The sequence below is a fragment of the Mycobacterium sp. IS-1264 genome, assembly GCF_001954195.1.
In the GTDB taxonomy this organism is placed as follows: Bacteria; Actinomycetota; Actinomycetes; order Mycobacteriales; family Mycobacteriaceae; genus Mycobacterium.
Genome location: NZ_MBES01000021.1, coordinates 1 through 115,343, shown reverse-complemented (window position 1 = coordinate 115,343; position 115,343 = coordinate 1). Strand labels below are relative to the sequence as shown.

The following is a 115,343-nucleotide window of genomic DNA, read 5'->3' as shown; positions in this document are numbered from 1 at the left end:
CCCCCCGAACGGGCTGTCCGCACCGAAGTAGTTGCCCCCGTTGACGGAAAACGATCCGGCGCGGATGCGGCGTGCCACCGCGAGTGCCCGGTCTTGGTCGCGACTGAAGACGGCGCCGGCCAGACCGTAGATCGAGTTGTTCGCGATGCGCACCGCGTCGTCGTCGTCATCGAATGCGATGACGACGAGCACCGGCCCGAAGACCTCGTCCTGAGCGATCTCGCTGTCGGGGTCGACGTTGGTGAGCAACGTGGGCGCGTAGAAATAGCCGGGATCCAGCCGCTTGCCGCCGGTGACCAGGGTCGCCCCTGCGGCGACGGCGCGCTGGACCATGCCGTCGACCTTGTCGCGCTGGCGCTCGTTGATCAGCGGTCCCATCAACGTCTTCGGATGGGCCGGGTCACCGTGGCGCACCTTGGCGAAGTTGGCCGCGATCAGGTCGACGATCTCGTCATGGTGCGACTTGGGGACTAGCAGCCGGGACGTGAGCGCGCAGCCCTGCCCGGCGTGAGTGACCATGCTGAACGCCGCGAACATGCTGGCGCTGGCGAAGTCGGCGTCGTCGAGCATGATCACCGCCGACTTGCCACCCAACTCCAAAAAGACGCGTTTGACGGTCTCGCTCGCGGCGGCCATGATCTTGCGGCCAACTGCGGTCGACCCGGTGAAGGTCACTACGTCGACGTCCGGGCTGGTGGTCAGCGCGGGTCCGACAGCGGGATCCGACGAGCTGAGCACGTTCACCACACCGGCCGGGATGTCGGTGTGATTGACGATCAATTCACCCAGCGCCAGGGTCACCAGCGGGGTGTCCGGCGCGCCCTTGAGTACCACCGTGCATCCGGCGGCAAGCGCCGGCGCCAGCTTGGCCAGCGCGAGCTGGTTCGGATAGTTGTAGGCGATGATGGCGGCGACGACTCCCGCGGCTTCCTTCTCCACCCAGCGGTGATGCAGCATGCCCCGCGATTCCTTCTCGCCGAGGTCTTCGGAGAACTGATAGTTGCGCAGCAAGTCCGCATAGAAGCGCACGATGCCGATCGGCTCGTCGAGCTGAGCGCCGTGAGTCAGTGCGCGGGTGGCGCCGACCTCGGCAATGGTCAGCTCGCGCAACTCGTCGGCGTGGTCGGTCAGTGCCTGATGCAGCTGGTCGAGGCAGCGGATGCGCAGCTCGACGTCGGTCGACCAGCTCGTGGTGTCGAACGCCCTGCGGGCCGCCGCGATCGCCGCTTCGGCCTCCCCTATGCCGGCGTCCGGCGCATTCCCGAGGACCTCACCGGTCGCGGGATTGATCGACGGGAATGTCTTGTCCGCAGCGACGAGCCGGCCGTCGATCAACAGCCGCCGGTCGGCCTGTGACTCGGGCGCGACGTCCGCACTGGTCGACACCGTGTCCTGCGCTGGCATTCGGCTCCCTGTGGTTACGGTCGCGAAAATTTCATTCTCTTCCCGGGCGAATCTTACATTCGAGTCTCGAGAATTCAAGAAAGTCTCAGGATTCAGGTGCACCTGCTGACCAGCGGCGCAATTCGACAGGCGTCGAGCTTCGGCGCAGGCCGACGGGGGTTTCCGCGACGTCTTGCACCCCGCTCTCGCGCGAGAGTAAGGTTCTCATAATCGTAAGGGAGATTCTTTGTGGATGAGACGGCGCAGGCCGCAGTGACGGCGTCGGCATGAAGACCGCGGTGGTCACCGGTGGTGGATCCGGCATTGGCCTGGCCGTCGCGCATCGGCTCCGCGCCGACGGTCTCGACGTCGCGACCATCGACCTCAGGCCGTCCGACACCGATCTCTCCTTCACCGCCGACGTGACGGACCGCGGCCAGGTGGACGCCGCGCTGTCGGCGATCCGCGCCCGGCTTGGGCCGGTGACGGTTCTGGTCAACGCCGCGGGCCTAGATGGGTTCAAGCGGTTCAACAACATCACGTTCGAAGACTGGCGCCGCGTGATCGACGTCAACCTCAACGGGGTTTTCCACACCATTCAGGCGGTGCTGCCGGACATGGTGGAGGCCGGGTGGGGGCGGATCGTCAACATCTCGTCGTCGAGTACGCATTCGGGCGCGCCCTACATGAGTCACTACGTGGCGGCCAAATCCGCGGTCAACGGGCTCACCAAGTCGCTAGCACTCGAGTACGGGCCCAGCGGCATCACGGTCAACGCCGTGCCGCCCGGTTTCATCGACACCCCGATGCTGCGCAGCGCCGAAAAGCACGGGTACCTGGGCAACATCGAGGAGACCATCGCCCGCACCCCCGTGCGCCGGATGGGCAAGCCGGAAGACATCGCGGCGGCGTGCGCCTTCCTGGTATCCGAGGAAGCCGGCTACATCACCGGCCAGATATTGGGCGTCAACGGCGGCCGAAACACCTGACCGCACCACCCGATCCGTGGAGGAGACACCGTGAAGGTCTGGGTTGATTCCGAACGATGCCAGGGCCACACCCTGTGCTCGATGATTGCCCCGGATTCGTTCGAGCTCAGCGACATCGACGGAAGTTCGTCGGCGATCGACGAAATCGTGCCGGCCGAACATCAGGGCCGGGTCCGCGAAGCCGCGCAATCCTGTCCCGAGCAGGCCATCATCGTCACGGATGAATAAGGGAGACAGCGCTTGAGTGTCGACGACGTCGTCAGCGACAGCGATCGCAAGAAAAAGAGCTATCACTTCGATCGGCATTCCGCGGAGTACCGCTCACGGTTCAAGACGATCACCGAGGAGATGCACGCCAAGTGCCCGATGGCGTGGAGCGACACCTACGGCGGGCATTGGGTCGCCGCGGGCAGCCACGAGGTTTTCGAGCTCGCCCGCTGCCCCGCGGTGTCGAACGACCACGACGTCAACGGCGAACGCCGTGGCTACAAAGGCATTTCGATCCCGACGGCCAGCCGCATCAACGGGGTGCGCGGCGGCATCCTGGAGATGGACGACCCAGAGCATCGCACCTACCGCACCGTCCTCAACCCCTACCTGTCGCCGGCCGCGGTCAAGCGCTGGGCGCCCTTCGTCGACGACGTGACGCGGGCCTGCCTCGACGAGAAGATCGAACAAGGCCGCATCGACTTCGTCGACGACCTGGCCAACATCGTGCCCGCCGTGCTGACGCTGGCGATGCTGGGCATTCCGCTGAAGCGATGGAAGATGTACAGCGAGCCCGTTCACGCCGCGGTGTACACACCCGAACACTCCCCGGATATCCAGCGTGTCACCGAGATGCACCGGCAGATGGGGCTTGACCTGGTCAACAGCATGATCGAGATCCGCGACAACCCGCGGCCCGGCCTCGTCAATGCCCTCGTCGAGATGCGGATCGACGGCGAGCCCGCTCCCGATCTGGAAATCCTGGGCAACCTCGGACTGGTCATCGGCGGCGGCTTCGACACCACGACGGCCCTCACCGCGCACTCGCTTGAATGGCTGTCCGAAAACCCGGACGAGCGGGAACGGCTGCGGCACAACCGCGATACCCTGCTCGACCCCGCGACCGAGGAGTTCTTGCGCTACTTCACCCCGGCACCCGGTGACGGCCGGACCTTCTCCGACGACGTCGAGCTCGACGGCAATCGCTTCAAAGAAGGTGAGCGGCTGTGGATTTCGTGGGCGATGGCCAACCGCGACCCGTCGGTATTCGCCGAACCGGACAAGATCATCCTCGACCGCAAAGGCAACCGGCACTTCAGCTTCGGCATCGGCGTGCACCGCTGCATCGGATCCAACGTGGCGCGGACCGTCTTCAAATCCATGTTGACCGCCGTCCTGGACCGCATGCCCGACTACCGCTGCGACCCCGACGGCGCCGTCCACTACGAGACCATCGGGGTAATCCAGGGCATGCGCAAGCTGCCGGCCAGCTTCACACCCGGCCCCAGGGTCGGCGCCGGGCTCGACGAGACCCTCGACAAGCTGCAACGCATCTGTGACGAGCAAGAGCTCGCTAGGCCGGTAACCGAACGGAAGGAAGCCGCGGTAATCGACTGAGCCTTCCAGGGCAGCGTGTCCTGGCGTTATATTCAGTGCCCAGCGTGTGCGCAGAGATGGGAGACGCATCCGTGAAGAGGTTTGCAGTAGCCATTGCGCTTGCCACGGCCGGGCTCACTCTTGCGCCCACCGCCCACGCAGACATGCTGGTCGGCAACTACCGGGTGCTCACCAACCGCGATCCTGGCCACGTCTGGATTTGGGCGATTCGACCGTGCAGAGATCGCTCACCGGGATGCGTGTCGATGCAAGCCGTACCCCAGCCCAACGGGCAAGCGGCGCCGTGGAAGGCAGACGCTCACCTGTCCAACGGCCAATACACCATGACCGTCGACGTGCCCGATGGCGTGCGCTGCGTGGTCCAGTTCTTCCCGTCCCACGATGTCTATACGTGGGATGCGGCCTCGCTGGCCGGTCAGGTGGTCTCCACCTATGACACGGGATGCGGCGGCGGACCCGGGGGCACAGACACGTATCCCTTCTCGCTCGTGCGGTGGTAGCCGCATCTGACCGCCGTGGTTAGCCGCGCGGCAGACCGAGCACGCGTTGGGCAATGATGTTCCGCTGGATCTCGGAAGTGCCACCCGCGATCGTGCCGGAAAAGCTTCGGGCATAACGCTCGAACCAGCTGGCGAAATAGTGGTCGAGATTCATCGGCGCGTACGGGCCGGTCTGGCCGGGGTGGATGAGCCCGTCGGATCCGGCGCTGTGCAGGGCAAGCTCCATCCCGCGCAACTCGGCCTCGGACCCAAGCAGCTTGAGCACCGAGATCGCGGCAACGTCGTCTTCGCCCCGCGAAGCGCGGGCCAAGGCCACGGAACCCAACAGGCGTAGCGCCTGCTTGTCCATGATCGTGGTCGCGTACTGGTCGCGTTCGACCTCGGTGCTGGGATGGAAATCGGCGATCGCATTGTCCATACGGTCTGCGAAACCCAACCACATCATGGTGCGTTCGTGCCCCAGCGATCCGTTGGCAACCCGCCAACCCTGATCCAGCTCGCCGACCAGGTTTTCGGCCGGCACCCGCACGTCGGTGAAGAACACCTCGTTGAAATCCAGGTCGTCGGCCGCGCAGATCGACGGGAATGGCCGCCGCACCAGGCCCGGGGTGTCGGTCGGGATCAGTAGTGCGCTGATGCCCTTGTGTTTTGGCGCGTCCGGATTGGTTCGCACAAAAGTCAACAGCACGTCGGCGTCGTGGGCACCGGAGGTCCACACCTTCTGGCCGTTGACTACGAAGTGATCGCCGTCAAGTACCGCGCGGGTTCGTAGCGACGCCAGATCGGAGCCGGCGCTGGGCTCGCTCATGCCGAGCGAGGCGGTGATCTCGGCGCGCAGGATCGGCACCGCCCATCGCCGCTTTTGTTCGTCGCTGCCGAACGTCAACAGCGATGCCGCAATGATATTCACGCCCTGCGGGTTGAAGCTGTGGTAGATCCGCCGCCTGCACAGTTCCTCGAGGTGGACGAATTGCTGAATGACCGTCGCGTTGCGCCCGCCGAATTCGGGGGGCTGACCGGGCAGCAGCCAGCCGTTGTCGAACAGCAGCCGCTGCCAGCGACGCGCCCACTGCGGCATATGCGAAACCGAACGGGGACGCTCCATGGTTTCGCTTGTGGGAGGGAGGTTCTCGTCGAGGAAAGCCGCGAACTCCGCCCGAAACGCTTCGACGTCGGGATCAAAAGTCAGCTGCACGATATTCCTCTGCGATCCGCGCCCGATGTTCCGCCGCGCCGCCGAGCATGAGCTCGCCCGCTTTGGCCCGCTTGAGCGCAAACTGCAAGTCGTTCTCCCAGGTGAATCCCATTGCGCCGTGCAGTTGTAGGCCGTGCCGAAATACCAGCGACTGGCACTCCCCCGCCGACGCTTTGGCCATGGCGGCGGCCAGCCGGCGCCGGGGATCGTCGGCCGAGATCGTCAGTGCGGCAAAGTAAGCGAGCGCGCGGGCGCGTTCCACGGCGACATGCATGTCGGCGCACTTGTGCTGGACGGCCTGGAACGAACCGATCGGCACGCCGAATTGCTGCCGGCTGCGGACGTGCTCGAGGACCAGATCCAGGATGCGCTGACAGGCGCCGACGATGTGAATTGCCATGCCCGCCAACGCAACATGGTGGGCACGCTCGGAGTCAACGGTCAACCGGTCGTCTTCGGACACCCGGATCCCGGCGAAGGACAAGTCGGCCACGTGCAGCACCGGGTCGAAAACCGAAGAGCGCCGGACGGATACCTGATTACCCGCCACCAGGAACACCCCGGCGTCGGTGACCACCGCCAGCCGATCGACGCGATCGCCATCGAGGACGTGTCGTGCCGTGCCGTCCAACACCCAGCCGTCGGAGTTCCGATGCGCCGACACCCCGTTGTGCACGGCGGTCCCCGACTCGTGCGGGTCGAACCGGTCCGCGGCCAGCGGCGCGAACTGGCTCATCGTCGCCAGGAACGGGGTGGGATCGGTCGCACGGCCCAACTCTTCGAGCACGATCGCCAGCTCCACCGTGCCGGCCGGATCATTCAGCTCCGTCCAGCCCTGGTCGACATACGACTTCCACAGCGGGCTCGGATCCACGCCGTCCTCGGCGACGCTGCGCACCAGCGACGGCGGGCACTGCTTGGCGACGACATCGCGCACCGTGCTTTGCCACAGCCGCTGATCGGCATCGAGTTCCAAGAGCATCCGGGCCGCCTCCTGTCGTCAACCGCAATCGCGAGAATACCATTCTCTCTTGCGAAAGTAGTAATCTCGAAAATGGCGTATGACGTGCTGCGCCGAACGTGCACGTAGTGCGAAATCCGCCCCAAAATTTCGCCGTGAGCGCACGTTGGGTACCGGTGCCATGGCGACCCTAGGTCACCGCGGCGACCAAGCCTCCTGCCGACTCACCCCAGCGATCCAGGTTCACGAACTCGGCGAGCGGGCGGCGGCGAAGCGGCCCGTGCTTGCCCTTCGGCCAGCCCACCACGATGTGGCCGGCAACCATCCAGTCATCGGGTATGCCGACGGCTTCCCGCAGCAGTTGCTCGCCGCCGTACGAGGCCCAGCTGGTGAGGCATGCCCCCAATCCTTGCGCGCGGGCCGCGAGCAGAAAGTTCTGCATGGCGGGAAAGATCGAACCGCCGAGCAGGAGTTCGGACGCCGTCGGATAGTGCTGTTGGGCGAACAAGACAGAGGCGAATTCGCCCGCTCGGTCGTGCAATTCGTAGGTCGCGCGGTAGGTGCGAGCCCGGCGACTGTTGTCGTCGGCGGCTGGCCGGGTCATCCCGTATACCGGCTCGATGACTTCCAACGCGTGAGCCGCGGCCTTGGCCACGACGGCCCGCTGCTCGGGTGATCTCAGCACGACGAAGCGCCAGCCTTGAGCGTTGGCCCCCGAGGGAGCCCACCGTGCCGCTTCGAGGCACCGGGCCAGCGTGGCGTCGTCGACCGGCTCGTCGGTGAAGCGTCGAATCGTCCTGGCGGTCGACATCACTTCCCAGATGTCGCTGCTTGCTGCCGTCATGGCTGACAACCTATGCGATGTCGTCGTCGCCCATCCAATGGACGAATCGCTGCAGCGGATACATGGCATCGTGCGGACTACCCAGAACGTGAGCGTTCGCAGTTCCCAAGCGGCACAGGCGTTGAGCCCCGGCGCTGGCCAACCGATCTCGTAGCTGTGCCTTCCGCTCGTACGGGTAAACGCCGATGGTTTGAGTGGCGACGTTGACATAGCGCACCGCTTCGTCGAGCGAATCGACCGTCACGACATTCGACGTCTTGTTGGTGGGCTGGAACTCGACCGGGCTGTCCGACAGGATCACCAGGCCGCGGCCATCGAAGCCGCCCCAGACCTTCAGATCACCCATCGCCTCCATCACCTGGAGTTCTTCGCGGCGTTCGGTCGATAGCGGCAGGCCGCCGGCGGACGCGAACTCACGGTCGACGCCGAGGCGCTCCGCAAGCCTGGCGCAGAACGATTCCACCTGGGGCCCTCGGGCTTCCACAAAGGCGTAGCGGCTGGCCAGGCAGGCCTCCTGGTTGAACACCGTGGTGTCGGCGGCCAGTCGCTCGGCCACCTCGGCGATCCGGTCCGCGGAGTCGAACGCCTCGCGACCGATCATCGAGATCGAGGATTTCGGATCAAACGAGATCAACCGGATGCCGGGTCCCAGGTACCCGATCACGTTGTTGATCGCCTCGCCGCCGCCCCAGGCGACGATGTTGTCGAAGTACTGCGGCCGGTACAGGGTGCGCTCGATCGCGGTGTCCCCGCCCTGCCAGTAAACCGCCGACATCGACCGCACCACGGGATGTTTCGGATCTATTTCGGCCATCGTGCGGAGCACCGCGACCGTGGTGAACGGGTCACTCGAGGGCATCTTGAAGAGGTTGACCGCCTTGACCAACGCACCCTGGGCGATCGACGACACACACCCCGATGGGGCGTTACCCGCCAGCATGTGCACCATCCGCGGTGGGAAGGCCCGGACCGCGCCCTTATTGCCGTATATGTCGACGCGCTCGACCCAGCCGTCGAGCGCCTCCCGGTTGGCAAAGTTCGAATCGACGATGCTTTCCAGCAGTTGCCTGTTCAGGAAATAGGGGGCCTGGCGGTAGAGGTTCTCCACGACGCGCCGCGGCAGGGGATTGGTGGCCGCGATCATTTCGAGGCACTCCTGAAGATGCGGGTTGCGATCCAGGTGCAGGCGTTCCCCGGTCTCTACCAGGAAGTCGATGATTTCGGCCAGCTTCACGTCCAGCAGTGGCGGAAGCTTCGATCGTGGCAATACGAGGGCATCGAGATCGATTGCGGGGGTGACGAAGTCGGCGCGGAGGTCGCGCGATCGGTGGCGGACGGCGTCACCCTCGACCAAGACGCCCTGCACGAAATGGGGCGCCGACAACGTGGTCATGCGATTCCTCGCACGTACGCGTCGATACTGCCTGCGCAGGTGATTTTGTCGCCGCCCGGCAGGTCGGCGTAGCGGGTGATGTCGCGGCCCACGGTCGGGCCCTGGTGACCGCACGGGCATCTCGCGAGGCTGACGCTGACCCGGTCCCCGCTGATCACTCCACCCCAGCGGCCGTCGATCGACGCATCGAAAAAGGCTGCCCGGGCCTCGATCTCACCGTTACCTGGATCCAGCAATTTCTCTCCGGTGGTGTCCAACGGCAGCAGCATCACCCAGGGCGAGATGTGGTATCGCTCGGCATGGCAGAGTGGGAACGTCGCGTTGATCTCTCGCATGCTGTACGCGTGGTACAGCCGCTCCTCGGCGACGTTGAATGTCCCCAGCACGTATTCGCGGTAATTCTCGGGTAGCGCAGCGCCTTTGAGACCCCCGGCGACCATCATCGCGTTGTTGGGATGGAAATCGTCGCCGCCGTGGCCGTTGGCGCGGATGCCCTCCGCGATCTGATACAGGGTGGCGAACATACCCGTCGCCAACAGGGGCAGGTCGCGGGCCTCGATCACCGCATCGATGGCCTTTTTCGCTGAGGTATCCATATCGCTCGCCCGCTGCGCGGCGATGCGTTCGAACTCGGCGATCTCGTTGGGGCGGGCGGTGCCATCGGCCAGCTTGCGCCGCAACGTGATCATGTCCACCATCGACCCGACGGTGATCGGCTCGCCGTCCCCGAACTGGTAGGGCGGGTATCGCGACGAGAAGCAGTCGACCATGGCCTGCCGGATCGCGTCCTCGCGGGGGGCGGCGAATTGCGGCCCCAAGCCGAGGAATTTGCGATCCTCGCCGCGGGTGAGGCCGGTTGCCCACAACAGCGCCTCGGTGTTGATCCGCGCCGAGAGTTCGATGTCGCCCTCGGTGCAGGACAGCATGGCCGGCTTCCCGGTGGTGCCGCTGGAACACGATAGATAGTGGCCGACGGTCTCCAGCCGCTTGATCCAGTCGTCGAGCGTCTGCGCCCCGTCGGTGTCGAGGCCCTCCACGCCACGCGCCGACACCGTGGCCAGCCACTTGCCCATCCGGTCCCAGCGCCGCTCGTTGAGCCATCCTTCCGCGTAGGTCTTGTAGGTGGTGTGGGCGAAGAGCAGGGGCACCAGGTCGGCGGGCTCTTTGATTTCTTTCACCCCGCCCGATTCCGCGCGGTTGGCCAAGAGCGGAATGCTCGCGGCCTGACTCTGCAGCCGCTCGTCGGCCGCTGCCAGCTGCAGAGGCAACAAATCGGCGGGAGGGATGTCGAAGCAATCGTTGGACCCGACCAACTCCACCAGCCGTTCAGTTGCAGACGCCATCCGTGACTCCTCGTCGAACCGGGATTAAGTACACACGATTGTATATTATTGTCCGACGTTCGGGTCAGGGATGTGGGGCCGCAGCGCTGCGCTCTGCTTGCTGCCGGGCAATGCGCTGGTCGTGGATTCTGACCAGCTCACGGAACCCGAGCCGTGGGTATTGCGGTACGGGTTGGATTCCCCATGTGTCCTTCGCCGTGGTGATGCCTGCGCCCTCCGGCGCGCCATGGAGCGGTGGGCCGGGGAACGGGTAGGGGTACTGGCATTCCAGCGACTCGTTGTTGTACCGCACCTTCATCAGCTCACTGCAGATGTCGCGGAAGCTCAGGGTCGGATAGCCGTACCAGACGGCCAAAAATGGCAGGGTGAAGGCGCCCTCGATGACGAGCCCGACCAGACAAACCATGATGCCGCGCCTCAGCCACTTGTGCAGGCGCGCATACTCTTTGGTGGTGCCCATGGGCAAGTCCTCGGTCGCGGCGACATCCGGCGACTCGCTCTCCGGTGTGATCATTGGATTCTCCTTAGTCCGAAAAGATTTCGCGATTGACGGTGTGCAGATACGGAATCGCGAGGAACGGGGTGATGTACATGATGTCGTAGATCCACCAGCCCAAGACCGGGAAAACCACTCCGGCATAACGAACATCGGCATACACGGTCATGTTCATCACGTAGCCGATCCAGATCACCACCCCGAACCAACACGTCACCAGCAGCCACTGGTGGCCCCATCGCTTCATCTGCAGGAAAGCGATGGCCGCCGCGATGCGCATTGGAAACACGGTCAGGATGAGGGCGACTTCCCAACCCTTCTCCCCCGGCGCGCTGGCCCCACCGATCCAAAGCTGGTTGTAGTGCCAGAAGTACCCGGCGTCAAAAGCGTTGCCCCATCCCGTATATAGGACCCGGTAGACGAGCGTGTGGTTGGCGACCATATCGAGGATCCAGCCCTGCAGGTTGAGGCCCGCATCCAGGATGACCAGGTAGCCGATCAACGTGACCATGATCGGGCGCACCGACAGGCCCGATTTCAGCGCCCGCCGAAGCAACGCCAACCCGTACAGGAACAAGGGCAGGCCGAAGATGCCCGGCACGTTGGCTCCCATCAGCAACGTCCCGGCTATCAGCCACTTGTCGGCGCGGCGTTGCGCCGAGCGACTCTGCTCCAGGTGGTCATCCAGTGACATCGATGGGACGGCTGCAGTGACCGTGTCTTGGCTTCTGCCGGAAAGGCGGTTGGCCAGTGGTGAATTCACGTTTCCTCCTACCAGTTCCGGGTCGCCCACATCGACAGTTGGATGCCGAACATGAGCAACAGATAGCCGTAGATGAAGATCTGAAAGACGATCAGTGCCCGCTTTCGCTGCCGTTCCCTCTCGTTCACAGGTGGTCACCCTTTCCCTAGAAAGTGCCGATGCCGCGCATCACGTAGTACCAAAAACCAACCAGCGCAGCGGCTGCGCCCCATCCGAAGGCGAGGCATACCAATTCCTGCCACACGGTCGAACCTCCAATCGTTGGATTGACGCCCGGTCGGGTTACCTGGCCTCGAGACCGCGTCGCGTGCTGGCGACGAACTCGTCGAGAACACGACCACGGGCGGGCTTGGAGTCGTGGTTGGTAACGAGTAGCGCGTAGCACCCCAGCAAGAAGAAGAGCGCGCTGTTTTCGGGGTCGGCGTCCGGATGGGCCGCACCGTGCTGCTGCGCCCGCCTGATCTCTTGAGCGACGAGTGCGACCAGTGGATGGTCCGTCGGTTTGCCGAATCCGGGCGGGCGAGTCTGGGAAAAATGCAGAGCCAGAACATCTCTGAATAGGCGTGTGCCCAGTCGGGATTCCGCCGCCACCACCAGGCGTACCACCTCCGACAGGGTCGACCACAGGTCGGGCTCGGCCGCGACGAAGCGGCCCAGGTCGCCGGCGAGCCGCGTGACGAGGTTGCGCTCGACCTCCTCGAGCACGTGCTCTTTGGTCGGGAAATGGAAGTAGAACGTCCCGCGGGCGATGCCCGCCGCGGAGATGATCGCGCCGATATCGGCGTCCGCTACGCCCGCCCGTTTGAACTCGGCCAGCGCGGCGTCGTAGACGCGCTGGCGCGTCTCGAGTCGCTGCGCTTGCCGTCCGCGTGGCTTCGCATCGGTAGTCATTGCTTGCAATCGTGAACTCATCACTGACAAATGTCAATGACAAATTTCAGCGAAAGCCCTGTCCTAGTTGTCGGCGTGCGCTCGGCAGCGTCGCGCCAAGATGGTGGCCAAGCGCGCGGGGTCGGAGAACATCACGTCGTGGCAGCTGTCGAGGCAAATCATGGTGTCGACGCCGCCGAGCGATTTGATCGCGTACAGCTGCTGACGTACCGACAGCGCTCGATCATCCAGCGTCATGATCCACGTCCGCGGAACGTCGGCGGGCAGGTCGCTGCGATCGGCTGGCTCGAAAATCACGTTCGGCGATTCCATGCACAGTCGCGACAGCGTTAGCCTCCGCTGCTCACGCGTCATGCCATTGCAGAATGCGTAACGCGCCAGAGCGGGAGGCATTGGGAACGACCTTCTTTCGATCCAGCGGGCCGAGCGCGCCACCGGAGCAAGCGGCCCGCGCAGAGTGTCCACGATCGACTTGCCCTGCGGTGGGACGAACGCCGCCAACAGGACCATCTCGCGCACCCGCGCTGCCCCGAGCTTGGCGACGATGCCCGGGACGGTGAGCCCCGCCATCGAATGCCCAACGACCACAACCTCGCCCAACCCGGCGTCCTCGATGTCGGCTACGGCGGAGTTCACCCAGTCGCTGACGGTGACGATCGCCAAATTCGCCGGCTTGCCGGCGCGGCCGGGCAGATCAACCGCGAGGACCCGCAATTCGGGTGCCTGCCTGGCCAATTCGGCAACGGTCAGATCCCAGCAGTCGGCGGCGTGCGCGCCACCGTGCACCAGCACAAGACCGGGCCACGCCATTGCGGGAGACCTCAGTCGCGGGGCTGGACGCCGCGCAGGAACAAATCGACCGCGTGCTGCAAGTGCCGCTCCTCCTCGTCGGCGCTGCGGTAGATACCGCAGTCCGCCAGTCGCGCGGGTAGATGCTCGATCATCGCAATGAAGTGGCCCGCGGTTAGCTCCAGGTCGTCAACCGTGATGCTTCCGTTCTCCTGGTGGCGTCGCAGCAGATCCATGACCTGCCGGTGGCGTGGCGACCAGGTCATCGAGTGCGCACTGACCGCGAACTCGGGAAACCGCGCCGACTCGCTCATGGCAATGCGTGTCAGACGCACGATGTCCGGGTCGATGGCGCGGGCGAGTCCGGCCCGGCCGAGTGCGATCAGGGAGGCGCGCAGGTCGCGTTCGTCGATGTCGTTGTCCGCTTCGCGCTCGGTCCTGCGCGTCAGCGCCCAGGGAATGACGTCGACGAAGACTGCGCGTTTGTCGGGATAGCGAGCATAGAGAGTGCGCCGCGTGATGCCGGCCGCTCTGGCGATCGCTTCCATGGTGGCCCCGTCGTAGCCATACTTGACGAACGTCGCCACGGCGGCCTTGCGCAACTTCTGGTGTAGCTTCTTGGCCTCGGCCTGAGTCGGCCGTCCGCGCCGAGTCGTTGTCACCACGACGCAAAGTATATATACAGTGTCGTATAAATAATCGTTGGCGCGACGCACGACAGTCAGGGGTCACCGTGACCATCACACAGTCGTTCATCGATGGCGAATCGGTGGCCTCGGCGGACCTGTACGACAACATCGACCCGGCTACCGGCCGATCGCTGGGACCGGTGGCGCGCGGCGGCACAGACGAAGTCGATCGCGCGGTGACAGCGGCGCGTCCGGCCCTGCAGTCTTGGCGGGGCGTTTCACCGGCGGAACGCGCGACCCTGCTGACGCGGGTCGCCGATCTCATCGACCATGATCACGAGCGGTTGGCCCGGATCGAAAGCGAGGACACCGGAAAGCCGTTGAGCCAGGCGCGCGCGGACGCGACGGTCGCCGCTCGGTACTTCCGTTTCTACGGGCACGCGATCGACAGCTACTACGGCCAAACCATCCCGCTGTCAATGGATCTGCACGCGTATACCCGACGCGAACCTTTCGGAGTCACCGGTCACATCGTCGCCTGGAACTACCCGATGCAACTGCTGGCCCGCGCCGTGGCTCCGGCGATTGCGGTGGGCAATTGCGCGGTGGTCAAACCGGCGGATGAAACACCGCGCACCGCAGTGGAATTGGCCCGGCTCGCGGTTCAGGCCGGCCTACCGCATGGCGTCTTCAACGTGGTGACGGGAATCGGCGCCGAAGCCGGCGCCGCCCTGACCGCACACCCCGAGGTCGACCATCTGGGCTTTGTCGGATCGACCCAGATCGGCTCGGTGGTCGCCCATGCGGCCGCCGACCGGGTGGTGCCGACGACCCTGGAACTGGGCGGGAAATCGCCGCAAATAGTTTTCCCCGACGCGCATCTGGACCGCGCCGCCGAGTCGATCGTCAAGGCGATCCTGCAGAACGCCGGTCAAACCTGCTCGGCCGGCTCGCGGCTACTGGCCCATGATTCGATTCACGACAACTTGGTGGACACGGTCTGCCGGCTCATGGAGTCGGCGACGATTGGCCCCGGCATCGACGACCGCGATCTCGGACCGCTGATCTCGCACAAGCAGCAGCAACGGGTGCAATCGATGGTCGGCGGCGACATCAAGGGCGAAATCCGTTGCGGCGGAGGCCCGCCGGAGGACGCACGGCTTGCCGATGGTGCATATTTCGCTCCGACCGTGATCGCCGACGTCGATCCCGCCTCGCCGATCGCGCAGGAGGAGATCTTTGGTCCGGTGCTCACCGTCAACAGATTCTTCGACGAGGACGAGGCAATCAGCCTGGCCAACGGCACGCAATATGGGTTGATCGCCGCGGTGTGGACCACCGACCTGTCCCGCGCCCACCGGCTCGCCGCCGAGATCCAGGCGGGACAGGTCTACGTCAACACCTACGGCGCCGGCGGCGGCGTGGAGCTGCCGTTCGGGGGCTTCAAGAAGTCAGGGTACGGCCGCGAGAAGGGTTACCAAGCGCTCGACACCTTTACGACCACCAAGACGGTCGTCGTGCGGCTGGAATGAGGTAAAGGAGAACACCATTGGATCCCGACACCTACCGGCGCGGGCTGCAGATTCGCTCCGCAGTACTGGGCGAGGAGTATGTCAATCAGGCATTGGCCAACGCCGATGACTTCACCAAACCCCTGCAGGATCTCCTCACCGAATACTGCTGGGGTGCGGTGTGGGGCCGTGAACAGCTGCCCCGCAAGACCCGCAGCATGCTCAACTTGGCGATGATCTCGGTGCTCAACCGGCCTAACGAATTGCGAACCCACGTCAAGGCGGCGCTCACCAACGGCGTCAGTCGGGAAGAGATCCGCGAGATCTTTCTGCAGGTCGCGATCTATGCCGGCATGCCGGCCGCCGTCGACAGCTTTCGTATCGCCCGCGAAGCATTCGCCGAAATCGACAAGACCTCGGACCGATGACGCAGCTCGGGTTCATCGGGCTGGGCAACATGGGTTTTCCCATGGCTCGTCGGCTGCTCCAGGAGCATCACGACGTCGTCGCCTTCGACACTCGCGGCGACGCGCTCGAGCGCGTTGTCGCGCTCGGGGCCCACGCCGCGTCGTCGGTCAAAGAGGTCGCCGACCGGACCGAGACCGTGATGGCCAGCCTTCCCACGCCCGCCGCGTCACTCGAAGTCGCGACGGGCGCGCAAGGAGTGATTGAGGGCGCGCGGGTCAGGCGCTATGTCGACGTGTCAACCGTCGGGAGCCAGACGGCCGTGCGAATCCATGATCGTCTGGCCGCACGGAACATCGTTGCGATCGACAGCCCCGTCAGCGGCGGGGTCGGCGGAGCCGCAAAGGGAGCGCTCGCCGTCATGGTGTCCGGCCCACGCAACGAATTCGACGTCATACGAACGGCACTCGAGGCCATCGGCCGGCCGTTCTACATCGGCGACAAACCGGGCTCGGCGCAGACGATGAAGCTCGTCAACAACATCCTGGCCGCCAACGTCTTGGCCGCGACGTCCGAAGTCGTGGTGATGGGCGTCAAGGCCGGTCTCGACCCCAGCGTGATGATCGAGGTGCTCAACGCGGGTTCGGGTGCGACCAGCGCAAGTCGCGACAAGTTCCCCCGCGCCATCCTGCCGCGAACATTCGATTACGGCTTCGCCACCGGGCTGATGCTCAAGGATGTGCGCCTGTATCTCGACGAAGCCAAGGCGCTTGGGGTGCCCGCCGACGTTGCCGAAACGATCGGCCGGCTCTGGGAAACGACCGCGCGAGATCAGGGTCCCGATTCCGATTTCACGACGGTGATCAAACCGCTGGAGAAGGCCGCGGGCGTCACCGTCGGCCGGGCCGACGCGGCGCCGGACTAAGCCGTCCCGGCAACTTCGGCGGCGCGCGCGGCGCTCGACGACGGCTGGGAGAATGGTATTATCCTGGCTGAAGAACGATACTTGCCCACCTGGTGGAAAAACAGCCCACTACCAGCGGCGATGTTTAACCGAAACGCTTACCGGAAAGGCATTGATCGACGGCCGATCAGAATGTTAGGTTATCTATCATATGACTGATCTTCACTCGCTTTGGCTACCGGAGGGCGGCTTCCGTGATCGAGCACGCTGACGGAACCCGCATGCCGGTGATCGACGCCAGCGTGCACATCTTCTTTGCGTCGAACAAGGACCTGCGCTCGTTCCTGCGTGAGCCGTTCAAGAGCCGTGGTTTTCCCGACTACGAGATGGACTGGTACGGGTCACCGGGCGGCGAGTACGCACCGAACACCGGGGGGCCGGATCGGCAGTACCCCGGGTCGGACCCGGAATTCGTTGCCCACGAACTGTTTTCGAAGCGCGGGGTCGACGTGGCCGTCCTCCATCCGATGGGTCGCGGCATCATGCCGGACCGGCATTTGGGCAGTGCACTGCATGCCGCCCACAACGAGATGATGGTCTCGCGCTGGCTCGAGCACAGCGAGTTCGGTGACCGTTTCCGCGGCACCATCCGCGTCAACCCCGACGACATCGCCGGCGCGGTGCGTGAGATCGAGAAATGGCGCGAGCACCCGCGCGTGGTCCAGATCGGCGTCCCGCTGCAGTCCCGCGAGCTCTACGGCAAGCCACAGTTCTGGCCCCTGTGGGAGGCGGCCGCCGACGCGAACCTTCCGGTCGCGGTGCATATCGAATCGGGGGAGGGCATCGGGTTTCCGCCGACGCCGTCCGGACACACGCTGACCTATGAGCAGTACGTCAGTTTCATGGCGCTCAACTACGTGTATCACCTGATGAACATGATCGCCGAGGGCGTGTTCGAGCGCTTTACAAGCCTCAAGTTCGTCTGGGCCGACGGCGCCGCGGACTTCCTGACACCCTTCATCTGGCGCATGGACACCTTCGGCCGGCCACACCTGGAACAGACGCCGTGGGCGCCGCGGATTCCCAGCGACTACCTCCCGGGCCACGTGTACTTCGTCCAGGGCGCCCTCGACGGTCCCGGCGACGCCGAGTTCGCCGGTGAATGGTTCGGCTTCACCGGCAAGGAAGACATGGTGATGTTCGGATCCAGTTATCCGCACTGGCAGTGCGGTGACGTCAAGAAGCTGCCCAAAGCACTGTCCGCCGAACAGCGCGAGAAGCTGTGCTGGCGCAACGCGGCCAACCTGTACGGGATCGACGTTTCCGTCGACTTGGCAGCGGGCTAGTCGCAGAATAGAGAAAGACCGAGGAGTTCGAAATGACGTTGACCCATACGCAGGAACGTGTTCCCGCCGCCGAGCGCATAGCCGTCCGGTGCGTCGATTCGGACGTCCACCCGGTGCCCAAACGGGGCGAGATCACCCAGTACATACCCGAGCCCTGGCGCAGCAAGTTTTTCCTGGACCATCGGGTGGGCGAGCTGATCTACTACGACGCTCCCGACTACGCGCACAGCTTCGCGATGCGCACCGACACCTTCCCGCCCGATGGCGAGTTCCCCGGCAGCGATCCGGACATGGCCTTCCGCCAGCTGATCATGGAAGCGGGTTCGGACATCGCGATCCTCGAGCCCGGCGGCCGCACGCCGCGGCTTGCCGAGGCGCATCAGGCGTATTCGACCGCACTCAATCACTGGCAAGCGAATCACTGGCTGGACAGCCACAACAACTGGCACGAGCGCTGGCGCGGTTCGATCTGCGCGGCGATCGAGGATCCCGAGGGCGCGGCACGCGAGATCGAGACGTGGGCCGGGCACCCGTACATGGCGCAGATCCTGATCAAGGCCGAGCCGCGGCCGTCATGGGGTCACCCGAAGTACAACCCGATCTGGGAGGCCGCCACCAAGCACGACATCACCGTGAGTTGTCACCTGTCGCGCAGCAACTACGAGATGCTGCCGACCCCGCCGGTGGGTTTCCCCAGCTACAACCACGACTTCATGGTGACCTACTCGCTCTTGGCCGCGAACCAGGTGATGAGCCTGGTCTTCGATGGTGTCTTCGATCGGTTCCCGACGCTGCGGATCGTGTTCGTCGAGCACGCGTTCACCTGGATCCTGCCGCTGATGTGGCGCATGGACGCCATCTACGAAGCCCGCAAGTCGCGCGTCGACATCAAGCGCAAGCCGTCCGAGTACGTCAAAGAGCACATCAAATTCACCACCCAGCCGCTGGACTACCCGGAAGACAAGACCGAGTTGACCCGCGCGATGGAGTGGATGGAGTGCGACAAGATCCTCCTGTACTCCTCGGACTACCCGCACTGGACGTTCGACGACCCGCGCTGGCTGGTCAAGCACCTTCCCAAGGCAGCGCGGGATGCGGTGATGTATAAGAACGGCATCGCGACCTATCACCTGCCGGAGACGGTGCCGGTCCTCGAGGGCCAAGTTCGGGTGCTCTGAGTTGGCGGAAGAAACCAAGCGGCCCGAGCCCCGCCTCGCCCAGGGCCGCGAGCATGTTGTCGCGACAGTAGACGAGATCCCGCCGGGTACCCACAAGCTGGTGCCGATTGGGCGCCACGGCGTGGGCGTCTACAACGTCAACGGAACGTTCTATGCGATCGCGAACTACTGTCCACACCAAGGCGGACCGCTGTGCTCGGGGCGCCCGCGTGGTCGCACCATCGTCGACGAGACCGCCCCCGGTGACGCGGTCATGGTGCGAGACCTGGAATACATCTATTGCCCTTGGCACCAATGGGGTTTCGAGCTGGCGACCGGCACGACGGCGGTCAAGCCGGAGTGGAGCATCCGCACCTACCCGGTGCGCGTCGTCGGCAACGACGTTCTGGTGATGGCGTAACTACAGGAGAGTCGCGTGTCTTCTATCGAGGTGAACGGTGGGAACGTCGTCTACGAAATCCTAGGTGACTCAGGCGATCTCATCGCCCTGACGCCGGGCGGGCGGTTCAGCAAGGAAATCCCCGGTCTGCGTCCGCTGGCCGAAGCGCTGGTCGCGGGTGGCTACCGCGTATTGCTGTGGGACCGGCCCAATTGCGGAGCCTCCGACGTGCAGTTCTACGGGCAAAGCGAGTCGCACATGCGCGCCGAAACCCTGCGCGGCCTGCTGGGTCAGCTCGGTGTCGAACGATGCATCATCGCCGGCGGCTCCGGTGGGGCAAGGGATTCCATGCTTACGACGATGCTATACCCGGAGATGGTGGAGAAGCTGGTGGTGTGGAACATCGTCGGCGGTATCTACGGCACATTCGTGCTGGGGTCCTTCTACATCATCCCCAGCATTCTGGCCGCGCGGGGAACCGGAATGGACGGTGTGATCAAGGTTTCCGAGTGGCGGGACCGCATCGAAGAGAACCCGGCAAACAAGCAGCGATTCCTCGATTTCGACAAGGACGAGTTCCTCAAGGTGATGCTGCGCTGGCTCAACGCGTTCGTGTCCAAGCCGGGCCAGACCATCCCGGGCGTCGAGGACGAGATGTTCGAACGAATCCAGGTGCCCACCTTGATTATTCGCGGCGGCGAGAACGACTGGGATCATCCCAAACGGACGTCGCTCGAAGTCAGCTGCCTGATCAAGGGCTCCAAACTGATCGATCCGCCCTGGCCGGAGGATGCCTGGGAGCGTGCGTCCGAAGAACGCGCGGCCGGGAAGGTTCAGCACTTCAACATGTTCGACACCTGGGTGCAGGCCGCGCCCGCAATCCTCGAATTCCTGGGCAGCTGATGCGTTTACTCGGTGCGAATGTGGACCTCACAGTTGAGCGACGCCTCGAGCGCCGTGTGGATCCGGCTCTCCGGGATGCGCTCGAGGTCGTCCTCGCGCAGCGTCACATAGACGATGTCGAAGCCGTCATCGCCTGGGACGCGCGCGATTTCGCCGGTGAGTCCGAACCCAGCCAGCACACCGCGGGCATCGTCGTCGGTTCCTCTGCTGACGAAGGTCACCACGCCGAGCGCCGGAGCGGTGCTGAACGCCTTGGCGCACAGGCCCATTGCGGCCTGCTGTGCCGCGTCGACGTCGTCGGCCGCAATGAGCAGCTCGACCTCACGGCGGTTGGCCGGCATAGCCGCGAGATTGTTTTCGACCACCCCGGCGCCGATCTCGTCACCGAGCCCGAGGAGTTCGTTCATGCCGTCTTCTAATTGCGCGGGCGTGAGCACACTTCCCGGGTCGACGTTCACGCGCACCACCGCAGTCCGCATGTGTGCAAGCCTAACTAAGACGACGGCGGGCCTGCAGTGAACACCGCCCAATCCACCAACATCACCACCGCCAGCGCACCTGGATGCCAACCCCGGTTACTGCGCGAACAACCCCGTCGCGAAGACCTCGCGTCGTATCAACGCCTCGGCGGTTACCACCCGCTCGCCGACGCGGAGCAATTGCTGGCCGAGGTCGAGTCCAGTGGGCTGGTGGGCCGCGGCGGCGCGGCTTTCCCGCTGGCGGTGAAGTTGCGCACCGTGCGCGACAACGGGCGCCTGGCCGGCGGCACGGTCGTGGTCGCCAATGGCGAAGAGGGAGAACCGGCTTCGGTCAAGGACCGATGGCTGCTGCGCAACCGCCCGCACCTGGCTCTGGACGGATTGCGACTGGCCGCGGCGATCGTCGCCGCGGACCGCACATATATGTACGTATCCGACCCGGAGTCGGCGCACAGTGTCCAAGCCGCGCTGGGCGAGGTCGAGCCGAACGCGTTCGGCGGCGTCACCGTCGACTTGATCACGGTGCAGCCCGGCTACGTGGCCGGCGAGGAGACCGCGGCGGTTCGGATGATCAACGGCGGCCCGGCCAAGCCGACGGACAAGCCTCCGCGACCATTCGAAGCGGGTGTGGGCGGGCGGCCCACGCTGGTGAGCAATGTCGAGACCCTGGCCAATCTGCCTTACCTGCAGCGCCACGGCTCGGCGGCGTTCCGTTCGCAGGGCACGCCGCTGTCCTCGGGTACCTTCCTGGCCACCATCACCGGCGCCGGCCGACCCCCTGCCCTCTACGAACTGCCCCACGGCATGCCGTTCACCGAACTGCTTGCGCTGCACGGTGTTTCGCCCGACCAGGTGCGGGGGGCGCTGTTGGGCGGCTATTTTGCGGGTTTCCTCAACCGCGACGTGCTGGAGACGACGCTGGATCACGAGACGATGCGACGCTTTGGCAGCGGCTTGGGCTGCGGCGCGATCACGGTGATCACCGACGACTGTCCGGTTGCTGTTGCGGCGTCCGTGCTGGCTTACTTCGACCGCGAAAACGCCGACCAATGCGGGTCGTGCTTCAACGGGACGGCCGCGATGGCCGCCGCGGCCGGGGCGTTGCGCGACGGCGCCGCGACGGCTGAAGACGTCGATCGATTGCGCCGCTGGTCGGTGGTGCTGCGCGGACGCGGCGCCTGCGCCACGTTGGACGCCGCCACCAACGTTGCCGCCACGCTGCTCAAGCAGTTCCCGGACGACGTTGCACGCCATCTCGAAGGGGGCTGCACGGACTGCAGCGACCACCCGTTCCGCTTCGACCGGCCGTATGAGGCGGAAGCTGCGAGGCAGGCATGAAAATTCGTTTGGACCGCACCGTCTGCGACGGCTTCGGCATCTGCGCCAAGCACGCGCCGGGCTACTTCTCGTTGGACGACTGGGGCTACGCGTCGCTCATCGGCGATGGCACCGTGGCCGAGTCGGACCACGACGCCGTCAAGCGCGCACTGCTGGACTGCCCGGTGCACGCCATCACCGAGATCGGAGACCGCACGCCCACCGTCCCCCATCCGTTCCACAGCGAGTCGGATGAGGATCCCGCCCCGCACGTCAAAACCGAATCGAACGAAGCCCAATGGGGATTCACGCGGTGATCTTGCCGGCGTGTAGTCGGGGCTGAACAACTTTCGCCACACAGATAACGGGCCGTCGGGGAACCATAGGTTTGCCCGCCTCTCAGCGACAACCCCGCGGCTGCGCCTATCCCTTCCGCGAAGGGGAAGTGACGGGCGCCCAGCCGAGGCATAGGCTGAAGCGAGCCAAGGTCGGGGATGTTGCCCTGGGAGGCCCACCATGAAGTGGTTCGGTCGTCTGGCCGCCGTTGTCGCGGTCGTGTTCGTATCAATGGCGGGGGCGGTCGCGCGGCCGGGGGTCAGCTCGGCGGAATGCGGCCCCAACATGTCGTGGAATCCCACGACAAACGAATGCAAGGCGCCACCGCCCGTGCCCGACTGGTACAGACCTCCGCCGCCCTACGCGCCAGCGTATGCGCCGCCGGACGTACCGCCGCCTCCGCCAACGCCGTCATGGGCGAAAACGGACCCGGTTTGGAGTAACGGCTTCCACCGTTGGGGCATTGTCGTAGGCGGAGTCTGGGTGCCGCTCTAGGCCGCTTTGCCACAGTTAGCTAGCCAGCGGCGCGCGGCGTCTTTACTCGATCTTGACCATGCATTGAATCGCCCCACCGACCATGGGCAATGTGAGTACGCTTCCATGGGTGGAACTGGGGGTTTTGGGACCTCTCCAGGTCCGGCACGACGGAGCGCCCGTCGTTATCCCGGGCGCCAAACCTCGTGCCATCCTCACGATGCTCGGGTTGCACAGCGCTTCCGTTGTCTCGGCCGACACCCTCGTCGAGCTGCTCTGGGGCGAGGATCCGCCTCGCACCGCGGCCAAGGCCCTACAGACGCACATCTCCTCGCTCCGTCGCACCCTGGGCGACGGCTTCATCTTGACCCAGGGCGCGGGGTGGATCCTCGCCGAGAGCGAGGTTGACGTCTCGCGCTACAAAGCGGCCGCCCGACTAGGGCGCGATGCCGCTGCCGCCGGCGACATCAGCCAAGCGGCGGCCCACTTCGAGGAGGCGCTCGCTCTCTGGCGCGGCATCCCCGAACTGCCCGATGGCAGGCGCGGAACGTCCGAGAAGACGCGGTGGATCGAGGGCCACGCGGCGCTCGTGGAGGATCGAGCCGACGCGCTGCTCGCGACGGGGCGCGCCGCGGAGATCGTCGGCGAACTCGAGGCCGCGGTTGCCGATGCGCCCCTGCGCGAGAGGCGTTGGGGCCAACTGATGCTCGCCCTGTACCGGGCAGGTAGGCAAGGCGAAGCCCTGGGGGCCTATCAGCGGGCTCGGGCCCTGCTCGCCGACGAACTGGGGGTCGATCCGGGGCCGGACTTGCGCCGACTCGAAGCCGCGATCGTCGCGCAGGACACTTCGCTGGAAATCCCTGCGGCACAACAACCTTCGGTGATAACGCGCGCCGTGACGTTCCTGCTGACCGACATCGAGGGGTCGACGGCGGCCTGGGAGGCGGAGGCCGACGCGATGGCCGTCGCGCTGGCAAGGCACGACGAACTCGTCGAACAGGTGGTCACGTCGCGCGGAGGCCGGCTGATCAAGACGCGCGGCGAGGGCGATGCGACCTTCTCCGTCTTCGAGCGGCCGTCAGCCGCAGCCTCGGCCGCAATCGAGCTGCAAGAAGCGATCGTGCAGGAGCCGTGGGTTTTGCGGGAGCCGATGCGAATCCGCGTGGCGTTGCACACCGGGGAGGCCGAGCTTCGCGACGGCGACTACTTCGGTAGGGCAGTCAACCGCGCGGCGCGGCTGCGTTCGCTGGCCGTGGGTGGCCAGATCCTGTGCTCGGGTGCGACCGCCGAACTCGTCATCGACTCACTGGCCGATGACGTTGTGCTCGCCGATCTCGGGATGCGCGAGCTACGCAACCTCGCTCGTCCGGAGCACGTCTTCGAGCTTCGGCTGGAAACCGCTGAGAATCAACGTTCGTCGGTCCCCACCGATGTGCCCGTCAAGCGGCCAAGCCTGCCCGCAGTGCTCGCCGGCCCGGGGCCGTTCGTCGGACGCGGACGCGAATTGGAGCGACTTTTTACCGCCTGGCAGGCCGCGCTTGCCGGTGGCACGAACGCGGTACTGATCGCCGGCGAACCCGGCGTCGGTAAGACGCGTCTGGCCGGCGAATGGTCGCGCCAGGCCTATGACCAAGGCGCCCTGGTGATTTACGGCCGGTGCGACGAGGACCTGGGTGCGCCGTACCAGCCGTTCGCCGAGGCGCTGCGTTCCCTGGTGCCATGCCTCGGCAGCGGTGGACTTCGGGGGCTGCGCGGGGTGGAGGCATTGCTCGCACTGGTTCCCGGTCTGTCCGATGTCCTGCCCGACCTGGCCATGCCCACCCGCGCGGATCCGGACACCGAGCGCTACGCACTTTTCGACGCCGTGGTGGGCCTGCTGGGAATTGCGTCGGCCGGCGCGCCGATCATCCTGATCCTCGATGACCTTCATTGGGCAGCCAAGCCCACCTTGCTCCTGCTACGCCATCTCCTGCGTTTCGGCGAGCACGCCCGCGTGCAGATCGTCGGCACGTATCGCAGCACCGACCTCGACCGTTCCCATCCCCTGGCGGCGATGCTCGCCGACCTGCACCGCGACGGTACCGCGGACCGGCTTCAGCTCGGCGGCCTCGACGAGGACGACGTGAGCGCGTACGTCGCCGAGGCCGGCTACGACGACGAAGAGCTGGCCCGGGCATTGGCTTCGGTCACGGGCGGCAACCCCTTCTTCCTCATCGAGGCATTGCGTCACGTCGACGAGAGTGGTGGCCGGTGGGACCAGAGCACCCTGCCGCAAGGGGTGCGCGAGGCCGTGAGTCGCCGGCTGTCGCGGCTTGCACCGGAGACGAACAAGGCCCTTGCCGCAGCCGCGGTCGTCGGCAGTCGGTTCGCGTTGGACTTGGTCGAAAGCGTGGTCGGCGACGACCTCGTCGACGCGTTGGACGAGGCGTGCAAGGCCGGCATCGTCATCGAAGAGCACGGCGGCCGCTACCGGTTCAACCACGCCATCGTTCGACAATCGCTGCTCGCCGAATTGCCGTCGGTGCGACGCATGCGGCTGCACCAACGCATCGCTACGACGCTCGAGAGTCAGCCCGGCGCCGACGAGGAGCGGCTGGCCGAACTGGCTCACCACTACTTCGAATGTGCCTGGGCGGGCAACGCGGCCAAGGCCGTCGAGTACTGCCGGCGTGCAGCGGATCAGGCGATGACTCGGCTCGCCTACGAAGGAGCGGCCGAACTTTACGATCGGGCCCTGCACGCGCTGGAGGAGATCGACGACGAGCTGCCCGACCGCGACGACCAGACCGCCGAGCTACTGATCGCGCGCTGCGAGGCCCTGCTGGCGGCCGGCGATGTGGCTTCGGCGGCCGGTGCGGTCTCTCAATTGCAAGGAGCGACAGTCGATTCGGCCCGGCTGGCGGCATGGGCGACATGCTTTGACGGCCAGCTGTCGATGCTGACCCATCCCGAACGACTGGACGAGGTCGAAGCCGCGTTGGGCGACGCCGCCACCAAGCTAGCCGAATTGGACGATGCCGCAGGGGAAGCCACGGCACACACGGTTCGGGCGGGGTGTCTCGCCCGCCTCGGGCGAATCGGCGACTGCGAAGTAGCGCTGGACGACGCTCTGACCGCGGCGCGACGAGCGCAGGAGCATCGCCGGGTGAACAACGTGTTGGCGAACGCGCCGCTCGCGGCGCTGTGGGGCCCCAACCCGGTCCCGCGCGCGGGCGGCCGGTGCCTTGACGTGGTACGACTACTGCGGATCACGACGGACTCGCCGGCGGTCGAGGCGACGTCGACGCGGTGTCAGGCTGTGTTGGAAGCCTTCCGCGGCCGCGCCGCGGCAGCCCGGCGGATGATCGACTCGGCGAGGCGCACCGTCACCGAGCTCGGCCTGCGCCATGCCCTGCTCGAGGTCGAACACTTCGCCGGCCTCGTCGAGCTGGTCGTGGACGATCCTGGCGCTGCCGAGTCGCATCTGCGTCAGGCCTACAACGGCTTTCGACGCATGGGCATCGACGTCTGCATAGCCGAGACCGCGGCGTTGTTGGGTCGCGCTTGTCTCGCGCTCGACCGAGACGATGAGGCCGACGAATTGTGCACGGAGAGTGAGCGTCTCGCAGGCAGCGCGCTCAAGGCGTCGATCGCCTGGGGCACGCTTCGGGCGCTTCTGCTTTCGCGCTCTGGTGATCACGATGCGGCGCGGCGGGTTGCCGAGGCTGCCGTCAGCCTGGCCGAGCGCACCGACGCCTTGGTCGATCACGGCGACGCGTGCCTGACGCTGGCAACGGTTTTGGCCGCCGCCGGCGACTCCGCCGGGGCGCGAGGGGCGGCCGAGCGGTCGGTCGACCTGTACGAACGGAAAGGCGCTGCGGCACTCGCCGAGACGGCGCGCCAGGTTCTCGGCGAGCGGGTCCCGCACCCTGCAGCGACACCGCCTGAAACGCCGGCGGTCGAGCTCGACACCGCGGCCGTCCGAGTGGGCGAACATGTGATGGCCGCGATTCATCGCGAAGCATGGGACGAGGTCGAGCGGCTATTCGCACCAGACCTCGTCGTCGAGAGTCGTCGGAAGATCGTCGGTCTAACTCTGCTATCAGACGCGGTGCGAGGGGGGTTGAGACGGGAACTTGAGGCGGGCACCGTACGGATCAACCATGTCATGGTCGCCGCGCGAGGCGAGCGGCTGGCTCTCTCTCGATTAATTACGAGCAGTCCCGACGCGAGTCCCGGAGCGCCGCAGGACGAACTTCTCCAGCTCTACGCCATCAACGAAGACGGTCAAGTCGCGTTGCAGGTGTGGTTCGACGTCGAAGACATCGACGCGGCGATGGCCGAACTCGACGCCTTGCACGCCCGACTCGAAGAGCTACATCCTCGAGCGCCGCTCGAGAATGCCGCGACGCGGGCGTATGAGCGCCTGCATGCGTATTTCGCGGCCCGCGACTGGGACGCGATAACCGAGCTCCTCACCGACGACTACTACGGCGACGATCGCCGTTCGGTCGTAGGCTCCGGGATCCGACGCGGCCCCGATGCGGCGATCGAAGACTTCCGGTCGGCCGCCGACATCGAGGTGACGGACGCGAGCTCCGACACCGTTGCGACCCGTGGAGCGCGCCTCGCCCTCACTCGTGCCCGCTACTCGCGAACCGGCCAGGAGTCAGAGGGGTTCCACGTCGATTTCCTACAAATAGTCGAAATCGACACCGACGAGCGGATCGCGGCCATGCCCGCGTTTGACCTCGACGACTTCGACGCCGCCATCGCCGAGCTCGACGCGCGGTACCTCGTCGGCGAGGCGGCCGCCCATTCCCACACATGGTCAGTCATCGCGCACGCCTACGACGCCGCCAGGCAGCACAAGCTGCCCGCGATGACGCCTGACTGCGTCACTATCGACCACCGCCGGGCGAAGGCGTTCGCGCCCGGCGAGATGACCGAGTACATCCGTGCCGGGTGGGACCTCGATCAGACCATCCGAACCTATGTCGAGGTTGTACACCGGTTGAGCGATCTCGGAGCGGTTTGCACCTATGCGGCGCATGGCCTTTCGCACGAGGGCTTCCACGCTGAGTGGCGGGAGATCGCCATTTCGACGGTCGAAGGTGACATGGTCAACCGCTGCGAGCTGTTCGATGACGACGAACTCGATGCCGCGCTTGCGCGGTTCGAAGAGCTCAACCGGCCCGCATCAAAACTAGAGAACGACGCAAGCCGGGTATTCGAGCGCCTTTATTCATACGTTGCGGCCGGCGACTGGCACGCCGTGGCTCAAATAACGGCGGAAAACGTCTCGGTCGACGATCGCCGACGAGTGGTGAACGCCGGGATCATCCATGGTCGAGATGCCAACATCAAAGATGCGCAGGCGACCGCCGATGTCGGCTTCACGATGACCATGGTGGGCGTCCTGGCAACCCGCGGCAGCCGCCTCGCACTCACACGTGTTCGCGTCTCGGGCCGCGACCCCGAGGCAATTGAAAACGATTCCTTCTCCATCATCGAGATCGATGTCGAAGAGCGAATCGCCGCAGTTGTCGTGTTCGATCTTGACAACTTCGAGACCGCAATCGCCGAACTCGACGCCCGCTACATTGCCGGCGAAGCGGCTGCCCACTCGCGCACATGGTCTGTGATCATGCAAGCCTACGAAGCGCTTAACCGGCGCGAGATGCCGCCGACAACACCCGGTTGGGTGAACATCGACCACCGCCGCGGAACATCGTTTGCGTCCGGTGAAATGCCAGCACTTCTCGATGCCGTGTGGAACCTCACTACTGATCTCAGCCACTCCATCGAGGCTGTGCAGCGGCTGAATGATTTCGGAGCGGTCATCACCAACGCGTCGCATGAGACCTCACGAGAGGGCTTCGACGCCGAGTGGCGCGTGATCACCGTTGTAACGGTGGAAGGCGACATGCTCAGCCGCTGCGAAGTATTCGACCAGGACGACCTCGACGCCGCGATCGCCAGGTTTGATGAACTGCGCCCGCAGACGCGTCGGCTGGAAAATACGGCCGCGCGGGTGTACGAGCGCATCCTGGCGCACTTCGCAGCGCGCGACTGGGACGCAATAACACAAATACTGGCCGAAGACGTTTCCACGGAGGATCGTCGTCGGGTGGTCAATGCCGGCCTCCGACACGGCCAGGACGCCGTCGTCGCAGAAATTGCAGCGATCGCCGAGGTCGGGACTGTACACCTTGCATCAGAGATCCTTGCGACTCGTGGAGAACGCCTCGTCTTGACTCGCGGCCGGGCCTCGGCGGGATCCCGCGGTCCCGATGCGTTCCGAAGCGATCTCCTCGACGTGGTCGAAATCGACTCCGACGAACGGGTCGTGGGACGCGTCATATTCGACCCCGACGACTTCGACGCCGCAATCGCCGAACTCGACGCACGGTACATCGCCGGCGAGGCGGCACCGCATGCGCAGACATGGTCGGTGATCGCATCGAGCTACGCAGCAATCAATCGACACGAGCAGCCACCAACGACGCCGGACTGGGTCAACGTCGACCACCGCCGGGAGATCGCGATGGGTCCCGACGGTCTAGTCGCATATATAAAGGCCGGGTTGGACTCTGACCAAGACATCACGTGCTATGTCGAGACTGTGCATCGTCTAAACGGCGACGGAGCCGTCGTCAGCTACGCCGCGCACGAAACTTCGCGAGAGGGCTTCAATGCCGAGTGGCGCGGTGTCGTAGTCCTATTGGTCGACGGTGAAATGGTCAGCCGCAGCGAGCTATTCGACGAGATGGACCTCGATGCCGCGGTCTCCAGGTTCGAACAGCTAAGCCGGTCGGCGCAGCGGCTGGAAAACGCTGCGAGCCAAGTGACCGAGCGATTATTGACGGCCCTGACGGCAGGCGAGTCGGACGCCATGGCGGAAATACTGGCCGAGGACTTTTGCGCTGACGATCGGCGTCGGGTGGTGGGCGCGGGAGTCCGACACGGTCGATTCGCCGCGATCGCTGACGCGCAGGCAATCGCAAGCCTCGGAATCGCGAACGCGGCCTCGACAGTCATGGCGACCCGCGGCGAGCGCCTCGTCCTCTTCTGTGGCCGGTACTCGCTCCGCGATCAGGGACCCGAGGCGTTCCTCGGGGAGGTGCTCAGCATCGTCGAGATCGACACCGACAGCCGGATAGTCGGCTACGTCACGTTCGACCTCGACGACTTCGACGCCGCCATGGCTGAGCTCGACGCTCGGTACCTCGCCGGCGAAGCCGCACCCCACGCGCACACATGGTCAGTCATCACAGGTAGCTACGCCGCGCTCAACCGGCACGAGATGCCCGCGGCGACACCCGACGGGGTCACCATGGACCACCGGCGAGGGGGAGCGTTCGCGCCCGGTGAGTTGACCGCGTACATCCGTGCAGCATGGGACACCGCGCCGGAAGCCACGATTCACGTCGAGGTTGTGCACCGGCTGAGCAGCTTAGGAGCGGTGGTCACAGAGGTGGCGCAAGGCGTAACGGTGGACGGCTTCGACGCGGAGTGGCGGGACATAGCCATCTTGACGGTCGATGGCGGCCTCCTCAGCCGCGGCGAGTTGTTCGACGAGGCGGACCTCGACGCCGCGATCGCGAAGTTCGAACAGCTCAGTCGGCGCACACCTCGGCTCGAAAACGCGGCAAGCGAAGCGTACGGGCGGTTTCGGAAGTACTTCGCCGCGCGCGATTGGGCCGCCATGGCGGAGCTACTGACCGCCGATACGTCTGTCGACGACCATCGACGAGTCGTGAACGCCGAGATCAGGCGCGGTCGTGATGTCGAAATCGCAAACATGCAGGCGTTCGCCGAGATTGGGGCCACCAGGAGTATCGCGACGGCCATCGCGACCCGAGGCGAACGCCTTGTCCTCTGCCGCACCTGTATCTCCGGCGAAGAGCAGCAACCGGGCGCATTCAACATCGAATTTCTCAACCTTGTAGAGATCACCGCCGATAAGCAGATCGCAGCGCGCAGTGCGTTCGACCTCGACGACATCGATGCCGCCTTCGAGGAATTGGATGCGCGCTACCTCGCCAGTGAAGCGCGTGCCCACGCCAACACATGGCGGGTCCTCACAGACGCTTTCGCCGCAATCAATAGACACGAACTACCCCAGCTGGCGGCGAACTGGATCAACATCGACCACCGGCGCGGAGCAGCGTTTGCCACCGGCGACATGACCGCCTACATCCATGACTTGTTCAATGACGCGCCGGATATCAACGTCTACGTCGAGGTGGTGCATCGCCTAACCGATCTCGGTGTGGTGATCACCCAGGTGGCGCACGGTACCTCGCGCACGGGCTTCCAGGCCGAATGGCGGGAGATCGCGATTATCACAGTCGAAGGCGACCTACTCGGCCGCTGTGAGCTGTTTGACGAGACCGATCTCGACGCTGCGATCGCGAGATTCGACGAACTGCAACCGGAGGCGCGACGCCTGAAAAACGCGGCAAGCCAAGTGTTCGAACGACTCCTGGCGCACTTCGCGTCAGGCGACTGGGACGCCATCCCAGGGTTGCTGGCCGACGACTTTTTGAATCACGATCGCCGTCGAGTGGTGGGCGCCGGAGTCCATCATGGTCGAGACGCCCAACTCGACGACATGCGGGCGATCGCCAACCTGGGAATCACGGACGTGAGGCCGACCGAGATGGCGACTCGCGGAGGGAATCTGGTCCTCTCGCGCGTACGATTCTTGGTCCCCGATCAGCTGCGAGAGGCGTTTCTCATAGAGGCGCTCTGCATCGTCGAGGTCAAGGACGGGCAGATTGTCGCCTTCATCTCGTTCGACGTCGACGACATCGACGCCGCCTTCGAAGAGCTTGACGCACGCTATATCGCCGGCGAAGCGGCCCTGTACGCGAGCGTTTGGAAGCGCGCCTTGGACATCCTCGGCGAGGTCAACCGCCACGAGCCGGGACCGATGATCGAACGTCTTGCATTTACCGACCATCGACGAGTCCCGTTCGCAGACGGAGACTTCCGACGGGCGATTGAGGAGTTGTGGCCTCTCGTATCTGATGCCCGCTATCGCGCGACGGCAGTACATGCCCTCGGTGCCCATGGCGTTGTCGCCAGCCTCGTCATCGAAGGTACCGACGCGCAAGGGAACGAATTGCAATGGGCGCGAGCTCTATTACTCGATCCCGACGAGCCGCGGTTGGAGATCTACGAAGAGAGCGATCTCGACAGGGCGCTCGCGCGGTTTGAGGAGCTGCGTCCGGAGGCGCGCCATCTGAAAAACGCTGCAACCCGCACGTACGCGCGATTGTGGAAGCACTTCATGGCCCGCGACTGGGCCGCCGTGGCGGAAACAATCGCCCACGACATCGTCGACGAGGACGGCCGTCGTCTCGTGGGCCATGGGACCCGCCACGGCCGCGATGCCGAGATGGAAAATCTGCGGGTGACAGCGGAACTCGGGATCACGAATGTCACGCCGACTGTCACCGCTACCCGCGGGGAGCGCCTCGCGCTACATCGTGTCCGGTTCTCGGGCCTCGACCAGCAGCAGCCTGGAGCGTTCTTCAACCCGGTACTCCGCGTCGTTGGAACCGACGCCGACGAGCGCATCGCGATTGTGGTGCTGTTCGACCCCGATGACATTGATTCCGCCTTCAAAGAACTCGACGCGCGTTACCTCGCGGGCGAAGCCACCGTGCACGGGCACACGTGGTCGGTCATCATGCACGCGTGTGCCGCTCTGAATAGACGCGAAATCTTCGCGACGACAGCGAACTTTGTCGACATCGACCATCGGTCTCTTGCCGCGATCGGATCCGGTGACCTGAAGACATACATGCATGCGGCATTAAACGATGGCGCGTACAACGTCTACGTCGAGGCCGTGCATCGGCTGACCGACCTCGGAGCGGTCGTCACCCTTGTGTCGAACGGGACTTCACAAGAGGGTTTTGAGGGCGAGTGGCGCATGGCGGACATCTTCACGGTCGAAGGTGACTTGATCAACCGCTGCGAAATCTTCGACGAGGCAGACCTCGACGCCGCGCTCGCACGCTTCGACGAACTGCACCCGCAGACGCGACACCTCGAAAACGCGGCAAGCCTGGCAGATGACCGCTTCTTTGCCCACACCCGAACCCGCAACTGGGCTGCGGCGAGCCAGATATTGGCCGACAGCAGTTTTGTCGACGACCGCCGTCGCGTGGTGAACATCGGCGTCTGGGACGGTCGCGACACCGTGATAGCGAATATTCGAGCTCTTGCCGATGCCTTAACAGACGTAACTTCGATGGTCATTGCGATCCGCGGGGAGCGCCTGGGCCTGACCCGTATCTCTGCGCCGAACCGCAAATTCGCGCATGGAGATTTCCGCGTCGAAATGCTCTGTGTCGTCGAGCTCGACACCGACGATCGGATCGCGGCGCACGTCATGTTCGACACCGAAGACATCGGCGCCGCCTTTGATGAACTCGAGGCTCGGTACCTCGCCGGCGAAGCGGGTCCCTACGCGCACACATGGTCCGTTGTCACGCGTTCGTACGCCATGCTTAATCGGCGTGAGCTCCCGCCGAGGCCGGACTTCATCGACCAGCGCCGAGGGGTATCGGTCGCGCCCGGTGACCTCACTGCATTCATTGGCGCCGCATGGGAGCTAGAGCGAGACATCTGCAACCGCATCGAAAACGTGCACCGGTTGAACAAGTTCGGAGCGGTCGTCACGCGGGTATCGAACGGGACCTCCCAAGAGGGACTCGAGGCCGAGTGGCGATCCATCGACGTCCTGATCGTTGACGGCGACCTGGTCAACCGCTTAGAAGTCTTCGACGAGGCAGACCTCGACGCCGCGCTCGCACGGTTTGACGAACTGCATCCGCGAGTGCGGGGACTGGAGAACGCGGCAAGCCAAGCGGTAGAACGCTTGTGGAGCTGCTTCGCAGCTCGAGACTGGGCCGAAATGGCCGAGACGATGGCGGACGACATCGTCACTCATGATCACCGTCGGGTTGTGAGCGCCGATGTACTGTGCGGGCGCGATGACCATGTCACAAACATGCAAGCAGTCGCCGAGGTCGGGTTCGAGGGCATTACGTCGACCGTCGTCGCTACTCGCGGCAGGCGCCTGGCACTCATTCGTATCCAGTCCTCGGTCCACGGCTTCGAACCCGGGGAGACGAGCGCCGAAATGCTAAGCGTAGTTGAGGTCGGTGGCGACAACCGGCTCACCGCCAGCGCGATATTCGACGGCGATGACATCGACGCTGCCTTCGAGGAACTCGACGCTCGCTACCTCGCCGGCGAGGCCGCGGCCCACTCGCACGCCTGGTCGGTACTCGCAGACGAATGCGCCGCGTTCAACCGGCACGAAATCACCGCGGCGGACTACATCACCGTCGACCACAGGCCGCTCCCCCTAATCGAGGCCGATTCACAAGCAGCCCTGCAGGTTTGGGAGGTCACGCCAGACTTCAGCATCCACATCGAGGCGGTGCATCGCCTCAGCCGTTTCGGAGCGGTCGCCACCTATACGGCGTATGGGACCTCGCCAGAAGGCTTCGACGCCGAGTGGCGGCCGATCTTACTTCTGATTGTCGACGGCGACCGGATCAACCGCTGCGAGGTATTCGACGAGGCAGACCTCGACTCTGCCCTCATGAGGTTCGACGAGCTCAACCGGCCGCCGCTGCTTGACAACGCCGCCACCCGGATCTGGGAAGGCATGGCTGACGCGTTCAAGCGCCGCGACATAAATGGTTTCCTTGCCCTCTGCACCGCGGACATTCAATACCAGGACCGGCGGAAGGGCCTGCGCGATGAATTCGAAGGTAAAGCACAGCAGAGGATAGCCGTGCAAGCCATGTTCGAGACGGCACCCAGCGGCTTTCGGCTGGAAGTGGAGCCCATCGCCACGAGGGGTTCTCGCCTGTCGCTCATCCGCGTGTGTTATCGCGATACCGATCACGCGGATCGACCGGTCGCCGTCGAGCTCTTACAAATCACGGAAGTCACCGAGGCCGGCCTACTGCACTACAGCGTGACGTTCGACCTCGATGACATCAACGCTGCGGTTGCAGAACTCGATGCCCGGTATGTCGCCGGCGAAGCGGCAGCCCACTCGCGCGTATGGTCGGCCATCACACAAGTGATTGTCACGCTCAACCGCGGTGAAATCCCAGCCATAGCACCGGATTTCAAGGACATCGACCGCCGCGGTGGGCCGACGATGACGCCCGGTGACCTAATCGAATACCTCCGTGCATCCTTTGCCGATTCGGTCGACATCACCATCTACGTTGAGGCTGTTCATCGGCTGACTAGCCTCGGCGCGGTAGTAACCCACGTGGCGAAGGGGACGACACAAGCGGGCTTCTACGCCGAGTGGCGCATGACGGACGTCTTCACAGTCGAAGACGACTTACTCAACCGATGCGAATTCTTCGATGACGCACACCTTGACGACGCCCTCGCACGATTCGATGAGCTCAGCGCGCCGGCACCCTCCCTAGTTGAGGCCGACCCGGACGTCGGCACGCGGCCCTAGATCGTCCCTGCTCTTCAGTGATAACGTAATTCTCCAATTCGTATAACGGGCCTACCATGCCCGCAGATCGACTTCCCGGAGGTGACGTGTCAGCAGCACCGGGACGCCCGCTGCCCCTGGTCACCGAAGAAAATGAGTTCTTCTGGACTTCGGGCTCTGACGGCACCCTGCGGCTACAGGAATGCCGGGCCTGCCAGGCGCTGATCCATCCGCCGGCTCCGGTATGCCGCTACTGCCGATCGCAAGACGTCGGCGTGCGGGCGCTCTCCGGCAAGGCGACACTGGCCGGATTCACGATCAACCAACGGTTCAGCCTGCCCGGGCTGCCAGCGCCGTATGTCATCGCGCAGGTGGCGATCGCCGAAGACCCGCGGGTCCGTCTGACCACCAACATCGTGGACTGCGACCCGGATCGGCTGGAACTCGGTCAACAGGTCGAGGTTGTCTTCGAGCAAGTCGAGGACGTCTGGTTCCCGCTGTTCCGGCCGGCCGCTCAAGACGCCAAACCCGCTCCCCTGCCGGTCGACGAGATAGCGCCGGAACGATTCGGTGAATACGTCCGGCCCATGCTGACGACGGAGAAATTCGAGGACAAGGTCGCGCTTACCGGCATCGGCATGTCACCGATCGGCCGACGGCTGATGGTTCCGCCACTGTCGCTGACGGTCCAGGCCTGCGAGGCGGCGATCGCCGATGCCGGGCTGACGTTCAACGACATCGACGGCCTATCAACGTATCCCGGCGTGATAAATGTCGGCGGCATCGGGGAAGGCGGGGTCACCGCCTTGGAGGCCGCATTGGGAATTCGGCCGACGTGGCACAACGGCGCCATGGAAACGTTCGGGCCGGGCGGTTCGGTGATCGCCGCAATGCTAGCTGTCGCAGGCGGTTTGGCTCGGCACGTGCTCTGCTTCCGGACACTGTGGGAAGCCACCCACGGTGAGCTGATGAAGCAGGGCAAGATCGCCCCGTCCATGGGGCGCATGGCGGGCTGGCAGATGCCGTTCGGCGCAACGTCGGCGGCCCACACATTGGCGATGAACGCCCAGCGGCACTTTCACCGTTACGGCACAACGAAAGAGACGCTGGGCTGGATCGCGTTGAACCAGCGAGCCAACGCCGAGCTCAATCCGTCGGCGATCTATCGCACCCCGATGACGATGGACGACTACCTGCACGCGCGGCCCATCACCACGCCGTTCGGCCTGTACGACTGCGACGTGCCCTGCGACGCTTCGATCGCCGTGATCGTCTCCGCCATCGACCCGGCGCGCGACCTGCCCAAGCCGCCCGTCCTGGTGGAGGCGGTGGGCACCCAGATCATCGAGCGAATCGACTGGGACCAAAGCACTTTGACGCACGAGCCGCAGGTGCTGGGCCAGGCGGCACACGTGTGGACTCGCACATCGCTGCGACCCACCGACGTCGACGTCGCCGAACTGTACGACGGGTTCACCATGAACTGTTTGTCCTGGATCGAGGCGCTGGGCTTCTGCGGGATCGGTGAGGCCAAGGATTTCCTGGATGGCGGCAAGAACATCGCCCGCGACGGCCTGCTGCCGCTCAACACCCATGGGGGGCAACTGTCGCATGGCCGCACCCACGGCATGGGCCTGATGCATGAGGCCGTCACACAATTGCGCGGCGAGGCCGGCGACCGACAGGTGCCCGACGCCCGCGTCGGCGTGGTCAGCAGCGGCGGCCTGACTCCCAGCGGCGTACTCCTGTTGCGGGCGGACAGATGAGCGCGCCGCGGCCCCGGGTGGTGATCGTCGATGGCGTACCGATGTCTGCGTTGGTCGCCGAACCCACCGCGGGGCCCAAGGCCGTTATCGTGGCCATTCACGGTGGCGGCACCACCGCCCTGTATTTCGACTGCCCGGGCCACCCGTCGTTTTCGTTGCTGCGAACGGGCACGGCGGCCGGATTCACTGTGGTGGCTCTCGATCGGCCCGGTTACGGTAGCTCCGCTCCCTATCCCGAGGCGGTGGCCCAACCGGAGCAGCGGGTCAACCTGGCCTACGGCGCGGTGGATCGCATCCTCGGGCAAAGCGCACACGGCGCCGGCCTTTTCGTCATGGGACATTCGGGCGGGTGCGAACTCACGATGCGTATGGCCGCCGACGAACGCGGCGCCAATCTGCTCGGCATCGAATTGGCGGGCACCGGCCGGCACTGGCACCCCGCGGCCCGAGAGCTGCTCAAGACGGCGACCCGGCAAAGCCGCCCGGCGGGCATGCGCGAGCTGCTGTGGAGCCCGGAGCGGCTGTATCCGCCCGAGGTGCTGTCGGGGGCCACGGTTTATCCCGGTGCCCCGCCCTATGAAGACTTGATGGTGTCCAACTGGGCCCGCCAAGACTTCCCGGCCCTCGCTCCCGCAGTGCGGGTCCCGGTGCACTTCAGCATCGCCGAATACGAAAGGGTTTGGCAGACCGACGATTCGGCGTTGACCGAGATCACCGCGATGTTCTCCGGCGCACCACGGTTCGTCGTGCACCGTCAACCCGACGCGGGACACAACATGAGCCTCGGCTACACCGCGCCGGACTACCACGCGGCGGTCCTCTCCTTCGCGGAGGAGTGTGTGGCGGCTGCTCCCTCGAGCGTGACGCCACAGTCACTCTCGGGCTCGAACGTGACTGTGGCGTCACGCTCGGCGGAAGAGGAGGCCGGATGAGAGTCGGATTCATCGGGCTCGGCAGCCAGGGCGGCCCGATGGCGCGACGGATCATCGAGAGCGGCTACGAGACGACGCTGTGGGCGCGCCGGCCCGGGGCGCTCGAGCCGTTCGCCGATACCGCCGCGAAGGTCGCCGAATCACCGGCGGAACTCGCCTCCGCCAGCGACCTGGTCTGCCTGTGCGTGGTCGGCGACTCCGACATCGAGGAACTCACCACCGGCCCACATGGGCTGCTCAAGGCGATGAAGCCCGGCGGCGTCATCGCGGTGCACAGCACCGTGCACCCCGACACCTGCCGCAAACTCGCCAAAAATGCTGCTACCCAGGGCGTTTCGGTCATCGACGCAGCGGTAAGCGGCGGCGGTGGGGCGGCGTCCGAAGGCCGCCTACTCGTGATGGCCGGGGGCGACGCCGACGTTGTCGAGCGCTGCCGTCCGGTCTTCGAGACCTACGCCGATCCCGTCGTTCACCTCGGCGAGCTGGGCTCCGGGCAAACCACCAAGCTGCTGAACAACCTGCTCTTCACCGCGAACCTCGCAACGGCGGCCGCCACGCTCTCGCTGGGCCAGGCGCTCGGAGTCTGCCCGGACCGTCTCACCGAAGTCGTCTCGCGCAGCAGCGGAAACAGCTTCGCGCTCAACGCCCTTGGTGGGATCGGCGGCCTGGAAAGGCTTGCCCCTTTGGCGGGCACGCTGCTGCAAAAGGACGTCCGGCTCGTCGTCGACCTTGCCGACCACGCCGCGGCCGACGGTGGTGCCGTGCTCGAGGCCGCCGACGCCGCGCTGACCCTGATGGAGCACCCGCGGTGAAGGTCGGGTTCGTCGGTGCGGGGCGGATGGGCCGCCCCATGGTGCGGTCGGTGCCAATGGGGCACAAGTGAAGCTCGTCAACAATGCGCTGTTCGTGGGCCGCACCGGGTTACTCGCCGAGGCGATCCGGCTGGGCGGCCGGCTCGCCACCAGCCGGGTCCTGAACATCGTCTTGGCCTCGAGGCATTGGTCGAGGCCACCGGCGAAGATCCGAAATGACCGCATGTTGGCCTTTTCGATGCGCCACGAAAGCGCTACCGTTGACGTTACAGTCAGGCGTTCCACTGTAACGATTCCAGCCCCTACCCTCGCCGCTGAGGAGATGCAGTGACAAAACCGAAAGTCGTCTTCGACCCGTTCTGCGAAGAGTTCTTCAACAATCCGTACGAAATCTATCGGCGGATGCGCGAAGACGCGCCGCTCTACTACGACGAGAAGGAGGACTTCTACGCACTGACCCGACATGAGGACGTGGCGGCCGGGTTCAAGGACTTCGAGACCTACTCCTCGGCGCGCGGTTGCGACCTCGGGATGGTGCGGAAAGGTATCTCTCCCGAGCAGAAGTCGATCATCTTCATGGACCCGCCGGAGCACCGGCACATGCGCAGCCTGCTCAACAAGGCGTTCACGCCGCGAGCCATCCAATCGCAACGCGAGACGATCATCGAAGTGATCGACAAGTACCTGGGCGACGTCGATCCCGACAACTTCGACGTCGTGCAGGACTTCTCCGGCCCGTTCCCGGTGGAAGTCATCACCCGGATGGCCGGCGTGCCGGAGGAATACCGCCAGCAGGTGCGCCACTGGATCGACACGAGCCTGCATCACGAGCCGGGACAGATCGAGATCAGCGAAGCCGGAATGCAGGCGAACATCGACACCGCGATGTACTACTTCGGCCTCATCCAGGAGCGGCGCGCGGACCCGCAGGACGACATGATCAGCCGGCTGATCGCGGCCGAGATCCCCGGCGAAGACGGCCAGCCCCGCAAGCTCGACGATATTGAAATCACGGGCTTCGCCACACTTTTGGGCGGAGCCGGCGCCGAGACCGTCACCAAGTTGCTCGGCAATGCGGCGGTGATCTTCGCCCGACACCCCGACCAGTGGCAGAAGCTGCAGGACGACCGAGACAAGATCCCGGGCGCGGTCGAAGAGCTGTTGCGCTACGAAGGGCCGGTCCAATACAACGTCCGCTACACCCTCAAGGAGGCACACGTCAGTGGTGGCGTGATTCCCGCGGGCAAACCGGTATTCCTGTGCGGCGCCGCGGCGAACCGCGATCCGGAGGCCTTCACCGACGCCGAGACGTTCGACATCGAGCGCGATCAGACCGAAGCGCAGCACCTCGGTCTCGGGTACGGCATTCACAGTTGTCTTGGTGCGGCATTGGCCCGTCTGGAAAGCAGAATCGCGCTGGAGAAACTTCTCGATTTCATGCCCCGCTACGAAGTGAACTGGGACGGCCTGCAGCGCGTCCACATGCAGAATGTCGCGGGGTGGCAGAACGTGCCCGTCAGGGTGCTGCGGTAAGGAGGACCGCAATGACGAAGAAGATCGAAGTCGACTGGGGGCTTTGTGAAAGCAACGGCGTCTGCATGGGCATCAATCCCGAGGTCTTTCACCTCGGCGACGACGACATGCTGACCGTGTTGCAGGAAGAAGTCACCCCGGAAACCGAATCAGACGTGCGCGAGGCGGTTCGTCAATGCCCTAGGCAGGCGATCTCGATCGTGGAGGGCTAGCCGAACCCAGCAAGGATGACCGCGTTGCAGTCGGCCGCCGCCTGGCGCAGTTTCGCCGCGTTTTGGTAGGCCTCGGACTCGTACCAGGCGCGGGCCGCATCGACCGATTCGAACTCCAGCACGACGGTCTGGTCGCCATGCCACGAGCCCTCGATGACCTTGGGCGCGGTATCCACCGCGAGGATGTTGACACCGCCCATCGCCGCCCCCGCCGCTTTGCCGTAGGCCTTCATGCCTTCCGGGTCCTTGATGGCCTCGGTGAGGATGACATAACCCTTGGGCCCCTTGGCCATTGAATCTCCTTATCCGCGTGCGTGACTAAATCTTGCTGATCGCCTGTTCCGGGCAGCACTCGATCGCCTCTTCCGTGGCCGCCTCGAATTCCGTTGGGACCTCGGCTGCTATCGCCTCCGCGTAACCATCGTCGGTCAGGGAGAACACTTCCGGACACAGCGTCGTGCAGACACCATGACCACGGCAGCGCTGGTCGTCCACTGTGACTTTCATGCCGGCGAGAACTCCAGGTGTAGCTCGGTCAGGCCGCGCAGGATGTACGTCGGAACATATTGATAGCGACGGTCATTCGCCGGACCATGATGGCGCTCGTCGATCCTGATGTCGGACGTGCGGTCGAGCAGCCGCTCGATCGCCACCCGGGTTTCGGCTCGCGCCAGCGGTGCGCCGGGGCAGCTGTGGATCCCCCGTCCGAAGGCGATGTGCTGGCGAGCATTCTTGCGGCCGGGATCGAATGTCGTGGGATCTTCGAACCGGCGCGGGTCTCGGTTGGCGGCCGCCTGCACCACCATCACCGTGGTCCCCGCGGGCAGGTCGACCCCACCGACATTGACGGGCACCCGGTTCATCCGGAAGTCCCCCTTGACCGGGCTCTCGATGCGCAGCGCCTCTTCGATGAAGTTGGGAATCAGGCTGCGGTCCTTGCGCAACTGCGCCTGGATGTCGGGACGCTCCCCGAGTGTCTGCACCGCGGCACCGAGCAGGCGCACTGTAGTCTCCTGGCCGGCCGAGAAAACATTGCTGGCAACGCGGGCCACGTCCTCGATCTCGGGTATCGAGCCGTCGGGGTAGGTGGCGGTCGCCAGGCCGGTCAGCACGTCGTCGCGGGGCTCGCGGCGCCGGTCCCGGACGTAGTCGGAGAAAAGGCCGTAAAGGAATTCCAGCGGACTGTGTGACAGCGACTCCTTGCCCGTACCTCCAATGCCGCCTCCCGCGTGCTCCGCGATGCCCTTGACGAACTTGTCACGGTCTTCCAGGGGCACGCCCAGCAGGTCGGCGATGACGAGGAGCGTAAAGGGGCCCGCGAAGCCCTTGATCCATTCGCCGCGGCCGGGTGCCAGGAAATCGTCGAGAGCATGGTCGGCGAGCGCCCACATCGCGTCCTCGTTCTCCTTGAGGCGCTTCGGGGTGATCAGCCGCATCAGCAAGGAGCGGTGGTTGGTGTGGGTCGGCGGATCCAGCGTGGGCAGCTGGTCGCTGAACGGCAGCTCGTCGCGGTGCTGCTCGATCAACTCGGTCACGTCGTCACCCTCGAGCGGCACGGGGAAGCCGGGAAACGGGCCGGTCACCGAGATGCAGGAGGACCAGGTCTCGGCGTCGTTCAGCACGGCGCAGGCTTCTTCCCAGCCGGTCACCATGGTGACGCCGTGGTGCTCTTCCCGGGTGACCGGGCATTGCTGCCGGAGAGCCTCGTAGTAGGGATACGGGTCCGCGATGAGCTCCCTGCCGCGGAAGAAGTCCATCTTGGTGAAGTCGTCGTTCACCGTGTCGCTCCGTTCGAATCTCAACAGTGAGAATGAGCCTCTCAGAGATGAGTATTACATTTCCACACAGCTTGGTCGTCGTCAAACGACGGAGGCTCCCGGAATACGGAACCGAGCTAGCCGGCGGGCACGAGATCGGCGGCGACCGAGGGGCAGGCCAGCAGACCGCTGCGGAAGGTTTCGACGTGATCGATCGCGTCGTGCGGCATCGCGGCGGCGGCCAACGCCCGCGCCTTGAATATCTGCGCGGCCGTGCTCAAGCGGTGTTGCACCAGGCCGACGCTGCCATCGACCTCGGCCGGCCACGTCTCTCCCCACAGCGTGACCTCCGTGACGCCGTGATCGAGGGCCTGCAGCACGCCTTGGCGGACCCGCGAGTCGCATCCGAAGAGGTCCGCCCCGGCCGCCAATGCCTGGGGCCGTGGTCGGGTTTCCATCGAGGCCAGCGCGTCTTCGAGATCAAGTATCTGCACACCGAGGATCTGCAGCGGCCGGTCGTCGGGCCGGTCTGCGATCAGCACGGTGACGTCCCATCCCGCCATCGCCCGGTCGAAGAGCCACCCACCAGCGAATCGCACGACGTCGACGACGTCGGCGGCGACCACGTCGAGCCGGTACCTCAAGTCCTCGTCGACGGCGCGAAGTCCCGCGCCAGCGACTCCGCGTATTCCTTGAACACCTCGGTCAGCGGTATCGAAGGGTTGAGCAACCATAGTGTTTCCATTCCGTGGACGAAGGCGAGAATTTCCACTGCCTTGATGGCGGGGTCTATATCGGCGCGATACCGGCCGTCGGCCTGACCAATCCGGATCAGCTCGGCGACGATGTCGGTCGCTTCCCGCTGCCTGGCCAGCATGCGGTCGTGCAGCGGGGCGTCGGGAAGGATGTTTTCGACCAGCAGCACGGTGAAGGTGCCCAGCATTTCGGGCGCCCGGTTGAAGCGATCGGCGACGCGGGCGATCTCGACGAGGAGATCGCCGGCCCGGTCGGCGTGGGTGTCGTCGTCCAGGTCACGCGCGTCGAGCACGGCGTGGAGCAGCTGCTCCTTGGATTCGAAGTGGTGCAGCAACCCCGCCGGCGTGACCCCGGCCTCGCCGGCGATCTGGGCAAGTGTGGTGTTGCGCCAGCCATTGCGCGTGAGCAGGCGCTGCGCGACGTCGAGAATTCGCTGCTTGCGGTCCTCGCCTTTGGCGAGAAGCGTGTCGTATCGCCGTGCGACGGGCACCGGACTCCTTGCATCGATCAGTCGCCAACCTACTGAACACACAGTAGGTTGGTTTGCCCGCTGTGACAAGGATCTCAACCCACAAACAGGAACCGGCCAGCGCCGTCGTACGGGGCGAGGCCGCCGCTAGCGCACGAGTTCGACCAAGGTGGCGTTGGCCGTGCCACCGCCCTCGCACATGGTCTGGAGCCCGAAACGAATGCCGTTATCGCGCATGTGGTGAGCCATGCGAGTCATCAGTACCGCGCCGGACGCGCCCAGCGGGTGGCCCAGCGCGATGGCGCCGCCCAGCGGATTGACCGCGCGCGGGTCGGCACCGGTCTCGGCGATCCACGCCAGCGGCACCGGCGCGAAGGCCTCGTTCACCTCGAACGCGCCCACTTCGGACAGCGCGACGCCGGCCTTTTTCAGCACCTTCTCGGTTGCCGGAATCGGGCCGGTGAGCATCAGCACCGGATCGGCTCCGGTGACCGCGCCGGCGCGGTAGCGGACGAGCGGCGTCAGCCCCAGCGAAACCGCCATGTCCGCCGTCGTCACCAACAGTGCGGCCGCGCCGTCGGAGATCTGCGACGAATTGCCCGCGTGGATAACGCCGTCGTCGACGAACGCGGGCTTGAGCGCGGCGAGTTTCTCCACGGTGGTCCCCCGCCGCACCCCCTCGTCGGCGACGACGACCGTGCCCTCCTCGCCCTCGGTGAAGACCGGGACGATCTGCTCGGTGAAGGCCCCGCCGTCCTGGGCCGCGGCGGCGCGTTCGTGGGATTGCACGGAGTACTCGTCGAGCTGGTTGCGGGAGAAGCCCCACTTCTTGGCGATCATCTCCGCCGACAGACCCTGATTGAAGGAGAAATCGTCATAGCGGGCAAGGACTTTCGGACCGTATGGCATTCCGGTTGCCCTGGCCGCGCCGAGCGGGACGCGGCTCATCACCTCGACGCCGCCGGCCACCACGACGTCCTGCTGGCCCGACATGACGGCCTGCACCGCGAAGTCGAGGGCCTGCTGGCTAGAACCACACGCGCGGTTGACCGTCGTCCCGGGGATGCTCTCGGGCCAGCCGGCCGCCAGCACCGCGTAGCGCCCGATGTTGCTGGACTGATCGCCCACCTGCGAAACACAGCCCCAGATCACGTCATCGACGATCTCCGGGCCGACGCCGGCGCGGTCCAGCAGTTCGTTCAGGACGACCGCGGACAGGTCGGCGGCATGCATGCCGGACAACCCGCCGTTGCGCTTCCCGACTGCAGTGCGTACCGCCTCGACGATCACCGTCTCACGCATGTTCACTCCGTTGTTCCTCGTCAGATTTTGACAGCGCCCACCGACCAGTAAACGACGGCTCTCGGCGCTCAGCGAAAGCGGCATAGGCGGCCGCGGCATCCGTCGTCGCGAAATTGACTGCCTGCGCGCGAGCCTCGTTGGCCAGCGCGTCACGCAGGGTGCGGTCCGCACCCTCGTTCAGCAGCGCCTTCGTCTGCGCGAGCGCGACCGGCGGGCCGGCGGGCACCACCCAGGTCAGCAGACCCAAAGCGTGAGCTTCTGCTGCGTCGATGGTTTCGGCGAGCAGCGCGAGCCGCTTAGCCTGTTGCAGGCCAACGAGTTTCGGTAACAGCCAGGAGCCGCCGAGGTCGATCGACAGGCCCCGCTTGGAAAAGATCTGGCAGAACTTCGATTCCGGCGTCGCGACCACGAGATCGCAACCCAGTGCCAGGTTCCATCCGGCACCGACCGCTACCCCGTCGACCTTGGCGACCGTCGGGATCGGGAGCTCATGCAACGCGAGCGCCACGTCGGTCAGGCGCTGCAGTTTGTCTCTCGGATGGACGTCGTCGCGGACCGAAATGTCGGCGCCGGAGCAAAAGCTGCCGCCGGCGCCGGTGATGACCAGGGCCCGCACGCTGCGGTCACGACCGGCGCCATCGAGGGCGTCTCGCAACGCGATCCACAGCTGCGGGGTGATGGCGTTTTTGCGGTGCGGGCGGTTGAGGGTTAGGGTGCGTACCCCGTCGCGATCATCGGACAGCAGCACGGGGTCGGTCATCGGCGGCGGACGGTCATCAGTAGCTGCGCGGCAATTTCAGCGTGTGGGCTCCCAGGAAGTTCAGGATCATCTCCTGGCTGATCGGCGCGATCTTCATCAGCCGGGCCTCACGGAAGTAACGCGCCACGTGGTATTCCTCCGAATACCCCATGCCGCCGTGCGTTTGCAACGCCCGGTCCGCGGCGGCGAAGCCGGCATCGGCGCACAGGTACTTGGCGGTATTCGCTTCGCGCCCACAAGGTTTGCCGTTGTCGTACAGCCAGGTGGCCTTGCGCAGCATCAGCTCCGCGGCATCCAGCCGGGCCAGGGAGTCGGCCAGCGGGAACTGGATGCCCTGGTTCATACCGATCAGGCGGCCGAAGACCTCGCGCTCGTTGGCGTACTTCACCGCCTTTTCGAGCGCGACCCTGCCGATGCCGAGCGCCTCGGCGGCGATCAGCATTCGTTCGGGATTCAGGCCGTCGAGGATGTACTGAAATCCCTTGCCCTCCTCGCCGACTCGATCCTCGACCGGCACTTCGAGATTGTCGATGAACAGCTCGTTGGAGCTGACCGCGTTGCGGCCCATCTTTCGGATCGGGCGGACGTCGACCTTGCTGCGATCGAGGTCGGTGAGAAAGAGCGTCATCCCGTCGGTCTTCTTGGCGACCTCGTCGTAGCTTTGAGTCCGCGTCAACAGCAGGATCTTGTCGGACTCCATGGCTTTGGAGATCCAGACCTTGCGGCCGTTGACGATGTAGCGATCCCCGTCGCGCTTGGCGAACGTGGTGATGCGCGACGTGTCCAGTCCGGCACCGGGTTCGGTCACCCCGAAGCAGACGTGTACTTCGCCGGTCGCGACGGGCGGCAATGTCCGCGCTTTGAGTTCCTCGGAACCATGCACGACCACGGGTTGCATTCCGAAGATCGACAGGTGGATCGAGCTGGCCGCGTTCATGCCGCCGCCGGATTTGGCGACTTCCTCGAGCAGCAGGGTGGCCTCAGTGATGCCGAGGCCATGGCCGCCGTAATCGGTCGGAATCGTCATGCCCAGCCAGCCGCCCTGAGCGATGGCGTCATAGAACTCGGACGGAAACTCGTGCGCCTGGTCTTTTTCCATCCAGTACTGGTCGTCGAACTTCCGCGCCAACTCGGCGACCGACCGGCGGATCAGCTCCTGGTCATCGGTCAGCTCGAAATTCATTCCATCGCCGGCCACGGCCAAATCTCCTCTGATCGAAATGCACCGGCGCACTCAGCATTCCGGCGGCGCATCAGTCCGTGTTGCCGGAAAGGGCTTTCGCGTTAGCCGTGAAATCCGCGAAGGACGAGCCGCCGCGGCCGTCCTTTTCGTGACCCTTCGCCTTTATCGACACGTCGTGCCCCTCGGCGGCCTTGCGCAGCGCCCCGACGGTCGCCTGCTCCGGCGTGATGTGGGTGAACGGGTCGAACGAGTACCACCGCATGGCATTCTCGTGGGTCATCTTCTTGATCTCGTCGTCCGGCACGTTGTTGATGGACAGCACGTCCCACAGCTCTTCCGGCGCACCCGGCCACATCGAGTCGCTGTGCGGGTAGTCAGCCTCCCAGCAGATGTTGTCGATGCCGATCATGTTGCGCAGCGCCACGCCGACCTTGTCGCTGATGAAGCAGGTCAGGAAGTGGTCGCGGAACACGTCCGACGGCAGCTTGTCACCGAAGTTCTGGTGCGTCCAGGCGGAGTGCATCTCGTAGGTCCGGTCGGCACGCTCCAGGAAGTAGGGAATCCAGCCGGTGCCGCCCTCGGACAGCGCGATCTTGAGGTCCGGGTACTCCTTGATCGGCCGCGACCACAGCAGGTCCGCGGCGGCTTGCACGATGTTCATCGGCTGCAGGGTGATCATCACGTCCATCGGGGCATCGGGCGCGGTGATCGCGAGCCGGCCCGAGGACCCGATGTGGATGTTCATCACGGTGTTGGTGTCGCACAACGCTTTCCACAGCGGGTTCCAGTACTCGTCGTGGAAGCTGGGGTAGCCCATCGCGGCCGGGTTCTCGGTGAACGTCAGCGCGTGGACATCCTTCTTTGCGACTCGGCGAACCTCGGCGGCGCACGCCTCGGCATCCCAGATCACCGGGATCGCCATCGGGATGAACCGCGCCGGGTACGCCCCGCACCATTCGTCGATGTGCCAGTCGTTGTAGGCCTGCACCAGCGCGGTCGAGAATTCCGGGTCCTCGGTGACGAACAGGCGCCCGGCGAAGCCCGGGAAGGACGGGAAGCAGATCGAGGCCAGGATGCCGCCGGCGTTCATGTCCTTGACGCGCTCGTCGACGTTGTAGCAACCCGGTCGGATCTCATCCAGACCCGTCGGCTCGATGCCGTACTCCTCCTTGGGCCGGCCGGCGACCGCGTTGAGTGCGACGTTCGGGATGACCGTGTCGCGGAACTTCCACATGTCCGAGCCGTCGGGGTTGTGCACCAGGCGCGGCGCGTCGTCGGCGTACTTCTTCGCCAGATGGTTCTTGAACATGTCCGGCGGCTCGACGGTGTGGTCGTCCACGCTGATCAGGATCATGTCTTCTTTGTTCATGTCCGCTCCTTCTCGATCGAATCCGTCGGACGCGCTGTGCCCACACAGTTACGGCGAACCGCCGCTTGGCGCCAAGATCACTATTTTGAAAACTATCTTCTCGTGAAGCGAGAATCAACATCCAGCACCGCGCGCAGCGACTCACGCAGCCTTGACCAGGCCCTAAGACGAATAGTCTCATTGCCCGCCTTCGAGCGACAGCGCCGCGAGGTAAATGCCGGGGCCACCTAGAGAAAACCTGACGTTTCGCCGGCAAGCGAGGACGCAGCGCAGGGGCCCCCGGGCAACGCCTCCACCGCGGTCCCCCGGGCGGCTGGCCAGTGCGGATCGCCACCCGCTGGCATTGACCAGCCGACCGAATCGTGCAAGTCTGTTGGTTGGAAATGAGAATATGATTCTCTTTCACCGAGAGGAGCTTGCCTGATGCGTCTGCGGCCGCTGCCCGCCGACCAGTGGGACGAGGCTGTCGAGCAGTCACTGTCCGGCATGCTGCCCCAGGAAAGGCGCAACCCCCGGGACGCCGGCACCCTCATGTCGACGCTCGTCCGCCACCCGAAACTGGCCCGCGCATTCCTGCGGTTCAGCGGGTACCTGCTATTCGGCTCCACCCTCCCGGCGCGCATCCGCGAACAAGCGATCCTGCGTGTCGCCCATCGACGCGGCTGCGACTACGAGTGGTCCCACCACGTGAGCATCGCGAAGAAGGAGGGACTGTCCGACGCCGAGATCGCCGCCGCCCAGACCGGCGAGACGAGCGACGAGTTCGATCGCGCCGTGTTCACGGCCGTCGACGAGCTCGACGAGAAATCCAACCTCTCGGATCAGACGTGGACGGCTCTGTGCGAACGGCTTGACGAACATCAGCGTATGGACTTGATCTTCACCATCGGTGGCTACATCGCACTCGCCATGGCCATCAACACTTTTGGCGTACAGCTCGAGAACGAGAAAGGTTAGAGCCTTGCCCCACTTCACGAAACCGGCCGCAGGCAGCTGGACAGAAAACTATCCCGAACTGGGCACCGCCCCCGTCGATTACACCGATTCGATCGATCCGGCATTCTTCGAAGCCGAACGCGAAGCGATTTTCAAGAAGACATGGCTCAACGTCGGCCGCGTCCAGCGCCTCCCGCGCACCGGCAGCTACTTCACCAAGGAACTGCCCTCGGCCGGCAAGGGCATGTCGGTGATCATCGTCAAGACCAAGGACGGCACGGTCAAGGCGTTCCACAACGTCTGCCGGCACCGTGGAAACAAGCTGGTGTGGAACGACTTTCCGCACGAGGAGACATCGGGCACCTGCCGGCAGTTCACCTGCAAGTACCACGCGTGGCGCTACAGCCTGGACGGCGACCTGACCTTCGTCCAGCAGGAAGATGAGTTCTTCGACGTCGACAAGAGCCAGTACGGCCTGGCGCCCGTCCGCTGCGAGGTGTGGGAAGGCTTCATCTTCATCAATTTCGACAACAACGCGGCGCCGCTCACCGACTACCTGGGGCCGTTGGCCAAGAGCATCGAGGGCTACCCGTTCGGCGAGATGACGGAGACCTACTCCTACCGGGCCGAGGTCGGCAGCAACTGGAAGCTGTTCATCGACGCGTTCGTCGAGTTCTACCACGCGCCGATCCTGCACCAGGGGCAGTACACCAAGGAAGAAGCCGCGAAGATCCAGAAGTACGGCTACGAGGCGCTGCATTACGAGCTGGCCGGCCCGCACAACCTGCAGTCGACCTGGGGTGGTCAGGCGCCGCCCCCGGACATGTCCATGGTCAAGCCGATGGATCAGGTGTTGCGCAGCGGACTGTTCGGCCCCTGGGACAAGCCGGAGATCATCGAGAAGCTGGAGCTGCCACCGGGTGTCAACGTGAAGAGGGCGCCGCAGTGGGGCATCGACTCCTGGCTCTTCTACCCGAACTTCATGCTGCTGATCTGGGAGCCCGGCTGGTTCTTGACCTACCACTACTGGCCGACCGCCGTCGACAAGCACATCTTCGAGTGCACGCTGTACTTCGTTCCGCCGCGCAACGCACGGGAACGCCTCGCCCAGGAGCTGGCGGCGGTGACGTTCAAGGAGTACGCGCTGCAGGACGCCAACACGCTGGAGGCGACCCAGACCATGATCGGCACCCGGGCCGTCAAGGAGTTCCTGCTGTGCGATCAGGAGATCCTGATCCGCCATCTGCACAAGACGACCGCCGACTACGTTAAGGAGTACCAAAACAATGGCGTTACCGTCTGAATTCGCTGACCTGGAGCCCTATTTGGATTGGGACCTGGCCACCGAACCCGAGCGCTACGCCAAGCGACTGGCCTCGACCATGCCCGAGATGCAGGCGTTCTACGACGTCGCGTTCCCCAGGCTGAACGATGCCATCGAGTACTGCGACAAGTTCCCGCTGGACGATCTGCCCGAGGACGCCCGTACGTTGATGCACATCATGCAGTCGCTGGTCATGGTGTCGTTCCCGATAGAGGCGTGGAAGCAGCCGCGCGTGCCCGACAGCGGCGCCGCATGGGTGGAACTGATCCGGGAGCCGGTGATCTGAGAGGTGTTGACGCTCAAGGCCGCCGGGCTGCTCGACGTTGACAGCGGCGAGATCCTGCGGCCCGGTATCCTGCGTATCGACGGCGATCGCATCCTCGGTGTCGGCGGTGACACCGAGGGCGAGCTGATCGACCTCGGCGACCAAATCCTGCTGCCCGGATTGATGGACATGGAGGTCAACCTCCTGATGGGCGGCCGCGGGGAAAAGCCCGGGCTGTCGCAGGTCCAGGACGATCCCCCGACCCGGGTGCTACGCGCGATCGGCAACGCCCGCCGCACGCTGCGCGCGGGGTTCACCACCGTGCGCAATCTCGGTCTCTTCGTCAAGACCGGCGGCTACCTGCTGGATGTCGCGCTGGGCAAGGCAATTGACGCGGGCTGGATCGACGGGCCGCGGGTGGTCCCGGCCGGTCATGCCATCACGCCGACGGGCGGGCATCTGGATCCGACGATGTTCGCGGCGTTCGCACCGCACGTGCTGGACTTGACGATCGAGGAGGGCATCGCCAACGGAATCGACGAGATCCGCAAGGCGGTGCGTTACCAGATCAAGCACGGCGCCGAGCTCATCAAGGTCTGCTGCTCGGGCGGCGTGATGTCGCTGACGGGACCACCTGGGGCGCAGCACTATTCGGATGAGGAACTGCGCGCGATCGTCGACGAGGCGCACCGGCGCGGGCTGCGGGTGGCCGCGCACACGCACGGCGCCGACGCCGTCAAACACGCGGTTGCAGCCGGCATCGACTGCATCGAGCACGGCTTCCTGGTCGACGACGAGGCCATCGCGATGATGGTCGAGCACGGCACGTTCCTGGTATCCACCCGGCGCCTGGCCGAGGGCATGGACGTCTCGCACGCCCCGCCCGAACTACAGGCGAAGGCCGCCGAGATGTTCCCGAAGTCGCGCACCTCGATAGTGGCCGCGCACGAAGCGGGCGTGAAGATCGCGGTCGGGACCGACGCCCCGGCGATTCCACACGGCCGCAACGCCGACGAGCTTGTCACGCTCGTCGACTGGGGTCTGCCCCCGTTAGCGGTGCTGCGGGCGGCGACCGTGACTTCGGCCGAGCTCATCAACTCGACCGACCGCGGGCGGCTCGCGCCGGACCAGCTCGCCGATATCATCGCGGTACCGGGAAACCCGTTGGAAGACATAACCGTTACCCAGCACGTCAGCTTTGTCATGAAAGGCGGCAAGGTCTATGTCGACAAATCAGCCGACCAGAACTGAGGATCTGGTCGAGATCCAGCAACTCCTCGCCCGCTACGCGGTCACCATCACCCAGGAAGACATCGACGGGCTCATCGGCGTCTTCACACCCGACGGCACCTACAGCGCGTTCGGTGATACGTACGGCTTGGACAAGTTCCCGGAACTGGTGGCCGCGGCCCCAAAGGGCTTGTTTCTCACCGGAACTGCGCTGGTCGACATCGACGGTGATGCGGCCAGCGGGACGCAACCGCTGTGCTTCATCGACCATGCGACCCATGACATGCGCATCGGCTACTACCGCGACACCTACTCCCGCACCGCCGACGGATGGCGGCTGAAGACCCGGGCCATGACGTTCATCCGCCGCAGCGGAGTGCACGATTCCGGACGCCCGCACGCCGTCGGCCGCCCCACCCCGTGAATGTCGAGGAGTTCCGGGCGGGGCTGTGCGCGTGGCTCGACGACAATGACCTGACCCCGGGGCCAGACCACTCGCTGCAGGGACACATGCGGCAATTCGCCCGCGTCAGCCGGGCGCTCTACGACGCAGACTGGATGCGCTACGGCTGGCCCGTCGAAGTCGGCGGATTGGGTGGGCCCGCGGTGCTGCGCGCGATCGTCGGCGAAGAAGTGGTCGGCCGCCGGCTCGCCGAGCCCGGCCCGTACTCGATGCTCGAGGTCCTCGCGCCGACGATGATCGACTACGCCCCTGCAGAACTCGCCGCCGAGATGGTGCCGCGCCTGCTCAGCGGCGCCGAGCACTGGTGTCAGGGCTTTTCGGAGCCCGGCTCCGGTAGCGACCTGGCGTCGCTGACCACCCGGGCGGTCCAGGACGGCGACAACTGGATCGTCAACGGACAGAAGGTCTGGACGAGCTTCGCCCAGTTCTCGACGCGGTGTGTCCTGCTCGCCCGCACCGCGCCCGGCCACGACGGAATCACCGCGTTCTTCGTCGACCTGGACACCCCCGGCATCACCATTCGGCCGCTGCGCACGATGCACGGCGTGGACGAGTTCTGCGAGGTGTACTACGACGATGTGGTGATCCCGTCGAGCCGGATGCTCGGCCAACCCGGAGACGGCTGGCGGCTGGCGATGGACCTGCTGCCCTACGAACGCTCCGCCTGCTTCTGGCAGCGGATCGCCTACCTCTACTCCCGCTTCGACGAGCTCATCGCGCAGACAGCCGCCGACAAACCCGACGGCCATGACGAATTCGAGCTTGGCGCAGCCTATCTCGCCCTGCACACGCTGCGCTGCCGATCCCGCGACACCCAGCACCGGTTACGCGACGGGGCACGTCTGGGTCCGGACACCTCCATCGACAAGGTGCTGCTGGCCAGCGCCGAACAACGGCTCTACGACACCGTCCGCGACCTACTCCCGGGAGCCCTGGAGCTCGACGACACGCAATGGCGCTCGGAATACCTGTATTCCCGCGCCGCGACCATCTACGGCGGCACCGCAGAGATTCAGCGCAATATCATCGCCCGCCGGCTGCTCGACCTCGGAAAGGAGTAGAGCCGTGGACCCCGAGGCGCTGCGCATGCTGGCCGACTCTCTACGCACCGCGATGACCGCGGCGGCGGGAGCCAAGCTCGACGCGGCGTTATCCGAGCTCGGCTGGCTCGACATGCTCGACGAGATCCCGGATACCGCAGTCCCTTTGGTGTTCGAGTTGCTCGGCGAGACCGGCTCGCACGCCTCTGTGCTCAACGACGTCGTACTGCGGGCGACCGGAAGCGCGCCGGAGGGCAGCGTGCCGCTGCCGTGTGCCGGTGACCGCTGGGTGGTGTGGGAACGCGGCGATGGCTCCAGCTCGGCACTCGACGACGAACTGCCGATACGTTCCGTGCCGCGGGGAGAGTCGCTGCCGCCGACCGCGTTAGCCGCCGGGCGACGGGCCGTGGGCTGGTGGCTGGTCGGCGCCAGCCGCGCGATGTTGTCGCTGGCGCGCCAGCATGCCCTGGACCGCGTTCAATTCGGTCGCCACATCAGCTCGTTTCAGGCGATCCGGCATCGGTTGGCCGAGACGCTGGTCGCCATCGAGGGCGCGGAAGCGACGCTGGGTGCGGCCGCTGAGGACGCCGACGGCCTGGCTTCCCTGCTGGCGAAGGCCGCGGCCGGCCAGGCGGCGCTCTCCGCCTCGCGCCACTGCCAGCAGGTTCTCGGTGGCATCGGCTTCACCGCCGAACATCCCCTGCATCGCCATATCAAACGGGCCCTGGTCCTGGACGGCCTGCTGGGCAGCGCGAGAGAACTGACCCAGGAGGCGGGGAAGTCGTTGCGGTCCAAAGGATATGCGCCGCGGCTGGCGCAGCTGTAGGAGCTCGATGTCCCACCTGCCACAAAGCGGGAGGGATACCCAATGTGCCCGCCTCAGAGCGGCAATCCCTGGCACACGGCCGCGGCGCCTAGACTTGGCACGCATGGGCCGCCCCGTCGCACCGCGCAACCAGGTGGGTGTCGCCTCCGTCATCTTGGGCGTGGTCGCACTCGGCACCTGCTGGCTCCTGATCGGAGTGCCCCTCGGCATCGCGGCGGTGCTGACCGGTGATGTCGCCCGAAGGCGCGTCCAGCGCCGCGAAGCCGACAACCCCCGCGCCGCGGTTGCCGGCATCGTGTTGGGGGCGGCGGCGATCGTCGCCGGGCTCGTCGCCATCGCCTACTACGCCTGGGTGGACGCTCGAAAGCCTTGATCCCGCACGCTAATTGCGCGGGAGGCCGAGGATGCGTTCGGCGATGATGTTCCGTTGGATCTCGGAAGTCCCGCCGGCGATGGTCGCGGCGAACGTGCGCACGTAGCGATCGAACCAGCTGCCGTAGTGGCTGTCCAGGTTCAGCGGCGCGACGGGCGAGGTGACCGCGTGAAGCACGAGCCCGTCCGGCCCCTCGGCATTCAACGCGTCCTCGCAGGCTCGTTGCATCGCCTCCGACCCGAGAAGCTTCAGCACCGACTGAGCGGGCACGTCCTCTTCCCCGCGTGCGGCCTTGGCCAAAGTCGCCGACCCGATCAGCCGCAGCGCGTAGCAATCCATAACCAGGGTTGCGTAGTGATCGCGCTGCAGCGGTCCCGACGCGCCGAAATCGACGGTCAGCGCGTGCAACATCCCGGCGTAGTCCATCCACAACATGGCTCGCTCGTGACCGAGCGAACCGGTTGCCACCCGCCAGCCCTGGTTGATCTCCCCCACCAAGTTCTCGGCCGGGACGCGCACGTCGGTGAAGAACACCTCGTTGAAGTCGACGTCTTCGCTGTCCGCCACCGACGCGAAGGGCCGGCGGACCACGCCGGGGGTGTCGGTAGGGATGAGTAAAGCACTGATGCCCTTGTGTTTTGGCGCCTCGGAGTCCGTGCGCACGAAGGTCAAAAGCACGTCGGCGTCGTGGGCGCCCGATGTCCACACCTTCTGCCCGTTGACCACGAAGTGGTCATCGTCTAGCACCGCGCGGGTTTTCAATGACGCCAGATCCGAGCCCGCACCGGGTTCGCTCATGCCCAGCGACGCGGTGATCTCGGCCCGCAGAATCGGCACGGCCCATCGCTGCTTTTGCTCATGCGTGCCGAACGTCAACAGGGACGCCGCGATGATGCCCACGCCCTGCGGATTGAAACTCTGGTAGATCCGGCGTCGCGACAACTCTTCGAGGTACACGTATTGCTGCAACAAGGTGGCGTTTCGTCCACCGAACTCCGGCGGGTTGCCGGGCAGCAGCCACCCACTGTCGAACAGCAACCGTTGCCAGCGGCGCGCCCAATCCGGAATGTGTGAACTCGAGCGGGGCCGGTCGAATGCCTCGGCTTCCGAGGGCAGATTGGCATCGAGGAAAGCGACGAACTCGGAGCGAAACGCCTCGACATCGGCATCGAAACTCAGCTGCACGGCACTCCTAGAAGGGGTAGATCAGGGTTTCCGCTGACGGCGCAGTTCGCTCTTGCGATTTCACTTCCATACGCGCGTGTAAGAGAATAGTATTCTCGTGGTAAGAAAGTTACAATCTCAGACACGTCGTCCGTGAGGGGGTCGAGCGCACAGATGCCACGGCGTTCTCCGGTAGAGTCCAATCATGTTCTCCCCTCGCGGCAATCCCCTGAGCCGCTCGTGACCAGCCCAAGCGAGGAGCCCGCCTGGAAGCAGCGCGCCGTCGAGCGGTCGATCAAGACCGCGAAACTGCGGGCCGCCCAGCGCGTCCAGCGTTTCCTCGATGCGGCGCAAGCCATCATCATCGAAAAGGGCAGCACGGACTTCACCGTCCAGGAGGTTGTCGACCGTTCCCGCCAGTCGTTGCGGAGCTTCTACCTGCAGTTCGACGGCAAGCACGAACTGCTGCTCGCGCTGTTCGAAGACGCGCTGAGCCGCTCCGCCGACCAGATTCGCGCCGCCACGGAAAGTCACACAGATCCGCTCGAGCGGCTCAAGGTTGCCGTTGAGCTGTTGTACGAGTCCTCGCGCCCGGATCCCACGGCGAAACGGCCGTTGTTCACCGACTTTGCGCCGCGATTGCTGGTTACACACCCGGCCGAGGTCAAGGTCGCGCACGCGCCCCTGTTGGCATTGCTGACGGAACTGATGGAAGCGGCCAGCGACGCGGGCGAGTTGCGCGCCGAGATCAATCCCAAGCGAGTGGCCGCCATGACAATGCAGACGGTGATGTTCATCGCTCAGTCCAGCGGGGGCCCGGACGACGCGACGATCCATCCCATCACCGCCGACGAGGTCTGGGACTTCTGCTCACGCGGATTCGTCGGCTAGCGATCACGCGATAACCAGCGGCACGGCAACACTCAAATGAGCAACTATCGCACGCCACTTGCCTCGTGAGAATCAGATTCTCTAATATCTAGAATTGCAAATAGCCAAAACGGATTCGTCGTTGACACTGACTTGTGGCGATGACAGGGTTCTCAGGCGACACGACGGCGATTCCCCGGGGGGCGGGGCGACGCGGTTCCGGCGAGAGGCGATTGATTTCCCGTGACAGTCAGCGCGGCCAGCGAGGTGTACTTCGATCCGTACGACGTGGAGCTGAACGCCGACCCGTACCCGATGTTTCGGCGGCTCCGCGAGGACGTTCCGCTGTACTACAACGAACAGCATGACTTCTATGCGCTGAGTCGCTTCGCCGACGTCAATGACGCGCTGGTCGATTTCCAGACCTTCAGTTCGGCCAAGGGCGCGATACTCGAGCTGATCAAGGCGAACATCGAGATCCCTTCGGGCGTAGTGCTGTTCGAGGACCCGCCGATCCACGACATCCACCGCAAGCTGCTATCCCGCATGTTCACGCCGCGCAAAATTAACGAGCTGGAATCCAAGATCCGCGAATTCTGTGCTCAGAGTTTGGATCCACTCATCGGCACGGACCGGTTCGACTTCGTCGCCGACCTGGGCGTGCAGATGCCGATGCGTGTGATCGGGATGCTGCTCGGTGTGCCCGAGGAGTTCCAAGAAGCGGCACGCGATCGCGCCAACGCCAACTTGCGCACCGAAGCCGGCAAACCCATGGACACCACCGCCGAAAACATGATGAACGGCGAGTTTTTCGGCCAATTCATCGACTGGCGTGCCGAACATCCTTCCGACGACATCATGACCGAACTGCTCAACGTGGAGTTCGAAGACGAGACCGGGACCGTCCGCCGACTCCGCCGCGACGAATTGCTCATCTATATCAGCGTGGTGTCCGGCGCCGGCAACGAAACCACCACCCGGCTCATCGGGTGGACGGGAAAGGTGTTGGCCGAGCACCCCGACCAGCGGCGCGATCTGGTCGCCGACCCGTCGTTGATTCCAGGGGCCATCGAGGAGTTGCTGCGCTACGAACCGCCGGCGCCCCACGTGGCCAGGTACGTGACCCGTGATGTCGAGTACTACGGGCGCCGCATCCCGGAGGGCAGCGTCATGATGATGCTCGTCGGCGCGGCGAACCGCGATCACCGCCAATTCCCGCCGGACGGAGATGTTTTCGACATCCGACGCGAGCCACGCCAGCACCTGACGTTCAGTGTGGGCACCCACTACTGCCTTGGCTCGGCGCTGGCCCGCCTGGAAGGTCGGATCGCGCTCGAGGAAATCTTGAAGCGGTTTCCGGAGTGGGATGTCGACCTTGCCGAGTGCAAGCTCTCCCCGACCTCGACTGTGCGGGGTTGGGACACCATGCCAGCCGTAATCGGTTGAGCCATCAAGGAAATGAGGTAACCATGACCGGACGTGTTGAGGGCAAGGTCGCTTTCATCACCGGGGCGGCGCGAGGTCAGGGCCGCGCCCACGCGGTGCGGCTGGCGCAAGAGGGCGCCGACATCATCGCAGTCGACATCTGTAAATCCTTCGTGCAGAACACCACCATTCCCGGCTCGACGCCAGAGGATCTCGCCGAGACCGCCGACCTGGTCAAGGGACTCAACCGCAGAATCGTCACCGCCGAGGTCGACGTGCGCGACTACGACGCAGTGAAAGCGGCGGTCGATGGCGGCGTGGAGCAACTGGGCCGGCTGGACATCATCGTGGCCAACGCAGGCATCGGCAATGGCGGCGACACCCTGGACAAGACCAGCGAGTATGACTGGCAGGAAATGATCGACATGAACCTGTCGAGCGTCTGGAAGTCGGTGAAAGCCGGTGTCCCACATCTGATTGCAGGCGGCAGGGGCGGCTCGATCATTCTGACCAGCTCGGTCGGCGGATTAAAGGCTTACCCGCACTGCGGCAGCTATGTCACCGCCAAGCACGGCGTGGTGGGCATCATGCGGTCCTTCGCGGTGGAGTTGGGGCACCACAGTATTCGTGTCAACTCCGTGCATCCGACCCACGTGCGGACGCCCATCCTGCACAACGAAGGGGCCTACAAGCTGTTCCGCCCGGATCTCGAAAACCCGGGCCCCGACGACATGGCCCCGATCTGCCAGATGTTCCACACACTGCCCGTTCCCTGGGTGGAGCCGGAGGACATTGCCAACGCGGTGCTGTTCCTCGCTTCGGACGAATCGCGCTACGTCACCGGCGTCACCCTGCCCGTCGACGCGGGTAGCTGCCTGAAATAGGGTTCCGTCCTATGGACGGATTCGAGGGACGCGGTGCGGTCGTCACCGGCGGTGCGAGTGGCATCGGGTTTGCCACCGCCACCGAGTTCGCTCGTCGCGGCGCGCGCGTGGTGCTTGCCGACGTCGACAAGCCCGGGCTGGAACAGGCGGTGTCGCAGCTGCAGGACGAGGGGTTCGACGCGCATGGCGTGACCTGCGATGTCCGGCATCTCGAGGAGATGGTTCACCTAGCGGACGAGGCCTTCCGCTTGCTCGGCCAGGTCGACGTGGTTTTCAGCAATGCCGGCATCGTCGTTGCCGGTCCGATCGCGCAGATGACGCACGAGGACTGGCGCTGGGTGATCGACATCGATCTGTGGGGCTCCATTCACGCCGTCGAGGCGTTCGTGCCGAGGCTGCTCGAGCAGGGCACGGGGGGCCACGTCGCGTTCACCGCGTCGTTCGCCGGCCTGGTACCCAATGCCGGCCTCGGGGCCTACTGCGTCGCCAAGTACGGCGTGGTCGCCCTCGCGGAGACACTCGCGCGCGAGGTCAAGGACAGCGGCATCGGGGTGTCGGTGCTGTGCCCGATGGTCGTCGAAACCAAGCTCGTCTCCAACTCCGAACGAATTCGCGGCGCGGATTACGGATTGGCGTCGACCCCCGACGTGACGGGGTCGCTCGGGCCGCTGCCGGCGCAGGACGACTCCCTGGGCGTCGACGAGGTCGCCCGCCTGACTGCCGACGCGATTTTGGCCAATCGGCTGTACATCCTTCCGCATGAGGCCGCCCGCGCTTCCGTGCACCGTAGGTTCGAGCGCATCGACCGCACCTTCGACGATCAGGCCGCCGAGGGCTGGCGCCACTAAGCCGGAGCCTGGCCGATGATTCCGTCGGCCTCCAGCTCGGCGATTTCCGCCGGCGTCAAACCCAGTTCGGCAAGCAACTCGTGGTTGTGCTGCCCCAGCAGCGGCGCGGCCTTCGTGTGGAATCGCGCCGGACCGCCGGCGAACCGCATCGGCACGGTACTGAGCCTGGCCCGGCCATTGACCGGGTGGTCGACTTCCTCGAAGAAGCCACGAAAAGCCAGCTGCTGCAGTTCCGTTTGGCGATGGGGCTGCATGACCTTGGCCACCGGCACTCCGGCATCCCAGAGCTTCGCGACGATGTCGTCGCGGGTGCGCTGCTCACACCACGCGGCCAGGTGCTCGTCGATCGAATCCTGGTGTGCCCGTCGCCCCGCTTCCGTCGACAGCGCAGGATCGGTCGCCCAAGAAGGTGATCCGAGCGCGCCGCACAGGCTTTGCCACTGTTCGTCGCTAGTCACGGCTATCGCGACCCAGCTGTCGATTCGACCGAACTCGTCGATGTCGGCGGCGCGGTAGAGATTCTGCGGTGCCGCGGCGGGCCCGCGATTGCCCGCGCGTTCCAACAGCGCGCCGTACGCGGTGTACTCGATGATCTGTTCGGCCGAGATGCTGAGTGCGGCATCGACCATCGCGGCCTCGACGAGCACGCCCTCACCGGTGCGGCGGCGGTGTTCCAGCGCCAGCAGCAGGCCGTTGAGCGCATGCACACCCGCGTTGGGGTCGCCGATCGAATACGGCTCGTAGGGAGGGCGGTCGGGATATCCGGTCAGCCAGCTCAGGCCGGAAGCAGACTCGATGGCATAGGCGAACGCGGGATTGTCGCGCCACGGCCCGTCGAGCCCGAATCCGGGCATCCGCAGCATGACGGCGTCGGGCCGAATAGCCTGTACGGCAGCAAAATCCAGCCCGATCTGGTCCAGAACCCGAGGAGTGAAGTTCTCCACGATGACGTCGCAAGTCGCGATGAGCCGGAGCAACACCTCGCGCCCGCGCCGGCTCTGCAAGTTCAGCGTCAGGCCCTTCTTGTTGGTGTTCAGCGCCGCGTAGATCGGCGACTTCTCCCACCACTGGTCTTCGGTGATCGGCACGCCGGCGATGAGCCGGGTACCGTCGGGCCGGCGCGCGGATTCCACGTGCACGACATCGGCTCCGAGCATGGCCAGAAAGTGGGTACAGCAAGGACCGGCCCAGAACGTCGTCATGTCCAATATCCGGATCCCGCTGAACGGCAACAGATTCGGGGCGGACGAACCCGTCGGCACCGGACGCGGCCGCGAATTGGCAGCCCGGTAACGCGCTGTGTGTTCACCAAGTCGCGGCGCCGGACCGGGCGGCCGAAGCCGGGCGGGCCGCATCCGGTAGGGAGGGCCCGGCTGCTGGAAACCGCCACGCGGGTTGCGCACGAAGGAACCGCGTTCGACAAAGTGTTCCAGCGACGCGATGTTGGCGCCGTTGGCGACAGGAGCGTTGGGAATGCGGAATGCCGTTGCGAGTTCGCGGATCTCGTCGACCTGATTGGTCTCCACCCACGCGTAGATGTCCTCGGCGTGGATGTTGGCCTGCTCGGTGATGGTCAGCGGTGATTCTTCATCGATCCATTCCGGGTGGCCAACCATCGCGCACAGGTCGAACCACTGCTGCGCGGTGCCGCATCCCAGGTCGATCAGACCGTCTTTCGCCTGGGCCACCCCAGGCACCGTGAGTCGGCGCGCATCCCGCCATGGGCGGCCCAGCATTTCATAGTAGGTGACCGGGTAGTAGGTCAGACAAAGGATTTGGGTCTCGAGCATCGACAGGTCGATGAGTTCTCCCGGCTCCCCCGAGTCAACGCGGCCAAACCGTGACGCCAGCATCGCGGCGCTGGCGTAGGCCCCGGCCATGTATTCCCCGACCTGCCCGCCGATGTAGACAGGGGCTCGCTCAGGCAGTCCGCGTCCCAGACCGACGATCCCGCCCGACCACGCCTGCAGGGTGAACTCGGTCGCGGCCCGGTCGCGCCATGGCCCCTCCAGGCCGAAGGGCGTGATCGACGTAACGGTGGCATGCGAATACGCTCGATGGATCGCAGCGGGTGTGAAGTCTTGGTGTTCAGCCACTTTGGAACCCGTGGACCAGACCACCGCGTCCGCCGCCGCGAGCAACCGGTGAACCATCTCGACGTCATCGTCCACTTCGGGATCGGCGACAACACTGTGTTTCGATCCGGCCAGGAAGCTGAACAACGCGCCGTCGGCGCCGGGTGGGATGGTCGCGCCGGAGGCCGACCAGTGTCGCAGCGGATCACCTTGCGGCGGCTCCACTTTAACGACGGCGGCGCCGCCGTCGGCGAGTAATTTGGTGCAGTACGCGCCCGCGATTCCGGTTGAGAGGTCGACGACCGTATAACCGGCGAGCGGCGCCTGCGGTTCAGGTTCCCCCACTCATGCCTGCCACGACGGACTACGGGTCAGCACTTCGGGACCGTCGGCGGAGATGAGGACCGCCTCGCGGCCAAAGACCGCCCCAACCCCGGCTTCCCAGACGTAGCCGGTCACGGCCAGCACCATGCCCGGCTCCAGTCGTTCGCGGACCGCGCTTTCGGGCAGGTGGTCGGAGACCACGGGCGGGTCGAAGCCCATGCCCAGGCCCCGGGCCACCGGCATTGGCGGTGGCGGCTCACCCGCGGCCTGGTACGCGCCCAGCAACTCGGCGGCTCCCGCTCCCGGCCGGCACGCGGCTAACAGCTTGGCCCACAGGTTGTCCCAGCGTCGATACAGCGCCGCGGCGCCGAAGGGTTCGCCTACGGGCCAAGTGCGTCCCACCTCGCCGATGTAGCCGCCGGCCAGGACGCCAGCGGAAAAGGCGACGAGGTCGCCGTCTTTGATGCGGTCGTCGCCGTTGACCCGGCGCCACGGATGTTCGCGCGAAGTCACCCACGCGACATCCTGATTCGACGGCGTGCTCACCCCGCCTGCCGCCAGTGCCTCCAGCAGGACTCCGGCCAGAATCTGTTCGCTGACCCCCGGCCGCAGTTCGGAGACCGCGGCGGCCAGGCCCGATTCCGCGACCGCGATCGCATCCCGCAGCGAAACCAACTCTTCGGCCGTCTTGATGCGCCGGGCGGCCCGCATGGCCAGTTCCCCGTCGACCAACTCGGCGTTGGGAAATGCGCTGGGCAGTAACTTGGCGAAAGCCGGTGAGAGCGCATCGGTCCCGACGCGGAGCGCCGTGCCCGCGCCGTCGATGCGCTGCAGCGCCGCGATGGTGTTCATCGGGTTCCACGAGATGCCGTACAGGTTTTGGTGGGGAATGTCGTCGGGGACACCCTCATCCCACGTGCTGAGCAGATGAACGGCACCGGTCTCGCGAACCAGCACGCAGGTGGGTCCGAACGGCCGGGTGCCTGCGACCCACAGCTGCGGTGTGCCGGACACGTAACGGACGTTGGCCTGCCGCCCGAGCACCAGGACGTCCAGATCGTGCGCGGCCATCTGCTCCAGCGCCCGGTGCCTGCGGCCGAGACGCAGGGCCCTATCGTCGGGCAGGACTTCAGTTGCCATAGGGGTCATAGGGGTAGTCGGTCAACTTGATCCAGCCGTCGTCGGTAATCACCAAGACCTCTTCACTGCGGTAACCGCCGGTGCCGTCCTCCCAGACCACCGGCTCCAATACCAGCACCATGCCCTGCTGCAGCACGAAATTCTCGTCGAACTCGTCGCCGAGATCCGTTCCTATCATGGGCATTTCGGCGGCGTTGACGCCTATACCGTGGCCGAGGTAGAAGTGCGGCAGCCAAGGTTTCGTGCCGCCGTTGGCCTTGATCGCGGCCCGGCCCAGATCGGCGGCGGTGACTCCGGCGCGGGCCACGTCCAGCACCGCGCTCAAGATCTCGAACCATTTGTCGAACTGCGCCCGCTGCGGCGGCGACGGGTCCAGGCCGACGATCCAGGTGCGCCCGAAGTCCGAGCAGTAGCCGTGGTAGGTGATGCTGACGTCCGTCCAGAGCACGTCGCCTTCGGCCAGCTCGCGCTCGGTGGAAAGCAGGGGCAGCGCGAGATCTCCGTGCGTTGTCCACACGCCCTCGGCCTTGCTCGGCGGCATCACCTGCCAGATGGGTTCCAGCATGCTTGCCTCGGCACCTAATTCGAAGGCGCGTCGCAAGAAGTTTGCAGATAGCTCGATCTGGCGGATGCCGGGTGCCAGCGCCTTGTGGACTTCGACCATCGCCTGGTCGGTGATCCGGACCGCGGTGCGCATGCAGGACAATTCGTCCGGCGTCTTGACTGCCTTGGCGGCGCTGACGACGGCAGCGGCATCGGCGGGAGCGCCGTTGGGGAACAACAACTTCGCCGCGCGCGACATGGCGCCGGTGCATTCGTCGACGGCGATCGCTGCGCCGACAGGAATGAGGTCGGCCAGCTGGCGGGCGAAAATCCTGACACCCTCATCGAATTCGAGATAGACCGGTCCGTGCAGGTGGTCGGCGGGTAGGTCCGCCTCGTGCGCGGCGCCCTCGCGGAACGGCAGGAACAGGTGCGGCCACGGGTCGTCGCCGACTACGACGGCGACGGGTCGCTCGACGTAGGACAGCCCGGCATCGCCCAGGGGCCAGCTGGTCCCGGTCGCATACACCACGGCGTTGTTGCCCAGCAGGATCATCGCGTCGACCCCGCGTTCGGCCATCGCCGAGCGCAGCCGAGCCCCGGTCTCGCGACGCATGCGGGCGAGATCGGGTGTTTCGGGAATCGCGAACGTTGTCACAATCCGAGGAATTTGGTGATGTTGCCGCTGACGATGCGCGCCGCGTCGGCCGGTCCGACGGCGTCGACAACCGCCGCGAGTGACTTCTCCGAATAGCCGTATGTGCTTTCGTTGTGCGGATAGTCGCTGGACCACATCACCTTGTCCACGCCGATCTTGTCGATCAGCTGCAGACCCAGCGGGTCGACCATGAACGAGGCGCTCATATGGGTGTCCCAGTAATAGCGCACGTCGTGTTCCAGCGGCCGGTTGAACATATGCTGATACGAGGCCACCAGGTGCTCCGCGTCTTGCAGCGCCCAGGGGACCCAGGAGATCCCGCCCTCGAACCAGCCGAGGCGCAGAGCTGGGTGCCGATCGAGGATGCCGCCAAAGATGTACTTGGCGAACGTCTCCCGGAAGCCATCGATGTTGATCATCATCCCGACGACGACGCTGTTGAACTCGGTCGGGCTTTTCGGCGGCGTCTCCCCAATGTGATGCGTGATCGGAAGTCCGGCGGCCTCGATCTCGTCCCAGACAGCGTCCATCGACGTGCTTGAGTAGTCGATCGGGTTGCCGTCGTCGTCCTTGCCCGGGTTCAGCGGCATCAGGAACGTCTTGAGCCCCAATGATTTCAGCTCTTCCAACGTTTGCCGCGTGCCGTGCGGGTCCCACCAGTTGATCAGCCCGGCACCGTAGAAATGGCCGTCCGAGCGTTCCTGGAGCTCCGCAATGTATTCGTTGTAGATGCGGAAGGCGAGTTCGCGTAGCTTCTTGTCGGGATAGTGGAACAGCGCCAGCACCGCGTTGGGGAAGGCAAGTTCCTTCTCGACACCGTCCTCGTGCAGCTCCTGAATCCGGGCCTCGATGTTGGTGCTTGCGGCGCCGGGCAGGTCGTCGTATTGCATCAACACCGCGCTGAAATCGCCCGGCAGGAACGACTGCCCCTTGCGCCCCACTTGGTACGCGCCGTCCTCATACCAGATCCGCGGAGCTTTCTCCTTGAGATCGTCGGGAAAGCGTTCGTAAAAGATGTCGGCGGCCAGGGAGATGTGGTTGTCCGCGGAAAAGACCACGGTCCCGTCGGGCAGACCCACATCGGCGCCCCCGGCGTGACCGCGGCGATCCTTCGGTGCGCCAAAGCCTTCCGGCGGGTAGAGCGAAATGGTGCTTGATTGAGTCGTCATCATTGACCCTCCATTCGGATCGGCACTTGGCTACCAGGTCACCGGCAATTCGTAGACGCCGTAGGCGAGACGGTCGTCCTTAAAGGGAATGTCCTCGATCGGGACCGCCAGCGTCAACGTCGGGATTCGGCGGAACAGTGTCCGATAGACGATTTGCAACTCCGCACGGGCGAGCTGCTGGCCCACACACTGATGCCGGCCGTAGCCGAATGCCACGTTGCGATCGGCCCCCGCGCGGTGCAGATACAGCCGGTCCGGTTCGGGGAAAGTGTCTGCATCCCAGTTCGCCGGCGCCAGATCGATGATGATGCCTTCGCCGGCCTTGATTACCTCTCCGGCGATGTGGATGTCTTCGACCGCGACTCGGCGCTGACCATTTTGGATGATGCTGAGGTAGCGAAGCAGTTCCTCGACGGCGCTCGCGATGATCTTCGGGTCTTCGGCGTCGCGGATAACGGCGAGCTGTTCGGGATTCTGCAGCAGGGCAAGCACACCGATACCGATCATGTTCGAGGTGGTTTCGTGTCCGGCGATGAGCAGTCCGGTGCCGAGTTGCGCGGCTTCCTTGACGCTGAGCTCGCCGGCCTTGACACGCTCGGCCAGGTCGGAGACCGCGTCCTCGGCGGGATTTTCCATTTTGGCCTCGACCAGCTGGGCCAGATATTTGTGCAGGCTGATCGCGCCCTTCGCGGTGTCCTCACCGGTCGCGTAGCGCGCCAGCCCCACGTTGGCGTGGTGCTGGAACATCTCGGCGTCCTCGTACGGCACCCCGAGCAGCTGGCTGATCACCAGCGACGGGACCGGCAGCGCCAGCGCGGTGACAACGTCGGCGGGCTGCGGTCCGGCAAGCATCGCGTCGATGTGGTCGTCGGTGATCTGCTGGATGTTCGGGCGCAGACCTTCCACGCGCCTGAACGTGAACGGCTTGGACAACATCCGCCGGAACCGAGTGTGCTCTTCACCGTCGGAGGTGAAGACCGATCGCGGACGCTTGTGCACCGTGGACAACATGCCCGCGTTCCAGTGCGGAAACCCGGGCACCCGATCGTCGACGCTGACGCGGGAATCCGAGAACAGTTCGCGCACTTCCTCGTAACCCGTGATGAGCCAAGGTGTGCTGCCGTCCCAGATCCGGACCCGCGACAACGGCTTGCTCGCCGCCAGCGCCATGACGTCCGGGGGTGGGGCGAAGGGGCAGCGCGCATTCCTGGCCATCGGATAGTCCGGGATTTCTGCGGTCGCCTGGGCTTCGGTGCCCGTCAGTGTGTCTGACATGTCATTCCTCGATGTAGATGGCCTGGGCGGGGCATGCGGCTGCTGCGCGGCGCGCGCCCTCGGTCTGTTCCGCCGACGGATGCGCATTGAGTAGGACGACGACACCGTCGTCGTCACGCTGATCGAACACCTCCGGCGCATTCATGACGCAGTTCCCCGAGGACGCGCAAATGTTCTGGTCGACAGTAACTTTCATCTTCAACACTTCTATTCGTACGGGGTGACGGGCGCCAACCAGAGGCCCACGATCGCGTCGATGAGTCCGGATGCTGCTGCCCGCCAAGAGGTTTGGTGCATGGTTGATCCAGCCGCCAGCGCGCGCTCACGGTCGGCGCAGGTGTGCATCAGCAGGTTGCGTGCCATGATGTTGCGTTCGAAACGCACCTCGGCCGGCAGGTTGGGCAGGCAACTGTTGATCCCGTCGACGACCTGGACCAGCGACGGCGAGCTGAGCGCACCCTTGACGATGATGTTGTAGTAGGCCGGATCCGTCATCGCCTGCGCCGCGAAGCGCGCGTACCACGTGGGATTACCCAGATCAGCCAAATGCTCGGTGAGCGGGCGCACCAGGCAGCCCACCCAGTCCCGCATCTCCGCCGGGCCGCCCGAGGCGGACAGCTCGGCCACCATGTGTTCGCGGAGCTCCTCGACGGGTCCCCGGTGTTTCTGCTCGATCGCGCGCACCAGATCGGCCTTCGTGCCGAAGTGGTAGCCCACCGCGGCGTTGTTGCCCTGCCCGGCGGCCTCACTGACCTGCCGGTTCGACACTGCGAACATGCCGTGCTCGGCATACAACCGCTCGGCCGCCACCAGAATCGCCTCCTGGGTGGAGCTGGCCCGCTCGGTGCGAACCGTCCTGCCTGCCGTGGTCATTGCCTCAGTCAACCCGTCGGTCGGGATTAAGTCAAGCGCTTGATTTAAATTTGCTAGCGCCGAACGTGACGGTGCAGTCACGCTGGGCGCTGAACGTGACTGCAGCGTCACGCTCGAGCGTGACGGGTTGACTTCAACAACACTTGAAGTCCTAGCCTGCCGTCATGACCTTTAAATCGCACGAAATTGACTTCCTGCGCCAGGCCGACCTGGGTCGGTTGGCCACCATCCAGCGCGACGGCGCACCACAGAACAGCCCGGTGGGATTCATCTACAACGAGGCACTGGGCACCATCGATATCGCGGGCTACCGAATGTCGAAGAGCCAGAAGTACCGCAACATCGCCCACGACAACAGGGTGGCCTTCGTCGTTGACGACATCACCTCCCGCGACCCGTGGCGGGTGCGTTGCCTCGAGATACGCGGAACCGCCGAGCAAGCCGAGGCACCGTCGGAACAGGGCGCCGCCGGTGACGAGCTCGACACGGCGATCATCCGTATCACGCCGCGGCGCATCATCAGCTTCGGCATCGACGATCAGGTCAGCGAGCCGCATCAGCTGCAGGTGGACCGGCGCGACGTTTAGCGCTTGGACCGCAGCGCCTTGCCCGCAGATGTTCCCCCGTCCACCGGTAGCACGGTTCCGGTGACATAGCGCGACCGGTCGCTGGCGAAGTAGAGCGCCGCTTCGGCAACGTCCTCGGCGGTCCCCTCGCGCTTCAGCGGCCGGTCGGCTCGCATCGTCTCGCGAATCGCCGCCTCGAACCGCTCGGTCTCCTCTGGATCCATGTCGAGCGCCGCCTTGGCCACCAAGGGCGTGGGGATATTACCAGGCGCGATCGAGTTGACTCGAATCTCGTACTGCGCCAACTCAATTGCCGCGGACTTAGTGAACTGGATGACCGCCGCCTTGGACGCACGGTAGGTCATCACACCGCCGCCGGCCTGGATCCCGCCGATCGAACTCACATTGATAATGGATCCCCCGCCGTGAGATGCCATGTGGCGACCGGCATCTCGCGTGCCAGCCATGACACCCAGGACGTTGACCGCCATGACACGGTGGAACTCGGCCAGATCGTCGTCGAAGAAACGCCGATGCATCTTGCTCGAGACTCCGGCGTTGTTCACCATCGCGTGCAGTCCGCCGAATTCCTCGATGGCCGCAGCCACCAGCGCGCCGACCTGTTGCTGATCGGAGACGTCGGTCCGTTGAAAGAAGACAGCGGATCCCAGCGCGGCGGCCAGCGCCTGCCCTTTCTCGGTCTCGACGTCGGCGATGACGACCCGCGCGCCCTCGGCCACGAACTTCTCGACTATGCCGCGACCGATGCCGGAAGCGCCACCGGTGACGATGGCGACCTTGCCGGCCAGTTCATCAACCACACGACGAGTTAATCGGCGCGGGCCCCGTTAAGTCAAGCAGTTGATTTAAGGGCCGCCGTGGACCGCCGGGCGCCGCGGGGTTCCGCCCTGCGGGCATACAGGGGATGCTGATGTCATCAATTCGGCTACCTCGGGAGGGCTCGATCATGAAGGTGTTGGTCATCGGCGGCAGTGGGCTCATCGGCTCCCAGGTCATCGCCAATCTGACCGAGCTGGGACATGACGCGATCTCGGCCTCGCCGCGCTCGGGTGTCAACAGCGTCACCGGTGAGGGGCTCGCCGAAGCGGTTGCCGGCGTCCACACCGTGGTGGACGTGTCCAACTCCCCGTCCTTCGACGACGAACCCGTAATGCAGTTCTTCACCACGTCGACCAAAAACCTTCTCGCAGCGGAACGCGAGGCCGGTGTGCAGCACCACGTCGCCCTCTCGATCGTGGGCGCCGACCGCGCCCAGGACAGCGGTTACATGCGGGCCAAGGTTGCCCAAGAGAAATTGATCGAAGAATCGGGAACCCCATATTCGATCGTGCGGGCGACTCAGTTCTTCGAATTCGTAGACGCCATCGCGGATTCGGCGACCGACGGCGACACCGTCCTGCTGCCGGAAGGGGCGTTTCAGCCCATCGCCGCCAAAGACGTCGCCACGGCCGTCACCCGCGCAGCGACCGCCGATCCGATCAACGGCATCACCAACGTCGCCGGCCCCGAAAAGCGTGGGATGGCCGACTTCATCCGGACCGCGCTGGCCGATTCCGGCGATCCACGCCAAGTAGTGGGCGACCCCAAGGCCCGCTATTTCGGTACCCAGCTAGACGAGCACACCATCGTCCCCACCGACGGCGAGAACCCGACGATCTACCCGACCCGCTTCAGCGACTGGAGGGCCTCGCACACTTCGAGCGGCGCGCGTTAGGCCAAGGAGCGATGAATGTCTGAGCTGCCGACGAGCGGAGCCCCCTTCGACCGGACACGTTTCACCAGGCGCGGCTTCATGGTCGCCGGCATCGCCGGTGGATTGACGCTGGCCGCGTGCACCCAATCGAAATCTCAAATGACCGGCAGCGCCGCACAAATGACGGCCGCCATCGCCGCGGTCGAGGCGGCTCGACCACACAGCGGGCGCACAGTGACCGCCGCCCTGACCCCACAACCGGCCCAGGTCGATCTCGGTGGGCCGATCGTCCATACGTTCGCCTATGGCAATTCCATTCCCGGACCGCTGATCCGGGCCAGCATCGGCGACGAACTGGCCGTCACCGTTTCCAACCGGCTCGACCGGCCCACATCGGTGCATTGGCACGGCATCGCGATGCGCAACGACATGGACGGTGCCGCACCCGCCAGCCTGAACATCGCGGCGGGCCAGGACTTTACCTACCGGTTCTCCGTCCCGAATTCAGGCACATATTGGGCCCATCCCCACACCGGCCTGGACGCCGACAAGGGACTCTATCTGCCGGTTATCGTCGACGATCCGACCGAGGGCAACTACGACGCCGAATGGATTGTCGTCCTTGATGATTGGACGGACGGCGTCGGCAAGAGTCCCCAGCAGCTATACAACGAACTCACCAACCCGAATAAGCCCCCCATGTCGAACATGCCGACAACGACCGAACCGACGTCGACCACGACCACGACCACGACCACGACCACGACCACAAGCACAACCTCGACGACCTCGACGACCTCGACGACGACCACGCCGTCGACCTCGATGACCGAGACACCACGGGGCAGTGCCAGCAAAAGCGACTTGCTCGGCGGCGACGCCGGCGACATCGCCTACCCGTACTACCTCATCAATGGCCGAATTCCCGCGGCCCCCACCACTTTCAACGCGAAGCCAGGTCAGCGAATCCGGATCCGCTTCATCAACACAGGCTCCGACACCGCATTTCGCGTCGCGCTTGCCGGTCATTCGATGACGGTCACCCATACCGATGGTTATCCCGTTGTGCCCAGACAGGTCGATGCCCTGCTCATCGGCATGGCCGAACGCTACGACGTCATCGTGACCGCAGCCGACGGGGTCTTCCCCCTAGTCGCGCTCGCGGAAGGAAAGGGTGCACTGGCGCGGGCGCTGCTCGCCACCGGCTCCGGCAGCCAACCCGACCCGGGTTTTCAACCGGCCGAACTGACCAAACGCGTGGGCACCATCGATATGTTCACCGCCACCACGCCGGTCAACCTGGGTCGCCCCGAAGCCGGCCTCAACCTCCCGGTCGTACTGGGCGGCAACATGATGCAATACAACTGGACGATCAACGGGCAGCCCTACCGCAGCACCAACCCGCTGCACGTCCGGCAGGGCCAACGGCCCACCATCACGTTCGACAACCCCACCATGATGTATCACCCAATTCACCTACACGGTCACACATTCCAGCTGATCAAGGCCGATGGCAGTCCCGGCGCGCGCAAGGACACGGTGATCGTCTTGCCAAAGCAGAAGATCCTCGCGGTCCTCGTCGCCGACAACCCTGGCTTGTGGGTGATGCACTGCCACAACACATACCACCAAGAGGCAGGCATGCAGACCCGCTTGGACTATGTCTTCTGACTGTTCGCCAGAAAGTCCAGCAGCAGCTCGTTGACCGTTGCCGCCTGCTCGATCTGCGGGCAGTGACCGGCCTTGTCGACCACTACCGAGCGGGCACCGTCGATCTGTTTGGCGATCTGGGCCGCCCAGCCGGAGGGCAACAATTTGTCGTCTCCGCCCTCGACGAGAAGGGTCGGCACGTCGATGCGCTCGTAGGCCCGCGCCGTCGACGGGGCCGGTGGTGGTGCGGCACCTGGGCGACGAAACCTGGCCGCGGCCACGGCCTCCCATGCCCCGGGCGCGGTACTCGACTCGTAGCGGCGCCGCACGTAGCCGTCGTCGGCTGGATAGCCGGCGTCGTAGAACAGGGCTTCGACGATGCGGCGCATCGCGGGCAGCGTGGCGTCGTATTGCTGGAGCGCCTCGAAGTGCCGGTTCTGTTGAATTTCTCCCCCACCACAGATGATCACCAAGCTGCGGATCGGCAGCAGCGGTGCATCCGAGGTCGCGTCGGTGAGCAGGTTGATGGCTCCCATCGAGTTGCCGACGAAATGCGCGGAGTCGACACCCACCGTTTCGCAGAAGCGGGCCACATGCCGGATCCGCATGCCACGGCCATTGACGAAATCGATGACCTTCGCCGACTGGCCGAAGCCCAGCTGGTCGGGAGCCAGCACGCGATTTCCAGCGGCGAGGGCGGCGATGTTGCGTTCCCAGCCTAGCTCGGCACTGGCGCCGAACTCGCCGCCGTGGAGCAGCACCACCGGATCGCCCTCGCCTGCCTCCAGGTAGCTGGTGACCAGCCCGTCGACCAGCATGGACTTACGCTGAACGTCCATCACTTGATCGCGATTGGATTCACCGGGGAGCCCACGGCGCCAACAACTCTCAACGGCGGCGCGATCAGCTGGAATTCGTACACGCCGTCGGCTGCACAGTCGTCCGCTAGGGCGCCGAGGTCCCAATACTCGCCAAACATCAGCCCCATGTCGCGCAGGCACAGCAGATGCAGAGGCAGGAAAACCCCGTCCACCCCGGACACCAGGTCTTCGACTTGCAGATTGTCGGCGGCGACCGCCGCGACCTCACGATCATGTAGCCACGAAGCGCACCGCCAGTCCAGCCCGGAGTAGCCTTCCATCTTGTTGCCGGTCTCCAGAAACCTTGTCCACCAACCGGTTCGGATCAACACGATGTCCCCCCGACCGACGGTCACGCCCTGGGCGCGGACCACGTCGTCGAGTTCTTCGGGAGTAATCGGGTTTCCGGGTTCGAGGAAGACGTGCGCGCCACGATGGCGAACCATATCCAACAGCACACCGCGCGAGGTGATGCCCTTGCCGTCAACCTTGTCGATGCCGCAGTGATAGGCTCCCATGCTGGTCACCGAACCCGCCGGGAAACCGTTGTAGAGCTTGTCATCGTAGTAGACGTGCGACAACGCATCCCACTGGCTGGCGGCCTGTAGCGGCATGATGATCATGTCGTCGTTGAAGCGGAACGGATTGTCCGCCATGTATTGACTCAGCTGCTGCGCCAACGGGTTACGCGCCCACCCGGGCCCGTATCGGGCCAGCGTGTTCACGTCACCGCCGTCGATCGTCATCACGTGCACCGGGTTGTGGCGGAACTCGAAGGCGCCCTGCGGTCCTGACGCGCCGAAGTCCACCCCGAGCGGAAAGACCTTGCCGTGCCGAACCAGGCTTGCCGCTTGAGCGACCTTGTCGTCGGTGATGAAGTTGAGGGTGCCGAGCTCGTCGTCGCTTCCCCACCGCCCCCAGTTCGAGACGTCACGAGCGACCTGCCGAAAGTCAGTCACGCTGGCCACGGGGCCCGTCCTTCCTCGAGTTCACGGGCGATCGCCGCGCCGACGTTTCCACCGTCGACCCAGATGACCTGACCCGAGATATAGCTTGCTGCACGGCTATTCAGAAACAGCAGTACCGAGGCCTGCTCGTCCGGACCGCCAACGCGTCCCAGCGGCTTGGGGATGTCGTCGAGGTAACCCTGCCCGTAGGCCGTCCGCAGCTGGTCAAGGATCGGTGTTTCGGTCACCCCGGGGCCGGCGCAGTTGATGCGGATGCCACGCGCGCCCAGCGGCGTGGCGCTGCGCATGGTGTAGAGGATGATCGCTTCCTTGGACAATTGGTAGCCGCCGCCGGTCAATTCTTCGGGATGGGTATGGCACCAGTCGATACCCTCTTGCATCGTCGCGGTATTCAGCAGCGGTGCAACATTCCGCAGGTGTTCCCGGTATCCGGCCGCGGCCAAGGACGACACGCTCACGATGGATGATCCCTCGACCATCTTCGGGATCAGTGCCTCGGTGGCGTGCCGCAAGCCGAGGAAGTTGATCGTGACAACCAGCGGGGGGTCGCCGATCCCGGAGGAGACACCGGCGACGTTGAATAGCGCGTCGACCCGCCCGCCGATCGCGGCTACCGCAGTGTCGATTGACTCCGGGTCGGCGAGGTCGACTTCATGAAAATCGTTGAGCTCGACGGCCGGCCGACGCTTGTCCAGCCCGACGACTTCGGCTCCGAGCTCGGCGAGCTGCCGCACCACGTGTTCGCCGATGCCCGACGCACACCCGGTCACCACCGCGCGGCGGCCGTCGTAGCGCCAAAGCTCGTCGATGCCCGTCACGTGCCCTGCTGCTCCTCCTTCGCGCGCTGCGCCGCCTGGACGCGACCCTCGTTGATCTCCGCCATGGCTTCGGGAATCTCGCTGGCGGTGAACTTACCGCCGCGCCCGGTCGGCAAGCCACCGAAGGAGTAGTTTTCGTCGAACTTCGGTGCGGTCGATGGTGGTCGCCGCGCCTCGACCTTCTCGATCACGGGTGCGAGCCGGACAGCTTTGTCGGCCACCGCCTTCTCGTCGCGCTCGATGAACTCGGGCAGCACCTCCTTGCCCATCAGCTCGATCGACTCCATGGTCCCCTCGTGGCTGCGCGGGTTGAGCAGCAGGATGATTTCATCGACACCGCTTTCCTCGTAGCCGCGCAGGAACTCGCGCACGGTGGCGGGGGAACCGATCGCGCCGCGGCCGGGGCCGTAGGCCAGCGTAGGGTCCTTCTCGACCTCTTCCAGGTACCGCTTCCACACCCCGGTCCGCCCGGGCGTGTGCACCCCGGTCATGTAGAAGTGCATGATGCCGAACGAGAAGAATCCGCCGCCCTGGCCGAGGCGTTTGAGCGCCTCGTCTTCGGACTTGGCGACCATCATCGACAGGTCGCCGCCGATGGCCAGAATGTTCGGGTTGATACGCGGTGTGACCGGCACACCGTTCTCCTCGAATTCCTTGTAGTAGCCGTTGACGCGCTCGGTCAGCGGACCGGGACCCGTGTAGGCGAAACTCAAGGCGCCGATGGCTTTTTGAGCGGCCATCTGCACGCTGGCCGGACGCGTGCAGGCGACCCAGACCGGCGGATGGGGCTTCTGCAGCGGCTTGGGGATCACATTGCGAGCCGGCATCTGGATGTGCTCGCCGTTGAACCCGGCGAAGGGTTCCTCGATCATGCAGCGAATGGATACCTCAAGGGCCTCTTCCCATTGCGCGCGCTTGTCGGCGGGATCGATATTGAATCCGCCGAGCTCACCGACCGACGACGATTCCCCGGTGCCGAACTCGACGCGCCCGTTGGAGAGCAGGTCGAGGGTGGCGATGCGTTCGGCAACCCGCGCGGGGTGATTCACCGCGGGCGGAAGGTGCATGATGCCGAATCCGAGCCGGATGTTCTTGGTCCGCTGGCTGGCGGCGGCCAGGAATATCTCCGGCGCGGTGGAATGGCAATATTCTTCGAGGAAGTGGTGCTCGGTCAGCCACACGGTGGAGAACCCCGCCTTGTCGGCCGCCTCGACCTCGTCCAGGCAGTCCTGCAACAGGACGTGTTCGTCGTCGGGTGCCCACGGGCGGGGAAGGGCGAACTCGTAGAACAGCGAGATTTTCATCGTTTACCTCCTATGAGAACTAAGGGTCTGGCTCGCAAGGTGTTTGGCCGCGACAAAGCCAAACGTCATCGCCGGGCCGATGGTTGCCCCGGCTCCGGCGTAGCTGCGGCCCATCACCGGTGCGGCGGTATTGCCCACCGCGTACAGTCCTCGCACAACGGTGTCATCGGGCCGTAGCACTCGGGCGTATTCGTCGGTGCGCAGGCCGCCCGACGTCCCGAGGTCGCCGAGCACGATTCGAAACGCGTAGTACGGAGGATCGCCCAGCGGATACAGATTCGGGTTGGGCAACGTCGGATCGCCGTAGTAGTTGTCGTAGACGCTGTCCCCGCGGTTGAAATCATCGTCGTGTCCCCGGTGAGCGAGTTCGTTGAAACGCGTTGCGGTTTCGGTAAGCTGGCGCGCCGGCACGCCGATCTTGGTCGCCATGTCTTCCCAACTCGTGGCGGCTTTGACGACACCGGATTCCAGCCAGGCCGACGGAACCTTACGTCCCGTGGGCACCGGAGCCCCGGGGATTTTAGGAATCGGCAGATGGCCGCCGATCACATAGCGATTCCACGACCGGTGGTCGGTGATGAGCCAGCACGGGATGTGCGTGACGCCAGATTTCTGGCCGTCGATCATGGCGTGGCCGAAATCCATGTAGGGCGCCGCCTCGTTGATGAAGCGTTTGCCGTCGCCGTTGACGATGAACTGCGCGGGCATCATCCGCTCGTTGAGCATGAATTGCATTCGGCCATCCGGCCATTGGATTGCCGGGAACCACCACGCCTCGTCGAGCAGGTCGGTTGCGGCCCCCACCTTCTGGCCCGCCCGGATACCGTCCCCCATGGCGGCGGGATTGCCGAAGCTCCAATCCCGGGATCCCACACTCTCCAAGACGGGCAGTTGCTCCTTGCGCCATGCGAGATCGTGATCGAAACCCCCGGAAGCCAGGATGACGCCGCGGCGCGCGCCGATTCGCTGGTTGCCGCCGTCGCGCTCCAGCACCGCCCCGGTCACCGATCCGTCGCCGTCGGTGAGCAACTCGACCATCGGCGAGTCCAGCCACAGCGGGATGCCGCGCTCACGCATCGCCAGGAAAAGCCGCGTGGCCAGTGACTGCCCGATCGCCGCCATCCGCTCGTTGAACGCTCTGGCTCTGACCATGCGCCAAATCAGCTTCAGCAGCACGCCCTTGCCGGCCCATGACTGCCTGATCCGGTAGAAGGTTCGAAGCTCCTTGGGACCCAACCAGATTCCCTTGGGAGCCAGCGCCAGCGGCTGGAGGAGCTTTCCCTCGTCGGGGCCCAATGTGCGCAGGTCGATGGGCGGCACGTTGATCGTGCTACCGAGTTCGGAGCCGCCGGGCAACTCCGGATAATAGTCGGCGTAGCCGGGCTTCCAGACGAACTCCAACCATCCCGACAGCCGCTCCAGGAATTCGAGCATCTGCGGCGCCGACTCCACGTACTGGCGTATGCGCGCCTCGCTGACCGAGCCGTCGGTGATCTTGCGTAGGTATTCGACGACACCTTCGGGGTCCGGGACATAGCCCTCCCTGCGTTGTGCGGGTGCCCCGGGCACCCAGATGCCGCCACCGGAGAGGGCGGTGGAACCGCCGAAATGAGAGGACTTTTCCACCACCAACGTGTCTAGCCCGGAAGCGTCCGCGGTGAGGGCGGCCGCCATGCCGCCACCACCGGATCCGACGATGAGCACGTCGACCACTTGATCGAAATCCTCGGCCGTCATGCCGGTGTCGCCGTTCTGATGGCGAATCCGGCGATCAGTTCCGGTGCCGGCTTGTAGTAGCGCATCGCGGTCCGGTACGGCCCCACCGACTCCAGTGCGGCGAAAGCCGCTACCCAGGTTCTGATTTCGTGCGCCGAACTGCCGCCTTCGTGGACCACCGACGAGTTCGACCACTGATCGAGATCGTCCAGCCGTCCCGTGTCGACGATTTCGAGGAAGCGATGATCCCACGCAGGGTTGAGCGGTTGCAGGTCATTTTCGCCGGCGGCAAAGCTCTTGGCCGCGTCCGCCGTCGCCGCTTGCCGAGCCTGCCGCTGCTCGGGCGTCATCGGCCGACCGTCCACGATGCGTTCACGCACCGCGGGAGTCGCGGTCGCCAGCATCGGCACCGGAGGGCTGTGCGAGAGTCCACCAGATCCGATCACCAGCACCCGCTTGTCCAGGGTAGCGAGGTAGCCGCCCACGGCGGTACCCAGTGCGCGACAGCGCTGCAACGGCCCCAACGGAACCGCGATTGCGTTGACGAAAACCGGTATCACCGGGCGCGCAGTGGCGTCCCCGAAGAGTTTCTCCAGCGGCTGAACGGTGCCGTGGTCCACGTCCATATTGGCCGACACCGCGAGGTCGACACCGGCACCGAGTACGGCCTCCGCGCATTCGGTGGCCAGCTCCTCGGGAACATCGAGCGGCCCGGCGTGGGTGCCGTAGTCGCCAATCCCGTTAGCGCTCATGCCGATACAGAACTGCGGCATCACTTTGTAGAAGAACCCGTTGTAGTGATCCGGCGAGAAGATGACCACCAGTTCCGGGTGGTAATCTTCGACGAATGCGCGCGCCTCAGCGATCGCGCCTTCGATGTCGTCAAGCAGGTCCCGCGACGGCCCGGGAAGACTCAGGAGCGGGCTGTGGGACATACAGCACAGAGCCAGAGGCACTTTGGTGATCACCCCCTTCCGGGGTGAGCGTGAGGGCATCGAGGAGCGCGGCGCTCAGCTCCGGCGCGCGCTGTGCGATGCAGGCACCCGCGATACACCGATCGGGGCGCAGGAACACAACCGATTCAGGGTGCGTGTCGAACCAGGATTTGACACCGCCGCCCCGGTCGCCGACGACCACGACATCGGGATCGTCGTGCCCGGTCCAGTGCAGCTGCGTGGCGGGGCGCAGCGCGATAAACCGCGCGCCCAGGGCTTTCCACGCCTCGAAGGCCTCATCCCCGAGAATCTCGCGCGGGTTGTTGTTCCAGCACAGCACCGCGAACCAGTCGCCGAGGACATCGTCCAACAAGATGTCTTGCTCAACGCGGGTGTCGACCCGGGGCTGGATGAACAGCGTGCCGACCGGCGAGTCCGCGCGAGCTGGCCCGTTGGGACCCGCCGAATGCACCACAGCGCCCTGCTCGTAGCGCGGCATCGGCTTGAACCGCATCTCCAGCACATATCGCTTGAGCGACGGCACGATTGACGCGGATCGCACCAGGAGGTCCCGCGCCGTCGCCACCCGGCGGTTTGTCGGTGAAATGACGCGGCCAACCATGGTGGACAGGTCGATCATCGCGCGTGCGTGCTTGCGGCGCTCTATGTCGTAGGTGTCCAGCAGCTTGTCGGTGGCCTGACCGTTCACCACCGCGGCGAGCTTCCAGCCCAGATTGGCCGCGTCGCGAATGCCGCTGTTGTAGCCCTGGCCCTGCCACACCGGCATCAGGTGGGCGGCGTCGCCGGCCAGCAACAACCGGCCACTGCGGAACGCACCGGCGATCCGCGAATGGTGGGTGTACACGCGACGCCGGATCACATCGACCCGGTCGGGGTGGGGCACCATCCGCGCCAGCATCCGGGTCAGAAACGCCGGATCCTCCGCCTGCTCATCGGTCTCATCGGCGTGAATCATGAACTCGAAGCGGCGAATTCCGTGCGCGATCGAGATCGAGGCATAGGGGCGTTCGGGGTCGGCGCCGACCTCGCTGTTGGGGTGGCCCAGCGGGTCGTTGGCGACATCGACCACCAGCCACCGCGTCGACGACGTCGTCCCGTCGAAGGAAACGTCCATCATCCGTCGCGTCTGGCTGCGGCCGCCGTCGCACCCGACGACGTAACGCGCGCGCACACTGGCCGCGTCGCTGTCACCGCCGAGCTCGACGGTCACCCCCTCGCCGTCTTGCACGCACGACGTCATCGGGCGTCCCCACCACACCTCGACGTGTTCGAATCTGTCCAGCCCGGCGAGCAATTCGGCGTCGACGAGCGGTTGCACGAAGCCGTTGCGCTTGGGCCAACCGAAACGCGCGTCGGGCGGGGCCATTTCGGCCAGCACACGACGCTTGGCATCGACGAAACGCAGAATCTGGTTGGGCACGGTGTGCGGCAGGACGCGCTCGACCAGGCCGATCGATTGGAAAGTGCGCAGGGCCTCGTCGTCCAGCCCCACCCCGCGCGGGTAATCGATGAGCGTGTCTCGTTCCTCGACCACCAGTGTGCTGACGCCTTGCAGGCCAAGGATATTGGCCAGCGTCAGGCCGACGGGGCCGGCGCCGACGACCACAACGTCGACCGCGGCGGCTTGTTCCTGGTGCCCGTCGGTATCCATCAGCGGCCTAGCAGGAAATCGAGATGGAGGCGATTGAAGGTCTTGGCGTCCTCGTACTGGGGCCAGTGGCCACACCCCGACATCACCTCGAACCGTGCGTTCGGGATCATCGACGCGATGCGGCGCCCTTCGGTGACGTCGGCGGTGGGGTCGTCACTGGTCCACAGCACCAGCGTAGGGGCGGTGATCGACCCGTACTCGGCCGGGCCCAGGATGTTGCGAGCCCGAATCTCGGGTTCTTGCAACGCCATAATGTCGCGCATGGCTGCGACGAATCCGGGTTGGCGATAGACCCGCTGGCGGCTGGCCACCAGGTCGTCGTAGTCCTTGGACTTGTCGGCCATCAACCATTTGATGCGGGCCTGGACCGTCTCCCATGTTGGGTCCTCCGCGGCGGCCATGGACAACGTGATGATCCGTTGCATCACAACCGGATCGGCCTGGGAGCCACCGGCGGTGTTGAGGACCAGCCGGTCAACCGCGTCAGGATGGTCGACGGCGGCGCGGGCGGCCACCCAGCCGCCCAGCGATTCGCCGCTGAGGCAGGCGCGGTCGACGCCGATGGTGCGCAGCACGGCCATCAGGTGCTCGACGTAGTGGTTGACTTCCAGCGGGTGGCCCGGCTTGTCCGTGTACCCGTGCCCCAGCATGTCGATTGACCAGGTCCAGAAATGCTCGGCGTGCGCTGCGAGATTGCGGACGTAAGCCTCGGCGTGGCCGCCGGATCCGTGCAGCAGGACCAGCACCGGCTTGCCCGGGTCGCCGGCGCGCAGATAGCGGGTGCGGACTCCGCCGGCGTCGAGGTAGCCCTGCGAAAAGGCGACGCCCTGCAGATCGCTCCATATGCTCTCGAACTCCGCCACGGTTCCTCTCTGGCTGCAGCTGGGGGAAATCTCGTTCTCGATTTGACCTATCTTGTGTGCTAATATCGCACAATAGTGTGCGTTATATATAGAGCTTCGCTCTCGCATGGAGGTCTGTCAAGGCTGTGACGGGTTCGGGGACCGGTTCGCAGACCCTGGCCAGGGGCCTGACCGCGCTGCAGATGGTGGCGGCCTCGCCGGCCGGGCTCACCGTGCAGCAGCTTGCCGACCAAGTCGGGGTGCACCGGACCATCGCCTATCGCTTGCTGTCGACGTTGGCTCAGTTCCGGTTGGTCGCCAAGGGCGAGGATGGGCGCTACCGACCCGCGGCCGGACTTGCCGTGCTGGGCGCGTCGTTCGATCGCAACGTGCGCCAGCTGAGCCTGCCCACGCTGCGCGCGCTGGCCGACGAACTCGGCACCACGGTGTCGTTGCTCGTCGCCGAGGGCGACCAGCAGGTGGCCGTCGCAGTGATCGTGCCGAGCCACGTCGCCTACCAACTCGCCTTCCACGAAGGCAGCCGGTATCCGTTGGAGCGCGGTGCCGCGGGGATCGCCTTGCTCGCGAGCATGCCCCCGCGCCCCGGTGAACGCGATCTGGTCGCGCGCGCTCGCGAACGCGGATGGGTGACGACGTATGCGGAGATCGAACCGAACACGTACGGCTTGGCCGTGCCAGTCCGTCGCCAAGCCCCTTCTCCCCCAACGTGTATCAACCTTATCTCCCATCGCGAAGATGTCGTGATGCGTGGGAAGGACGCGGTGATCCGTGCCGCAAAGCAGTTGTCCGAGCTACTGAGCTGAAGGGATATCAGTCCATGCCTTGGGACTCCGAAGTCGACGTCGTCGTGCTTGGCAGCGGCGGTGCCGGGCTTACCGCCGCGCTGTCGGCCGCCGCGGCCGGGGCGTCCGTCGCGGTCTTCGAGAAGGCCCCGACGGTCGGCGGGACTACCGCGGTGTCGGGCGGCGTCGTGTGGATCCCGGCCCATAACCGTTCTCCCGATGGCGAATTGACGGTCGCGGATGCGTTGCGGTACCTGCGGGCGCAGTCCCATGGTTCGATGGACGACGCGCTGGTCGAGACGTTCGTGCGAACCGGCCCGGCGATGCTCGACTTCGTCGAAGCGCACAGCGGTCTGCGCTTCGAGATCGCCACCGGGTTCCCCGATTACCAACCGGAGTTGCCGGGAGGACAACCGACGGGAGGCCGGTCGCTCAGCGCGGCCCCCTTCGACCTCGCCCAATTGGGCGAGTGGGCCACGAAGATCACGTCGTTTCCCGCCGATTGGTCCAACGTCGGTTTCGATGCCGAGACCCGAGCCCGGCTGCACGCAGCCATAGACGAACGCACGAGCCATCTCTGCGTCGCCGGGACCGCGCTGATCGCGGGCCTTCTGCGAGGCTTGCTCGACGTCGGGGTAACCCCGCGGGTGAATGCGCGGGCCGAACAACTACTCGCCGAGGATGAAGAGGTCGCCGGCGTACGGGTGGCCGTGCCCGAAGGAAGCCTTAGCGTGCGCGCTCGACGCGGCGTCATTCTGGGCACTGGCGGATTCGAATGGGATCCCGTTCTGGTGCAGGCCTTTTTGCGTGGACCGATGCACGGCGCGGTCTCACCGCCGAACAACACCGGCGACGGGCTGCGCATGGCGATGGCGCACGGCGCCGACCTGGGCAACATGGGCGAGGCGTGGTGGGTGCCGATCGTCCGGATCCCGGGTGACACCATCGACGGCAAGCCGCGCAGCCGCAGCGTGCGTCTGGAACGAACCCGGCCTAGAAGCATCATGGTCAATGCGGCCGGTCGCCGGTTCGTCAACGAGGCATGTGATTACAACTCGATGGCCGGCGCGTTCCACTACCTCGATCCGCGCGGCGGTTACGTGAATGATCGCGGTTGGATCGTGTTCGACTCCGTGCACCTGCATCGCTACGGATTTCTGGGTGTCGCTCCCGGACAACCGGTTCCGGACTGGTTCTGCGAGTCGGCGGATCTTGTCGAGTTGTCCGCGAAGACCGGCATCGATGCCGACGGTCTCACGTGGACGGTCCGGGAGTGGAACCGTCAGGTCGCCACGGGCGCGGATCCCGACTTCGGGCGGGGGTCGAGCGCATACGACGGCTACTGGGGCGACGACAGCGCCACCACTCTGGCCGGAAAGACGCTCGGCCCGATCGACACCGCTCCCTACTACGCGGTGCCGGTGTGCATCGGTTCGATGGGAACCAAGGGCGGACCGCGTACCGATCCTGACGGCCGTGTGCTCCATGTCAGTGGCGAGCCGATAACCGGGCTGTTTGCCGCCGGCAACGCAATGGCCGGTGTCACCGGCCGGGCCTACGGCGGTGCCGGCGGAACCATTGGTCCGGCAATGGTTTTCGGCTATCGCGCCGGCCATGCGGCTGCCACCGGGAAGTCCGTCGACCATTAGCCTTGCGCCTTGCGCCTTGCCCCTTGCGCCTTGCGGCTTGCGGCTTGCGGCTTGCGGCTTGCGCCGAACGTGTTCTGAGGGCGAAAAAACCGCACAAATCTCGCCCTGAGTACACGTTCGGCGCTGCGGGCCGCCAAGGTACTCGCCTTTACGGTGCAACGAGATACGTGCCGTGCCCTTCGATCACCAGACCATCGCCGAACCGTAAAACTTCGCAAACCCGCGTATTCTCTTGGTTTCGGTACAGGATGGCAATGGTGTCGATTCCCTGGTACACGTCCTCGACCACGAACCGGAGGTTGGGAATTCGCTGCAATGCGGCGATCCAGTAGTCGCGCAGCGCGGTCTTACCGTGCACGATCCCCGCTGTGGCCGGCAAGAACTTGGCCGCCACCGGCGACGTGAACACGACGTCGTCGTGAAAGTGCTCGAGAACCGACTCGACGTCATGGGCATTCCATGCCCGTTCCCACTGCTCGCCAAAAGCGACGGCGTCAAGGTTCACGTCGGAGACGGTAGTCGCGAGCACGGCCGATGGTCCAAGCATTTTCACGGGGACCTACCTCGCGTACGAGGGACCTTCCGGCATCATCTGCTTGCGCACGAGTTTGCGCCAGCGCCGGTGCCGGTAGCGGTAAATCCCCTTCGCAAGCGCGGCGACGAACGCGGTCGCAACTCCCGCATCGATGTCGACGGTGTCGCTGTACCGACTCGAATGTTCATCGATCGGTTCGACATGCAGCGTGTGGTTCCACGCCTTGAGGAGTCCGCCGTTCTCGTGGGTACGCACCGTTCTGCTCGCCTGGTCCACCTCAACGATTTCGATGGTGTGCCGGTACGCCGGTATCACATGGAATGCGAACAACCATCCGGTTCCGCGCTCGCCGGCGCGCAGTACCTCCGAGCGTCCCGCCAGCGCCGGAAAGCCGAGGAGGCCCTTACAGACGTAGAGGAAGGTGACCGGGGACAGCATCGCCGACCACACCCTGTCGGCGTCGGTCGGCAGGATTGTTTCGACGTGGACGGTTCGCACCGGTACTCCTTCGGCCGTAGTTAGGGTACCCTAATTCTGCTGGTGAAAGCTCCGGTTGACTACTCGCATTTCCCAGGAGATCCGCGATCGCGCCAACGGACCGATTTAGGGAGCGTAAGCAGCCCAAACAGGAGCGGGCCGCCCAGACCAGGCAACGGATACTGGATGCTGCGGCTCGCGTTTTCGCCGACCATGGCTACACCGCCGGCACCACCAATCGAATCGCCGACTGCGCCGGGATCTCGATCGGCTCGCTGTACCAATACTTTCCGAACAAAGACGCCGTGCTGCGAGCATTGATGGACTCGCACGTCGATGCCGGCGCCAGATTGCTCGGTGAGCGGTTGGCCGGTGGTATGCCGCAACGGCTCGACGATGCGCTGCGGCTATTTGTGCGCGCGACCATCGACAACCACCGCGACAATCCGCGCCTGCATCGCGTGCTGTTCGAAGAGGCCCCGCGTGCGCCGGAGTTCCTTGCCCGGCTGCACGACTTGGAGCAGCTGATGGTGGAAGCGACTACCCGACTACTCGAGCAGCAGCCGAACGTGCGCGCCAGCAGACTCAACGCCCAAATCGTTGTGGCGACGATCGAATCGCTCGTTCACCGGCTCGTCGCCTCGCCGAGCCCCGTCGACTTCCAGCAGCTCGAAGATGAAATCGTCGTTCTGCTCACCGGATATCTGCAGCGGCACAACGATTCCCGTGCGGATTAGGCCGCGGGCAGGACGATGCACGTGGTGGTGGCGTGGGCGACGAGCTTGCCGTCTTGGTCGACCACCCGGCCCTCAGCCGTCGCGGTGCGGCGGCCCGAATGGACGACGGTGCCTGTGGCGGTGAGGGTTTGGCCATCGGTGCTGGCGGCACGGATGTAGTTGACCTTGATTTCCAGGGTGGTATAGCTGACGCCGGCGGGCAGGGTGGTGTGGACCGCGCAGCCCATTACCGAGTCGAGGAGGGTAGCGGCGATCCCGCCGTGGACGGTGCCAAGGGGGTTGGCGAAGTCGGGACGGGTATCGAGCGACATCACGACACGTCCGTGATCGAGCTCGTCAAACCGCAGGCCGAGCAGGCGGCCGATCCACGGTATGTCGGTGGGTCGTTCGCTTTGCACCCAGCGCATCAGTTCCAGGCCGGTCATGGCGCCGATATCGGTGGTCACGAGTGTTCTCCTCGGTGTTGATGCCAGCGTCAGCCCAACGGGGTGGTGCTGTCGCGCAGGACGCCCAGGGCCGGGGCGTACATGCGGGCCTTGATGACGCCCAAAGTGTCACCGGCCTTGTTCGCCTGCGCGCCGGCGAGTTCAATGGCCTTGGCGCGCACCGCATCCTCTGCCACCGCATGGTCGACGATGCCGGCCGCTTCGGCGTCCGTGCCGCCGTAGCGGTGTCCGCTGACCATCGCCTCGTGCGCGGTTTGCGGCGTCAACCGGGCCTGAATGAGCGCGGCCATGCCGGGTGTGAACGGGATGTTGATGTCCACCTCGGGCAAACACCAGAAGCCGCGGTCGGCGCGCATGACGCGAAAGTCGTGCGCCAGGGTGAACATCGCGCCCGCGGCGAAGGCGTGTCCCTGCACCGCGGCCACGGTGATCACGGGTAGCGACAGCACTCGCGCGAAGAGTTGCTGAACGGAAACAACGTAGGCCTTGTGTTGGTCGGCGTGGGCGGCAAGCCAGTCCAGGTCCAGGCCGTTGGAATAGAACTTGCCGGTGGCAGCGGTAACGAGGGCCCGCGGGCCGTCGGCCTTCTCCACCTCTTCCAGCCCCGCGTCGACGGAGGAGATCCAGTCGGGGTGGAACCGGTTCTCATCATCGCCGAGGTCGAGGACGAAGACGTCGTCGTGGCGGTCGAGCGTCGGCATCGAAACCCTACCTTTCGTACAGCAAAAGCGTTGGCCTCACGCAGCTTTCGCGGACGCTATTCGAGGCGCTGGATTGCGCCTCTTGTCGAGATGTATCGCCAGCGGGCATGTTACTATCTGCAGAATAGCGAGCTATCTATAGGATAGGAAGCGGATGAGACATGGACCACAGCCGCGAACCCAGGGCGTGGCTGCCCTATTGCCCGTACTACGCGGCGGCCGGCGACATGCTGACCCGCCGCTGGGCGCCGATCGTGCTGCGCGCCCTGGTCACCGGCCCCAAGAGGTTCGGCGAGCTAGCCACGGCTATCCCCGATATGACCGACAAGCTGCTGTCCCAGCGACTGAAGGACCTTGAGGACGAGGGCTTGGTCGAACGGTTTCTCGCCGACGGCCGTCCCGCGCGCGTCGAATACCGGTTGACGGAGAAGGGCGTCGAGCTCGGTGACATCCTGCTTGACATCAATCGGTGGGCGCTGAAATGGATCGACCTATCCGCTAGCGCCAAAGTGAAGCCAAAGTGAAAGGCACAGAATGAAACTCGATGACGCCACGCGCAAATTTCTCGGCGACGGCGCAGACGCCACCCTGGTTACGATCAACCCCGACGGCAGCCCCCATGTCTCGGTCGTGTGGGTCGCGCTCCAATCCACGCCCGACGGCGACGAGCTAGTCAGCGCGCATCTAAGCGAGTACCGCAAGACCCGCAACATCCGCCGCGACCCCCGCGTGGCTCTGACGATCCTTTCCAAGGAGCCCCATCCCGGGCAGCCCACACCGTATCTGTCCGTCACCGGGTCCGCCCGCATCGTCGAGGGCGGCGCACCCGAATTGTTGGCCGAGCTGGCCGAGGTCATGCTGGGATCCAGCGAGCATTTTCCGCCGCCGAATTCCCCCTCGGGGCTGCTTACCAGGATCCGCATCGAAAGGGTCGGCGGCGCCGGCGCTTAGGGCCGACTCGATTACTGCTTCAGCGGCAGTTCGACGCATACGTGAGTGCCCACCGGAACATCGAGAAAGACGAATGTTCCGCCCGCCGCTTCGACCCGGGCCCGGTGCGAGGCTAGCCCGATGTGTCCCTCGCCCAAGCGGCGCGCTATCGCCTCGTCGGTGAAGCCCACGCCGTCATCGACCACGTCCAAAACGCAGCTGCCTTCGTTGATCCCGAGGCGGACTGAAGCATTGCGGGCCTGAGAATGTTGCACCAAATTAGACAGCAACTCCCGCGCCACCCCGAAGACGATGGGGTCGACCGCGTTGCGAAGCGGGTAATCGACGTCCGTCGACACCTCGATGCCGGAACGCTGAGCGGTGTGCGCGGCTAGCTGCTGCACCGCCGCACCCAATCCGACCTGCTCGAGGACCGCTGGATGCAGCTCAAACGTCGCCTGCCGCAATCGGTCCGAGGCGGCCTGCAGCCCAGCCATCGCGCGCGCAACACGGTCATCGCCCGGCAGTACCGCCTCCAATTCGACCAGCTCTTGGCGCACCGCCAAGATGTCCTGCAGCGGGCCGTCGTGAATGGATTCGGAGATTCGCCGCTGCTCGACGTCGGCGGCGGTCATCGTCTGGGCAAGCAGTTCCTCGCGTAGTGTGCTGAGCCCGGCCACCGACCGGGTATGCCGTTCTTCGACGCGTACGGCGACAAACGCTGTGACACAAAGGAACCCGTAGAGCAGGAACCGGAACGTGGCCTCGGTGATGCCGATCGAGCCGACCATTTCCGGGTCCTCGAGCACCGCGATCGCGAACCCCACCATCGAGAAGATCAACACCACCGCCGCTCGCCGGGAGGAGACGTCGAGCCCGATGAGGATCGGCAACGCCGTCATGATGAGCAGCGGGTGCAGTCCGTTGGTGGACAGCACCTGGAAGACGGTCAGCACGATCACGTCGATGACGGTGAACGCAAACGGCTCCACGCGGCCGACGCCGGCCAACCGGCCGCGTGCGAGCCATCGTCGGCTGCCGGAGAAGGCCAGCGTCAGCGCGCACAGCGCCATCAAGCCGTACCCGATGATCAGCGCGGTTTGCGGGGGCCATTCGGACCGGCGCGTGTCGCTGAGCATCGCAGCGATCATCAAGCCCACCACGCCGATCCGAAGGACCGACGCGAGCCGATAGGAGCGCAACTGGTGAAGCTTGCGCACCCGGTTCAGTTCTGCGTCGCTGGCCACCGCCACCCGATCACCGTACTCACCAGCTCCGGAGCGCCCGTGGCAAATCGCGCGAAAACGCATCAGAGCATGCGAAATCGCGAACGAATGCTTTCTGTAAACGGTTACACTCATCGCCATGGCCGACACGGCTACGCCCGCCGAAGTGCGTGTGGTCGTTGGTGACGATCACCCGCTCTTTCGCGAGGGTGTCGTGCGCGCACTGGCCTCGAGCGGTTCGGTGAACGTGGTCGGCGAGGCCGATGACGGATCGGCGGCACTGGAATTGATCAAGACGCACCTCCCGGATGTCGCGCTGCTCGACTACCGAATGCCCGGCATGGATGGCTCCGAGGTCGCGGCGGCGGTGCGAAGCCAGGAATTGCCGACCCGCGTGTTGCTTCTCTCGGCACACGATGAGCCGGCGATCGTGTTTCAGGCACTGCAGCAGGGGGCCGCCGGCTTCCTGCTGAAGGACTCGACCCGCGCCGAAATCGTCAAGGCGGTCCTCGATTGCGCGGAGGGTCGCGACGTGGTCGCGCCCGGACTTGTCGGGGGCCTCGCCGCGGAAATCCGCCAGCGCGCGGCACCCACGGCGCCCGTGCTCAGCGCGCGAGAGCGCGAGGTGCTCAATCGGATTGCCCGCGGCCAAAGCATTCCCGCTATCGCAGCGGAGCTCTACGTCGCCCCGTCGACGGTCAAGACCCACGTGCAACGCCTCTACGAAAAGCTCGGGGTCGGCGATCGCGCAGCCGCCGTGGCGGAAGCCATGCGACAAGGTCTGCTCAGCTAGCGGCCGACCGCGGGTGCCGCTCGCTCACGAAGCCGGATCCTCCGCGCCCAACAGTTCGTTCGCGGATGACATGGCCTCCGCCATCATTTGGCGAGCCCGTCGTTCCACCTCGTAAAGGTGATCGTCGCTGACGCCGGCACCGATCAGCCGCCGTCGGGCGAAAACCAAAGGATCGACGCCAGAGGGGTGATTGGTGCGGTAGGTCACCGCCTTGACAAGTGTGGGGCCGCCGCCGGCGCTCGCTCGTTCTACCGCGTGGGCGACCGATTTATGCACCGCCGCAACGTCTCTACCGTCGGCCAAGAGCACGGGCATCCCGTGGCTCCCGCGTGCACCGCGGCGCACCCCCGATCCGGTGCGAACGTCCTCGACGACGAACACCGCCGGAAGCCGCCACGACACGGCTATGCGCGCGGCCGTTTCGAACTCGACCGAGTTCGAGTCCTCATTGCCGATGACACACAGCGTGACCTTGCCTGCCCCGGCGACTTGCTGCGCATAGGCATCGCCAAGGGCGAACATGACCGATTGCTTCAGCGGGCTTGAGCCAGCGAATATTAGCTTCCATTCGGCGGCGAACGGGTCTTCGTTAGACGCGCCGCCCACCTCCCGGCTCGGGGCGAATATTTCGGCGATGGCCGGACCCAGCGGGAGCGACAGACCGATCTGCTGTGCGTGTTGGAAATGCGGGATGGCGGTGCTGATGATGTCGCCCGGTCGAAGCGCTGCGGTAGCGCCCACGGCCACGGCTTCCTGACCGAATGCGGCCACCATCGGCCCGTTGAGCAGACCGTCGATGCGTGACTCTTCCAATGCCATGTCGAGCAGACGCAGGGCCCACATCCGCCGGTACAGCTCCAGCTGTCCACCGACAGGCGCCGCAGACGGTTTTGCCAAGAGTTTCGAGGTGCGAGCCATGTCCCGGTCTCCTAACCGATCGTTTGGGCGTTTGACCGCCTTCTTAGGCACAAGCTCAACGTAGGTCGGCAGGGCTGGGCGCACCTCCGCCGATCGGTTCGCAATAGTGATGAATGCCCATTCCCCCGATCGGGGGACAGGGCGACGTTCAGTCCGGGGGCAGAGTGCTCGGGGCCAGCAGCTTTTCGGCCGCCCTGTACGGATCGTCGTGGCCGTCGACCACTGCCTCGGCGAGTTGGTCGAGGTCCGCCCGGCCGCGCAGCCGTGTTTGGGCCAGCGAGAGGATCTGTGCACGCGCCCGGGCCAGCCGACGGTCGCGGCTGTCGGTGCGGCGATGGTCGTCGATGGCCGCGACCAGGTCAGCGACGCCTTCACCCTGGGCGGCAACCAGGCTGACGATCGGGGCCTTGGTTTCGGCGCGCAGATCCCGCACGGTCTGTTCGGCACCGTCACGGTCGGCCTTGTTGACCACCACGATGTCGGCGACCTCGAGCACACCCGCCTTGGCGGCCTGCACCGCGTCGCCCGCCCCGGGATTGAGGATGACGACGGTTGGGTCGGCGACGGCGGCGATCTCGATCTCGGACTGCCCCACCCCCACCGTCTCGAGCATGACCACGTCGTAACCAATCGCGCCCAGCAGGCGGATGGCGGCCGGAACCGCGGCGGCCAGCCCCCCGAGGTGCCCACGCGTTGCCACCGACCGAATCAGCACATCGGAGTCGTTGATATGCGCGGCCATTCGAATTCGATCGCCCAGCAGCGCACCGCCGCTGAACGGCGACGTCGGGTCCACGGCCAATACGGCCACCCGGCACCCACGCTCGCGATAGGCGCCGACCAGCGCCGCGATCGTCGTCGACTTGCCCGCGCCCGGCGGTCCAGTGATGCCGATGATCGCGCCCGCGCATGCCGACGAGGGCTCGATGCTCGCCAACACTTCGTCGCGCCGCTCGCCCTCGACCAGACTCAGCAGCCGACCCGCCGCCCGCGGAGACCCGTTGCGCGCACCGGTAATTAGGTCGGCGATGGTCATTTGCGCATTATGGCGCAGCGACCTCGATGACCGTCGCCGAGCCCATCCCGCCGCCCGCGCACATGGCCGCGACGCCGATTCCCCCGCCACGTCGGCGCAATTCGTGCACCAGCGTCACGAGCATCCTGGCCCCGGTTGCCGCGACGGGGTGTCCCAGCGAGCAGCCGCTGCCGCTGACGTTGACCTTGCCCGGGTCGAGATCGAGAATCTTGACGGTGGCCACACACATCGACGCAAATGCTTCGTTGATTTCGAACAGATCCACTGCCGAGATCGAAAGGCCCGCGCGGCCAAGGGCTTTCGGGATCGCTTCCACCGGAGCCAAGCCCGTGATCGCCGGGTCGACGCCCACGGACGCCCAGGACCGCACGGTGGCCAGCGCGGGCAGCCCGAGCCGGTCGCTCGCGATGGTCAACACCGCGGCACCGTCGTTGGCTCCGCAAGCATTCCCGGCGGTGATCGAGAAGCCCTCGATCTCCGGATGCAGCGGCTTGAGCGCGGCCAGCTTCTCCATGCTGGTGTCACGTCGAGGATGCTCATCGACCGAAAACAGCCCGTGCGGCGTCTCGATCGGAACGATCTCCTCTTTGAAGCGGCCCTCGTCGATCGCGGCGATGGCATTGCGGTGGGAACGCAGCGCCCAGGCATCCATCTCTTCGCGACTCACGCCCGCCCTGACCGCGGCGTTCCACCCCACCGTGATCGACATGTCGAGGTTGGGCGCATCGGGACGGTCGGGGTGGGTCGGCGGGAACCAGTCGACCCATTCGCCGTCCACCTGCATGCGTGACCGCGGCGACGTTGACGCGGAGTTCACGCCGCCGGCGATGACGAGCTGGTCCATCCCGGCCCGCACGCTCGCCGCCGCGCTCTGCACCGCCGCCTGGCCCGCCGCGCAGTGCCGGTTGTTGGCCAAACCGGGCACCTGGGTCAGACCGCTCGTGATGGCCGCGTGCCGGGCCAGCACGCCGCCACCATAGAGGCCCTCGCCCAGGATCACGTCATCGACCTGCGCGGGATCGAGGTCCGTGGCGGCCTCGGAGACAACGTGGTGCGCGAGGTCGAATGCGCTGGTGTCGCGCAGCGTTCCCTTGCGCGCGGTGCCGATCGGGGTGCGCAGGGCGGACACGATGACGGCTTCGGGCACGGTCTTCTCCAGTTCAGCGGCGCAACTTGCGAGAACCATATTCTCTCATTTTGAGAGTCCGAGTTGCAAGGAGGGTGCTGGTGGCCTGGCTAGTTGGTGCGGTTGGACCATCCCGGGGGCAGGTTTTCGGGACCGGTGTCGATGACGGTCTCGTCGTCGGTTCCGACGTCTTCGAACAAGGTGATATAGGCGAACTCCGGGACTTCGTAGATGGGGTAGGTCGGGCCGTCGTCGCGGTACGCGCGCATCTCATCCAGGTGTTCGTTCTGGAAGCAGACCGTGCGCTCGCCATGCGTGCGGACCCACTGCGGGAAGAAGATGACGCCGTGGATGCGGCGTTTGGCGGGGAGGATGTTGACCGCCACGCAAGTGCCGGTGGGTTCGCTCCAGGACACTTTGAAACTGTCGTCGTCGAGTTGGACGAGGTTGACTTTCTGGTCTTTGACCCAACGGCCTCCGACATGCCCGGAGTGGATGCGGTAGTCGATGGTAGAGGCGTTCTTGACATACATTTCGTACTGCCACCCGTTTGCATAGGTATAGATGAAGCGGTGGCCGACGATCCCCGAAAGATCCTGCGGCGGAACCGGGTTAGCGACGCTGGTCATTGCCCTATCCTGCCAGGACTGCGGCGGCACTTGTGGGCAGGCTGCGGGAAAGGCGCGGATTTGCGATGGTGGACGGATGACTCAGGGAATGATCGCGGTCCCGGGCGGGAACGTCTGGTTCACTCGGGTTGGCGGCGGGGCGGGTTATCCGCTGCTCGCGGTTCATGGAGGTCCGGGTATGCCGCACACCTACATGAGCTCGCTGGCACGTCTGGCCGACGAGCGCGAAGTCATCTTCTGGGATCAGCTCGGGTGTGGCAAGTCCGAGCGCCCGTCCGACCGCAGGCTTTGGACGATGGAACGCTCGGTCGCCGAGATGGATGCCGTGGTACAGGCACTGGGGCTGAACCGCTTTCACATCTTCGGCAATTCGTGGGGCGGAATGTTGGCCCAACAGTACGTGCTTGACGTCGCGTCCGGGGCTGCGAGTCTGACGATCTCCAACAGCTTCGCGTCGATACCCGAATTCTCGAAGATGGTGGCGCGCTTGAAATCCGAGCTTGATCCGGCCACACAATCCAGCATCGACCGGCACGAAGCCGCCGGCACGACATACGCGCCCGAATATCAGGCCGCAATCCGCACCTGGAACGAAACGCATCTGTGCCGCGTTCGTCCGTGGCCGGCGGAGCTCGAAGCCTCGTTCCGGACTATGAACAACGAGGTCTACGGAACCATGTTCGGGCTGAGCAACTTTCGCATCGTCGGGACCATTCGGGATTGGGACGTGTTCGACCGATTGGCCGAAATCTCGCCGCCGACACTTATCCTTGCGGGCAGGTACGACGAATGCGTGCCCGAACACATGTGGGAGATGCACGCGCGCATACCGGGCTCGCGGTTTGAGTTATTCGAGTCCAGCTCCCACATGCCGTTCATCGAGGAGCCGGACCGGTTCGATCAGGTGATGCGTGAGTTCCTGCGGCATAACGACTGAATCGCGGTCTCAGCGAGTCAGTTCTTGCCCGCCGCCAGCTTGGTGACGATCGACCGGAAGTCCTCGGTTACGAAGGACTGGCTTTCGGCCGACAGCGCATAGTCCAGACTGGCCAGGACGGCCCGCTCCAGATGGATGTTGAGCACCCGCTTGGTGCTCTCGACCGCCTGCTGGGGCAACTCCAAAATCTTTTTGGCGCAACCGATTGCCTCCGCGACCGGATCGGACGCCACGTGGTTGGCCAAACCAAGTTCGACGGCGCGTTGCGCGCTGATGCGGGTGCCGGTCAACGCGTACTCCTTGGCCAGCAGCAGGCTGATGTGCAGCGGCCAGGTCAGCGGTCCCCCATCCGCCGCGACCAGCCCGACCTGCACATGCGGGTCGGCGAGGTAGGCATCTTCGGCGATATATACGATGTCGCTCAGCGCGACCAGGCTGCAGCCTAGCCCGACGGCCGGACCATTTACGGCCGCCACCACCGGGATTCGGCACCGCGCCATGCCCAGCACGATCTCGCGGCCATCGCGGATAGTCTTGGCGCGCAGCTCGGCATCCCCCGACAGATCCTTGAGATACGAAAAATCTCCACCGGCCGAAAACGCCCTGCCGGCCCCGGTGATCACCGCCGCGCGGGCCGAGGGGTCGTCGGTCAATCGTTGCCACAGCCGCGCGAGCCCGACGTGCAGGTTGTCGTTGACCGAGTTGAGGGACTCCGGCCGATTCAGGGTGATGATCCGCAACGCGCCTTCGGCACGGACGTCGATTTCGGCTGGCATGTCGTACATTCAGACTCCCAATCCCAAGATTCGCGAAGCGATGATGTTCTTCTGTATCTGTGATGTCCCACCCATGACGCTCTGCGCCCGGCTGTACAAATAGGCGCCCAGGAGATCGGGATCGCGGGTCCCGGTGACGGCCAGTGCCGCATGTCCGACGGATTGCTCGACCCAGGTCATCAGCAGCTTGTCGAGCGAGCCCTCCGGCCCGTGCGACACCCCGTCCAGCTGTTCGGACAGCCGCCGCCGGACGTGATGGGTCAGCATTTCCGACTGGACGGCCGCCCACGCCAACTCTTCGGAAATCGGACCGTCGTTGCGCGCCAACAGCTCTCGGACAAGCCTTCCGTATCTGGCCGCATAACCCAGCGTGGACGGTTCGCGCTCGTGTCCGACGACGGTCATGGCGACCGCCCAGCCGTCACCGGGAGCGCCGACCATCCGATCCGCCGGCACCGTCGCGCCGTCGAAGAACACCTGACCGAATTCGTTGGTGACCCCGTTCATCATGCGCAGCGGGCGCTGCTGCACGCCAGGCTGTTTCATGGAGATCACGAACGCCGAAAGGCCCCGGTGACGCTTGGCCCCGGGGTCGGTGCGGGCCAGCAACAGGCACCAGTCCGCGACGTCGGAGTAGCTCGTCCAGATCTTGTGTCCATGCACTACGTAGTTGTCGCCCTCGCGGGTGGCGGTGGTGGTCAGCGAGGCCAGGTCCGAACCGGCGCCGGGCTCGCTGAAACCCTGACACCAACGCTCGGTGCCGCTAATGATGCCGGGCAGGAAGCGCTTGCGCAGTTCGTCGCTGCCGTGCCTGCCGATGCCGTGTACCAAATAACCCACGCTGGGGCGCGGCGGAGCGCCGGCGCGCACCAGTTCTTCGTCAACAATCACGTCATACACCGCGGGCAGGTCTTGCCCGCCGTAGTCGTGCGGCCAGGACAGGCCGAAAAAACCATTGTCGTACAACGCCCGATGCCAGTCGGCCATGCGCTCCCAATACTCGTCACCCGAGCCGGAAAACTCCTTGGCGTGCGCCGAAAGCCACGATCGCAGCCGCTCGCGGAATGCGGCCTCCTGAGCTGAGTCACGAAAGTCCAAGGTCGATCTCCTTCAGCGTTACCGGCCACAACTCGGTCGATGTCAGCGCGCGCCGCAGATAGACATGCACCACGCACTCCCACGTATTGCCGATGCCGCCGTGCACCTGCACGGCGGTCTCGCACACCGTTCGGGCGGCGCGCGCGCAATAGACCTTCGCAACCTGGGCGGCTCGAATGGCCTCGGCGGGCGTCAGTTCGTCAACCGCCCACGCGGCATGCCGCAACACGCTCACCGAACCTTCAATCAGCGCAAGGCTTTCGGCCAGCAGGTGGGCGATCGCCTGGTAGGAGCCGATCGCTTTGCCATATTGTTCGCGGATTTTCGCGTAGTCGACCGCGACGGCCTGAGCGCCCCGGGCGATTCCCACCAGGTCCGCCGTCGTGGTGACCAGCGCGAGTGCCCGCCATCGCGTGGCAACGTCCGCGGAGACCTCGCCGAGAACCGCCGGCGATCCCACCGCGCTCGCTTCGGCCCGGGTCAAATCGGCCACGGTCCGAACGTCGCCCACGTCCGTCCCCAAAACCGCGGTGCCGGAAAGGAACAGGGCTCGTCGAGCGCCGCGCGCGTCGATCACCCGGTCATCGACGGCGATGGTCACGCCCGCGGCGTCGGCATCGATCTGGCGGGCGAGATCGTCGGCCAGCACCGGACCCAGAAACGGCACGTCGACCAGTCGGCGCCCGAATTCCTCGGCGACGATGGCCACCTCGACGCCGGTGGCCCCATCGGAGCGCAGCGATCGCCAACCCGTCGTCGTAACCTGCTTGTCCAGCCGGGTAATTCGCTCCTCGTCGGTCAGGTCGTTGACCGCCCCGGGACCCAGATCGTCGGCCAGCTTGGCTGCGGCGTCACGCAATTGCTGCTGTTCAGCTGTCAGACGTACATCCATAGCGCTCCTTTAGGACTCGGCGCAACACCTTGCCCGAGGGCAGGCGAGGAATATCCGGTACGAACACGATCCGGTTCAGGTGCTTGTAGGACGCCAGCTTCTCATCCACCCTGGCGATCAGATCCGCGGCGTCAACACGGGTATGCACCGCGACGGCGGCAACAACCGCCTCGCCGTTGATCCCGTCGGGAACGCCGAACACCGCGCAGTCTTTGACGGCCGGATGGCCGTGCAGCACCGTTTCGATTTCGGCCGGCGCGACCTGAAAGCCGCGCACCTTGATCATTTCTTTGAGGCGGTCGGTGATCCGCAGCCAACCGTCGGCGTCGAGCCAGCCCACATCCCCGGTCCGGTACCAGCCGTCGCATATCGCGTCCTGGGTCGCCTCGGCCGGTAAGTACCCGGCCATCAGCGACGTCGACCGCGCCTGGATTTCACCGGCCTCGCCCGGGCTGACTGGTTGGCCGGTCTCGAGCGAGACCACCCGCAGGTCAACGCCCGGCACCGGGCGCCCGACCGCATCCAGTCGGGCCCCGTCGAGCGGATTGCACGCGATGACGGGCAGTTCCGTGGTGCCGTACGCCGGCACCCAACCGACGCCGGTACGTCGAGTCACCGTTTCGGCGATGTCGGCGCTGACCGGCGTCGCACCCCACATGATGAAGCGCAGCGACGACAGGTCGTAGGACTCGAGGTCTGGGTGCGAGGCGATGGCCAGCGCGATGGGCGCGACCGCCATCTCGATTGTGATGCGGTCGATTTCGATGTGACGCAGGATCTGGTCGATGTCGAATCGGCGATGTAGCCGCGTCCACGCGCGGATCTGCAGCGCCGTCAGGATATTGAGCAGGCCGAGGATATGCGAAGGGGGCGTGGCGATTTGAATGCGGTCACGCCGTGTCAGCTGCAGCGCGTCACGCCAGTGCTGCACGGCCACACTCAACGAAGCGTGAGTGTGCCGGACCGCCTTCGGCAGCCCGGTGGTACCCGAACTGAAGACAAGCACCGCGTCGCCGTCCGGCGGCGGCGAACACGAGGGCGTTGGTTCTGCGGGGGTAACGGGTTCGTCCAGGTGCAACATCGGCATCAAATCGGCCAGCACCGGATGGTCCCCGACGGCGTGGGCCGGGTCGGTCAGCGCCAGCGCGTGGTCGACCTCCTGGCGCTTCCACGCCGGGCTGAGCAGCACCGCGGCGGCACCAAGCCGCCAGATCGCGAGCAGGACGGCGACGAATTCCGGCCGATTGGACGCCATGAGCGCAACCCGCTGACCCGCGGCGACATTGTTTTTGGCCAGGGTCCGGGCCAGCCCGTTGGCCAGCGCATCGAGCTGGGGCAGGGTGAATCGCCGTTCCTCGAACACGAGCGCGGCCGGCTCGGTCACGTCTCGTCCCTTCCAGCTGTCCAGCGCGACTTGAGAAGATCCTATCGCTTAGGGAGAATAGTATTCTCTATACTGAAGAATGCAAATATGGAGGGGCGGCCATGGTGACGGCCCACATCATCGAGGAGACTGTGTCAGATCCCGATTCAAACGGCGCCGAGGCCGGCACGGTGACGATCTATCTCGATCGCAAGAAAGTGTCGGTACCACTGGTCCCGGGCGAGACTCTGCTGGAAACCGCGCGACGGGCCGGCCTGGAGCCGCCGTTCAGCTGCGAAGCCGGCAACTGCGGCACCTGCATGGCCAAGCTCGAGGCGGGCCGCGCGACCATGCGGGTCAACGACGCGCTCGAAGACGACGAAGTGGCCGAGGGCTACATTCTGACGTGCCAGGGCGTGCCGGACACGGACTCGATCACGGTGCGCTACGAGTAGCCACAGGAGAGGCGGCGACGATGGCCAAGGGAATCATGCTCGTGGAGAGTGTGCCCAGTTCGCCCGATCGTGAGGACGAGTACAACACCTGGTACGACGAAGTTCACATACCCGAACTGCTGGCGCTCGACGGAATTGTCGCGGCACGCCGGCTGCGTCCCGTCAACGGCGAGGGCCCGTATGTCGCCATCTACGAACTCGAGGGTGACGATCTGAAGGGCATCCTGGACAACATGATCGCCAACGCCGGTCAGCTACACATGTCCGATGCGCTGCAGCTCGACCCGGCGCCGATCCCGCGATTGCTCGAGTACCTTCCCTGACCGACCCCGAACGTGACGCTGCAGTCACGCTGGAGGCCGAATGTGACTGCACCGTCACGTTCGGCGGGCCCCGGTTACAGTTCCGGCGGCGGGCGGTACTCGGGTTCGTAGCCCGCGACGTTGATCGGGCTCCCGACGAGGCGGAAATCGCCCGCGGTCACGACGACTTCCGGAGTCGCCTCGAGTGCTTCGGGAAGCGTCCTGACGGCCGCCGCGGGAACTCCGAGGGGACGCAGCCGCCTTTCCCAGCCGGCCGCGGAGTCAGTCGCCAGCATCGCCGTGACGACGACCAGCACCTCGTCACGGCGGGCCACCCGCTCGGCCATCGTTTCGAAACCGCCGATACCCGCCTCGGCGGCGAAGGATTTCCAGAAGCCGTCGTGAGTGATGAACAGCGCCAGATACCCGTCTGATGTCGGAAACAGCTGAGCCGGAACGTAATACGAGTGTGCCCCATGCGGCCGCCGCTGCGGCTCGATACCGTCGTTGAGGTAGGCGGAGGCGTGATAGTTGAGCTGCGACAGCATCACGTCGCGCAGCGACACGTCAACTTGCCCGCCGGTGCCGGAGATGATCTTGGCCAGCAGCCCCAGCGCCGCACACATTCCGGTCGAGTTGTCGGCCGACGAATACCCCGGCAACGTCGGCGGGCCGTCGGGATCGCCGGTCAGCGCCGCGGTCCCGACGCCCGCCTGAACCACGTAGTCGAAGGCCGGATCGTCGCCGCCGTGCAGGCCGAAGCCGGTGATCGCCACGCAGACGATCCGCTCGTTGTGCCGCCGCAGATCCTCGTAGGTGAGGCCCAGGCGGCGGATGGCCGACGGTTTCAGGTTCACCAGCAGCGCGTGCGACTGCGACACGAGCTCGCCCAAATGTCGCTGTCCTGCTTCGGAATTCAGGTCCAAACAGAGACTGGACTTGTTGCGGTTCAGGCTGGCGAAGTAGGTGGGCCCGACGCCGCGGGAGATCTCGCCGCCGCTCGGTTCGATCTTGGTGACCTCGGCGCCGAGGTCGGCGAGCAGCATGGTGGCATAGGGACCGGCGAGCATGGTGCCGACTTCGAGGATCCGGATCCCCGCGAGCGGCCCGCTAGTCGTCACCGCAACTCCGTTGCGAGCGCGGCGATCATCTCGCGGGTGCGGCGCTTGGAGGCGACGAGCTCGTCCCGGTTCTCGCCGATCGGCAACAGGCGCACCGACAGGTCGGTCACCCCGGCGTCGGCGAATCGCCGCATCCGCGCCAGGATGGCATTCTCGTCGCCGGCCGCACACAGATCGCCGACGTCGCGGGCATCGCCGCGTTCGAGCAGGCGCTGGTAGTTCGGCGACACTTCGGCCTCGCCCAGGATGCGGTTGGCCCGCTCTTTGGCCTCATCGACTTGTGCAGGCGCACAAAGGCATACGGGAATGCCCGCGACGATCCGCGGCGCGGGCCGCCCGGCATCCGCGGCGGCCTTGGTGATCTTGGGCGCGATGTGATCACCGATCGCGCGCTCGTCGGCCATCCACAACACGGTGCCGTCGGCGAGTTCACCGGCAAGCTGCAGCATCACCGGGCCCAGGGCGGCGACCAGCACGGGCATCGGGGTGTCGGCCCCGAGCGCCATCGGATTGTGCACCGCGAACGAATCATTCTCGACGTCAACGGGACCCGGCCCGGCAATCGCGGCGTTGAGCACCTGCAGGTAATCGCGGGTGTAGGCGGCCGGCTTCTCATAGGGCAAGCCGAGCATGTCCCGGATAATCCAATGATGCGACGGTCCGACGCCCAGCGCCAGCCGCCCGCCGGTCACCGCGTGTGTCGAAAGCGCTTGGCGGGCAAGGGCAATCGGATGCTGGGCCTGCAGCGGCACCACCGCGGTACCCAGCTCGATGCGTGAGCTGTGCGCGGCCATCAGCGACACCATGGTCAGGCAGTCGAAGTCGTCGGGCACCTGCGGCATCCATGCGGTGTCCAGGCCCGCGGATTCGGCCCATTCGATGTCGGAGGCCAGCTTGCCCACCTTGCGGGCCATATCGCCACGCTCGGCACCGATCATTACTCCGATGCGCACGGTTCCTCCGGGGCTGGTTCTGGCGTTCCGGTCAGCCCGCGGATCTCGCGCACCAGCGTGTCGAGCGGTGTGCCCGTGGGGAATACGGCGGCGGCGCCGGCCGAGAGCAGCTTGGGTACGTCGGCGTGCGGAATGGTTCCACCAACGACGACGGCGATGTCGGCAGCGTCCGCGGCCCGCAACGCCTCGACGGTGCGGGTGGTCAGCGCCAGGTGCGCACCGGACAGGATGCTCAGGCCCACCACGGCGACATCCTCCTGGACCGCGATCGACGCGATGTCTTCGATGCGCTGCCGGATGCCGGTGTAGATGACCTCAAAGCCGGCGTCGCGCAGAGTGCGGGCAACGATCTTGGCTCCTCGGTCGTGGCCGTCCAGGCCGGGCTTGGCAACGAGAATCCGAACGGCCATCTAGAACACCACCGGTTGCTGGAATTCGCCCCACACCGCTTTGAGCGCGGAGACCATCTCGCCGACCGTGCAGTAGGCGTTGGCGCAGTCGACTAGCTTGTGCATCAGGTTGTCGGTTCCTTCGGCGGCGTGCGACAGGGCCTCGAGGCTGGATTTTACTGCGGCCGAGTCCCTTTCGGCCTTGACCTTAGCGAGCCGCTTGAGCTGCAGATCACGGCCCTCGGCGTCGAGCTCGTAGGTGACGACATCGTGTTCTGGCTCCTCGGTCACGAAGCGGTTGACCCCGACGACGGGTCGGGTGCCGGCCTCGATGTCCTGATGCACCCGGAAGGCTTCGTCGGCGATCAGGCCCTGCAGATAGCCGTCCTCGATGGCATGGACCATACCGCCGTGCCGCTCGAGGTCATCCATGATCTCGATGATGCGGGCTTCGGTGGAGTCGGTGAGCGCCTCGACGAAGTACGAACCGCCGAGCGGGTCGGCGACGCTGGCGACGCCGGTTTCGTGCGCGAGGATCTGCTGGGTGCGCAGGGCCAGCGTGGTGGTTTCCTCGGTGGGCAGTGCGAACGGTTCGTCCCAGGCCGCGGTGAACATCGACTGGACGCCGCCGAGCACTGCCGCCATCGCCTCGTAGGCCACCCGGACGATGTTGTTGTGGGCCTGCGGCGCGTAGAGCGATGCGCCACCACAGACGCAGCCGAAGCGGAACATCGACGCCTTCTCCGTCGTCGCTCCGTAGCGCTCCCGCACGATTGTCGCCCAACGGCGCCGTCCCGCACGGTATTTGGCGATCTCTTCGAAGAAGTCTCCGTGGGTGTAGAAGAAGAACGAGATCTGCGGCGCGAACTGGTCGATGGTCATCCGGCCGCGCTCCACCACGGTGTCGCAGTAGGTCACCCCGTCGGCCAGGGTGAACGCCATCTCCTGCACCGCATTGGCCCCGGCATCGCGGAAGTGCGCCCCGGCCACCGAGATTGCGTTGAATCTGGGGACCTCCGCGGCGCAGAACTCGATGGTGTCGGCGATCAGCCGCAGTGACGGCTCTGGGGGCCAGATCCAGGTTCCGCGGGATGCGTACTCCTTGAGGATGTCGTTCTGGATCGTCCCGGTGAGCTTGGTCCGCGGTATCCCCTTTTTCTCGGCGGCGGCGACGTAGAAGGCCAGCAGGATCGCCGCCGTGCCGTTGATCGTCATGCTCGTGCTGAGCTTGTCCAGCGGGATGCCGTCGAACAGGATCTCGAAGTCGGCCAGCGTGTCCACCGCGACGCCGACCCGGCCGACCTCCTCACCGAACTCGGGGTCGTCGGAGTCGTACCCACACTGGGTGGGCAAATCGAGCGCCACCGACAGCCCCGTCCCGCCCTGATCCAGCAGGTAGCGGTACCGCCGATTGGACTCCTCGGCGGTACCGAAGCCGGAGTATTGCCGGAAAGTCCACAGCTTGCCGCGGTACCCGGACGCGAAGTTGCCCCGCGTGAACGGAAACTCCCCGGGCGGCGGCGGCTCCGCGCTTATATCCGCCGGCCCGTAGACGGGTTGCAGCGGGATGCCCGATGGGGTCTGAGACTCGTTATCCATCGATGAATAACGTACTTGCAAAAAAAGAGAATGCCAATACCACATTGTTGAGCTGGGCAAACGGGTGTAAGGACACCGTGTGACGATTTCCAGGCCATCGGCAGCGGACATCGACGCCGCGGCCGAACACTTCGGCTTTCACCTCGACGCCGACGCCCAACGCAACTACCTGGCGGTGGTGCGGCACACGCTGAGGTCTTATGACCTGATCGACGAGCTGTACGACGATCTCGCCCGCCCGCAGCCTCCCGAGCGCCCCTACCGGTTCCCGGAGCCCGGCGAGAACCCACTCGGCGCCTGGTATGTCCGGGCTGAAATCGCGTCCGGCGCCGAAGGGCTGCTGACCGACCGGGCGGTGGCGATCAAGGACAACATCGCCGTCGCCGGCGTTCCGATGATGAACGGGTCACGCGCGGTGGAGGGGTTCGTCCCCAGCCGGGACGCGACTGTCGTCGAGCGGCTGCTTGCCGCCGGGGCAACCATCGCGGGCAAAAGCGTCTGCGAGGACCTGTGCGCATCGGGATCCAGCTTCACCTCCGCCTCCGGACCGGTGCGCAACCCATGGGACACCACCCGCGAAACGGGCGGGTCATCCAGCGGCAGCGCCGCGCTCGTTGCCGCCGGTGAGGTCGAGCTGGCACTCGGCGGCGACCAAGGTGGATCGATCCGGATCCCGGCGTCGCTGTGCGGCATCGTCGGGCACAAGCCGACCCACGGGCTGGTCCCCTACACGGGGGCGTTCCCGATCGAGCGGACGATGGATCACCTCGGCCCCATGACGCGAACGGTCGCCGACGCCGCATTACTGCTGACGGTGCTCACCGGACCCGACGGCAATGACCCGCGCCAGCGCCCCGAGCTTGCCGCGATCGACTACCGGCGTGCCCTCACCGGCGACGTGTCAGGACTGCGCGTGGGCGTTGTCACCGAGGGCTTCGGGCAACCCGGCTCGCTGCCCGAAGCGGACGACGTGGTCCGATCAGCGGCGCAGCGGTTTACCGAGATCGGCTGCACCGTAGGCGAAGTCAGCGTGCCCTGGCACCGCCACGCTCTGCACGTGTTCGCCGTCCTCTTTACCGACGGTGTCAGCTATCAGATGTTGGATGGCAACGGATACGGACTCGGCGCCGACGGTCTCTACGACCCGGAACTCATGGCGCACTTCGCAAGGCAACGAGTCATCAAGGCCGATGAACTCTCCAGCATCATCAAGGCGACAGCACTGTGCGGACACTTTGGCTTGAAAGTGCTTGGCGGCGCGTCGTATGCCAAGGCGCGCAACCTAGTCCCTCACGTGCGCGCCGCCTACGACACAGCACTTGGGCAATACGACGTCCTGGTGATGCCGACTGTGCCCGGGACCGCCGACACTCTCCCAGCCGGCAGCCCGCAAGAACTCGCGCGGCTCGAACGCATGGTCGGCAAAGCAACCAATACCGCACCCATCGACGTCACCGGCCATCCCGCGATCTCAGTGCCCGCCGGCCTGCTCGATGGTCTGCCCGTTGGAATGATGATCGTGGGCAAGCGATTCGACGATGCCACGGTGCTGAAGGTCGCCGATGCGTTCGAATCCCTCTGCGGCGGCTTCCCCGCGGCGCCTCGAGCTTAAGGCTATGCCCGGCAAAGGATTTCGCCGTGCGGGATCGCCAGCCAGCCGTCCGGCGCGGCGGCCCAGGCCCGCCATGCCGCCGAGATCGCCTCAAGCTGCACCAAAGTGGCCAGGCCCAAGTGCAACAGGTCACGCGCCACATCGGAGTGAAGTATCCGGTCGGCCCACATCCCGCCCCACCAGTCGCGGGTGTCGGCCGTCGCGTAGCACCACACGCTGCCCGTCGGCGTGACGTCGTCAAATCCCGCCTCGAGAGCCCACGACAACAGGCGCCTGCCCGCATCGGGTTCGCCGCCGTTGGCACGGGCCGCACTTTGGTAGAGGTCGCGCCAAAGATCGAGTTCCGGAAGTCGCGGGAACCAGATGAATCCCGCGTAGTCCGCGTCTCGGGCCGCCACGATTCCGCCCGGGCGGCAGACGCGGCGCATCTCGCGTAGCGCCCGCACCGGATCGGCGACGTGCTGCAGCACCTGGTGAGCGTGGACCACGTCGAATGTGTCGTCGGCGATGTCGAGGTTGTGCACGTCGGCGCTGGCAAACGAGACGTTGGACAGGTTGCGCCGCTCGACCTCGGCACGCGCCACGTCGAGAACGTCGGCGCTTTGGTCGACGGCCGTCACCGCTCCCGGCGCGACCCGGGCGGCGAGATCGGCGGTGATCGTCCCGGGCCCGCATCCGATGTCGAGCACCGACGCCCCGGGCGCCAGGCGGGGCAGCAGGTAGGCCGCCGAGTCTTCCGCGGTGCGCCGCCGGTGGCTGCGCAGCACCGATTCGTGATGGCCGTGCGTATAGGTGGCCGAACGTTCGCTCATAGTGCGGAAGCTTACGGGGGCCGCTCACATTATGGAATGTCTGTCTCAGTATATGAGAGCTAGTCGACCGGCACGTTGAGGATCGGGCGGTCGACGCCGGCGTCGGGACCGTCGAAATGCCACCACTCCCCCGAGTACGGCGTCAGCCCGCCGTATTTCATGGCGTCCCGCAGCTGTGCCCGGTTGGCCTGGGCGTCGGCGCTGACCCCTTGGGTGGCGAATGCCGTTGCGCGCGGCGAGAAGTCGTCGAAGTCGGTGCCCATATCGGCCAGGCAAAGCCCGTCGGCCTGCCGTTCGGGCGGGCACTGCGATTGCACGCTGGTGAACGTCACGTCGACCGAACGTCCGGACTCATGGCTGCGCGCGTACTGCCCCGGACGGGCCACCCAGGCCGGGTTGGGGACCACGTTGAACATCCTGACCTGAACGTCGTGCGGCCGGTAACAGTCCCAGAACACCATCAGGTGGCCTTGTGGGCGTAGCGCCGATGCGGCCGTCGCGAGGCCCGGAGCCATGGATTGGTGCACCAGGCAGCGAGCGTCGGACGGGTACAACTGGGTGCCGGTGAAATTGTTGGTGGTGGCGTAGCGCAGGTTGATTACCGCGTCGGGTACCACGGTCCGGACGTCGACGAATCCGGCCGCACGCGCAGCGTCGCTGACGGGCGGCACGTCGGGGCCGGCATGCGCAGTCGCGGCAACGGCTACCGCCACCAGACCCACCGCCGCAACCGGAACGACTTGCCTGAAAAGATGCATCTAGTCATTGTCGCGGCTCGTCGCGGCGGATCCGACCATTGATCAACGGGAATGGATCATCTATGGTCCGGGTAGCCGATCGGCTAGTCTACGGCCGGCGGCTCGGAGGAGCTAAGCGATGGCCGGTTTCGGCGTGGGCGTCATGCACAACACGATCAATTCGCGTTTCGGCCCAAAGCCTTTGATCCATGCCGACTACCTGACCGGGCTGGCGTGCGGCGCCGACTCCTTCTGGGTGGCCGACCACCTCAACTCGGTACTACCGCCGTCGATGTGGACGCCCAAGCACGTGGGGGCTGCCCGCATCATCCCGAAGATGGACGCCCACCTCGAGCCGTGGACGATGCTCGGCTACCTGGCAGGACGCAACAAGGGCCGGATGCGTATGGGCGTGGCTGTGACGGATACCGGGCGGCGCAATCCCGCCGTCACCGCCCAAGCCGCCGCCTCGCTGCACCTGCTCACCCGTGGTCGGGCGGTTCTCGGCATCGGGACCGGCGAGCGGGAAAGCAACGCGCCCTATGGCGTCGACTGGTCAAAGCCCGTGGCACGCTTCGAGGAAGCGGTGGCCACCATCCGGGCGCTGTGGAATTCCAACGGCGAGTTCGTTACCCGCGATTCACCGTTCTTCCCGTTGCACAACGCCACTTTCGCGCTGCCCCCGTACAAGGGGAAGTGGCCCGAGATCTGGATCGCCGCGCACGGGCCCCGCATGATGCGTGCCACCGGCAGATACGCCGACGGCTGGTTCCCGGGAACGACGCGCGCCACCGAATACGGCGAGCAACTCGACATCGTGCGTGCCGCGGCTTCCGACGCCGGACGCGACCCGATGGCCATCACTCCTGCGCTGATCCGGTTCATCGTGACCGGCCGCTCGCGCGACGAGATCGATGAAGTCGTGGACTCCGATATCGCCAAGGTATTCACGCTGAACTGTCCCGCCAAAGACTGGGCTCGCCACGGGGCGGAACACCCGATGGGGACCGACTTCACCGGCGTGCAAGACCTCATTCCGCAAACCATCGACGAACAGACGGCGCTCTCCTACGCGGCCAAGGCTCCCCGATCGCTCGTTCAGGAGTTGTTCGCGGTGGGAACACCCGACGAAGTCATCGGGCAGATCGCAGAGTTCCGCGACAACGGGCTGCGGTACCTCGTGGTCGGCAATGCCGGTGCGATTCAACCGAGTCTGCGCAAGAGCGCATCCGCTACCGCGCCTTACGTCAAGGTCGTGCGTGGCCTGCGAAAGCTGTGAACCCGGAGGTGGTTTGCGATGCCGATGATCGACCTGACGTTTGTCCGCGGCTCATTCGACGACGAGGCGTTGAACCGGCTGACTGACGACTTGGTGACAGTGCTGCTGCGCGCCGAACGCGCCCCCGATACCCCGTTTCTGCGCGACAACACGTGGGTGTATCTGCATCCGGTGGACGCGGCCGAGCTGTCGGTGGGCGGCAGGGGTCCCGGCACACCTCGATTCAGGATCGACCTGACGGTGTTCGAGGGAGCGCTGTCGCAAGACCGTAAGGAACAGCTTGCCGCCGACGTGCACGACGCGGTGTGCGCCGCAGCGGGAATCGATCCGCAGGGTTCACGGGCGTTTCACGTCTGGACGCTGATCCACGAGATTCCCGAAGGCGGTTGGGCCGGCGGCGGCAAGATCATCTATTACCAGCAAGTGAAAGGCCTTGCGGCCGAAGACTAGCGCGCCTCGTCGAGGACACGTTGTTTCTGCTCGGCGATGACCTGGCTCAGGTAGGAAGCTTTCGGCCATCCGTAGTAGGCGGCGAAATGCAATGCGAATTCGTCCATCTCACCGAACGAAACGTCGCCGCTCTTCAAGGCGGCATAGACATGCGACATGATCGGGTATTGGGCGTCCTGAAAACCCACACACGCCAACGTGATCAGGCGCCGCTCCTTCATGCCAAGGCCGGGCCGCAGCCACATCTCCCCGAAGACGAAATTGAGGATCCCCGCGCCCGAATACGGGTTGTCCCGCGACGGTGCGAACGGCAAGCAGTTGATCTGGCGAAACGCGTCCTCGCCGCCGGCCAGGCGCGCCTCGGGGTCGCTGGAGGTAACCAGCGGAAGTAACGGTGGCGGCGACGGGAGATCCTCGCCGCGCTCGCGCACAATCCGTTCCCACTGCGTATCAACGACCATGTTGAACTGCGAGGCTTTCGGCCACCCCGCATACACCGCGAAATGCAGGACTGTTTCCCGCATTTCGGTGATCGTGAGATCGCCGGTGCGCAGCGCGGCATAGACGTGCTGTTCCAGCGCGGAAGTGACGTCGGCGCCGGCGACGCAGGCCAGCGTGACGAATCGGCGGTCGCGGCGACTCAGACCCGGGCGGCTCCAGACCTCGGCGAACACGAAATCGATCAGCCCGTCGGCGATCGCCGGGCTGGTGTCGTCGGGTGCATCGACGGTCATTACCTCGGCGAATTCGCGGCATCCTCGCTCGCGTCTGTGACTTTCGCTGCTCATCTGTGTTCCGCTATCTGATCGTCACGCCGGCATCAACGGTGAACTGTAACCCCGTCACGTGGCGGGCCTCGTCGGAGACGAGGAACAACACCGCGTTGCTGACGTCGATAGCTTCGGTCATCAATACCGGTAGCGCGTTCATGAACAGCGGGCCCAGATCGGGTCGCTGTTCGACGATGAGCCGGTGCATCGACGGCGGCGCCATTCCGGTGGGCACACCCGTCGGATGCACGGTGTTGACCCGAATGCTCTGCGCTGCAAGCTCGTTGGCCAACGCCAGACTCATTCCGACGATGCCGTGCTTGGCGGCGGTGTAGGGCGTGTGCAGCGGGGTTCCCTTGATGCCGGCCGACGAACTGATGTTGACCAAGCTGCCGCCACCCGCGGCGACCAGATGCGGCAGAGCCGCCGCGCACGTGTTCCAGGCGCCGATGAGGTTGATGTCGACCACCAGCCGCCACTGCTCGGCCGTGGTGGTGTCCCAGGTGCCCACGGTCAACACGCCGGCGTTCGCCACCGCGGCGTCCAGCCCACCGAGTTCGGCTGCCCCCTCGTCGACGGCCGCCTTGAGCGCCGCGGCGTCCCGCACGTCGACGACCTTCGTGATTACCGATCGGCCAAATTGGGCAACGAGTTTTGCCGTCTGGCGCAGGTCGTCCTCAGTCGATAACGCATATTCCAAACCGTCGGGAGTAGCGCAGATGTCGACCAGCAGGCAGTCGGCGCCCTCTTCGGCCAGCCGCACCGCGTGGCTGCGCCCCATCCCGCGGGCCGCGCCGGTGATCAAAACTCGCTTACCGGCCACCCGGCCCGGCGTGACGGCGGCGGTCATAGCTTGTTGCAGAACCCGGCGTCCACGGGGAAGGTCACCCCGGTGACGTATTTGGCCTCGTCGGAGACGAGGTACGCGATCGCCGCGCTGATGTCTTCCGGCTCGAGCATCTCGACCGGCATCGGATTCTGCAGGTGCGCACCGCCTTCGGGGAAGCTCGCCAAGAATTCGGTCATCGCCGGATTGACGGCCATCATCGTGCGTACCGCCGTGGGATGAACCGTGTTGACCCGAATGCTGAAGGGCGCCAACGTGTTCGCCAGCACACGCATCAATCCCACTACCCCGTGCTTGGACGCGGCATACCCCAGCCCGCCGCCCTGCAGACCGCCGAAGCCGCGCAGCCCGGCCGTCGAACTGGTGAACACGATCGCCCCGCCGCGTTGCCCGGCAAGCAGATGCGGGATCGCGGCCCAAGCGGTGTGATAGGAGCCGTCGAGATTGACCCCGATCGCCGCCCGCCACTGCGCCAGCTCCTCCTCGATGGTCAACTGACGAAACGCCACGGGCGCGATGCCCGCGTTGGCACACACGATGTCGAGCCGGCCGAAATGTTCGACCCCGGCGTCCAGCGCCATCTTCACCTGCAGGAAATCGCGAACATCGGCGACCGTGCCGACCATCTTGCCGCCGACGGCTTCCACGAGCCCGATCGTTTCGTCGAGCTCGTCCCGGGTGGCCATCGCATACCCGTTCGCCGGGATGTCGGCGCAGATATCGATCCCAATGATGTGGGCGCCGTCCCGGCCCAGTCGCACCGCATGACTGCGGCCCTGCCCACGCGCCACCCCGGTGACGAAAGCCACCCTGCCGTCTAGACCACCCACCAGCCCTCGCTTCGCCGCGCCTCGGAGTAACCGCGTTACTCTGCTTGGCACAGTAACATCGTTATCGTGGTCGGTAAAGCGGCAATGCGAGACAGCCAGGCATCAGCAACGGCGTCGGAGGTCGCGCCCGATCCCCTCATCGACATCGTGGTCGACCTGATCGACACGCAAGGCTATGACGCGGTCCAGCTGCGGGAAGTCGCACGTCGAGCGCGCATGTCGCTCACCACGATCTACAAGCGTTACCCAACGCGCGACGAACTCATCGTCGCCGCCCTGCGCTGGTGGATGGACACCCATCGCTACGCCGCCTTAACCTCCGACCGCGCCCCGTCGTCGGAGGAATCGATCTATGACGGCCTCATGTGGATCTTCCGCACGATCTTCGAACCCTGGGAAAAGCACCCACACATGCTGCAGGCCTACGTGCGGGCCAAGGCCGGCCCGGGCGGTGCCGCGCTCACGCAGCATGGGTTCGACGTCGTCGTGCCCGCCGCATTGGCCGTGCTGAGCAACTGCGACGACCGGTTCGCCGAGGACGTGGGCGTCATCCTGACGGGCATCGTGTATGGAACATTGGGCCAGTTCGCCTCCGGCGCCATCGCGATCACCGACATCGTGCCCACGATCGAACGCACCGTGTACTGGCTCACCAAGGCCCACGAAAACGTCTACGGCGACCGGCGACCCGAAACCGGTTTCGGCACAGGGCTTTTCGTTCGATAGCTGGTGGCCAGGGGCGGGATCGAACCGCCGACCTTCCGCTTTTCAGGCGGACGCTCATACCGACTGAGCTACCTGGCCGGAAGGCAGCGAGTGTCTCGCCGCGCTGGCGACCCTGACGGGACTCGAACCCGCGACCTCCGCCGTGACAGGGCGGCGCGCTAACCAACTGCGCCACAGGGCCTTGCTGCTGCTCCGCGTCACCGCGTCGCGCGTACCCCCAACGGGATTCGAACCCGTGCTACCGCCGTGAAAGGGCGGCGTCCTAGGCCACTAGACGATGGGGGCCAGAACCGAATCACTCCGGGGTACTCGCAACGTGGTTACCGTTGGGAGCCACGTCAGCTTAGGTTACCGCGTGCCGAATCCTCAAACGAGCGCCGTTCGGGCGCCGTTTCCAACCCAGTATCCTGAATCTCCGCGGCCCCTATAGCTCAGTTGGTAGAGCTACGGACTTTTAATCCGCAGGTCCTAGGTTCGAGTCCTAGTGGGGGCACCAAAGCGGCGTGACCTCGGCCGATGGTCGAGCATTTTGGCTTCGGGTGATGGCTGACACTGCCTGCCCGCCGAACGCCTTGGCTATGCTTCGCAGGATGAGCGGCGACGCGGCCTACCCCAACGCCCCGGTAGCCCTGGTAACGCTGGAAATCCGTCACCCAGCAACGGATTCCCCCACCGAATCGTCGGGCAAAGAACTGAAAAACCTGCTCTTCGAACACCTGCCGATCGAACGCCAGGGCCAGGACATGGCTTGGGCGATGGGCGCCGGTGGCAGTCCGACCCCGACCGCGGAGCGCTTCGCCCGCTACGTCAACCGCGACAACACGCTCGCCGCTTCGTTGAAAACCCAGGCGCTCGTCGTGGAGACGACCGCTTACACCGACTTCGATTCGTTGGTCGACGTGGCGATGCGGGTCATCGACGCCCGCTCGCAGGTCTCGTCGATCGTGGGAGTGGAACGCATCGGTCTGCGGTATGTCCTGGAGGCCCGGGTCCCGGTGGGCGCGGATGGTCGCATCGACTGGGCCAGCGGGATCGCCGAGCCGCTGCTGGGGCCCCAGCAGATCGCACCCGGCGGCCTGACACTGACCGAGTGGCAAGGTGCGGCGGTCTATCGCGAGGCGCAACCGGGCAAGTCGATCATCGTGCGCTATGGCCCGGGCCTGGGTCAGGCGCTCGATCCGAACTACCACCTGCGCCGGACGATACCGGTCCAGCCCGGGCCGTTTTTCCTGCTGGACATCGACAGCTTCTGGACACCGGTCGGGTCGATTCCCGAATACGACCGGGAAACGGTGCTCGAGACGTTCCGCACCCTGTACGAACCGGCCCGCGCCGTGTTTCAGGACATGCTCATCGGCCGCCCACAGGACGACCCGCTTCGTCAGTAGGACTCAGCGTGCGAGCACCGCGCTGGTGTAGGTCACATCGGCGAACGCCGCCGCGACGTCGTCGTCCGGGTAGGTGAAACCGTTGGCCGCGTGCAATTCCGCGACCGTGCGGGTGGAGGTCTGCCAGCCGCGCTGATTCAGATGGTCGACGATGTGGCTGCGCGAGCCGTGATAGACGAGATCGTTGAAGTCGATTTCGAACCCCAGTTCACTCATCCGGTCATGGTGCGCGCGCCACCGCTCGTCGGCGAAAATCGCAGTGTCGGGCACGAATTCAAACGCGAGCCGACTGCCCGGGGCACTCAGCGCGGTGACGTTGTCGAACAGCGCATCCTGCGCCGCGTCCGGCAAATAGAGCAGCAAACCTTCGGCGCTCCACGCCGCGGGGGCCTGCGGGTCGAAGCCCGCCTCCTGCAGCGCGGCGGCCCAGTCGTCACGCAGATCGACGGCCACGGTGCGCCGCTCGGCGCTCGGCTCAGCGCCCAGATCGCCGAGCGTCAGGGTCTTGAACTCGATCACCTCGGGCATGTCGACCTCGTAGACCACCGTGCCCGCCGGCCACGGCAGCCGGTAGGCGCGCGCGTCGAGACCCGCCGCCAGGATCACCGCCTGGCCAACGCCACCCCGTGCGGCGTCGAGAAAGAATTGGTCGTAGAAACGGGTGCGGCAAGCCATCCCCCGAGCCATGCGCTGTGGATCGAATTCGGAATCCCCGCCGACCGGAATCTGGCCGTTGACCAATCGGACGTAGACATCGATTCCGACCGCGCGCACCAACGGCGCCGCGTACGGGTCATCGATGTACTTCGCGTCGGAAGACAGCGCCCGCTGGGCGGCGACCATGGTCGCGGTCGCCCCGACACTCGTCGCGAGATCCCAGCGATCACTCTCGGTGCGCGCCATGTGTTCCCTCATCCCGACCGAAAAATATAGACAGTCTAGTTAGTATCACAGAGTGCTTCCCGTGGCCTGAACTGGCGGGGCCTTTCCCGCTACTATCTGCGTATGCATGCAGGTAATGGGGAAGGCCGGTTGCCCGACGACCAGGCCAGCCTGGTGGTCGAGGTCTTCCGGATGCTGGCCGATGCCACCCGCGTGCAGGTGCTCTGGTCGCTGACGCATCGCGAGATGTCGGTCAACGAACTCGCCGAGCATGTGGCCAAGCCCGCGCCATCGGTTTCCCAGCACCTCGCGAAGCTGCGGATGGCACGTCTCGTCCGCACCCGCCGAGACGGCACCACCATCTTCTACAGCCTGGAGAACGACCACGTCCGACAGCTCGTCATCGATGCCGTCTTCAACGCCGAGCACGCCGGTCCTGGGGTCCCCCGTCATCACCGCGGTGACGGCGGACTAAAGGCAGTCGCCGAATCGCCGCTAGGTCAGGAGACCTTGGGGCAGTAGTGCTTTGGGTCGCCGCGCTCATCCAAGGGCGGCAGGTTACGCGCGGGAGTCTGCACCAATGGCGTGTCGGATGGGATTCTCCCCGCGGCTCGGTCCCAGCCGGCGCGCGCCCGCGGATGCTTTCGGAATCGGCTTGGCACGAAGGCGAATACGAGGCGAACGAGGTCGCCGAAGCGACGGTGCAGCCATTCGTTGCGGCGCGACCAGTGATAGCCCATCAGCTCACGCACCGGCGGATCGTAAAGGCCGACGGTGAGCCAGACGAAGAACGGTCCCAGCAATTTGCGTTGCGCGGCCCACAGACAATCCGGAACCCCTTGGGCGAAAGGCGGTTTGGGCAGCGCGGTCAGATCGAGCACGGCACGTGCTGCCTCGTTGTTCTCCAATACGTTGCGGCACATGTGGTCCCAGTAGTTCTGGAATTCCTCCCAGGACGCCGGCACCGGCCGCATGCTCATGCCGTACATCCGATACCAGTCGACGTGTTCGTCGAACAGCTGGCGCTTTTGCGCCTCGGTCAAGCCGCCGCAAAACCGTTCGGCCACATGAATAGTGCCGACAAAGAAGGTGGCGTGCGCCCAGTAGAAGACATCGGGGTTCAGGGCGTGGTAGCGGCGGCCCTGATCATCGACGCCCTTGATGTTGGTGTGGTAATCGCGCACCTCGCCGCCGGTGACCGGGGCGCGTTCCCCGTCGAAAACGACGCCGCCAATCGGGTACAACGACCGCAGCAGCCGGGGCCACCGTTCCCGGAAGAACGTCGAGTGATCGATGACGGCCGCGCCCAGTTGCGGGTGCATGTTTTGCATCGATCCCGCCCACGGCCCCTGCAGCATCCCGCGCCAATCCCCGAAGTACCGCCAGGTCAGAGAATCGGGTCCGAGCGGACGGGGCGGGGCGTCGTAGCCGAGCGGCGAGACCGGACACCCGCCGGCCACCCCAGCCAACTCGCTCGAGGCTGCGGCGCTGGTCAGCGGGCACGCCGCGGACGTATGTTGAGTCACTGTTGGATTCCCTGGTAGCTATCCGAGATTCTGACTACATGCGTTGTCAGTTTGCAGCTTAGGAGCGAGGTGGAGCCCAGTCAACGACGGGGCCGTTGGACCGGCGTCCCCCTGGAGAGTCGCCTGGCGCTGCGCCGAGACAACCTGATCGACGCCGGGGTGCAGTTGCTGGGCGGCGAGCGCGGGCCCGCGCTGACCGTCCGTGCGGTGTGCCGCAAGGCCGCGCTGACCGAACGCTATTTCTACGAAAGCTTTTCCGACCGTGACGAATTCGTGCGTGCGGTCTACGACGACGTGTGCACGCGGGCGATGAGCACCCTCACGTCGGCGAAGACCCCCAGGGAAGCCGTCGAACAATTCGTCGAGCTGATGGTCGACGACCCTGTGCGCGGCCGCGTGCTGCTACTGGCACCGGCCGTTGAGCCGGTACTGACCCGGTCGGGTGCGGAGTGGATGCCCAACTTCATCGAACTGCTGCAACGCAAACTGTCCCGAATCGGCGAT

Annotated in this window: 112 protein-coding genes, 4 tRNA genes and 1 pseudogene (1 of these 117 running past the window's edge); 52 read left to right on the top strand and 65 right to left on the bottom strand. The window is 65.3% G+C overall.

The features are described 5' to 3' along the window. Positions 1-1,404 carry the 5' portion of an aldehyde dehydrogenase family protein gene (locus A5744_RS05385; RefSeq protein ID WP_076059049.1) on the bottom strand. It extends 99 nt beyond the left edge of the window, so only the first 1,404 of its 1,503 coding nucleotides appear in the window; its start codon is at positions 1,402-1,404; the stop codon falls past the left edge of the window. A 266-nt stretch (positions 1,405-1,670) separates the two neighbouring features. On the opposite strand from A5744_RS05385, the gene A5744_RS05380 reads away from it, so the two are divergent. The 4 genes from A5744_RS05380 to A5744_RS05365 are packed head-to-tail and all read left to right on the top strand — an operon-like array spanning position 1,671 to position 4,477. Beyond that, a complete protein-coding gene (locus tag A5744_RS05380; RefSeq protein WP_076059048.1) occupies positions 1,671-2,372 on the top strand; it encodes an SDR family NAD(P)-dependent oxidoreductase in 702 nt (233 codons plus the stop codon). 30 nt (positions 2,373-2,402) lie between these two features. Next, positions 2,403-2,600, top strand: a complete 198-nt coding sequence (locus A5744_RS05375) for a ferredoxin (RefSeq protein WP_076059046.1) — start codon at positions 2,403-2,405, stop codon at positions 2,598-2,600. Between the two features lie 12 nt (positions 2,601-2,612). Beyond that, a complete protein-coding gene (locus A5744_RS05370) occupies positions 2,613-3,977 on the top strand; it encodes a cytochrome P450 (RefSeq protein ID WP_076059044.1) in 1,365 nt (454 codons plus the stop codon). Positions 3,978-4,033: 56 nt separating this feature from the next. Next, the gene (locus tag A5744_RS05365; protein ID WP_076059043.1) at positions 4,034-4,477 is read left to right on the top strand and encodes a hypothetical protein; all 444 of its coding nucleotides are present in this window, start codon (positions 4,034-4,036) and stop codon (positions 4,475-4,477) included. 19 nt (positions 4,478-4,496) lie between these two features. Here the strand turns inward: A5744_RS05365 and A5744_RS05360 are convergent, their stop codons facing one another. The 10 genes from A5744_RS05360 to A5744_RS05315 form a co-directional block, all read right to left on the bottom strand. Further along, positions 4,497-5,672: an acyl-CoA dehydrogenase family protein gene (locus A5744_RS05360; RefSeq protein WP_076059041.1), complete on the bottom strand. Its 1,176-nt coding sequence runs from the start codon at positions 5,670-5,672 to the stop codon at positions 4,497-4,499. Then, entirely contained in the window at positions 5,656-6,654 is a 999-nt protein-coding gene (locus A5744_RS05355; RefSeq protein ID WP_076059153.1) for an acyl-CoA dehydrogenase family protein, read from the bottom strand. The genes A5744_RS05360 and A5744_RS05355 overlap by 17 nt, the downstream gene beginning before the upstream one ends. 169 nt (positions 6,655-6,823) lie before the next feature. Further along, complete coding sequence (locus tag A5744_RS05350; RefSeq protein ID WP_076059040.1) at positions 6,824-7,477, bottom strand: nitroreductase family protein; 654 nt, start codon at positions 7,475-7,477, stop codon at positions 6,824-6,826. Between the two features lie 10 nt (positions 7,478-7,487). Further along, complete coding sequence (locus A5744_RS05345; protein ID WP_076059038.1) at positions 7,488-8,870, bottom strand: acyl-CoA reductase; 1,383 nt, start codon at positions 8,868-8,870, stop codon at positions 7,488-7,490. After that, a complete protein-coding gene (locus A5744_RS05340; protein WP_076059036.1) occupies positions 8,867-10,213 on the bottom strand; it encodes a hypothetical protein in 1,347 nt (448 codons plus the stop codon). Before A5744_RS05340 ends, A5744_RS05345 begins: the two co-directional genes overlap by 4 nt. 64 nt (positions 10,214-10,277) lie before the next feature. Beyond that, the gene (locus A5744_RS05335) at positions 10,278-10,727 is read right to left on the bottom strand and encodes a hypothetical protein (protein ID WP_076059035.1); all 450 of its coding nucleotides are present in this window, start codon (positions 10,725-10,727) and stop codon (positions 10,278-10,280) included. A gap of 10 nt (positions 10,728-10,737) precedes the next feature. Continuing rightward, the gene (locus tag A5744_RS05330; protein WP_139329714.1) at positions 10,738-11,403 is read right to left on the bottom strand and encodes a hypothetical protein; all 666 of its coding nucleotides are present in this window, start codon (positions 11,401-11,403) and stop codon (positions 10,738-10,740) included. 351 nt (positions 11,404-11,754) lie between these two features. Next, positions 11,755-12,363, bottom strand: coding sequence for a TetR family transcriptional regulator (locus A5744_RS05325; RefSeq protein WP_076059031.1), 609 nt, complete (start codon positions 12,361-12,363; stop codon positions 11,755-11,757). Positions 12,364-12,426: 63 nt separating this feature from the next. Continuing rightward, entirely contained in the window at positions 12,427-13,173 is a 747-nt protein-coding gene (locus A5744_RS05320) for an alpha/beta hydrolase (protein ID WP_076059030.1), read from the bottom strand. An 11-nt stretch (positions 13,174-13,184) separates the two neighbouring features. Further along, positions 13,185-13,817: a TetR/AcrR family transcriptional regulator gene (locus A5744_RS05315; protein ID WP_240562970.1), complete on the bottom strand. Its 633-nt coding sequence runs from the start codon at positions 13,815-13,817 to the stop codon at positions 13,185-13,187. Between the two features lie 68 nt (positions 13,818-13,885). Between A5744_RS05315 and A5744_RS05310 the strand changes: the two genes are divergently transcribed. From A5744_RS05310 to A5744_RS05280, 7 genes are all read left to right on the top strand, one after another. Next, a complete protein-coding gene (locus A5744_RS05310) occupies positions 13,886-15,313 on the top strand; it encodes an aldehyde dehydrogenase family protein (RefSeq protein WP_076059028.1) in 1,428 nt (475 codons plus the stop codon). A gap of 17 nt (positions 15,314-15,330) precedes the next feature. Next, on the top strand, positions 15,331-15,720 hold the full coding sequence (locus A5744_RS05305; RefSeq protein ID WP_076059026.1) for a carboxymuconolactone decarboxylase family protein: 390 nt from the start codon (positions 15,331-15,333) through the stop codon (positions 15,718-15,720). Continuing rightward, positions 15,717-16,622, top strand: coding sequence for an NAD(P)-dependent oxidoreductase (locus A5744_RS05300; RefSeq protein ID WP_076059024.1), 906 nt, complete (start codon positions 15,717-15,719; stop codon positions 16,620-16,622). The genes A5744_RS05305 and A5744_RS05300 overlap by 4 nt, the downstream gene beginning before the upstream one ends. Before the next feature lie 233 nt (positions 16,623-16,855). Continuing rightward, positions 16,856-17,947 (top strand): amidohydrolase family protein, encoded by a 1,092-nt coding sequence (locus tag A5744_RS05295; RefSeq protein ID WP_076059022.1) that lies wholly within the window; start codon positions 16,856-16,858, stop codon positions 17,945-17,947. 32 nt (positions 17,948-17,979) lie between these two features. After that, positions 17,980-19,125, top strand: a complete 1,146-nt coding sequence (locus A5744_RS05290; RefSeq protein WP_076059020.1) for an amidohydrolase family protein — start codon at positions 17,980-17,982, stop codon at positions 19,123-19,125. A gap of 1 nt (position 19,126) precedes the next feature. Continuing rightward, the gene (locus A5744_RS05285) at positions 19,127-19,525 is read left to right on the top strand and encodes a Rieske 2Fe-2S domain-containing protein (RefSeq protein ID WP_076059019.1); all 399 of its coding nucleotides are present in this window, start codon (positions 19,127-19,129) and stop codon (positions 19,523-19,525) included. Positions 19,526-19,540: 15 nt separating this feature from the next. Further along, positions 19,541-20,407 (top strand): alpha/beta hydrolase, encoded by an 867-nt coding sequence (locus A5744_RS05280; protein ID WP_076059017.1) that lies wholly within the window; start codon positions 19,541-19,543, stop codon positions 20,405-20,407. A gap of 5 nt (positions 20,408-20,412) precedes the next feature. Here A5744_RS05280 and A5744_RS05275 read toward each other — a convergent pair whose 3' ends face one another. Further along, positions 20,413-20,886, bottom strand: coding sequence for a hypothetical protein (locus tag A5744_RS05275; RefSeq protein ID WP_076059015.1), 474 nt, complete (start codon positions 20,884-20,886; stop codon positions 20,413-20,415). Positions 20,887-20,922: 36 nt separating this feature from the next. On the opposite strand from A5744_RS05275, the gene A5744_RS05270 reads away from it, so the two are divergent. The 9 genes and pseudogenes from A5744_RS05270 (at position 20,923) to A5744_RS05225 (ending at position 40,743) form a co-directional block, all read left to right on the top strand. Next, positions 20,923-22,224, top strand: a complete 1,302-nt coding sequence (locus tag A5744_RS05270) for an NADH-ubiquinone oxidoreductase-F iron-sulfur binding region domain-containing protein (protein ID WP_076059014.1) — start codon at positions 20,923-20,925, stop codon at positions 22,222-22,224. After that, a complete protein-coding gene (locus tag A5744_RS05265) occupies positions 22,221-22,520 on the top strand; it encodes a ferredoxin (protein WP_076059012.1) in 300 nt (99 codons plus the stop codon). Before A5744_RS05270 ends, A5744_RS05265 begins: the two co-directional genes overlap by 4 nt. 623 nt (positions 22,521-23,143) lie before the next feature. Further along, positions 23,144-35,509: a nuclear transport factor 2 family protein gene (locus A5744_RS05255; RefSeq protein WP_240562975.1), complete on the top strand. Its 12,366-nt coding sequence runs from the start codon at positions 23,144-23,146 to the stop codon at positions 35,507-35,509. 86 nt (positions 35,510-35,595) lie between these two features. Then, positions 35,596-37,254, top strand: coding sequence for an OB-fold domain-containing protein (locus A5744_RS05250; RefSeq protein WP_076059008.1), 1,659 nt, complete (start codon positions 35,596-35,598; stop codon positions 37,252-37,254). Continuing rightward, positions 37,251-38,186 (top strand): alpha/beta hydrolase, encoded by a 936-nt coding sequence (locus A5744_RS05245; RefSeq protein WP_076059006.1) that lies wholly within the window; start codon positions 37,251-37,253, stop codon positions 38,184-38,186. Before A5744_RS05250 ends, A5744_RS05245 begins: the two co-directional genes overlap by 4 nt. Then, entirely contained in the window at positions 38,183-38,998 is an 816-nt protein-coding gene (locus tag A5744_RS05240; RefSeq protein ID WP_076059004.1) for an NAD(P)-dependent oxidoreductase, read from the top strand. The genes A5744_RS05245 and A5744_RS05240 overlap by 4 nt, the downstream gene beginning before the upstream one ends. Before the next feature lie 46 nt (positions 38,999-39,044). Further along, positions 39,045-39,143: pseudogene (locus A5744_RS24925) on the top strand (NAD(P)-dependent oxidoreductase); the annotation flags it as partial. A 182-nt stretch (positions 39,144-39,325) separates the two neighbouring features. Further along, positions 39,326-40,531: a cytochrome P450 gene (locus A5744_RS05230; RefSeq protein ID WP_076059000.1), complete on the top strand. Its 1,206-nt coding sequence runs from the start codon at positions 39,326-39,328 to the stop codon at positions 40,529-40,531. Positions 40,532-40,542: 11 nt separating this feature from the next. Further along, positions 40,543-40,743 (top strand): ferredoxin, encoded by a 201-nt coding sequence (locus tag A5744_RS05225; RefSeq protein ID WP_076058998.1) that lies wholly within the window; start codon positions 40,543-40,545, stop codon positions 40,741-40,743. Here A5744_RS05225 and A5744_RS05220 read toward each other — a convergent pair. From A5744_RS05220 to A5744_RS05180, 9 genes are all read right to left on the bottom strand, one after another. After that, positions 40,740-41,036, bottom strand: coding sequence for a DUF1330 domain-containing protein (locus tag A5744_RS05220; RefSeq protein WP_076058997.1), 297 nt, complete (start codon positions 41,034-41,036; stop codon positions 40,740-40,742). The genes A5744_RS05225 and A5744_RS05220 overlap by 4 nt on opposite strands. Before the next feature lie 25 nt (positions 41,037-41,061). Further along, positions 41,062-41,250: a ferredoxin gene (locus tag A5744_RS05215; RefSeq protein ID WP_076058995.1), complete on the bottom strand. Its 189-nt coding sequence runs from the start codon at positions 41,248-41,250 to the stop codon at positions 41,062-41,064. Continuing rightward, positions 41,247-42,521 carry a cytochrome P450 gene (locus tag A5744_RS05210; RefSeq protein WP_139329713.1) on the bottom strand — a complete coding sequence of 425 codons (1,275 nt, stop codon included), beginning with the start codon at positions 42,519-42,521 and terminating at the stop codon, positions 41,247-41,249. Before A5744_RS05210 ends, A5744_RS05215 begins: the two co-directional genes overlap by 4 nt. 116 nt (positions 42,522-42,637) lie before the next feature. Further along, on the bottom strand, positions 42,638-43,144 hold the full coding sequence (locus A5744_RS05205; protein ID WP_076058993.1) for a hypothetical protein: 507 nt from the start codon (positions 43,142-43,144) through the stop codon (positions 42,638-42,640). Further along, the gene (locus tag A5744_RS05200; RefSeq protein WP_076058992.1) at positions 43,141-43,746 is read right to left on the bottom strand and encodes a TetR/AcrR family transcriptional regulator; all 606 of its coding nucleotides are present in this window, start codon (positions 43,744-43,746) and stop codon (positions 43,141-43,143) included. The genes A5744_RS05205 and A5744_RS05200 overlap by 4 nt, the downstream gene beginning before the upstream one ends. A 126-nt stretch (positions 43,747-43,872) precedes the next feature. Continuing rightward, positions 43,873-45,027 carry a thiolase family protein gene (locus A5744_RS05195; RefSeq protein ID WP_076059147.1) on the bottom strand — a complete coding sequence of 385 codons (1,155 nt, stop codon included), beginning with the start codon at positions 45,025-45,027 and terminating at the stop codon, positions 43,873-43,875. Continuing rightward, on the bottom strand, positions 45,020-45,787 hold the full coding sequence (locus A5744_RS05190) for an enoyl-CoA hydratase-related protein (RefSeq protein ID WP_076058990.1): 768 nt from the start codon (positions 45,785-45,787) through the stop codon (positions 45,020-45,022). The genes A5744_RS05195 and A5744_RS05190 overlap by 8 nt, the downstream gene beginning before the upstream one ends. Before the next feature lie 16 nt (positions 45,788-45,803). After that, positions 45,804-46,970 carry an acyl-CoA dehydrogenase family protein gene (locus A5744_RS05185; protein ID WP_076058988.1) on the bottom strand — a complete coding sequence of 389 codons (1,167 nt, stop codon included), beginning with the start codon at positions 46,968-46,970 and terminating at the stop codon, positions 45,804-45,806. 70 nt (positions 46,971-47,040) lie between these two features. Then, positions 47,041-48,339 carry an amidohydrolase family protein gene (locus A5744_RS05180; RefSeq protein ID WP_076058987.1) on the bottom strand — a complete coding sequence of 433 codons (1,299 nt, stop codon included), beginning with the start codon at positions 48,337-48,339 and terminating at the stop codon, positions 47,041-47,043. A 423-nt stretch (positions 48,340-48,762) separates the two neighbouring features. On the opposite strand from A5744_RS05180, the gene A5744_RS05175 reads away from it, so the two are divergent. The 8 genes from A5744_RS05175 to A5744_RS05140 all read left to right on the top strand — a co-directional run bounded on the left by A5744_RS05175 (position 48,763) and on the right by A5744_RS05140 (position 54,796). Further along, the gene (locus A5744_RS05175; protein WP_076058985.1) at positions 48,763-49,296 is read left to right on the top strand and encodes a carboxymuconolactone decarboxylase family protein; all 534 of its coding nucleotides are present in this window, start codon (positions 48,763-48,765) and stop codon (positions 49,294-49,296) included. Positions 49,297-49,300: 4 nt separating this feature from the next. Next, the gene (locus tag A5744_RS05170; RefSeq protein ID WP_076058983.1) at positions 49,301-50,578 is read left to right on the top strand and encodes an aromatic ring-hydroxylating dioxygenase subunit alpha; all 1,278 of its coding nucleotides are present in this window, start codon (positions 49,301-49,303) and stop codon (positions 50,576-50,578) included. After that, entirely contained in the window at positions 50,562-50,885 is a 324-nt protein-coding gene (locus tag A5744_RS05165; protein WP_076058982.1) for a hypothetical protein, read from the top strand. Before A5744_RS05170 ends, A5744_RS05165 begins: the two co-directional genes overlap by 17 nt. A gap of 3 nt (positions 50,886-50,888) precedes the next feature. Continuing rightward, entirely contained in the window at positions 50,889-52,115 is a 1,227-nt protein-coding gene (locus tag A5744_RS05160; RefSeq protein ID WP_076058980.1) for an amidohydrolase family protein, read from the top strand. Further along, positions 52,087-52,518: a nuclear transport factor 2 family protein gene (locus A5744_RS05155; RefSeq protein ID WP_076058979.1), complete on the top strand. Its 432-nt coding sequence runs from the start codon at positions 52,087-52,089 to the stop codon at positions 52,516-52,518. Before A5744_RS05160 ends, A5744_RS05155 begins: the two co-directional genes overlap by 29 nt. Continuing rightward, on the top strand, positions 52,515-53,618 hold the full coding sequence (locus A5744_RS05150) for an acyl-CoA dehydrogenase family protein (RefSeq protein WP_076058977.1): 1,104 nt from the start codon (positions 52,515-52,517) through the stop codon (positions 53,616-53,618). Before A5744_RS05155 ends, A5744_RS05150 begins: the two co-directional genes overlap by 4 nt. 25 nt (positions 53,619-53,643) lie before the next feature. Continuing rightward, positions 53,644-54,423, top strand: coding sequence for an acyl-CoA dehydrogenase family protein (locus A5744_RS05145; protein WP_076059145.1), 780 nt, complete (start codon positions 53,644-53,646; stop codon positions 54,421-54,423). A gap of 103 nt (positions 54,424-54,526) precedes the next feature. Then, complete coding sequence (locus tag A5744_RS05140; RefSeq protein ID WP_076058975.1) at positions 54,527-54,796, top strand: DUF4190 domain-containing protein; 270 nt, start codon at positions 54,527-54,529, stop codon at positions 54,794-54,796. A gap of 9 nt (positions 54,797-54,805) precedes the next feature. Here A5744_RS05140 and A5744_RS05135 read toward each other — a convergent pair whose 3' ends face one another. Beyond that, positions 54,806-55,981, bottom strand: a complete 1,176-nt coding sequence (locus tag A5744_RS05135; RefSeq protein WP_076058974.1) for an acyl-CoA dehydrogenase family protein — start codon at positions 55,979-55,981, stop codon at positions 54,806-54,808. A gap of 219 nt (positions 55,982-56,200) precedes the next feature. Here A5744_RS05135 and A5744_RS05130 point away from each other — a divergent pair, with 219 nt between their 5' ends. From A5744_RS05130 to A5744_RS05115, 4 genes are all read left to right on the top strand, one after another. Further along, complete coding sequence (locus A5744_RS05130; protein ID WP_076058972.1) at positions 56,201-56,851, top strand: TetR/AcrR family transcriptional regulator; 651 nt, start codon at positions 56,201-56,203, stop codon at positions 56,849-56,851. A gap of 222 nt (positions 56,852-57,073) precedes the next feature. Beyond that, entirely contained in the window at positions 57,074-58,276 is a 1,203-nt protein-coding gene (locus A5744_RS05125) for a cytochrome P450 (RefSeq protein ID WP_076058971.1), read from the top strand. 23 nt (positions 58,277-58,299) lie between these two features. Beyond that, complete coding sequence (locus A5744_RS05120; protein WP_076058969.1) at positions 58,300-59,139, top strand: mycofactocin-coupled SDR family oxidoreductase; 840 nt, start codon at positions 58,300-58,302, stop codon at positions 59,137-59,139. Between the two features lie 11 nt (positions 59,140-59,150). Next, positions 59,151-59,987 (top strand): SDR family NAD(P)-dependent oxidoreductase, encoded by an 837-nt coding sequence (locus tag A5744_RS05115; RefSeq protein ID WP_076058967.1) that lies wholly within the window; start codon positions 59,151-59,153, stop codon positions 59,985-59,987. Here A5744_RS05115 and A5744_RS05110 read toward each other — a convergent pair. From A5744_RS05110 to A5744_RS05080, 7 genes are all read right to left on the bottom strand, one after another. Next, complete coding sequence (locus A5744_RS05110; protein WP_076058966.1) at positions 59,984-62,407, bottom strand: CoA transferase; 2,424 nt, start codon at positions 62,405-62,407, stop codon at positions 59,984-59,986. The two genes, A5744_RS05115 and A5744_RS05110, sit on opposite strands and share 4 nt — an antisense overlap. Next, complete coding sequence (locus A5744_RS05105; protein WP_076058964.1) at positions 62,408-63,526, bottom strand: M24 family metallopeptidase; 1,119 nt, start codon at positions 63,524-63,526, stop codon at positions 62,408-62,410. Further along, positions 63,516-64,685 (bottom strand): Xaa-Pro peptidase family protein, encoded by a 1,170-nt coding sequence (locus tag A5744_RS05100; RefSeq protein ID WP_083679206.1) that lies wholly within the window; start codon positions 64,683-64,685, stop codon positions 63,516-63,518. Before A5744_RS05100 ends, A5744_RS05105 begins: the two co-directional genes overlap by 11 nt. A gap of 38 nt (positions 64,686-64,723) precedes the next feature. After that, positions 64,724-65,785 (bottom strand): amidohydrolase family protein, encoded by a 1,062-nt coding sequence (locus tag A5744_RS05095; RefSeq protein WP_170874432.1) that lies wholly within the window; start codon positions 65,783-65,785, stop codon positions 64,724-64,726. A 141-nt stretch (positions 65,786-65,926) separates the two neighbouring features. After that, complete coding sequence (locus tag A5744_RS05090) at positions 65,927-67,171, bottom strand: cytochrome P450 (protein WP_076058962.1); 1,245 nt, start codon at positions 67,169-67,171, stop codon at positions 65,927-65,929. A gap of 1 nt (position 67,172) precedes the next feature. Continuing rightward, positions 67,173-67,367, bottom strand: coding sequence for a ferredoxin (locus A5744_RS05085; protein WP_076059140.1), 195 nt, complete (start codon positions 67,365-67,367; stop codon positions 67,173-67,175). Positions 67,368-67,378: 11 nt separating this feature from the next. Next, positions 67,379-68,044, bottom strand: a complete 666-nt coding sequence (locus A5744_RS05080; RefSeq protein ID WP_076058961.1) for a helix-turn-helix domain-containing protein — start codon at positions 68,042-68,044, stop codon at positions 67,379-67,381. A gap of 164 nt (positions 68,045-68,208) precedes the next feature. Between A5744_RS05080 and A5744_RS05075 the strand changes: the two genes are divergently transcribed. After that, a complete protein-coding gene (locus tag A5744_RS05075; RefSeq protein ID WP_076058959.1) occupies positions 68,209-68,631 on the top strand; it encodes a PPOX class F420-dependent oxidoreductase in 423 nt (140 codons plus the stop codon). Here the strand turns inward: A5744_RS05075 and A5744_RS05070 are convergent. Next, complete coding sequence (locus A5744_RS05070) at positions 68,628-69,431, bottom strand: SDR family oxidoreductase (protein WP_076058957.1); 804 nt, start codon at positions 69,429-69,431, stop codon at positions 68,628-68,630. The genes A5744_RS05075 and A5744_RS05070 overlap by 4 nt on opposite strands. 146 nt (positions 69,432-69,577) lie before the next feature. On the opposite strand from A5744_RS05070, the gene A5744_RS05065 reads away from it, so the two are divergent. Together A5744_RS05065 and A5744_RS05060 are read left to right on the top strand one after the other, a co-directional pair. Beyond that, complete coding sequence (locus A5744_RS05065; protein WP_076058955.1) at positions 69,578-70,345, top strand: SDR family oxidoreductase; 768 nt, start codon at positions 69,578-69,580, stop codon at positions 70,343-70,345. Between the two features lie 15 nt (positions 70,346-70,360). After that, on the top strand, positions 70,361-71,995 hold the full coding sequence (locus A5744_RS05060; RefSeq protein WP_076058953.1) for a multicopper oxidase family protein: 1,635 nt from the start codon (positions 70,361-70,363) through the stop codon (positions 71,993-71,995). Here the strand turns inward: A5744_RS05060 and A5744_RS05055 are convergent. The 8 genes from A5744_RS05055 to A5744_RS05020 are packed head-to-tail and all read right to left on the bottom strand — an operon-like array spanning position 71,983 to position 81,110. Next, positions 71,983-72,813, bottom strand: a complete 831-nt coding sequence (locus tag A5744_RS05055) for an alpha/beta hydrolase (RefSeq protein WP_076058952.1) — start codon at positions 72,811-72,813, stop codon at positions 71,983-71,985. The two genes, A5744_RS05060 and A5744_RS05055, sit on opposite strands and share 13 nt — an antisense overlap. Beyond that, the gene (locus A5744_RS05050; RefSeq protein WP_076058950.1) at positions 72,813-73,802 is read right to left on the bottom strand and encodes a cyclase family protein; all 990 of its coding nucleotides are present in this window, start codon (positions 73,800-73,802) and stop codon (positions 72,813-72,815) included. The genes A5744_RS05055 and A5744_RS05050 overlap by 1 nt, the downstream gene beginning before the upstream one ends. Continuing rightward, positions 73,790-74,620: a coniferyl-alcohol dehydrogenase gene (locus tag A5744_RS05045; protein ID WP_076058948.1), complete on the bottom strand. Its 831-nt coding sequence runs from the start codon at positions 74,618-74,620 to the stop codon at positions 73,790-73,792. Before A5744_RS05045 ends, A5744_RS05050 begins: the two co-directional genes overlap by 13 nt. Then, positions 74,617-75,924, bottom strand: a complete 1,308-nt coding sequence (locus A5744_RS05040) for an LLM class flavin-dependent oxidoreductase (protein ID WP_076058946.1) — start codon at positions 75,922-75,924, stop codon at positions 74,617-74,619. Before A5744_RS05040 ends, A5744_RS05045 begins: the two co-directional genes overlap by 4 nt. 3 nt (positions 75,925-75,927) lie before the next feature. Further along, positions 75,928-77,661 (bottom strand): FAD-binding protein, encoded by a 1,734-nt coding sequence (locus A5744_RS05035; RefSeq protein WP_076058945.1) that lies wholly within the window; start codon positions 77,659-77,661, stop codon positions 75,928-75,930. Continuing rightward, a complete protein-coding gene (locus A5744_RS05030) occupies positions 77,658-78,575 on the bottom strand; it encodes a 3-carboxyethylcatechol 2,3-dioxygenase (protein WP_240562969.1) in 918 nt (305 codons plus the stop codon). The genes A5744_RS05035 and A5744_RS05030 overlap by 4 nt, the downstream gene beginning before the upstream one ends. After that, positions 78,523-80,247 carry a bifunctional 3-(3-hydroxy-phenyl)propionate/3-hydroxycinnamic acid hydroxylase gene (locus A5744_RS05025; protein ID WP_076058943.1) on the bottom strand — a complete coding sequence of 575 codons (1,725 nt, stop codon included), beginning with the start codon at positions 80,245-80,247 and terminating at the stop codon, positions 78,523-78,525. The genes A5744_RS05030 and A5744_RS05025 overlap by 53 nt, the downstream gene beginning before the upstream one ends. Beyond that, positions 80,247-81,110, bottom strand: a complete 864-nt coding sequence (locus A5744_RS05020; RefSeq protein ID WP_076058942.1) for an alpha/beta hydrolase — start codon at positions 81,108-81,110, stop codon at positions 80,247-80,249. The genes A5744_RS05025 and A5744_RS05020 overlap by 1 nt, the downstream gene beginning before the upstream one ends. A gap of 125 nt (positions 81,111-81,235) precedes the next feature. Here A5744_RS05020 and A5744_RS05015 point away from each other — a divergent pair, with 125 nt between their 5' ends. Together A5744_RS05015 and A5744_RS05010 are read left to right on the top strand one after the other, a co-directional pair. Then, positions 81,236-81,913, top strand: a complete 678-nt coding sequence (locus A5744_RS05015; RefSeq protein ID WP_076058940.1) for a helix-turn-helix domain-containing protein — start codon at positions 81,236-81,238, stop codon at positions 81,911-81,913. 14 nt (positions 81,914-81,927) lie between these two features. Continuing rightward, positions 81,928-83,541, top strand: a complete 1,614-nt coding sequence (locus tag A5744_RS05010; protein WP_076058939.1) for an FAD-dependent oxidoreductase — start codon at positions 81,928-81,930, stop codon at positions 83,539-83,541. Positions 83,542-83,689: 148 nt separating this feature from the next. Here the strand turns inward: A5744_RS05010 and A5744_RS05005 are convergent, their stop codons facing one another. Together A5744_RS05005 and A5744_RS05000 are read right to left on the bottom strand one after the other, a co-directional pair. Next, the gene (locus A5744_RS05005; RefSeq protein ID WP_076059136.1) at positions 83,690-84,046 is read right to left on the bottom strand and encodes a nuclear transport factor 2 family protein; all 357 of its coding nucleotides are present in this window, start codon (positions 84,044-84,046) and stop codon (positions 83,690-83,692) included. A gap of 54 nt (positions 84,047-84,100) precedes the next feature. Further along, positions 84,101-84,574, bottom strand: coding sequence for a hypothetical protein (locus A5744_RS05000; protein WP_076058937.1), 474 nt, complete (start codon positions 84,572-84,574; stop codon positions 84,101-84,103). Between the two features lie 86 nt (positions 84,575-84,660). On the opposite strand from A5744_RS05000, the gene A5744_RS04995 reads away from it, so the two are divergent. Further along, positions 84,661-85,290, top strand: a complete 630-nt coding sequence (locus tag A5744_RS04995; RefSeq protein ID WP_076058935.1) for a TetR/AcrR family transcriptional regulator — start codon at positions 84,661-84,663, stop codon at positions 85,288-85,290. On the opposite strand, the gene A5744_RS04990 is transcribed toward A5744_RS04995, so the two are convergent. Beyond that, complete coding sequence (locus A5744_RS04990) at positions 85,287-85,715, bottom strand: PaaI family thioesterase (protein WP_076059134.1); 429 nt, start codon at positions 85,713-85,715, stop codon at positions 85,287-85,289. The two genes, A5744_RS04995 and A5744_RS04990, sit on opposite strands and share 4 nt — an antisense overlap. Before the next feature lie 50 nt (positions 85,716-85,765). After that, positions 85,766-86,437: an enoyl-CoA hydratase-related protein gene (locus A5744_RS04985; protein ID WP_076058933.1), complete on the bottom strand. Its 672-nt coding sequence runs from the start codon at positions 86,435-86,437 to the stop codon at positions 85,766-85,768. A gap of 161 nt (positions 86,438-86,598) precedes the next feature. Here A5744_RS04985 and A5744_RS04980 point away from each other — a divergent pair, with 161 nt between their 5' ends. Together A5744_RS04980 and A5744_RS04975 are read left to right on the top strand one after the other, a co-directional pair. Continuing rightward, positions 86,599-86,961, top strand: coding sequence for a helix-turn-helix domain-containing protein (locus tag A5744_RS04980; RefSeq protein WP_076058932.1), 363 nt, complete (start codon positions 86,599-86,601; stop codon positions 86,959-86,961). A gap of 10 nt (positions 86,962-86,971) precedes the next feature. Continuing rightward, the gene (locus tag A5744_RS04975; RefSeq protein ID WP_076058930.1) at positions 86,972-87,388 is read left to right on the top strand and encodes a PPOX class F420-dependent oxidoreductase; all 417 of its coding nucleotides are present in this window, start codon (positions 86,972-86,974) and stop codon (positions 87,386-87,388) included. Between the two features lie 11 nt (positions 87,389-87,399). Here A5744_RS04975 and A5744_RS04970 read toward each other — a convergent pair whose 3' ends face one another. After that, positions 87,400-88,620 (bottom strand): sensor histidine kinase, encoded by a 1,221-nt coding sequence (locus tag A5744_RS04970; protein ID WP_076059132.1) that lies wholly within the window; start codon positions 88,618-88,620, stop codon positions 87,400-87,402. A 112-nt stretch (positions 88,621-88,732) separates the two neighbouring features. Here A5744_RS04970 and A5744_RS04965 point away from each other — a divergent pair, with 112 nt between their 5' ends. Continuing rightward, complete coding sequence (locus tag A5744_RS04965) at positions 88,733-89,386, top strand: response regulator transcription factor (RefSeq protein WP_076058928.1); 654 nt, start codon at positions 88,733-88,735, stop codon at positions 89,384-89,386. A gap of 24 nt (positions 89,387-89,410) precedes the next feature. Here A5744_RS04965 and A5744_RS04960 read toward each other — a convergent pair whose 3' ends face one another. From A5744_RS04960 to A5744_RS04945, 4 genes are all read right to left on the bottom strand, one after another. After that, on the bottom strand, positions 89,411-90,304 hold the full coding sequence (locus A5744_RS04960) for a thiamine pyrophosphate-dependent enzyme (protein ID WP_076058926.1): 894 nt from the start codon (positions 90,302-90,304) through the stop codon (positions 89,411-89,413). Between the two features lie 148 nt (positions 90,305-90,452). Beyond that, the gene (gene meaB, locus A5744_RS04955; protein ID WP_076058925.1) at positions 90,453-91,340 is read right to left on the bottom strand and encodes a methylmalonyl Co-A mutase-associated GTPase MeaB; all 888 of its coding nucleotides are present in this window, start codon (positions 91,338-91,340) and stop codon (positions 90,453-90,455) included. 7 nt (positions 91,341-91,347) lie between these two features. Further along, positions 91,348-92,487: a thiolase family protein gene (locus A5744_RS04950; RefSeq protein ID WP_076059131.1), complete on the bottom strand. Its 1,140-nt coding sequence runs from the start codon at positions 92,485-92,487 to the stop codon at positions 91,348-91,350. An 89-nt stretch (positions 92,488-92,576) separates the two neighbouring features. Continuing rightward, on the bottom strand, positions 92,577-93,095 hold the full coding sequence (locus tag A5744_RS04945; RefSeq protein ID WP_076058923.1) for a phenolic acid decarboxylase: 519 nt from the start codon (positions 93,093-93,095) through the stop codon (positions 92,577-92,579). Between the two features lie 88 nt (positions 93,096-93,183). On the opposite strand from A5744_RS04945, the gene A5744_RS04940 reads away from it, so the two are divergent. After that, entirely contained in the window at positions 93,184-94,032 is an 849-nt protein-coding gene (locus A5744_RS04940; RefSeq protein ID WP_083679202.1) for a proline iminopeptidase-family hydrolase, read from the top strand. A gap of 17 nt (positions 94,033-94,049) precedes the next feature. Here A5744_RS04940 and A5744_RS04935 read toward each other — a convergent pair whose 3' ends face one another. The 4 genes from A5744_RS04935 to A5744_RS04920 are packed head-to-tail and all read right to left on the bottom strand — an operon-like array spanning position 94,050 to position 98,182. Next, the gene (locus A5744_RS04935; protein WP_076058920.1) at positions 94,050-94,817 is read right to left on the bottom strand and encodes an enoyl-CoA hydratase/isomerase family protein; all 768 of its coding nucleotides are present in this window, start codon (positions 94,815-94,817) and stop codon (positions 94,050-94,052) included. Continuing rightward, positions 94,818-95,906 (bottom strand): acyl-CoA dehydrogenase family protein, encoded by a 1,089-nt coding sequence (locus A5744_RS04930; RefSeq protein WP_076058918.1) that lies wholly within the window; start codon positions 95,904-95,906, stop codon positions 94,818-94,820. It lies immediately after the preceding gene. Beyond that, complete coding sequence (locus A5744_RS04925; RefSeq protein ID WP_076058917.1) at positions 95,893-96,798, bottom strand: acyl-CoA dehydrogenase family protein; 906 nt, start codon at positions 96,796-96,798, stop codon at positions 95,893-95,895. The genes A5744_RS04930 and A5744_RS04925 overlap by 14 nt, the downstream gene beginning before the upstream one ends. Next, on the bottom strand, positions 96,776-98,182 hold the full coding sequence (locus tag A5744_RS04920; RefSeq protein ID WP_076058915.1) for a class I adenylate-forming enzyme family protein: 1,407 nt from the start codon (positions 98,180-98,182) through the stop codon (positions 96,776-96,778). Before A5744_RS04920 ends, A5744_RS04925 begins: the two co-directional genes overlap by 23 nt. Positions 98,183-98,283: 101 nt before the next feature. Between A5744_RS04920 and A5744_RS04915 the strand changes: the two genes are divergently transcribed. Further along, positions 98,284-98,616, top strand: coding sequence for a 2Fe-2S iron-sulfur cluster-binding protein (locus A5744_RS04915; RefSeq protein ID WP_076058913.1), 333 nt, complete (start codon positions 98,284-98,286; stop codon positions 98,614-98,616). A 20-nt stretch (positions 98,617-98,636) separates the two neighbouring features. Further along, on the top strand, positions 98,637-98,939 hold the full coding sequence (locus tag A5744_RS04910; RefSeq protein ID WP_076058912.1) for a DUF4286 family protein: 303 nt from the start codon (positions 98,637-98,639) through the stop codon (positions 98,937-98,939). Positions 98,940-99,013: 74 nt separating this feature from the next. On the opposite strand, the gene A5744_RS04905 is transcribed toward A5744_RS04910, so the two are convergent. Genes A5744_RS04905 through A5744_RS04890 form a run of 4 tightly spaced genes read right to left on the bottom strand, consistent with a single transcriptional unit; the run spans position 99,014 to position 102,980 of the window. Continuing rightward, positions 99,014-100,039, bottom strand: a complete 1,026-nt coding sequence (locus A5744_RS04905; RefSeq protein WP_076058910.1) for a CoA transferase — start codon at positions 100,037-100,039, stop codon at positions 99,014-99,016. Beyond that, positions 100,036-100,992 (bottom strand): LLM class F420-dependent oxidoreductase, encoded by a 957-nt coding sequence (locus tag A5744_RS04900; protein ID WP_076058909.1) that lies wholly within the window; start codon positions 100,990-100,992, stop codon positions 100,036-100,038. The genes A5744_RS04905 and A5744_RS04900 overlap by 4 nt, the downstream gene beginning before the upstream one ends. Then, positions 100,977-101,402: a cobalamin-dependent protein gene (locus A5744_RS04895; protein WP_076058907.1), complete on the bottom strand. Its 426-nt coding sequence runs from the start codon at positions 101,400-101,402 to the stop codon at positions 100,977-100,979. The genes A5744_RS04900 and A5744_RS04895 overlap by 16 nt, the downstream gene beginning before the upstream one ends. Next, positions 101,403-102,980, bottom strand: a complete 1,578-nt coding sequence (locus A5744_RS04890; RefSeq protein WP_076058905.1) for a methylmalonyl-CoA mutase family protein — start codon at positions 102,978-102,980, stop codon at positions 101,403-101,405. 79 nt (positions 102,981-103,059) lie between these two features. On the opposite strand from A5744_RS04890, the gene A5744_RS04885 reads away from it, so the two are divergent. Beyond that, a complete protein-coding gene (locus A5744_RS04885; RefSeq protein WP_076058904.1) occupies positions 103,060-104,592 on the top strand; it encodes an amidase in 1,533 nt (510 codons plus the stop codon). A gap of 2 nt (positions 104,593-104,594) precedes the next feature. Here A5744_RS04885 and A5744_RS04880 read toward each other — a convergent pair whose 3' ends face one another. Together A5744_RS04880 and A5744_RS04875 are read right to left on the bottom strand one after the other, a co-directional pair. Next, positions 104,595-105,404, bottom strand: coding sequence for a methyltransferase domain-containing protein (locus A5744_RS04880; RefSeq protein ID WP_076058902.1), 810 nt, complete (start codon positions 105,402-105,404; stop codon positions 104,595-104,597). A 59-nt stretch (positions 105,405-105,463) separates the two neighbouring features. Next, positions 105,464-106,162: a M15 family metallopeptidase gene (locus tag A5744_RS04875; protein WP_083679201.1), complete on the bottom strand. Its 699-nt coding sequence runs from the start codon at positions 106,160-106,162 to the stop codon at positions 105,464-105,466. Positions 106,163-106,280: 118 nt separating this feature from the next. Between A5744_RS04875 and A5744_RS04870 the strand changes: the two genes are divergently transcribed. Next, positions 106,281-107,420, top strand: coding sequence for an LLM class flavin-dependent oxidoreductase (locus A5744_RS04870; RefSeq protein WP_076058900.1), 1,140 nt, complete (start codon positions 106,281-106,283; stop codon positions 107,418-107,420). A gap of 18 nt (positions 107,421-107,438) precedes the next feature. Further along, on the top strand, positions 107,439-107,870 hold the full coding sequence (locus tag A5744_RS04865; RefSeq protein ID WP_076058899.1) for a tautomerase family protein: 432 nt from the start codon (positions 107,439-107,441) through the stop codon (positions 107,868-107,870). Here the strand turns inward: A5744_RS04865 and A5744_RS04860 are convergent. Genes A5744_RS04860 through A5744_RS04850 form a run of 3 tightly spaced genes read right to left on the bottom strand, consistent with a single transcriptional unit; the run spans position 107,867 to position 110,317 of the window. Further along, complete coding sequence (locus A5744_RS04860) at positions 107,867-108,658, bottom strand: carboxymuconolactone decarboxylase family protein (RefSeq protein WP_076058897.1); 792 nt, start codon at positions 108,656-108,658, stop codon at positions 107,867-107,869. The genes A5744_RS04865 and A5744_RS04860 overlap by 4 nt on opposite strands. 10 nt (positions 108,659-108,668) lie before the next feature. Next, complete coding sequence (locus A5744_RS04855) at positions 108,669-109,490, bottom strand: mycofactocin-coupled SDR family oxidoreductase (protein ID WP_076058895.1); 822 nt, start codon at positions 109,488-109,490, stop codon at positions 108,669-108,671. Continuing rightward, complete coding sequence (locus tag A5744_RS04850) at positions 109,487-110,317, bottom strand: mycofactocin-coupled SDR family oxidoreductase (protein WP_076058893.1); 831 nt, start codon at positions 110,315-110,317, stop codon at positions 109,487-109,489. The genes A5744_RS04855 and A5744_RS04850 overlap by 4 nt, the downstream gene beginning before the upstream one ends. Positions 110,318-110,401: 84 nt before the next feature. Here A5744_RS04850 and A5744_RS04845 point away from each other — a divergent pair, with 84 nt between their 5' ends. After that, entirely contained in the window at positions 110,402-111,043 is a 642-nt protein-coding gene (locus A5744_RS04845; RefSeq protein ID WP_076058892.1) for a TetR family transcriptional regulator, read from the top strand. Position 111,044: 1 nt separating this feature from the next. Here A5744_RS04845 and A5744_RS04840 read toward each other — a convergent pair. From A5744_RS04840 to A5744_RS04830, 3 genes are all read right to left on the bottom strand, one after another. Next, a tRNA-Phe gene (locus tag A5744_RS04840) sits at positions 111,045-111,121 on the bottom strand. Between the two features lie 26 nt (positions 111,122-111,147). Next, positions 111,148-111,224, bottom strand: a tRNA-Asp gene (locus tag A5744_RS04835). A 31-nt stretch (positions 111,225-111,255) separates the two neighbouring features. Continuing rightward, positions 111,256-111,328, bottom strand: a tRNA-Glu gene (locus A5744_RS04830). A gap of 135 nt (positions 111,329-111,463) precedes the next feature. On the opposite strand from A5744_RS04830, the gene A5744_RS04825 reads away from it, so the two are divergent. Both A5744_RS04825 and A5744_RS04820 read left to right on the top strand, forming a co-directional pair. After that, positions 111,464-111,539 (top strand) — tRNA-Lys (locus A5744_RS04825). 82 nt (positions 111,540-111,621) lie between these two features. After that, entirely contained in the window at positions 111,622-112,431 is an 810-nt protein-coding gene (locus tag A5744_RS04820; protein WP_076058890.1) for a TIGR04255 family protein, read from the top strand. A 3-nt stretch (positions 112,432-112,434) separates the two neighbouring features. On the opposite strand, the gene A5744_RS04815 is transcribed toward A5744_RS04820, so the two are convergent. Then, a complete protein-coding gene (locus A5744_RS04815) occupies positions 112,435-113,334 on the bottom strand; it encodes a class I SAM-dependent methyltransferase (protein WP_076058889.1) in 900 nt (299 codons plus the stop codon). A gap of 102 nt (positions 113,335-113,436) precedes the next feature. Here A5744_RS04815 and A5744_RS04810 point away from each other — a divergent pair, with 102 nt between their 5' ends. Then, positions 113,437-113,835, top strand: a complete 399-nt coding sequence (locus A5744_RS04810; RefSeq protein WP_076058887.1) for a metalloregulator ArsR/SmtB family transcription factor — start codon at positions 113,437-113,439, stop codon at positions 113,833-113,835. On the opposite strand, the gene A5744_RS04805 is transcribed toward A5744_RS04810, so the two are convergent. After that, positions 113,814-114,782, bottom strand: coding sequence for an oxygenase MpaB family protein (locus A5744_RS04805; RefSeq protein WP_240562973.1), 969 nt, complete (start codon positions 114,780-114,782; stop codon positions 113,814-113,816). The two genes, A5744_RS04810 and A5744_RS04805, sit on opposite strands and share 22 nt — an antisense overlap. Before the next feature lie 126 nt (positions 114,783-114,908). Between A5744_RS04805 and A5744_RS04800 the strand changes: the two genes are divergently transcribed. Further along, positions 114,909-115,343: TetR/AcrR family transcriptional regulator (locus A5744_RS04800; RefSeq protein WP_139331242.1), on the top strand; the 435-nt coding region annotated here is incomplete at its 3' end.

Excerpts from the sequence above, each read along its gene's own strand:
- A5744_RS05320 (WP_076059030.1), bottom strand. The coding sequence starts at position 13,173 with ATGGCGTGGCCCGGTCTTGTGCTGGTGCACGGTGGCGCGCACGCCGCC.
- A5744_RS04990 (WP_076059134.1), bottom strand. The coding sequence starts at position 85,715 with ATGACCGGCCTGGAACTGATGCGCTGGGTGCAAAGCGAACGACCCACC.
- A5744_RS05100 (WP_083679206.1), bottom strand. The coding sequence starts at position 64,685 with ATGCGTCGCGAGACCGGGGCTCGGCTGCGCTCGGCGATGGCCGAACGC.
- A5744_RS05325 (WP_076059031.1), bottom strand. The coding sequence starts at position 12,363 with ATGACTACCGATGCGAAGCCACGCGGACGGCAAGCGCAGCGACTCGAG.
- A5744_RS05080 (WP_076058961.1), bottom strand. The coding sequence starts at position 68,044 with ATGACCACGGCAGGCAGGACGGTTCGCACCGAGCGGGCCAGCTCCACC.
- A5744_RS05340 (WP_076059036.1), bottom strand. The coding sequence starts at position 10,213 with ATGGCGTCTGCAACTGAACGGCTGGTGGAGTTGGTCGGGTCCAACGAT.
- A5744_RS04810 (WP_076058887.1), top strand. The coding sequence starts at position 113,437 with ATGCATGCAGGTAATGGGGAAGGCCGGTTGCCCGACGACCAGGCCAGC.
- A5744_RS05330 (WP_139329714.1), bottom strand. The coding sequence starts at position 11,403 with ATGTCACTGGATGACCACCTGGAGCAGAGTCGCTCGGCGCAACGCCGC.
- A5744_RS05215 (WP_076058995.1), bottom strand. The coding sequence starts at position 41,250 with ATGAAAGTCACAGTGGACGACCAGCGCTGCCGTGGTCATGGTGTCTGC.
- A5744_RS05275 (WP_076059015.1), bottom strand. The coding sequence starts at position 20,886 with ATGCGGACTGCGGTGGTGCGCGTGAACGTCGACCCGGGAAGTGTGCTC.
- A5744_RS04820 (WP_076058890.1), top strand. The coding sequence starts at position 111,622 with ATGCTTCGCAGGATGAGCGGCGACGCGGCCTACCCCAACGCCCCGGTA.
- A5744_RS05115 (WP_076058967.1), top strand. The coding sequence starts at position 59,151 with ATGGACGGATTCGAGGGACGCGGTGCGGTCGTCACCGGCGGTGCGAGT.
- A5744_RS05195 (WP_076059147.1), bottom strand. The coding sequence starts at position 45,027 with ATGCGTGAGACGGTGATCGTCGAGGCGGTACGCACTGCAGTCGGGAAG.
- A5744_RS05145 (WP_076059145.1), top strand. The coding sequence starts at position 53,644 with ATGCTGGCCGACTCTCTACGCACCGCGATGACCGCGGCGGCGGGAGCC.
- A5744_RS05035 (WP_076058945.1), bottom strand. The coding sequence starts at position 77,661 with ATGACGGCCGAGGATTTCGATCAAGTGGTCGACGTGCTCATCGTCGGA.
- A5744_RS05355 (WP_076059153.1), bottom strand. The coding sequence starts at position 6,654 with ATGCTCTTGGAACTCGATGCCGATCAGCGGCTGTGGCAAAGCACGGTG.
- A5744_RS05060 (WP_076058953.1), top strand. The coding sequence starts at position 70,361 with ATGTCTGAGCTGCCGACGAGCGGAGCCCCCTTCGACCGGACACGTTTC.
- A5744_RS04935 (WP_076058920.1), bottom strand. The coding sequence starts at position 94,817 with ATGTACGACATGCCAGCCGAAATCGACGTCCGTGCCGAAGGCGCGTTG.
- A5744_RS05185 (WP_076058988.1), bottom strand. The coding sequence starts at position 46,970 with ATGAATTTCGAGCTGACCGATGACCAGGAGCTGATCCGCCGGTCGGTC.
- A5744_RS05240 (WP_076059004.1), top strand. The coding sequence starts at position 38,183 with ATGAGAGTCGGATTCATCGGGCTCGGCAGCCAGGGCGGCCCGATGGCG.
- A5744_RS05040 (WP_076058946.1), bottom strand. The coding sequence starts at position 75,924 with ATGAAAATCTCGCTGTTCTACGAGTTCGCCCTTCCCCGCCCGTGGGCA.
- A5744_RS04925 (WP_076058917.1), bottom strand. The coding sequence starts at position 96,798 with ATGGATGTACGTCTGACAGCTGAACAGCAGCAATTGCGTGACGCCGCA.
- A5744_RS05010 (WP_076058939.1), top strand. The coding sequence starts at position 81,928 with ATGCCTTGGGACTCCGAAGTCGACGTCGTCGTGCTTGGCAGCGGCGGT.
- A5744_RS04940 (WP_083679202.1), top strand. The coding sequence starts at position 93,184 with ATGATCGCGGTCCCGGGCGGGAACGTCTGGTTCACTCGGGTTGGCGGC.
- A5744_RS05105 (WP_076058964.1), bottom strand. The coding sequence starts at position 63,526 with ATGGCAACTGAAGTCCTGCCCGACGATAGGGCCCTGCGTCTCGGCCGC.
- A5744_RS04865 (WP_076058899.1), top strand. The coding sequence starts at position 107,439 with ATGCCGATGATCGACCTGACGTTTGTCCGCGGCTCATTCGACGACGAG.
- A5744_RS04985 (WP_076058933.1), bottom strand. The coding sequence starts at position 86,437 with ATGCCGACGCTCGACCGCCACGACGACGTCTTCGTCCTCGACCTCGGC.
- A5744_RS04965 (WP_076058928.1), top strand. The coding sequence starts at position 88,733 with ATGGCCGACACGGCTACGCCCGCCGAAGTGCGTGTGGTCGTTGGTGAC.
- A5744_RS05140 (WP_076058975.1), top strand. The coding sequence starts at position 54,527 with ATGGGCCGCCCCGTCGCACCGCGCAACCAGGTGGGTGTCGCCTCCGTC.
- A5744_RS05380 (WP_076059048.1), top strand. The coding sequence starts at position 1,671 with ATGAAGACCGCGGTGGTCACCGGTGGTGGATCCGGCATTGGCCTGGCC.
- A5744_RS05335 (WP_076059035.1), bottom strand. The coding sequence starts at position 10,727 with ATGATCACACCGGAGAGCGAGTCGCCGGATGTCGCCGCGACCGAGGAC.
- meaB (WP_076058925.1), bottom strand. The coding sequence starts at position 91,340 with ATGACCATCGCCGACCTAATTACCGGTGCGCGCAACGGGTCTCCGCGG.
- A5744_RS05065 (WP_076058955.1), top strand. The coding sequence starts at position 69,578 with ATGAAGGTGTTGGTCATCGGCGGCAGTGGGCTCATCGGCTCCCAGGTC.
- A5744_RS04910 (WP_076058912.1), top strand. The coding sequence starts at position 98,637 with ATGGCCAAGGGAATCATGCTCGTGGAGAGTGTGCCCAGTTCGCCCGAT.
- A5744_RS05165 (WP_076058982.1), top strand. The coding sequence starts at position 50,562 with ATGGCGTTACCGTCTGAATTCGCTGACCTGGAGCCCTATTTGGATTGG.
- A5744_RS04845 (WP_076058892.1), top strand. The coding sequence starts at position 110,402 with ATGCGAGACAGCCAGGCATCAGCAACGGCGTCGGAGGTCGCGCCCGAT.
- A5744_RS05175 (WP_076058985.1), top strand. The coding sequence starts at position 48,763 with ATGCGTCTGCGGCCGCTGCCCGCCGACCAGTGGGACGAGGCTGTCGAG.
- A5744_RS05245 (WP_076059006.1), top strand. The coding sequence starts at position 37,251 with ATGAGCGCGCCGCGGCCCCGGGTGGTGATCGTCGATGGCGTACCGATG.
- A5744_RS04895 (WP_076058907.1), bottom strand. The coding sequence starts at position 101,402 with ATGGCCGTTCGGATTCTCGTTGCCAAGCCCGGCCTGGACGGCCACGAC.
- A5744_RS04975 (WP_076058930.1), top strand. The coding sequence starts at position 86,972 with ATGAAACTCGATGACGCCACGCGCAAATTTCTCGGCGACGGCGCAGAC.
- A5744_RS04870 (WP_076058900.1), top strand. The coding sequence starts at position 106,281 with ATGGCCGGTTTCGGCGTGGGCGTCATGCACAACACGATCAATTCGCGT.
- A5744_RS05350 (WP_076059040.1), bottom strand. The coding sequence starts at position 7,477 with ATGACGGCAGCAAGCAGCGACATCTGGGAAGTGATGTCGACCGCCAGG.
- A5744_RS05345 (WP_076059038.1), bottom strand. The coding sequence starts at position 8,870 with ATGACCACGTTGTCGGCGCCCCATTTCGTGCAGGGCGTCTTGGTCGAG.
- A5744_RS04890 (WP_076058905.1), bottom strand. The coding sequence starts at position 102,980 with ATGGATAACGAGTCTCAGACCCCATCGGGCATCCCGCTGCAACCCGTC.
- A5744_RS04915 (WP_076058913.1), top strand. The coding sequence starts at position 98,284 with ATGGTGACGGCCCACATCATCGAGGAGACTGTGTCAGATCCCGATTCA.
- A5744_RS04980 (WP_076058932.1), top strand. The coding sequence starts at position 86,599 with ATGGACCACAGCCGCGAACCCAGGGCGTGGCTGCCCTATTGCCCGTAC.
- A5744_RS05120 (WP_076058969.1), top strand. The coding sequence starts at position 58,300 with ATGACCGGACGTGTTGAGGGCAAGGTCGCTTTCATCACCGGGGCGGCG.
- A5744_RS05265 (WP_076059012.1), top strand. The coding sequence starts at position 22,221 with ATGAAAATTCGTTTGGACCGCACCGTCTGCGACGGCTTCGGCATCTGC.
- A5744_RS05290 (WP_076059020.1), top strand. The coding sequence starts at position 17,980 with ATGACGTTGACCCATACGCAGGAACGTGTTCCCGCCGCCGAGCGCATA.
- A5744_RS04875 (WP_083679201.1), bottom strand. The coding sequence starts at position 106,162 with ATGCATCTTTTCAGGCAAGTCGTTCCGGTTGCGGCGGTGGGTCTGGTG.
- A5744_RS04855 (WP_076058895.1), bottom strand. The coding sequence starts at position 109,490 with ATGACCGCCGCCGTCACGCCGGGCCGGGTGGCCGGTAAGCGAGTTTTG.
- A5744_RS05225 (WP_076058998.1), top strand. The coding sequence starts at position 40,543 with ATGACGAAGAAGATCGAAGTCGACTGGGGGCTTTGTGAAAGCAACGGC.
- A5744_RS05090 (WP_076058962.1), bottom strand. The coding sequence starts at position 67,171 with ATGTCAGACACACTGACGGGCACCGAAGCCCAGGCGACCGCAGAAATC.
- A5744_RS05025 (WP_076058943.1), bottom strand. The coding sequence starts at position 80,247 with ATGGATACCGACGGGCACCAGGAACAAGCCGCCGCGGTCGACGTTGTG.
- A5744_RS04860 (WP_076058897.1), bottom strand. The coding sequence starts at position 108,658 with ATGAGCAGCGAAAGTCACAGACGCGAGCGAGGATGCCGCGAATTCGCC.
- A5744_RS05075 (WP_076058959.1), top strand. The coding sequence starts at position 68,209 with ATGACCTTTAAATCGCACGAAATTGACTTCCTGCGCCAGGCCGACCTG.
- A5744_RS05220 (WP_076058997.1), bottom strand. The coding sequence starts at position 41,036 with ATGGCCAAGGGGCCCAAGGGTTATGTCATCCTCACCGAGGCCATCAAG.
- A5744_RS05030 (WP_240562969.1), bottom strand. The coding sequence starts at position 78,575 with ATGTCCCACAGCCCGCTCCTGAGTCTTCCCGGGCCGTCGCGGGACCTG.
- A5744_RS04945 (WP_076058923.1), bottom strand. The coding sequence starts at position 93,095 with ATGACCAGCGTCGCTAACCCGGTTCCGCCGCAGGATCTTTCGGGGATC.
- A5744_RS05300 (WP_076059024.1), top strand. The coding sequence starts at position 15,717 with ATGACGCAGCTCGGGTTCATCGGGCTGGGCAACATGGGTTTTCCCATG.
- A5744_RS05180 (WP_076058987.1), bottom strand. The coding sequence starts at position 48,339 with ATGAACAAAGAAGACATGATCCTGATCAGCGTGGACGACCACACCGTC.
- A5744_RS05055 (WP_076058952.1), bottom strand. The coding sequence starts at position 72,813 with ATGGACGTTCAGCGTAAGTCCATGCTGGTCGACGGGCTGGTCACCAGC.
- A5744_RS04815 (WP_076058889.1), bottom strand. The coding sequence starts at position 113,334 with ATGGCGCGCACCGAGAGTGATCGCTGGGATCTCGCGACGAGTGTCGGG.
- A5744_RS05085 (WP_076059140.1), bottom strand. The coding sequence starts at position 67,367 with ATGAAAGTTACTGTCGACCAGAACATTTGCGCGTCCTCGGGGAACTGC.
- A5744_RS05155 (WP_076058979.1), top strand. The coding sequence starts at position 52,087 with ATGTCGACAAATCAGCCGACCAGAACTGAGGATCTGGTCGAGATCCAG.
- A5744_RS05190 (WP_076058990.1), bottom strand. The coding sequence starts at position 45,787 with ATGACCGACCCCGTGCTGCTGTCCGATGATCGCGACGGGGTACGCACC.
- A5744_RS04880 (WP_076058902.1), bottom strand. The coding sequence starts at position 105,404 with ATGAGCGAACGTTCGGCCACCTATACGCACGGCCATCACGAATCGGTG.
- A5744_RS04960 (WP_076058926.1), bottom strand. The coding sequence starts at position 90,304 with ATGGCTCGCACCTCGAAACTCTTGGCAAAACCGTCTGCGGCGCCTGTC.
- A5744_RS05365 (WP_076059043.1), top strand. The coding sequence starts at position 4,034 with ATGGGAGACGCATCCGTGAAGAGGTTTGCAGTAGCCATTGCGCTTGCC.